We start from the raw sequence: 115,343 nt of genomic DNA on the forward strand, positions 1-115,343 counted from the left end.
CACGACGCTGCTCTACTCGGCGCTCACGCAGGGCCTCGCCGACGCGATCGGCAACGCCCTGCTCTTCGCCGGTGCGCTGATCGCGATGGCCGTCATCGACATCGTGCTGCTCGGGATCATCGTGGCCGTCATCGGCGTCTCGGTCATCGGCGTCGTCACGCTGAGCGGCCGCATCCGCACGGCCTCGACCGAGCAGCAGGAGAAGGTCGGCGAGCTCGCGTCCGGCGTCGAGCGCGCCGTGGGCTCGATCCGCACCGTGCGCGCTTCGGGGGCGACCGACCGCGAGGTGGCATCCGTCTCGGAGCGCGCCTCCGATGCCTACCGCGTCGGCGTGCGCATCGCGAAGATCTCGGCCCTCGTCGTGCCGATCGCCGGCATCGCGCTGCAGGTGTCGCTGCTCGTCGTGATCGGCTTCGGCGGGTTCCGCGTCGCGACGGGGGCGATCGACATCGCGAGCCTCGTGATGTTCATCATGTTCCTGTTCATGCTGATCGCCCCGCTCGGGTCGTTCTTCGGTGCGATCACCTCGGTCAATCAGGCGCTCGGTGCGCTCGGCCGCATCCAGGAGGTGCTCGAGCTGCCCACCGAGTCCCAGCACGACGCCGAGATCGCGGCGCGCGTGCCGCACCTGGAGGCTCCGGTCTCCGCCTCGCCGGCGATCGAGTTCCGCGACGTGCACTTCCGCTACCCCGAAGCCGTCGTCGAAGCCCGCCGCAAGGCCGAGTCCGAAGCCATCGCCGTGCTCGAGAGCGCGCACGTCGACTCGTCGGTGCTCGTCGAGTCCGAAGCCCCCTCTGCGGCGGGCGACGTCCTGCGCGGGGTCTCGTTCTCGGTGCCGCGCGGTGCGCGCGTCGCCCTCGTCGGGCCCTCGGGCGCCGGCAAGAGCACGACGCTCGCGCTCATCGAGCGGTTCTACGACCCGACGGACGGCGCGATCCTGCTCGACGGCATCGACGTGCGGGCGCTCGACCGCGCCGCGCTGCGCGCGCAGCTCGGCTACGTCGAGCAGGATGCCCCGACCCTGGCCGGCACGATCGGCGACAATCTGCGCCTCGCCTCACCCGACGCGACCGACGCCGCCTGCGAGGCGGTGCTGCGCGCCGTGAACCTCGGCGACGTGCTCGACCGCAATCCGCTCGGGCTCGACGCTCCTGTCGGCGAATCCGGCGTCATGCTCTCGGGCGGTGAGCGTCAGCGCCTCGCCATCGCGCGCGCGCTGCTGGCCGCTCCGCCGATCCTGCTGCTCGACGAGTCGACCTCGTCGCTGGACGGACTCAACGAGCAGCGCATGCGCGAGGCGATCGACGCCGTCGCACAGGATCGCACACTGATCGTCATCGCCCACCGCCTGTCGACCGTCGTCGACAGCGACCACATCGTCGTGCTCGAGCACGGCCGCGTCGTCGGCCAGGGCACGCACTCCGAGCTCGTCGCTTCGACGCCGCTGTACCGCGACCTCGCGAAGCACCAGCTGCTCGTGTGACTCGGCCCCGGCCCCTCCCGGCCCGGGGATAGGGTGCCCGCATCCCCGTTCGTTTGCCTCATTTTGCTGCGCCAGGCCGCACAGAAGTGCAGATCGAGGCAAACGAACGGACACGCCAGCGCACACCGAGGCAAACGAACAAGCACCCCAGCGCACACCGAGGCAAACGAACGGGCGACTCAGACGCGCACGAGCGCCGCGGATCGTGCCGCGCGCGCGAATGCCCCGACCCCCGCGGTGCGGGCGGGTCAGGGCATCCGTCAGGTCGATCAGGCCCGCTGCAGGCGGTAGCGCAGCGCGGCGAGTTCAGCCCACAGCGGCGCGGGCACGCGTCCGTCGAAGGTCTGGTAGAACTCCTCCGTCAGGTCGGCTTCCTTCGCCCACGACGCACGGTCGATCGCGAAGAGCTCGTCGAGGTCTTCCTGCGGCACGTCGATGCCGTCGAGGTTGAGGTCCGACGTGTGCGGCAGACGCCCGATCGGGCTGTCCACGGCGGAGACGTCGCCTTCGATGCGGCGGATGATCCAGTCGATGACGCGCGAGTTCTCACCGAAGCCGGGCCACAGGAAGCGGCCGTCCGAGCCCTTGCGGAACCAGTTCACCTGGAACACGCGCGGCGCGCGGTCGAAGCGCAGCTTCTGACCGACCTTGAGCCAGTGCCCGAAGTAGTCGGCCATGTTGTACCCGCAGAACGGCAGCATCGCGAACGGATCGCGGCGCAGTTCCCCGACCGTGCCCTCTGCGGCTGCGGTGCGCTCGGAGGAGACGTTCGAGCCCATGAACACGCCGTGCGTCCAGTCCGTCGCCTCGACGACGAGCGGCACGTTGGTCGCACGGCGACCGCCGAACAGGATCGCATCCAGCGGCACGCCCTCGGGCGCGTCCCAGTCCGAGGCGATCTGCGGGCACTGCGCCGCGGCGACCGTGAAGCGCGAGTTGGGGTGGGCGGCAGGACGACCGGATGCCGGCGTCCAGGGCTCGCCCTGCCAGTCGGTCAGCTCGGCGGGGACCTCATCGGTCAGGCCCTCCCACCACACGTCACCGTCGGGGCGCAGCGCGACGTTCGTGAAGATCGTGTTGCCCCAGAGCGTCTCGACGGCCGTGACGTTGGTGGACTCGCCCGTGCCCGGCGCGACGCCGAAGAACCCGGCCTCGGGGTTGATCGCCCACAGGCGACCGTCGGCACCGGGGCGGAGCCAGGCGATGTCATCGCCGAGCGTCTCGACGCGCCAGCCGGGGATGGTCGGGCGCAGCATCGCGAGGTTGGTCTTGCCGCAGGCCGACGGGAACGCGGCCGCGACGTGGTACGCCTTGCCCTCGGGCGAGATGACACGGATGAGCAGCATGTGCTCAGCGAGCCAGCCCTCGTCGCGGCCGATGACCGAGGCGATGCGCAGAGCGAAGCACTTCTTCGCCAGGATCGCGTTGCCGCCGTATCCCGAACCGAAGGACCACACCTCGAGCGTGTCGGGGAAGTGAACGATGTACTTCTCGTCGTTGCAGGGCCACGCGACATCCTGCTCGCCCTCTGCGAGCGGTGCGCCGACCGTGTGCACGGTCTTGACCCACGGGGCGCCGTTGGCGATCTCGCGCAGAACGTCGGTGCCCACGCGCGTCATGATCTCGATGGATGCCACCGCGTAGGCGCTGTCCGTGACCTGAACCCCGATGTGCGACAGCGGACCGCCGACGGCTCCCATCGAGAACGGCACGACGTACATCGTGCGGCCCTTCATCGAGCCCTCGAACAGCGGGGTGATCGTCTGGCGGATCTCGTCGGGGGCGACCCAGTTGTTGGTCGGGCCGGCGTCTTCTTCGCGCTCGGAGGCGATGAAGGTGCGGCCCTCGGTGCGGGCGACGTCACTCGGGTGCGAGCGGGCGAGGTACGACCCCGGACGCCACTCGGGATTGAGCTTGATGAGCTGGCCGTCGTCGACCATCTGGCGCAGCAGCGCGTCATTCTCGGACGGCGAGCCGTCGACCCAGTGGATGCGGTCGGGCTTGGTCAGCGCCGCGATCTCGTCGACCCACGCCTCGAGGTCGGCCATGCCCGGGCCCGAGACCCCCGGGTGCGCGCCATAGCCCGCCTCAGGGGCTGCATCGGCGGGGATGCTGCCGGGGGCGATTCGCGTGGAGATGTCGGCCAGAGCCATGGGGATGTCCTCTCGGTCGGCGGCACGGAAAACGCGTGCACGTCCACTCTGGTCGCATTCGGGCGCACTTTCGGCGTTTGAGCGTGGCAAATTCTGCCATTCTTTCGATACGATCAAGGAATGGCACCCTCCTCGCTCGAACTGTCGACCCTGGGTCATCGCATCCGTCATCAGCGCGTGAGCACGGGCCTCACGCTCGACGAACTGGGCGAGATCGTGGGGATCGCGGGCAGTCAGCTCAGCCTCATCGAGAACGGCAAGCGCGAGCCGAAACTGTCCGTCCTGCAGGCCATCGGGGCGGCGACCGGAGTCGAGGTCGCCGACCTGCTCTCGAACGAACCGCCCAATCGGCGCGCGGCGCTCGAGATCGAGCTGGATCGCGCCCAGTCGAGCTCGGTGTTCCGTCAGCTCGGCGTCGCCCCCGTTAAGGTGACGAAGGGCATGACCGACGAGACGATCGAGTCGATCCTCGGCCTCCACCGCGAACTGCAGCGGCGCGAGAGCGAAGCCATCGCGACACCCGAAGAAGCCCGCCGGGCGAACACCGAGCTGCGCCTGAAGATGCGCCGGATCGACAACTACCTGCCCGACATCGAGAAGCTCGCCGAGAAGCAGCTCCGGGCCGCCGGGCACGTCTCGGGAGCTCTCACGCACCGCACCGTGAGCATCATGGCCGAGAAGCTCGGCTTCGAGCTCATCTACGTCAACGATCTGCCGCACTCCGCGCGCTCGGTCACCGACCTCGAGAACGGCCGCATCTACCTGCCGCCCGCCTCGATCCCCGGCGGACACGGCCTGCGGTCGATGGCGTTGCAGGCGATGGCGCATCGGCTCCTCGGCCATGTGCGGCCGACCGACTACGCCGACTTCCTGCAGCAGCGGCTCGAGATCAACTACTACGCGGCCTGCTGCCTCATGCCCGAGACGGCATCGGTGGCATTCCTGCAGCAGGCCAAGAAGGACCGGAACCTCGCCGTCGAGGACTTCCGCGATGCGTTCGGTGTGACCCACGAAGCCGCCGGAATGCGGCTCACCAACCTCGCCACGCACCACCTGGGCATCAAGATGCACTTCCTGCGCGTCGACGGCGTGGGCACGATCTCGCGCGTCTACGAGAACGACGACCTGCCACTGCCCATGGACGTCACGGGCGCCGTGGACGGCCAGATCGCGTGCCGCAAGTTCTCGGCGCGCGCGGCCTTCTCAGAGCAGAACCGCACGACCGAGCACTACCAGTACACCGACACCCCCGCCGGCACGTACTGGTGCTCGACCCAGATCGGCTCGACGTCTGACGGCGAGTTCTCGATCACGGTCGGCGTGCCGTTCGATGACGCGCGCTGGTTCCGTGGGCGGGAGACCCAGAAGCGCGGTGTGTCGACGTGCCCGGGCGAGTCCTGCTGTCGCCGCGCGCCGGCCGACGTCACCGCGCGGTGGGCGGGCAAGGCCTGGCCGAGCGCGCGCGTGCACATGCAGATGTTCTCGCCGCTCCCCCGCGGAGCTTTCCCGGGAGTCGACGACAACGAGGTCTACGCCTTCCTCGACCGGCACGCCTGAGCCGAAGCACCCTCGCTCCATGCCGGCACTGGGCCGGCTCGAGGCGAGGGTGCTCGAATGCGCGGGTGCGCTCAGCTTTCGACGGTGACCTCGACGCGAGGCGGGAGCACCGTGGGGTGCGTTCCGGCCATCTGCTCGACGACGCGCACGACCTGCGTCGAGTAGCCGAACTCGTTGTCGTACCAGACGTAGAGGATCAGGTTGGTCTCGTCGGCGATCGTCGCCAGACCGTCGACGATGCCCGCGCGGTGCGAGCCGACGAAGTCGGTGGACACGACCTCGGGCGACTCGACGTAGTCGATCTGCTGGCGCAGCTTGGAGTGCAGCGACGCGCGGCGCAGGTAGTCGTTGACCTCGTCCTTGTTCGTCGGGCGCTCGAGCGTCAGGTTGAGGACGGCGAGCGAGACGTTCGGCGTGGGCACGCGGATCGCCGAGCCGGTGAGCTTGCCCTCGAGCTGCGGCAGCGCCTTGGCGACAGCCTTCGCGGCGCCCGTCTCGGTGATGACCATGTTGAGCACAGCCGAGCGCCCGCGACGGTCGCCGTTGTGGAAGTTGTCGATCAGGTTCTGGTCGTTCGTGAACGAGTGCACCGTCTCGACGTGACCGCGAACGACGCCGTAGGCCTCGTCGATGGCCTTCAGCACGGGGGTGATCGCGTTGGTCGTGCACGACGCGGCCGACAGGATGCGATCCTCGGGGGTGATCGTGTCGTTGTTGATGCCGTAGACGATGTTCTTGATCGGGGTCTTGCCGGGGGCCGTCAGCAGGACGCGCGCGACGCCGGTCGACCGCAGGTGCTGCGACAGTCCCTCTTCGTCACGCCAGCGACCGGTGTTGTCGACGACGATCGCATCACGGATGCCGTACGACGTGTAGTCGATCGCGGCGGGGTCATCGGCGTAGATGACCTGGATGCGCGTGCCGTTCGCGATGATCTGCTGTGCATCTTCGTCGACCGTGACCGTGCCGGCGAAGGGCCCGTGCACAGAGTCGCGCAGAAGCAGGCTCGCGCGCTTGACGAGGTCGTTCGATCCGCCCTTTCGCACGACGACGGCGCGCAGGCGCAGGCCGCGGCCACCGCCCTGGTGGGCGACGAGGATGCGGGCGAGCAGGCGCCCGATGCGGCCGAAGCCGTACAGCACGACGTCGGCGCCACCGGCGGGGTACGCATCGGCGTCGAGCACGTCGGCGAGCTCGCGGGCCAGGTACTCCTCGAGGTCGACGCCTGATTCTTCGTGCCCGAGGATGAGTCGCGCGACATCGAGCGATGCGGGGCCCGGGGCGATCGCGCGCAGGCCCTCGAGGACACGCAGGGTCTCCTCGAGGGGGATGGCGGCGTGGCCCAGCTGCTCGACGCGCTCGTGCGCCTCGATGATGCCGGTGACCGACAGGTTGATGAGGCGGTGTCCGTGCAGAGACGTCACGACGCCTCGGTCGCGGTAGAGCGCGCCGATGTGCGGGATCATCCGCTCGGCGACCTGCTCGAGTGCGACCCAGGCCGCGCGGTCTTCGTCGTACGTGGGCATGCATGCTCCTCTGCGCGCCGGGGAGTGCGACCCGCCGCGCTGCGTCTGGGGGAAGTGGGCGGTCGAATCGACCGCGACCAATTCTAGAAGGCCGTCATGAAGGATTCCGCGGCCTCAACCCGTCGCCGCGCGTCAAGAAGCACCCTTCTTTCCGGGGCGGCAACGTCCGCGGATCAGAAGGGGTTGGCCGTGAGCGTGTACTTGGTCTGGAGGTACTCGCTGATGCCTTCGGCGCCGCCCTCGCGGCCCAGACCCGACATCTTCCACCCGCCGAACGGCGCCGCGGCGTTCGAGACGACGCCGACGTTGAGGCCCATCATGCCGGTCTCGAGCCGTTCGATCATGCGCTGCCCGCGGGCGAGATTCTCGGTGAAGACGTACGAGACGAGCCCGTACTCGGTGTCGTTCGCGAGCCGCACGGCGTCGTCTTCGGTGTCGAAGGGGATGATCGCGAGCACCGGCCCGAAGATCTCCTCGCGGAGGATGTCGCTTCCGGGCTGCACGTCACTGATGACGGTCGGCTGGTAGAACGTCCCCGTTCCCTCGAGCCGCTCGCCGCCCGTGCGCAGCGTGGCGCCGCGACCGACGGCATCCGTCACGAGCTCTTCGGCTTTCGCCACGGCCTTGTCGTCGATGAGGGGCCCGATCTGCACGCCGTCGTCGGTTCCACGGCCGATCTTCATGCCCTGCACGCGCTCGGTCACCCGCGCGGCGAACTCATCGGCGATGGAGCGGTGGACGATGAACCGGTTAGCGGCGGTGCAGGCCTGACCGATGTTGCGGAACTTCGCCAGGAGGGCGCCTTCGACCGCCTTGTCGAGGTCGGCATCGTCGAACACGACGAAGGGGGCGTTACCGCCGAGTTCCATCGACGTGCGCAGCACGCCCTCGGCCGCCTGCTCGAGCAGGCGCTGGCCGACAGGGGTCGATCCCGTGAACGACAGCTTGCGCAGGCGAGGGTCTCTGATGATCGGCTCGGACACGGCGCCGGACGACGACGTCGCGATGACGTTGACGACGCCCGCCGGCACGCCGGCCTCCTGCAGCAGCTGCGCGAAGTACAGCGTCGTGAGGGGCGTGAGCGCGGCCGGCTTGATGACGACCGTGCACCCGGCGGCCAGGGCGGGGGCGATCTTGCGGGTGGCCATCGCGAGCGGGAAGTTCCACGGCGTGATCAGGTAGCACGGGCCGACGGGATGCTGCGACACGATCATGCGGCCGGTGCCCTCGGGGTTCGCCCCGTAACGACCCTGTATGCGCGGGGTCTCCTCGCTGAACCAGCGCAGGAACTCTCCGCCGTACGCGACCTCGCCGCGCGCCTCGGCGAGGGGCTTGCCCATCTCGATCGTCATGAGCAGCGCGAAGTCCTCTTTGCGCTCCTGCAGCAGGTCGAACGCACGGCGCAGGATCTCGGCGCGTTCCCGGGCAGGGGTCGCCGCCCAGGCGGGGAACGCGTCGACAGCCGCGTCGAGAGCGGCCTTGCCGTCGGCCGGTCCCGCGCTCGCGATCGTCTTGACGACCTCGCCCGTCGCGGGATCGAACACATCGAGCGTGCGTCCGTCTGCGGCGGCACGCCACTGGCCATCGATGAACAGCCCGTCCTCGACGGATGCCAGCAGCTCGGTCTCACGGTTGAGGCTCACGGGGGACTCCCTCGTCATATCCGGGATGCCGCCTCACGCGGCATCCTCAAATCGTATACGATCTCGCGGTTCGCGGTCCTATTGTCACCCCGACGCACGCGTAGCGGCGATGTGCTGCGTGTACAGAACCCGGCCGTGACCCCTCCGTCGCGGCGAACGGATCAGAAGCTCTCGACGAACCGCACGTCCGTGTCGGCGATCCGATCGGGCTCGCCGGCGAAGGCGGCGGCGCGAGCGTCGGACGCCTTGTACTCGGTCTCGAGCGCGAGGAAGGCCTCTTCATCCCCCTCGATGCTGACCGCCCAGATGAACTCGTTCGTCTCGCGGATGCCGTACGCGAACTCGATCTCGAACCCCGCCGCCGGCCGAACGACCCTCATCGTCCTGCCCCACCATGCGACGAAGTCGTCGTATTGTCCGTCGACGAGGGTGTACCGGCGCAGCTGGGTCGTCTTCATCCCTCCATCATGGCCCCCGCTGTGACCACGAGAGAGCGCATCGAAAGGGCCGAGCCGACCGGGGGGGGCGAGACCTATACTCGAACCGTCCGGCGGCTGCTGCCGCCCGGTGCTCGAAAAATGGGCACGCAGCCGCCCCGACAGGGGTCTGGGCGCGCGAGACACATACGGCCTTGCTTCGTCGTCCCTGTTCTCGGGAGTTCTCATGCCCACCGTCTCCGCCCACGTCGCCGTGACCCTCGCCCGCCACATCGATCACGTCTTCGGTGTCATGGGCAACGGCAACGCCTGGTTCCTCGACGCCCTCGTGCGCGACACCCCCGCCGGGTACACCGCCGTCCGGCACGAAGCGGGCGCCGTCGTCGCCGCCGACGCATTCCATCGCGCGTCGGGGCGCCTCGCCGCCGCGACCGCGACGTACGGCGCGGGATTCACCAACACGCTGACCGCGCTCGCCGAGGCGGTGCAGGCGCACGTGCCGCTCGTGCTCGTGGCCGGCGACGAGCCGACGTCGGGCCCGCGCCCGTGGGACGTCGACCAGATCGCCCTCGCGTCGGCGGTCGGTGCGCGCACCTACACGGTCGGCCGGGCGGATGCCGCGGCGACAACCCTCATCGCGATCGAGCACGCCCTCACCTACCGCGTGCCCACCGTGCTCGCGATCCCCTACGACGTCGCGACGCTCGAGGCGGGGCCCGTGCCCGAGACCCTCGCCCCGCGCCTGCCCGGCCCCCTGCAGCCGAGCCCGTTCGGGCGCGAGAGCGTCATCGAACTCGCCCGCACCCTGGCCGGAGCGCGACGCCCCTTCCTGCTCGCGGGCCGCGGGGCGTGGGTCTCCGGGGCAAGTGACGCTCTCGGCGTGCTCGCCGATGCCACGGGCGCGATCACGGCGGGCACGGCACTCGGGCGCGGAGTGTTCCCCCTCACGGAGTTCGACCTGGGCGTGACGGGTGGCTTCGGCGCCGAAGCAGCCATGGAACTCGTCCGCGACGCCGACGTCGCCGTCGTCTTCGGGGCCTCGCTCAACCAGTTCACGATGCGCTTCGGCGAGCTCTTCTCGCCCGCCACGCGCGTCGTCCAGGTCGACGTCGCACCCACCGCGACGCATCCGCATGTCGGCGGCTACATCCGCGGCGACGCCCGCGTCGTCGCCGAAGCACTCAACATCGAGCTGGCCGCGCTCGGTGCGACATCGTCGGGGTGGCGCGAGGCGGTCGACATCGCCGCGGTGCGCACGCAGGAGCCGGGCGAGGGCGTCGCAGCCGACGGCCGTCTCGACCCGCGCAGCGTCGCGGCCCGCATCGGCGACCTGCTGCCCGAGGATCGTGTCGTCGTCTCGGACGGCGGGCACTTCATCGGGTGGGCCAACATGTACTGGCCCGTCGCCTCGCCCGACCGCATGATGATGGTCGGCACGGCCTACCAGTCGATCGGGCTCGGATTCCCCTCGGTTCCCGGGGCGGCGCTGGCCAGGCCCGAAGCGACCATCGTGCTCACGACAGGAGACGGCGGCGGGCTGATGGCGCTCGCCGACCTCGAGTCGGCCGTGCGCGTCGCGGGCGGGCGCGGCCTCACGGTCGTGTGGAACGACGGCGCGTATGGCGCCGAGGTGAATCTGTACGGCCTCAAGGGCGTCGCAACGGGTCCCATGATGATCCCCGATGTCGACTTCGCCGGACTCGCACGCGCCGTCGGCGCCGAGGGCGTCATCGTGCGCGAGCTCGCGGATCTCGACCGCCTCGCCGCGTGGACCCGAGAAGACCCCGCCACTCGCCCCCACCTGCTGCTGGATGTCCGCATCTCGGGCTCGGTCGTCGCGCCCTACCAGCAGGAGATCATCCGCGTGAACTCCTGACCGCCTACGCGGGCGGAGCCCCGTGTGAGACAGCGGTGGCCGCCGCGGCGCGGCGCAGATCGCGGATGGCCGAGCGGGAGTCGGTGCGCCGCGTGCAGAGGTAGACGTGGCACTCGCCCGCGTCGGCGACCGGCCGGTACACGACCCCCGGATGGTGGAGCCGAGACGCCACGGACGCGGCGGTCATCAGCAGGTGCCCCTCGAAGGCCACCTGGTTGAGCGCCTCCTCCATCGTCTCGACCCAGGCGCCGTAACGAACCGGAGCGCCGCTCGGTCGCGGATCGACGACCCAGAACCGCGTCCATTCCCGCGCCGTGCCGGCGGCGCCGATCATCGAGTGGCCGTCGAGATCGGCGAGGGTGACCTCGACGAGGTGCGCCAGCGCTGAGTCGACCGGAACACCCACGACGCGCGGCTCGACGTGCACGGGGATCATGTCCAGTCCGTCCGTGCCGGCGTAGGGCGGACGCGCGAGCGAGGCGTCGACATCGCCCGCGAGCAGGCGACTCACTTGCTCGCCCCACCCGACCTGCACGAGTCGGATGCGGGTGTCCGGGCGCGACCGGCGATACGTCCCGAGGAACCCCGTGTCAGGTCCTGCGGGGTAGCCGTTGATGGAGCCGATGCGCAGCTCGGGATCCACCGTCTCGCCCATCGCGAGGCGAGCGTGCGGGAGCGAGACGGAGGCATGCTCCATGAAGCGCTCCCCCGCCGCCGTGAGCCGCACGGGCTTTGTGCCGCGCTCGACGAGAACCATACCGACGGCGCTCTCGAGCCGCTGGATCTGCTGCGTCATCGCGGGTGGCGTGATGTGCAGTCGTTCCGCGGCGCGCGTGAACGCGCCTTCCTCGATCAGCACGGCGAGCGAGTGCACGAGATTGAGGTTCAGAAACTCCGTCATCGCAGCCTCCACATGACGATCACGACCCCACCCGCCGCCGAGCCGCGCACCTCGTACGAGTACGAGTTCGTCCATCAGATGGATGACATCGACGCGCTCATCACCGAGACGATCCCCGCCCGCCGCCGCATCCTGATCAACTACCGCCGTCACGGGATGCTGGAGGTATCGGGCCGTTACGACGAGCTGCTCGCCGAGAACATGACCGTCCGCCACCCGAAGTACCGCATCTTCGAGGGCGGTGCGGGCATCATCCTGGACGGGATGCAGCAGGTGCGCGACTTCTACGCGATGCTCGCCGACATGGACATGCTCGTCATGTGGACCGGCCGGCAGAACATGGCCGTCGCCGAGTGGGGCTTCGCGGGAGAAGCGGAGTTCAGCCAGTTCGTGCCGGGCAGGCTGCTCGGCGACAATGTGTTCGCCTCGGCCGGCGACGAGTCGGCCGCGAGCTCGGAGTACGACGCCGACAGCTGGTACCTCGTGCGGCGCACGCTCGCGTTTGCCTGGATGTACGACGAGAATCAGCTCATGATCGGCGAGCACGTCTCCGAGGACACCGAGTCCAAGGTCGTCACGCCGGTATCCCCTGACGAGGTCATCACGGGTGCCCGCGCCGCAGAGCTGCTGGCCGGAATCATCGACAAGTACCCGCCGGGCGGATGACCCCGAGCCGGCGGACCCGGGCATGATCCGGGTCCGCCGGCTCCCTTCTCGAGAAACGGAACCCGATGCCGACAACAGCGCCTGAGACCCGAGGCGACGACCTCGACCCCGAGGAGCGGATGTCACGGGACGAGATCGAGGCGCTGCAGTTGTCGCGGCTGCAGCAGACCGTGCGCCACGCGTACGCGAACGTCCCCCTCTACACCCTCAAGCTCGACGAGGCGGGGGTGCACCCCGACGACATCCGCTCGCTCGGCGACCTCGCGCTGCTCCCCTTCACGACGAAGGAGGATCTGCGGCAGACCTACCCCTTCGGCATGTTCGCCGTCCCGATGGCGGATGTGCGGCGCATCCATGCCTCCTCGGGAACCACGGGACGGCCCACGGTCGTCGGATACACCCAGGGGGTCTGGACAACTGGGCCGCACTCGTGGCTCGCTCCCTGCGAGCGAGCGGGGTGCGGGCAGGGATGAAGGTGCACAACGCGTACGGGTACGGGCTGTTCACGGGCGGTCTCGGTGCGCACGCCGGCATCGAGCGGCTCGGCGCGACGGTCATCCCGATGTCGGGCGGCCAGACCGCGCGGCAGGTGCAGCTCATCCGCGACTTCGAGCCCGACGCGATCATGTGCACGCCGAGCTATCTGCTCGCGATCGCCGACGCGATGGAGGCGGCCGGGATCGACCCGCGCAGAACGAGCCTTACCGTGGCGATCCTCGGCGCCGAGCCCTGGACGAACGAGATGCGTGTCGAACTCGAACGCCGGCTCGACCTCGACGCGGTCGACATCTACGGACTGAGCGAAGTCATGGGTCCGGGCGTCGGCAACGAATGCGTCGAGACGAAGGACGGCCCGCACCTGTGGGAGGACCACTTCATCCCCGAGATCATCGACCCGGACGGCGAGCCGCTGGCCGACGGTGAACGAGGTGAGCTCGTCTTCACCTCCCTCACGAAAGAGGCCTTTCCCGTGTTGCGCTACCGGACGCGCGACCTCACGCGCCTGCTTCCCGGGACGGCACGCCCGGGGATGCGCCGGATGGAGAAGATCACCGGGCGCAATGACGACATGATCATCCTGCGCGGCGTCAACATCTTCCCGACGCAGATCGAGGAGCTCGTGCTCGGCATCGAGACGCTCACGCCGCACTTCATCATCGAGCTGACGCGGGCAGGCCGACTCGACGCCATGACGGTGCGCATCGAGCGCCCACCGCATCTGGAACGGGCCGTCTGCGAAGCGGCGACGGACGTGCTCGCGGAGCGCATCAAGATCCACATCGGGTCACGCGTGGCCGTCCAGCTGGAAGAGCCCGGCGCGCTGCCGCGCAGCGAGGGCAAATACCAGCGCGTGTACGACCGCCGCTGACCCCCGAAAGCTCACCCGCCGCGCTTCGCCGCCCCTCCCACGCAGGAACGGGCGGCGAAGCGACGGGTGGTCAGGACATCGAGCGGTCGAAGAAGGCGGCGAGCTCCGCCGTCGCCGTCAGCGGCAGGACCGCCGCGACGTACTGATCGGGGCGCACCACGACCACGACGCCGTCACGCGACAGACCGCGCTCGGCGAAGATGTCGACGGTGTTCCAGCGAGCGGGGCCGGCGGCGAAGACCTTCTCCCAGTCGGTCAGCGCGAGCGGGCCGGACTGCGGGCGGAAGATGTCGGGCGCGCCCAAGAGGTCGACCTCGTCGTAGGACTGCTGGTAGATCGCCTTGACGTCGAAGACCGCGTCGATGTCGGCACCCTGAGGCGTGTGACGACGCACGGGCGAGTCCTCGGCGGTGGCCATCCACTCACCCCATTCGGCGAGGGCCGTGCCCGCGGCATCCGCGAAGGCATACACGCGCCAGCGACCATCGGCGGTCGCGTGGTGCCCCAGGTGCACGGCGTTGCCGTCGCACGCGAGCGTCACAGGAGCCGATGCGAAGCGCTTGCCGAGCGGGAATCCCGTCGCGAGCGCCTGGTGCGTGGCATCCCCTACGATCGAGGACTCTTCGTACTGCGTCATGAAGCCGGACGGGAACTCCGCGGTCGCGAGGTAGTGGGTCGCCAAGTCCTGCGGATCGGAGATCTCCTCGGGCTTGCGCGCCATGAGCGCTGACCACTCCCGGTCGAAGTCGATGAGCTGCTGGGCGACGGGCTGACGCTCGGCCGAGTAGGTCGACAGCAGGTCGACGCCGCTGCGCCCCGTGAGCACCGAACCGAGCTTCCAGCCGAGATTGAATCCGTCCTGCATCGACACGTTCATGCCCTGGCCGGCCTTCGCGCTGTGCGTGTGGCACGCGTCGCCCGTGAGGAAGACCCGTGGCGCCCGGTCAGAGCCCACCTCGACGTCGTCGAACTTGTCGGTGACGCGGTGTCCGACCTCGTAGACGCTCGACCACGCGACCTCTTTCACGTCGAGCGTGTAGGGGTGCAGGATGTCGTTCGCCCGGCGGATGACCTCTTCGACGGGCGTCTTGCGCACGCGGTGGTTGTCATCTTCAGCGACCTCACCGAGGTCGACGTAGATGCGGCTCAGGTAGCCGCCCTCGCGCGGGATGTGGAGGATATTGCCCGCGGCCGAGTTGATCGCGCACTTCGTGCGCCAATCCGGGAAGTCGGTGTTCACGAGCACGTCCATGACGCCCCACGCGTGCAGCGCCGCGCTGCCGGTGTGCTTGCGCCCGATCGCCTCGCGCACTCCGCTTCGTGCACCGTCGCTGCCGACGACGTACTTCGCGCGGACCGTGCGCTCCTGCCCTGCACGGTCGCCCCCGACGTACTTCACCCGCACCTCGACGGGGTACTCCCCCTCGTCGTGCACCGTGAGCCCGAGGAACTCGACCCCGTAGTCGGGCACGATGCGCCCCGGGCCGTTCGCCGCCGCTTCGGCGAAGTAGTCCAGCACCCGCGCCTGGTTGACGATGAGGTGCGGGAACTCGCTGATGTCGTACGCGTAGTCCTCGGTCCGCGACGTGCGGATGATGTTCTTCGGGTTCTCGGGGTCGGCGTTCCAGAAGTTCATGTAGCCGATGTTGTACGCCTCGGCGATGATCCGCTCGGCGAAGCCGAACGCCTGGAACGTCTCGACGCTGCGCGGCTGGATGCCGTCGGCCTGACCGAGCGGCAGTCGCCCCTCGCGGCGCTCGATGATGCGCGTCGCGACGTCGGGGAACTGCGACATCTGCGCTGCCAGCAGCATGCCCGCCGGGCCGGACCCGACGATCAGCACATCCATCTCGTCGGGCAGGTCCGCGGGTCGGACGAGGCCGATCCCGGCGGCCGGCTGGACGCGCGGATCCTTCGAGACGTAACCGTGGTGATGGAACTGCATGAGTCCTCCTCGCTGTCGTCAGGCTATGGTTCGGCTCACGCCTTGGACAGTCCGTAGATCGGGCTGACCGACTGCTCGGCCTCGTGGTCGGGTCCGAGCGGAATCCCGGAGCGGTCGCGCAGCAGCAGCGTCGCGATGAGGCCGACGACCGTCATGCCGGCCAGGTACCAGGTGACCGAGTCCGTCGTGCCGGTCGTCTGCACGAGCCACTGGGCGATCATCGGGGCAAAGGCGCCACCGGCGATCGCGCCGATCGCGTACGAGATCGACACACCCGAGAAGCGGATACTCGCGGGGAAGAGCTCGGTGTAGAGAGCCGCCTGCGGCCCGTACGTGAAGCCCAGGCCGATCGTCAGGATCGCCAGGCCCGCGAAGAGCAGTCCGACGTTTCCGGTGTTCACGAGCGGGAACAGCGCGAACACGCCGCCCAGCTGCAGGACCCAGCCGATGAGGTACGTCGTGCGACGACCGATCCTGTCGGCGATCCATCCGGCGAACAGGGTCGAGGCCAGCCACGTCACGGCCGAGCCGGTGACAGCCCACAGCACGGGACCGCGCTCGAGCTGGAGCGGACCCTCGGGGTTCGTCGCGTAGCCCTGGATGTAGCCGCCGGTCGTCATGTAGCCCACCGCGTTGTTGCCCGCGAAGACGAGCGCGGCGATGATCACGAGCAGCAGGTGGCGCTTGAACAGCTGCACGATCGGCATCTGCGCCTTCTCTTTGCGCGCGGCGAGCTCGGTGAACACCGGGCTCTCCTCGACCTTGCGACGCACGTAGTAGCCGATCAGGATCAGCACGATGCTCAGCAGGAACGGAATGCGCCATCCCCACTCGAGGAATGCATCGCCGGGCGCGATGATCGCCATGAGCGCCATGATGCCCGAGGCCAGCAGCAGCCCGAGCGGCACGCCGATCTGCGGCGCCGCGCCGAAGACGCCGCGGCGGGTGCGGGGTGCGTGCTCGACCGCCATCAGGACGGCACCGCCCCATTCTCCGCCGGCCGAGATGCCCTGCACGATGCGCAGCAGGATGAGCAGGATCGGGGCCGCGACGCCGATCGTCTCGTACGTCGGAAGGACACCGATCAGGGTCGTCGCCGCACCCATGAGGATGAGGGTCACCATCAGCACGAACTTGCGGCCGTACTTGTCGCCGAAGTGCCCCGCGAGGAACGCGCCGAGCGGGCGGAACAGGAAGCTCACGCCGACCGTCGCGAACGAGATCAGCAGGCTGTTGACGCCCAGGCCTTCGAAGAAGAGCTGACCGAAGACGAGACCGGCGGCAGAGGCGTAGACGAAGAAGTCGTACCACTCCACGGTCGTGCCGACGACGGTCGCGAAGACGACGCGTCGACGGTCTTTGTGTGAGGCGATGGTGCCGGTGGGAGTGAGGCCCCCGGATCGGCCCTGCTGTGGTGTGCTCATCGTCGATGCTCCCGAAATGTGACGTCGATGTCGGGCAAAGGTGTTCGCTTGCCCCGTTCCGAAGGATCATATACGATTTCGGATACGACGCAAGAGCGAGGGAGCTCATGACTGACAACATCGCACTCGGAACCGGGAACGACGATCCCCGCTTCGCCGCGTTGCCCGTCCGCCCGGGCAAGATCATCGCCATCCATCTCAGCTACGCCTCACGCGCGGATCAGCGCGGCCGGCGCCCCGCGCACCCCTCCTACTTCTTCAAGCCCTCCAGCTCGGTCGCCGCGACCGGCGGCACGGTGGAGCGGCCCGCCGGGACGGAACTGCTCGCCTTCGAAGCCGAGATCGCCCTCGTCATCGGCGCCCCGGCGCGGCGCGTGTCGATCGCCGACGCCTGGGACCACGTCGCGTTCGTGACGGCCGCCAACGACCTCGGACTCTACGACCTGCGCGCGAACGACAAGGGCTCGAACGTCCGCTCGAAGGGCGGCGACGGGTTCACGCCGATCGGCCCCGGCCGGATCGATGCGCGCGCTGTCGCCCCCGACGCCCTCCGCGTGCGCGCATGGGTCAATGGTGAGCTCGCGCAGGACGACACGAGCGCCGGGATGATCTTCCCCCTCACTCAGCTCGTCGCCGACCTGTCGCAGCACTTCACGCTCGAGACCGGCGATGTGATCCTGACGGGAACGCCCGCCGGGTCGACCGTCATCGGGCCCGGTGACGTCGTCGAGGTCGAGGTCGATGCACCCGCTGCCGGTCTCACGACCGGCCGCCTCGTCACGACCGTCACGGCGGGCGACGTGCCGTTCGATGCCGAGGTCGGCTCGCTGCCGGCCGTCGACGACACGCAGCGTGCCGAAGCCTGGGGCTCGCGCCAAGCGGCCGGGCTCCCGCCCGCTGATGCCCCCACGCTTTCGCCCGAGCTGCGCGCCAAGCTCGAGCGGGTGCCGGTCGCGGGCCTGTCGCAGCAGCTGCGCAAACGCGGCCTCAACAACGTCACGATCGACGGCGTGCACCCTCTGCACCCCGCGGCCAAGATCGTCGGCACGGCGAAGACCCTGCGGTTCGTCCCGAGCCGCGAAGACCTCTTCAAGAGTCACGGCGGCGGCTACAACGCGCAGAAGCGCACGTTCGACGCCGTCCGAGACGGCGAGGTCATCGTCATCGAGGCCCGCGGAGAGAGCGGATCGGGAACGCTCGGCGACATCCTCGCGATCCGCGCCCACGCCCAACGGGCGGCCGGCATCGTGACCGACGGCGGCGTGCGCGATGTCGACGCCGTCACCGCGGTGGGCATCCCCGTCTACACCGCCGGCGCACACCCCGCCGTCCTCGGCCGCAAGCACGTGCCGTGGGACCACGACATCACGATCGGATGCGGTGGCACGACCGTGCAGCCGGGCGATGTCATCGTGGGCGACGCCGACGGGGTCATCGTGATCCCGCCCGCCCTGGCCGAAGAGGTCGCCGACGCGGCTCTCGCCCAGGAGGACGAGGATGCGTGGATCGCCGCCCGTGTCGCCGAAGGGAACCCCATCGACGGACTCTTCCCGATGAACGCGGAATGGCGGGCACGATTCGACGCCGAGGTGAACCCCTCGTGATGCTCCGGCAGCCGCAGGAATCGGCGGCGGAAGACGACGCTGCGGCGGGCACGGCGCTGCCGAGCAAGTCCCAGCGCGCCTACTGGTGGGTCAAGGAGCGGATCGAAAGCCAGGAGTTCACGCCCGGCTACCGCCTGGTGCTCGGCACGATCGCGCACGAACTCGACATGAGTGTCGTGCCCGTGCGAGAAGCGATCCGTCGCCTCGAGGCCGAGGGCCTCGTGATGTTCGAGCGCAACGTCGGCGCACGCGTGTCGATGGTGGACGACTCGCAGTACCGGTACAGCATGCAGGCCCTGTCGATCCTCGAGGGCGCCGCGACCGCCTTGTCCGCGCGCGGCCTGCAGACCGACGACATCCGACGGGCCCGGTCGATCAACGAGCTCATGATCGAGACGCTGGACCAGTTCGACCCGCGCGCCTTCACACGGCTGAACCAGGAGTTCCACAGCGTCCTGTTCTCGACGTGCCCCAATCCGCGGATGACCGAGCTCGTGCAGGGCGAGTGGGCCCGCCTCGGAAACCTGCGCGACTCGACGTTCAGCTTCGTGCCCGGCCGTGCGGCCGAATCCGTCCGCGAGCACGAGAACATCCTGCACCTCATCGAGACGGGCGCACCGCTCGGCGAGATCGAGAAGGCCGCGCGCCGCCACCGCTCGGCGACCCTCGATGCCTACATGACCCACGAGCACCCCGATGAGAGCCTCGGGATCCCGACACTCTGACCCCCTCCCGCGAAGGAGCAATCCCATGACCGACACCGCCAGCCGATACGTCCCCGCTGACCTGCCCGACCGAATCCAGCACTACATCGACGGAGAGTTCGTCGACTCGATCGACGGCGACACGTTCGACGTGATCGACCCCGTCTCGAACGAGGTCTACGTGCGGGCCGCTTCGGGCAAGAAGGCCGACATCGAGCGCGCCGTCGCCGCTGCTGACCGCGCGTTCCGCGAAGGCCCCTGGCCCCGGATGCTGCCGCGCGAGCGATCGCGCATCCTGCACCGTGTCGCCGATCTCGTCGAGGCGCGCGACACGCGGCTCGCCGAGCTCGAGTCGTTCGACTCGGGACTGCCGATCACGCAGGCCCTCGGCCAGGCGAGGCGTGCGGCCGAGAACTTCCGGTTCTTCGCCGATCTGATCGTCGCGCAGGCCGATGACACCTACAAGGTGCCGGGCCGGCAGATCAACTACGTCAATCGCAAGCCGATCGGTGTCGCGGGGCTCATCACGCCCTGGAACACGCCGTTCATGCTCGAGTCGTGGAAGCTCGGCCCTGCTCTGGCGACCGGCAACACCGTCGTGCTCAAGCCGGCGGAGTTCACGCCGCTGTCGGCGTCGCTGTGGGCGGGCATCTTCGAGGAGGCCGGCCTGCCCCGGGGCGTGTTCAACCTCGTCAACGGCCTCGGCGAAGAGGCCGGCGATGCTCTCGTGAAGCACCCCGGCGTGCCCCTCATCTCGTTCACGGGTGAAAGCAGCACGGGTCAGCTGATCTTCGGAAACGCGGCGCCCTACCTCAAGGGGCTGTCCATGGAGCTCGGCGGCAAGTCCCCCGCCGTCGTCTTCGCCGATGCCGACCTCGACGCCGCGATCGACGCGACGATCTTCGGTGTGTTCTCGCTCAACGGCGAGCGCTGCACCGCCGGTTCGCGCATCCTCGTGCAGCGCGAGGTGTACGACGAGTTCGTCGCGCGTTACGCCGCGCAGGCGAAGCGCGTCGTCGTGGGCTACCCGCACGAGCCCGAGACCGAGGTGGGTGCCCTCGTGCACCCCGAGCACTTCGACAAGGTGATGTCCTACATCGAGATCGGCAAGTCCGAAGGCCGGCTCGTCGCCGGCGGTGGCCGCCCCGAGGGTTTCGACACGGGCAACTTCGTGGCACCGACGGTGTTCGCCGACGTGGCACCCGATGCCCGCATCTTCCAGGAGGAGATCTTCGGACCCGTCGTCGCCATCACCCCGTTCGACACCGACGAAGAAGCCCTCGAGCTCGCGAACGGCGTCAAGTACGGCCTCGCCGCCTACGTGTGGACGAACGACCTCAAGCGCGCACACAACTTCGCGCAGGCCATCGAAGCCGGCATGGTCTGGCTCAACTCCAACAACGTGCGGGACCTGCGCACACCGTTCGGCGGCGTCAAGGCTTCGGGTCTCGGACACGAGGGCGGCTACCGCTCGATCGACTTCTACACCGACCAGCAGGCCGTGCACATCACCCTCGGCAAGGTGCACAACCCGACGTTCGGCAAGCAGGCGCCGCGTGCCGAGATCACCGAAGCGTCCGAAGACGCCGAGTCCTGACCCGCCGACGCGACCGTCGACCGACAATCAAGGAAGCTGACATGACCCACCGTGACGACATGACGCTGACCTCCTCGGGCTTCTACGTGAGCCAGGAGGCGCCGATCCGCTCCGACAATCCCGTCCCGACCCCCACCTCCCCGGCACCGGACATCCTGCGCTGCGCGTACATGGAACTGATCGTGACCGACCTCGCCGCGTCGCGAACCTTCTACGTCGATGTGCTCGGCCTGTATGTGACCGAAGAGGACGACGACGCGATCTACCTGCGCTCGACCGAGGAGTTCATCCACCACAACCTCGTGCTGCGCAAGGGCGACATCGCCGCCGTCGCGGTCTTCTCGTACCGAGTGCGCGCGCCCGAAGACCTCGACAAGGCGGTCGCCTTCTACGAGGAGCTCGGATGCCGCGTCGAGCGCCGTGCCGACGGCTTCACGCGGGGCATCGGCGACTCGGTGCGGGTTGAGGACCCGCTCGGTTTCCCGTACGAGTTCTTCCACGACGTCACGCACGTCGAGCGCTTGGCCTGGCGGTACGACCTGCACACCCCGGGCGAACTGGTCCGCCTCGATCACTTCAACCAGGTCACCCCTGACGTGCCGCGCGCGGTGGGGTTCATGCAGGACCTCGGGTTCCGCGTGACCGAGGACATCCAGGACGATTCCGGAACGGTCTACGCCGCCTGGATGCGCCGCAAGCCCACCGTCCACGACACCGCGATGACCGGGGGCGACGGGCCGCGTATGCACCACGTCGCCTTCGCGACCCATGAGAAGCACAACATCCTCGCGATCTGCGACAAGCTCGGGGCTCTGCGCCGTTCGGACGCGATCGAGCGCGGCCCGGGCCGTCACGGCGTCTCCAACGCCTTCTACCTCTACCTGCGTGACCCCGACGGCCACCGCGTCGAGATCTACACGCAGGACTACTACACAGGCGACCCGGACAACCCGGTCATCACGTGGGACGTGCACGACAACCAGCGCCGCGACTGGTGGGGCAACCCCGTCGTGCCGTCCTGGTACACCGAGGCATCCCTCGTGCTCGACCTCGACGGCAACCCGCAGCCGGTCACCGCCCGCACGGACTCGTCCGAGATGGCCGTCACGATCGGCGCCGACGGGTTCTCGTACACCCGTCGCGACGAGGGCGAGGACTCGATGCCCGAGTACAAGCAGGGCGAGTACAAGCTCGGTCACCAGCTGTGACCTGCAGTGCGGGCGGCGCCGGTGCGCGTCGCCCGCACTCTTCCCTGCACGCGCGCACGCATGAACGAATGACCGAGGAGAAGCACGATGCTGCCCCCCGAAACCATCGCCCGGATCGCGGATGAACTCGCCGAAGCGGATCGCACGCACAGCGTGATCCCGCGCATCACGGCCCGTTTCCCGGACGCCACGATCGAGGACTCCTATGCGATCCAGGGAGTGTGGCGCGACAAGAACCTCGCGGCGGGCCGCACACTCGTAGGTCGCAAGATCGGCCTCACGTCCAAAGCGATGCAGGACGCGACCGGCATCACCGAACCGGACTACGGCGTCATGTTCGACGACACCGTGTATGCCGCCGGCGCCGGTATCCCGGCCGACCACTTCTCGAACATCCGCATCGAGGTCGAGCTGGCGTTCGTGCTGAAAGCGCCGCTGGAAGGCCCCGATTGCACTCTCGAGGACGCCCTCGCCGCGATCGACTACGCCGTGCCCGCCCTCGAGGTGCTGAACTCGCACATCGAGATGGAAGGACGGACGATCGTCGACACGATCGCCGACAACGCCGCGTACGGCGCGATGGTGCTCGGTGATGTGCACAAGCGCCCCGACGAGATCGACCTGCGCTGGGTGCCGGGCCTGCTGTACCGTAACGGCGAGATCATCGAGACGGGCGTCGCCGCCGGGGTGCTCGATCACCCCGCGACGGGGGTCGCGTGGCTCGCGAACAAGTTCCACCAGCACGGCGCCCGGCTCGAGGCGGGCGAGATCATCCTCGCCGGGTCGTTCACCCGGCCGATGTGGGTCTCGCGCGGCGACGAGGTGCGCTGCGACTATGGGCCGATGGGAGTCATCGAATGCCGTTTCGTCTGACGCCGACCTTCCGCGATCGGCTGGCCGCGGCCGATCGCCCGCTCGCCGGCATGTGGATCTGCTCGGGCTCGCCGTTGGTCGCCGAGATCGGCGCGGGATCGGGCCTGGACTGGCTGCTCATCGACATGGAGCACTCTCCGAACGGGCTCGAGTCCGTTCTCGCGCAGCTGCACGCCGTGTCGGCGTATCCCGCGACTCCGCTCGTGCGCGTGCCGATCGGCGACGTCGTGACGATCAAGCAGGTGCTCGACCTCGGCGCGCAGAATCTGCTCGTGCCCATGGTGTCTTCGGCCGACGAGGCCCGCAGCGTCGTCGAGGCGGTGCGGTATCCCCCGCGGGGGCGACGCGGCGTCGGGTCGGCGCTGGCCCGGTCGGCCCGCTGGAACCGCGTCGACGACTACCTCGCGGACGCCGACGCACACGTGTCGCTCTTCGTGCAGATCGAGACGGCGGCCGGCGTCGACGCGGCCGCTGAGATCGCCGCGGTCGACGGGGTCGACGGCGTCTTCGTCGGACCGAGCGACCTCGCGGCATCCATGGGGCTGCTCGGGGAGCAGACCCACCCCGACGTCATCGCCGCCGTGCACCGGACGTTCGACGCGGTGAGCGCTGCCGGAAAGCCCGTCGGCGTCAACGCCTTCGACCCGGCCACGGCTCAGTCCTACCTCGATGCGGGCGCGGCGTTCGTGCTCGTCGGCGCCGATGTGGCACTGCTCGCGCGCGGTTCCGAGGCTCTCGCCGCGCGGTGGAGCACGGGCGGCGACGGCGAGCGCGCGTCATACTGACGCCTCTACCGCAGAACCCCCCGGTTCGGTATCGTCCGGGACATGACGCCTGCCACCGGTGTTGACGGTCCGGCTTCCGACGCTCTTCTGAAGGTCGGCAGGTTCTTCACGCGGTGGGATGAGACCGCCGACGGCCGCGCCGTGTTCCGCGAGGGCGGTCGCGACGGAGACGCGTTCTACCGCGAACGCTGGAGCCACGACAAGGTCGTCCGCTCGACGCACGGCGTCAACTGCACGGGTTCGTGTTCGTGGAAGGTGTACGTCAAGGACGGCATCATCACGTGGGAGGCCCAACAGACCGACTATCCGTCGGTCGGCCCCGATCGCCCTGAGTACGAGCCCCGCGGTTGCCCCCGCGGGGCTGCGTTCTCTTGGTACACCTACTCCCCCACGCGCGTGCGCTATCCCTACGTCCGCGGCGTGCTGCTCGAGGACTACCGCGCAGCGAAAGCGCGCACGGGGGATCCCGTCCTCGCCTTCGGGGAAGTGACGACGAACCCCGAGACCCGCCGCAGATACCAGCGTGCGCGGGGCAAGGGCGGTCTCGTGCGCGCGTCGTGGCAAGAGGCTGTCGAGCTCGTGGCGGCCGGCTACGTGCACACCATCAAGGAGTACGGTCCCGACCGGGTCGCGGGGTTCTCGCCGATCCCCGCCATGTCGATGGTGTCGCACTGCGTCGGCACGCGGTTCACCCAGCTCCTCGGGGGCGTCATGACGTCGTTCTACGACTGGTACGCCGATCTGCCGGTCGCGAGCCCGCAGGTGTTCGGCGACCAGACGGATGTGCCCGAATCAGGGGACTGGTGGGACGCCACCTATCTCATGATGTGGGGCTCGAACGTACCCGTCACCCGCACGCCCGACGCGCACTGGATGGCCGAAGTGCGCTACCGCGGCACGAAGGTCGTGACCGTCTCGCCCGACTACGCCGACAACACCAAGTTCGCCGACGAGTGGCTGCCCTGCCAGGCGGGCACCGATGCTGCGCTGGCCATGGCGATGGGCCACGTCATCCTCAAGGAGCGCTACGTCGACCAGCGCATGCCGTTTTTCGTCGACTTCGCCCGCACGTACACCGATCTGCCGCACCTCATCACGCTCGTCCCGCACGCCGACGGCGGCCTCGTCCCGGGCAAGTTCCTCACCGCCGCCGATCTCGGCGAGACCGCCCCCGAGGACGCCTGGAAGACGGTCGTGCTGGATGCCGCGTCGGGCGAGCCGCGCGTGCCGAACGGGTCGCTCGGGTTCCGCTACGCCGAGTCGGGCGAGGGCCGCTGGAACCTCGACCTCGGCGAGGTTCTGCCCGCCCTGTCCGTGCGAGACGCGGATGTGTCGGAGGAGCCGGCCGAAGTGCTCTTCCCCCGGTTCGATGCGCCCGACGGCTCGGGCGGCATCCTGCGCCGCGGAGTTCCGGCGACGCGCGTGAACGGGGTGCTCGTGACGACGGTTCTCGACCTCATGCTCGCGCAGTACGGTGTCGCCCGGGACGCGCTGCCGGGCGACTGGCCGACAGGGTACGACGATGCCTCCGTCCCCTACACGCCCGCGTGGCAGGAGGACATCACGGGCGTGCCCGCCGAGGCCTGCACGCGGATCGCGCGCGAGCTGGCACAGAACTCGGCCGAGTCTCACGGTCGCACGATGATCATCATGGGCGCCGGTGTCTGTCAGTGGTTCCACGGCGACGCGACGTACCGCTCGATCCTGGCGTTGCTGATCCTCACCGGTGCGATGGGGCGAAACGGAGGCGGCTGGGCGCACTACGTGGGGCAGGAGAAGTGCCGACCGATCACGGGCTGGCTGTCGCTCGCGAACGCCCTGGACTGGGTTCGGCCGCCGCGCACGATGATCGGCACGGCCTACTGGTACATGCACACCGACCAGTGGCGCTACGACGGGTACGCGGCCGACGCACTCGCCTCGCCGCTGCACGAGGGCAACCTCACCGGCATGCACACCGCCGACACGATCTCGCAGGCCGCACGACTCGGGTGGATGCCGTTCTACCCGCAGTACGACGCGAACCCCCTCGACCTCGCCGATGACGCCGCCGCCGCCGTGGCCGCGGGCGAGGCGACGGATGCCGCCTCCTATGTCTCGTCGCGGCTCGTCGACGGCAGCCTCACCACTGCCATCTCGGACATCGACGCCCCGTCATCGTGGCCCCGCCTTCTCACGCTGTGGCGGTCGAACCTGATGGGCTCCTCGGCCAAGGGCAATGAGTACTTCCTCAAGAACCTGCTCGGCACGCACCACAACGTGATGGGCGCCGAAGAGGCCGAGATCCGGCCGACCGAGATCGCGTGGCGTGACGAGGTGCCCGAGGGAAAGCTCGATCTGCTCGTGTCGGCGGACTTCCGCATGACCTCGACGACCCTGCTGTCCGACGTCGTCTTCCCCGCCGCCACGTGGTACGAGAAGCACGATCTGTCCTCGACCGACATGCATCCGTTCGTGCACGCCTTCACCCCCGCGATCGACCCGCCGTGGGAGGCGCGCAGCGACTTCGACATGTTCCACGCGATCGCGCGCCGATTCTCGGAGCTCGCCGAGACGCACCTGGGTGTGCGGCGGGACATCGTCTCGGTGCCCGTGCAGCACGACACCCCCGGCGAGACGGCGCAGCCCGGCGGCGTCGTCCGCGACTGGGCTCGCGGAGATGTCGCACCGACGCCGGGAACGACGATGCCTCAGCTCGTGGTCGTCGAGCGCGATTACACCGCCATCGCCGACAAGCTCGCGACGATCGGCCCTCTCGCGGACCGACTCGGGTTCACGACCAAGAACGTGACGTACGACATGTCCGCCGAGGTGGAGCGCCTCGCCCGCACCAACGGCGTCATGCTCGGCGGTGCCGCCGAGGGGCGCCCGGCGATCGACACCGACGTGAAGATGGCCGAGGCGATCCTCGGGTTCTCGGGCACGACGAACGGCGAGCTGGCGGTGCAGGGGTTCACCACGCTCGAGAAGCGCGTCGGCAAGAAGCTGCACGACCTGGCAGAGGGGTCCGAAGAGAAACGGATCACGTTCGCGATGACGCAGGCCGCACCCATGCCGGTCATCACCTCACCGGAGTGGTCGGGATCCGAGACCGGCGGCCGGCGCTACGCGCCGTTCACCATCAACATCGAGCGACTGAAGCCCTTCCACACGCTGACGGGCCGCATGCACTTCTACCTCGACCACGATTGGATGCGCGACCTCGGCGAGGCGCTGCCGATCTATCGGCCGCCGCTGGACATGCATCGCCTCTTCGGCGAACCGAAGCTCGGGCCCGATGGCCGGCAGCAGGTGGTCGTTCGCTATCTCACTCCGCACTCGAAGTGGTCGATCCACTCGGAGTACCAGGACAACCTCTTCATGCTGTCGCTCTCGCGCGGCGGACCGACCGTGTGGATGAGCCCCGCGGACGCCGCCGCGATCGGCGCCGCCGACAACGAGTGGGTCGAGTGCATCAACTCCAACGGCGTGCTCGTCGCGCGCGCCGTCGTCTCGCACCGGATGCCCGAGGGCGTCGTGTACGTGCATCACGCGCAGGAGCGCACGATCGACGTGCCGAAATCCGAGGCGACCGGCCGGCGAGGCGGCATCCACAACTCGGTCACGCGCCTGCTCGTGAAGCCGACCCACCTCATCGGGGCGTACGCCCAGCTGTCGTACGCGTTCAACTATCTCGGTCCGACGGGCAACCAGCGCGACGTGACGGCGACGATCCGACGCCGCAGCCAGGAGGTGACGTACTGATGCGTGTCATGGCTCAGATGGGCATGGTGATGAACCTCGACAAGTGCATCGGGTGCCACACGTGCTCGGTCACGTGCAAGCAGGCGTGGACGAACAGGGCGGGCACCGAGTACGTCTGGTTCAACAACGTCGAGACCCGGCCGGGTCAGGGCTATCCCCGCCGGTACGAGGATCAGCAGACGTGGCGCGGCGGGTGGACCGTCACCAAGCGCGGGCGGCTCAAACTGCGCACGGGCTCGCGGCTCAGCCGGCTGCTCACGATCTTCTCGTCGCCCGTGCAGCCCAAGCTCGAGGACTACTACGAGCCGTGGACCTACGACTACCGCACCCTCATCGACGCTCCGCTCGGCGACGACTTTCCCGTCGCACGGCCGAAGTCCCTCATCACGGGAGAGGACACCCAGATCACGTGGTCGGCGAACTGGGACGACGACCTCGGCGGCGCGACCGAGATGGGTCACCTCGACCCGATGGTCGAGAAGGTGCGGCGAGACTCCGAGGACAAGATCAAGTTCGAGTTCGAGCAGACGTTCATGTTCTACCTGCCGCGCATCTGCGAGCACTGCCTCAACCCGTCGTGCATGGCGTCATGCCCTTCGGGTGCGATCTACAAGCGCAGCGAAGACGGCATCGTGCTGGTGGATCAGGACCGCTGCCGGGGCTGGCGGATGTGCATCACGGGCTGCCCGTACAAAAAGATCTACTTCAACCACAAGACCGGCAAGGCCGAGAAGTGCACGCTGTGCTATCCGCGGCTCGAAGTGGGCCTGCCGACGGTCTGCTCCGAGACGTGCGTGGGTCGCCTGCGGTACCTCGGGCTCTTCCTGTACGACGCCGACCGCGTGACCGCCGCCGCCGCGACACCCGACGAGCGCGACCTGTACGAAGCGCAGCTCGATCTCATCCTCGACCCCGACGACCCCGACGTCATCGCGCAGGCACGACGAGACGGGATCCCCGACGACTGGATGGATGCCGCACGCCGATCGCCCGTCTACATCCTGGCCAAGAAGCACCGTGTGGCCCTGCCCCTGCACCCCGAATACCGCACGATGCCGATGGTCTGGTACATCCCGCCGCTGTCGCCGATCGTCGACCTCCTGAGCGAACAGGGCCACGACGCCGAGTCCAGCAACACCCTGTTCGGCGCGATCGAGGCGCTGCGCATCCCCGTCGAATACCTCGCCGAGATGTTCACCGCCGGCGACACCGCCGTCGTGACGGGGGTGCTGCGCAAGCTCGCGGCGATGCGCGCGTACCTGCGCGACATGACGCTCGAGCGCGATCTCGACGAGTCGATCCCCGCGTCGGTCGGCATGGACGGCGAATCGATCTACGCGATGTACCGCCTGCTGGCGATCGCGAAGTACGAGGACCGGTACGTCATCCCCACCGCCCATTACGAACAGGCGCACGAGCTCGAAGAGCTCGGCTGCTCGCTCGACTTCGACGGCGGCCCGTACGAGAGCGCCTCGGGCCCGTTCGGCGAGGCGAGCGGTGTGCCGACACCCGTCGCGGTCGAGACGTTCCAGGCGCTGCGCGAGCGCCAGACGTCGGGGGCAGCGGCGGGCGGCGAGCAGCTGCGCGGTCGTGTCAACCTGCTCAACTGGGACGGCAACGGCAGCCCCGACGGGCTGTTCCCCGAGCGCGGCGCCGACGGCGGGACACCGAGATGAACCGCGCCGTCGTCTATCGGGCCGCATCGATCGTGCTGAGCTATCCCGACGACGACATCCTCGCCCTGCGAGGGGTCGTGCGCCGCGCGCTAGAAGAGTCGGCGCGAGGTGCATCCGCCTCGTTCGCTCACCTGTTGGACTGGTGGGATTCCTCGACGACCGAGGCCGTGCAGATCGCCTACGTCGATACGTTCGACATGTCCAAGCGGCACGCGCTGTATCTGTCCTACTGGACTGACGGCGACACCCGTCGGCGCGGTCAGGTGCTCGCCGACCTCAAGCGCCGATTCCGCGAGCAGGGCCTGGAGATCTCGGGCACGGGCGAGCTGCCCGATCACGTCCCCCTCGTGCTGGAGTTCGCCGGCCACCGGCCCGAAGCCGGGGCCGCGCTCTTGCAGGAGTACCGCGCGAGCCTCGAGCTCATCCGGCTCGCCCTCGCCGAACGCGCGTCACCGTACGCCGACGTCGTCGCGGCGGTGTGCGCGACGCTTCCCGGACGATCGCCCCAGGATCGCCAGCAGGCGATGGCGATGGCAGCCCAGGGCCCGCCGACCGAGTCCGTGGGCTTGGACGCATACGACCCGCGACTCCTGCCGATGGCGAGCGGAGGGCGCTGATGGACCTGTTCCTGTGGGGAATCCTGCCCTACATCATGGTGGCGGTCCTCGCCGGCGGCCTCGTCTGGCGCTATCGCTACGACCAGTTCGGGTGGACGACCCGCTCCTCCGAGCTGTACGAATCACGGCTGCTGCGCATCGGGTCGCCGCTGTTCCACTTCGGCATCCTCGTCGTCTTGATCGGCCACGTGGTCGGACTCGTCATCCCCGATTCCTGGACCGCGGCCGCCGGCGTGACCGAAGAGGCGTACCACGTCGTCGCGCTCAGCCTGGGCGGGGTCGCGGGCTTCGCGACCTCCGTCGGCATCGGCATCCTCATCTACCGGCGCCGCACGACGGGCCCCGTCTTCATGGCCACCACGAAGAACGACAAGCTGATGTACGTCGTGCTCCTCGCGGCGATCGTCGCCGGGCTCGCGACCACCGTCATCAGCGTCGTCGACCCGCATCCCGACGCGAACTACCGCGACACGGTATCGCCCTGGTTCCGGTCGCTCTTCGTCTTCCAACCACAGATCGAGGCGATGGCGGCCGCGCCGTTCGCGTTCCACCTGCACACGCTCATCGGCATGGCGCTGTTCATCATCTGGCCCTTCACACGGCTCGTGCACGCCTTCACCGCACCCGTGCACTATCTCTTCCGTCCGTACATCGTGTACCGCTCCCGCGACGGTCGCCCCACGACCGCGGGCGCGACCCAGCGCGCCTGGGTGCCCGTCGGAACACCTGATCGCGAGACGCGCCGCTCGAGGAGGACCCGTCGATGAGCTCCTCCGCCGACACCCTGCCCGGCCGCGGGCGCAATCTGGGCCTGGCACTTCTGGCGTTCGCGATGACCTTCTGGGCCTGGAACATCATCGGACCCCTCGGAGTGCGCTACGCCGAGGAGCTCGACCTCACCCCGACGCAGCTGTCGATGCTCATCGCGACCCCCGTGCTCGTGGGATCGGTGGGGCGGATCGTCACGGGGGCGCTGACCGACCGCTTCGGCGGCCGCGTCATGTTCACGATCCTCACCGCGATCTCTGCGGTGCCCGTCCTGCTGCTGATCTGGGCGGGCGAGACCGGCTCGTACGCCCTGCTCATCGTCGTCGGCTTCGTGCTCGGCATCGCGGGCACGACGTTCGCGATCGGCATCCCGTTCGTCAACGCCTGGTATCCCCCCTCCAGACGCGGCTTCGCGACAGGCCTGTTCGGCGCGGGCATGGGCGGCACGGCACTGTCGGCGTTCTTCACGCCGCGCATGGTCCAGTCGTGGGGGTACACCACGACGCACGTCGTCATCGCGGGCGCGCTTCTGGTCGTCGCCGTCATCGTGTGGTTCGGGATGGCGGACTCCCCCGCGTGGAAGCCCAACCGCGACCGCGTCCTGCCCAAGCTCGCCGGTGCGAGCAAGCTCGCCGTCACCTGGCAGATGTCATTCCTCTACGCCGTCACGTTCGGCGGGTTCGTCGCCTTCTCGACGTACCTGCCGACCTACCTCAGGGAGGTCTACGGATTCGACCTCGCCGACGCCGGGGCACGCACCGCCGGATTCGCGATCGCCGCCGTCATCGCGCGCCCCGTCGGCGGATGGCTGTCGGACCGGGTCGGGCCGGCCACGATCCTCAGCATCTCGCTCGGCGGAGCGGCGGTCATGGCCGTCGTCATCTCGCTGAAACCTCCCCCCGAGCTGCTCGCGGGCGCGAGCTTCATCGCCATGGCGGTCCTCCTGGGCCTGGGCACGGGCGCCGTGTTCACGTGGGTCGCGCAGCGTGCCCCCACCGAACGCGTCGGCTCGGTGACCGGAATCGTCGGTGCCGCCGGCGGCCTGGGCGGCTACTTCCCTCCCCTGGTGATGGGGGCGACGTATGACGCCGTGACGCACAGCTATACGACGGGGCTTCTGCTGCTGTCGATCACCGCGGCCGCAGCGCTCGCCTTCACGATCTTCCTCGGGGCCCGTTCGCGCCGCCTCCGCGCGTGAGCGCTCGGCGTCAGCGGCCGAGCATGCGCAACTGCAGCATCGCGGCGAACCGCGCATCGGCGTCGTCGAGGTCGATCCTGCCGACTTCGGCGGCCCGCCGCAGCCGGTAGCGGAACGTGTTGGGATGCACGAACATCGTCGCCGCCGCGCTCCCGACGTCGCCGAAGTGGTCGAGCCACGCGCTCAGCGTGGCGACGAGGTGACCGCCCGTGCGCTCATCGTGCTCGCCCAGGCGCGCGACGACGCCCGTGACGACATCACCGCGCGCCGCGATGAGATCCCGCAGCTCCAGAAGAAGCGACTCGGTCAGCACATCCGCCATGCGCGCGACGAGGCGCACGGGGCGATCATCGGTCGGCGGATGCTGCTCGCGAAGCACCCGCAGCACGCGCTGCGCCGCGGCGCGTGACCGCGCGACGCCGGCGATGTCGTCGGCGCACGGACCGACGGCGATGACGGCCGGCATGCGCGTGCCGACACGCTCGAGGAAGTCCCGGGCGATCCGCAGAGCGCGCTCCTGATCGTCGTCGCCTGTCACGGGGAGCAGACCGTAGACGGTGTCGCCCACGAGCGCCGCGGCTGATCCCGGCCGCACCGCCGACAGGTGCACGGCGAGCGCATCGGCGAAGCGCTCCCGGTCGGCGAGGAGCTGCTGATCATCCCGTGCCGCCCCGCTCGGTGTCGCCGCCGTGAGGGACGCCGCGACGACGCTGACCGGCTCGCCTGCCAGGCTCAGGCGCGCGAGGGCGTCTCGCGCACCCGCACCACCCTCGAGCGCCGTGCTCACGAGCTCGGCGCGCAGGCGCCGCTGAACGTCGGCTCCCGCGCGCACCCGCAGCATGTGCAGGGCGACGAGCTTCGCCGCGTCGCGCAGCGTCGCGACGCGTTCGTCGGTGAGTGCGCCGTCCATCGCCGCCCAGATCGAGCCGAGCATCTCGTCCCCGGCGCGCACGGCGATCGCGACGCGTTGCGTCGTGACGCCCTCTCCGAGCTGGATCGGATCGACCACGACGGGGTGGTCGTGACGGTACAGCTCGCGGAACACCCCGAGTTCGGTCAGCGTCCGGGCGTAGCGCTCGGGCACCTGGCGCCCGATGATCGTCTCGGCGCGCGAGGCGTCGGCTTCGTCCTGACGCCCCGAGAAGGCGAGCACCCGCGACGAGCGGTCCTCGATCGTGATGGGCGCATTCAGCAGCGCCGCGATCGCGTTCGCGACCGCGAAGAGGTCCCCCGAAGGGAGCCCGCCGAACGACTCGATCTGCGTGCCGCCGATGTCGTCCTCGGCCAGGAGCGAGCGCAGCAGAGCGGCCAGCTGGGTCCACGTCGCGCCTCGCGCGAGGCCCAGCAGCGCGATGCCGTGCGCATCGGCCGCCGTCCGTACGGCGTCGTCGACCGGCACGGGTGAGCGCAGCACGAGCGCGGCGATCGAATGCGGCGCGAGATCGTGGAGGACAGCCGCCAGCTGCGCGGCATCCGGTATCCCGATCCCGAGCACGAGCGCGTGCTCGGGATAGATCGGCGCATCGGCGGGGTCGTGGATGACGACGCCGCCGACGAGGCGCGCCGTGTCGATGCTGCCGTGCGCGATCTCGAGGAGCGTGCCGCCCAGGTCGTCGTAGATCCGGCCGAGACTGGACCGCGCGAACCCGTGCTCCCGAGCGGTGGTCATGAGGGGGAGCATATCCGGGTCAGAGGCGAACCCACTCCGTCACCGTCGTCAGCCCGTCGAGCACGTCGTCCAGCGGCGTGACGCCGAGTCCCGGGCCCTGCGGGACGGTGAGATGACCGTCGCGCATGACGAAGGGCTCGGTGATGTCGACCTCGTAGAACCGATCGCTCGCCGACACGTCTCCGGGAAGCGTGAACCCCGGCAGCGACGCGAGCGCGATGTTCGCCGCCCGGCCGAGCCCCGATTCCACCATGCCGCCGCACCACACGGGGATGCCGTGCGCCGCCGCCAGATCGTGGATGCGACGCGCCTCGAGGTAGCCCCCGACGCGACCCGGCTTGATGTTGATGACACTCGTCGCGCCGAGCCGGATCGCAGCGGCGGCGGTCTGTGCCGAGGTGATCGACTCGTCGAGGCAGATCGGCGTGCGCACGACCTTGGCGAGGTCGGCGTGGCCGAGCACATCCTCCTCTTCGAGGGGCTGCTCGATGAGGAGCAGGTCGAAGTCGTCGAGCCTGGCGAGATGGCGCGCATCTCCGAGCGTGTACGCCGTATTCGCGTCGACCTGCAGCAGCACGTCGTCGCCGAACTCCTCACGCACGGCCCGCACGACATCGACGTCCCAGCCGGGCTCGATCTTGAGCTTGATGCGCACGTAGCCCTCGTCGAGGTAGCCGCGCACGGCGTCCAGCAGCTCGGGTACAGAGTCCATGATGCCCACCGACACGCCGCACGGCACCGTGTCGCGCGTCGACCCGAGCTCCCGCGCGAACGAGCGACCCTCGGTACGCAGCTCGGCGTCGAGGACCGCCATCTCAAGGGCAGCCTTGGCCATGCGGTGACCTTTGAACCGGGCAAGCGCCGCCCCGACGCCGTGAGCATCCCGCACACCGGCGAGCGCCGGTATGAAATGCCGCTTCATGACGTCGATGGCTCCCTCGGTGTACTCGGGTGAGTAGACCGGGTTGGGCAGCGTGACGCACTCCCCCCACCCCTGCGCACCGTCGGTGACGGCGCGCACGAGCAGGATGTCGCGCTCGGTCTGCGTGCCGAACGACGTGCGAAACGGCGAAACGAGCGGCATCGCGACGCGTCTCAGCTCGAATCCCTCGAGTCTCATCGGTGGTCTCCTTCTCTCACGATGTAGCCCGCCGACCGGTCGTAGCCGACGATGCGTCCTCCCGCGGCGAGCAGAGCGGACAGTTGCTCCCGCACGTCGCGGCGCCACACGCGGGCCTCCGCCGGGTCGGTCGACCGCAGCTCCTCGATCCGCTCGGGGAGCGCCACGCTGACGTGCCCCGCTGTGTGCGGATCGACCCGGCGAGCGGATCCGGATGCCGCGGCCTGCACGACGTCGTCGGCGAGCTCCCAGCGCACGAGCAGACGGTCGGTCTCGTCGTCGCCGTTGATGGCATCGGACATCGCCCCGTAGAAGTTCGGAAGGTACTCGAGAGGACGCGCCCGCAGCTTCTCGACGTTGAAGTACGCGTTGCGCGAGATGAGCGGATCGAAGGTCCACTCGATCGCCTCGATGTCGCGCTCGAGCGCCCAGCCGCGCTGATGCAGCTTGAGTGCGAACCCGACCGAGCGACCGCCGTGCGAACCTTGGACACCCGCGATGTGGCTGTGCATCGCGTGCCGGTCGGGCGAGGCGTGGAAGGCGACCGCCGCGCCGATCAGCTCGTCGCCGTCAAACGCGCCGCCGATGTAGTTCCCCGCCTTCGCGAAGGCGCGCAGCAGCTCGGGCGCCATGGGCGGGTTCTCGGCACTTCGACCCCAGATGGCGCAGAGCAGTTCGACGACGGCATGCTCCTCGGCGATGCCCGAGATCTCGCGCACCGTGACCCCCGCCGCCGTCGCGGCGTTCTGTGCCGCCCGGAGCGCGTCGGTCGCGGCGTTCCCGACGTTCAGCAGGTCGGTCACGATGGCATCTCTTCCGCGTCGGAGCGCAGCTCAGTGACGAGCTCGGTGAGCAGCCGGGTGCGCGCCACGAGGTCGGCGATCTGCACGTGTTCGTGCTCGGCGTGCGCTCCGCCGCCGACGGCACCGAGGCCGTCGAGGGTCGGCACACCGACGCCGGCCGTGAAGTTGCCGTCACTCGCTCCACCCACGGCGACCCCCTCGAGGGGCGCGAAGCCGAGGCGCTCGGCGGTCGCCTGCGCGAGCGGGAACAGACGAGCGGATGCCGCAGACTCCAGCGGCGGGCGGTTGATGCCCCCGTGCACCTGGACCCTCGCACCCGGGACCGTCGGGACGAGTGAGCGCAGCGCCTCATCCACCCGCTCCTGCTCGAGCGCCGTCTGCGCGCGGACGTCGATCCAGAAGGAAGCCCGGGCGGGCACCGTGTTGGTGGTCGTGCCGGAGCCCGCGACCGTCGGAGTCACCGAGGTGCCCGCGGTCGCGTCGCCGAGGGTGGCGACGGCGAGCACGAGGTGGGCGAGCTCGATCGTGGCGTTGACGCCCTTCTCGGGCTCCAGTCCCGCGTGGGCGCCGAGGCCGTCGACGGCGATCTCGTACAACGAGACGCCTTTGCGTGCGATCTTGAGGGCGCCGCCGTCGGCGGAGGCCTCGAGAACGAGCGCGGCACGCGCGCCGGCAGCGGATTCCTCGATGAGACCGCGCGACGTCGGCGAGCCGAGCTCTTCGTCGCCCGTCACGAGCAGCGTCACGCCGTCGCGATCGTCGAGGGCGGCCAGGGCGTGCAGGGCCATCGCGAGACCCGACTTCATGTCGAAACATCCCGGTCCGCGCATCACGCCGTCGATCACCGAGAACGGCAGACGCCCGAGGGTGCCGATCGGCCAGACGGTGTCGTGGTGGGCGACGACGAGCACGCGGGTGGTGTCGCCGAAGCGCCAGCGCAGGTGCGTCACTCCGTCGATCACGATCCGCTCCGGAGCGACGCCGAGGAGTTCTTCGCCCACGGCGGTGACGACGTCGGCGGAGCGGGCGACGGCAGCAAGATCGGCCGAGGGCGATTCGCACTCGACGAACCGGCGGATCGAGTCGACGAGCGTGTCGATGTCTACGTGGGCCGTGATCATGCCGGCGCTCCGACCTTCTCACGGTCCTCGGAGGGCGCAGCCGGGGCCACATCGCTCGAGACCTTCGGGGTCGCGCGTGCGCCGAAGTGCACGTACTCCTCGCCCGTGGGCAGGGCGTAGAACGTCAGCGTCGCCCAGGTCTGCGTACCGGGGGCCCGCACGGCCCACAGTCGCTCGTCGAGTCCGACGAGGTCGTACTCCTCGACGGGGTCGGGCATCATCTCGGCGAGCGGCCCGAGGGTCGTCGTGCGCAGCGTGGCACCGCCGTCGACCTCGAGGATCTCCATCCGCACCGAGGCCCGCTCGTACGTGCCGACGAGGGGCGTGATGTCGATGTCGAGGGGCTCGTCGGGCACCGACACGGGCGACTTCATCTTGAGCCCGGAGAGCTCGGCGAACACCTCGCGGTAGAGGTCTTCGTAGAGGTCTCGCGTGTTGCCGCCGTTCGTGAGCAGCGTTACGGCGACGCCGGACTCGGGATGGATGCGCAGGAACGCCGCCTGCCCGAGCGTGTTGCCGTCGTGACCGTAGAGACGCTCGCCGTTCCACTCGAAGCGGATCCAGCCGAGGCCCCACGAGTCGCCGAGCACGTGCTTGTCGGGCACCTCGGCGTGGAACTCATTCATCGCCGCGACCGAGCGCTCCTCGAGCAGGCGCGTGCCGTCGGCGGCGAGACCGCCCGCGAGGTGGAGGCGCGCGAACGCCAGGACGTCCTCGGCACGTGCCGTGATGAGACCGGCGGGGCCCACCGAGCGCGGCAGCAGGAAGGCGGGCGTCACGATCTGCTCGCCGCCAGCGTCGACGTGACCGACGGCGGCGCCGTAGAGAATCGCATCCTCGGGGAGCGTGACGGTGTGGGTGAGGCCGAGGGGCTCGTAGAGCAGCTCGCTGAGGGCCGCATCCCACGTCTTGCCCGTCACGACCTCGATGATCCGGCCGAGGATCGAGTACCCCGAGTTGCAGTACGACCAGGTCGCACCGAGGGGGTGGTTGCGGCCCGCGGTGCCGAGCAGGTCGACGTACTTCTCGACGGCGTCGTCGCCGCGGCCCGTGTCGGTGAAGATGTCGCCGTCGATGCCGCTCGTGTGGGTGAGCAGATGCCAGACGGTGACGCCCTCCGTGATCTCGTCGTCGACGAGCCGCACGCGCGGGAGGATGTCGGCGACTTTCGTGTCCAGCGAGAGCCTGCCCTCGTCGACGAGGCGCATGACGACGGTCGCCGTCCACACCTTCGAGATCGACCCGATCTGGAAGATCGAGTCCTTTGTGACGGGCGCGACCTCGAGGTTCTTGTTGAGCGTGCCGTGGACGGCGGTGATGACCTCGTCGGTGCGACCTTCATGCATCCGCAAAATGCCCAGCTGCGCCCCCGGCACGCCGTGGCGCTTCGCGAGGGCGGTCAGCCGACGCTCCCAGTGCTCCGCGTCGATCGCGGCGGGTCGGGGCCCTGCGGCATCGCCGGCGTAGCGCTCGACCCAGTCGATGACGCGCTCGTTGTAGTCGATGCGGTGGCTCGGTCGCCCGAGGATCGGGAAGATGTGGCTGCCGCCGGGGTAGAGCACGAGCCGCGTCGGCACATCGCGCTCGCGCAGTGCCGTGTGCCACTGGCGCGCCTGGTCGACGGGGCAGCGCAGGTCGGCGTCGCCGTGCAGCACGAGAGTCGGCGTCGTGACGTTCTCGACCTGCGCGTAGGGCGACATCTCGGAGAGACGTTCGCGATCCGCGCTGCTCCACGGCATCGCCCCGATCTCGAAGACGTTGAGCAGGTGCGCGTCGTCGCTCGTCCCGCTGATGCTCACGAGGTCGCTCACGACACCGCCCGCGACAGCGGCCGCGAAACGGTCGTCGCGGCTCGTGAGGTAGCACGTCATGAACCCGCCGTAGCTGTACCCGGTCACCGCGAGTCGCGCGGGGTCGGCGAGTCCTTCCGCGACGAGCTGGTCGACCGGTTCGAGGAAGTCCTTCGCGTCGATGACGCCCCACTGTCCGTTGACGGCTGTGAAGAACTCCTCGCCGTAGCCGTCGCTGCCGCGCGGATTGAGCATCACGATCGTCCAGCCGCGTGCGGCGAGCACCTGGTGATACAGGTGCATGTCGTCGACCGCTCCGTTCCAGGCGTTGTGCGGGCCGCCGTGCACGTCGACGAGGAGAGGCGTGGCACCGGACACCTCGGGGTCGCGCAGGATCCACCCCTGCACCGTCACGCCGTCGCTGATCTCGAACTCGCGCGACTCCCGCACGAACAGCTCGATGCCCTCGGGAGCCGAGCCCTGCGACGTCACGACCTCGCGCGTGCCGGCGGCGAGATCGAGCCGCACGATCTCGCCGAACGAGGTAGGCCCCGACGCCGCGATCGCCGCAACGTCACCGGCGACGGACAGGCCCGCCACGACGATGCCGTCGCCGCCGTGGACGAGCCGAGGCTCGCCGCCCGTGAGCGCGACGGCATACAGGTGCGAGCACCCGCGGTCGCGCACGGCGAAGAGCACATCGCCCGAAGCGGTCACCTGCGGGATCGCGCCGGGATAAGCCGGTGCGCCGGGCATGACGTTGCGATCGAGGGATGCCGCGAGCTCGACGGCCTCGCCGGTGGCGGCATCCACGCGGTAGAGCCGCGCGATGCCGAGGGGCTCAGCCGCCCAACCCACGACGACGAACTGCGTGCCATCCGGCGTGTATGAAACGGTCATGGCGCAACCCTCGGCGAATGCCGCGACGCGCGGCGCTGCGGCGGGATCGGCGGGATCGACGACGTGCACGGCCGCGCGGAAGACGAGGTCGCTCGTGCCGTCGGGCGCGGCCGTGTACGCGATGCGCGAGCCGTCGGGCGACCACGCGGGGCTCATCGCCTGCGCGTCCGTAGACGTGAGCTGCTGCACGTCGCCCGAGGCGAGGTCGAGCACGTGCACCTGCATCCGCATGCCGCGGAGGTACCCCGTGCCGTCGGCTTCGTAGCCGACACCGTCCGTCACCATGGGACTCGTCGAGCGCTTCGCGCGGTCGTCATCGGTCTCATCGCCGTGCGCCTCGAGCTCGACCGGTGCCACGAAGGCGATGCGGGTGCCGTCGGGCGAGAACACCGCGGATCCAGCACCGAGAGGCAGGTGCGTGCGTTGCTGCGCCTCGCCGCCGGCGACCGGTAGCGTCCACAGCTGGCTCTCGCGCAGGAAGGCGAGGGTCTGACCGTCGGGCGAGAACACCGGTGCCGAGTCGGACGAGCCCTGCGTGAGGCGGCGGGCCGAGCCCGCGGCATCCGTCGTCCACAGCGTCGTGGTGGGTCGATCAGCGTCGCCGTCGACGCCGCCCACGACGTACGCGATGCGCGCGCCACCGGGCGCGAGGGCCGGCTGGCTCGGCAGAGTGAGCTGGACCAGGTCGTCGGTGCGGAGTCTGCGGGTCACGGGGTGCTCCTCGAAGGATCGGAATGGGAAGGTACTCGGCCGGGAATGGCGGCGAGAAGCTCGCGCGTGTAGGGATCGCACGGTCGGGAGAGGACGTCGGCGGTCGGACCCTCTTCGACGATGCGCCCGCGGTGCATGACCGCGACACGCGATGCGACGTAGCGGACGACGGCGAGGTTGTGCGAGATGAAGAGCATCGACAGTCCGAGCTCGGCCTGCAGTTCGCGCACGAGGTTCAAGATCGCGCCTTGGATCGAGACGTCCAGCGCCGAGGTGATCTCGTCGGCGATGAGCACGTCGGGTCGCCCCGCGAGGGCGCGGCCGATCGCGACGCGCTGACGCTGACCGCCGGACAGCTGCGACGGGTAGGCCCCGGCACGGGCCGGGTCGAGGTGCACGAGTTCGAGGAGCCGCTCGACCTCGGCGCGCTGCGCCGCGCGGGACAGCCCCTTCGGGAGGGTCTCGGCGATGCTCGCGCCGATGGTCATGCGCGGATCCAGCGACGAGTACGGGTCCTGGAACACCATCTGCAGCGGACGCCGGCCGCGACGCACATCGATCGGTCGGTCATCGAGCAGGATGCGCCCCGCGTGCAGCGGGGTGAGGCCCACCGCCGCGCGGGCGAGGGTGGATTTTCCCGAACCGGACTCGCCCACGAGGCCGAGCACCTCGCCGTGCGGCACCGTGAGGCTCACGTCGTCGACGGCGGTCATCGCCCCGGCACCTCGTCCGAAGCGCACCGTGACGGCCTCGAAGCGCAGTTCGCTCATACGACGACCTCCTCCGCGTCGCGCGCGGGCTCCGTCACGGCTGGCAACGGTTCGCCGGCGTGCCAGCACGCGACGCGGATGCCGGCGGCATGTGTCACGAGGGGCGGTGAGGCCGCGCGGCAGTGCGCATCGGCGAGGGGGCAGCGCGACGCGAAGGCGCAGCCCGGCGGCACCTGGGCGGGGTCGACGGGTCGACCGCCGATCGTCGCGAGGGGCTGATCGATGTCGGTGGTCATGTCCGGGACGGCCGCGAGGAGAGCTCTGGTGTAGGGATGCTGCGCGCGCGAGAGCTCTGCCGCGGGCAGGTCCTCGACGATCCGCCCGGCGTACATGACGAGCACCCGATCGCAGATCTCGGAGACGACCGAGACGTCGTGACTGATCAGCAGGATCGCGACGTCGTTCTCGTCGCGGATGGTCCGGAGCAGATCGAGGACCTGGCGCTGCACCGTCACGTCGAGAGCCGTCGTCGGCTCGTCGGCGATGATGAGGCGCGGGCTGCCCATGAGCCCCATGCCGATCATGGCGCGCTGGCGCATGCCGCCGGAGAACTCGTGCGGATACTGCCGCGCGCGGCGCTCGGGGTCGGCGATGCGCACCGCCCCGAGGCGATCGACGGCGCGCGCGTGCGCCTCGCGGCGCGTCATGCCGTGGTGCTGCGCCGAGAGCTCGGCGAGCTGTCCGCCGATGCGCTTGGTGGGGTTGAAGCTCGTCATCGGGTCCTGGAAGACCATCGCGAGCGACGTGCCGAGGAGTCGGCGGTGCGAGGCGGGGCTTCCCGCGAGAAGGTCGGCCCCGGCGAACCGCAGCGTCTCGGCGCCGACGACCCCCGGCGCCTCGACGAGCTGCGCGATGGCGAGCGCCGTCAGCGACTTGCCCGAGCCGGATTCGCCGACGATGCCGACGATCTCTCCCGCACGCAGCGAGAACGAGACGCCACGCACGGGCTGGATGGGACCTGCGCCGCCCGGGAAGGTGACCGTGAGGTCGCGCACGGCGAGCACGTCGTTCGCGGCCGTGGTGGCCGGTGCCGGCTGGGGACGTCGCGGCTGCACGCGGGCGAGCTGCGCGATGAGCCCCGTTGCGTGCACATCGAGCGCCCGCGCGGCGGCTTCGCCCACGAGGTTGAATGCGAGCCCCGCGATGACGACGGCGACGCCGGGAGCGAGGGCGGCGACGGGGTTGATGTAGATGCCCGAGAGGCCCTCCATCATGAGACGGCCCCAGTCGTACTGCGGGGGCTGGACGCCCAGGCCGAGGAACGACAGTCCCGCGAAGGCCAGGAGCGATCCGCCCGCGCCGATCGTCGCGTTGACGATGAGCGGCTCGCCGATGTTGGGCAGGATGTGGCGGAAGAGCACGCGGATGCGTCCGACACCGCCGATGCGCGCGGCGGCGACGAAGTCCCGCGCCGCGATGCCCGCGACGAGCGTGTGGCACAGCCGCGCGAAGGAGGGAGCGCCGGCGAGTCCGATCGCAAGCGTCGCGCCGAGCCAGCCGGTGCCGAAGATGACGGCGAAGAAGAGCGCCAGGAGCAGGCCGGGGAAGGCGACCGCGATGCCGACGAACCAGGTGACGGCGCGCCCCGCGCGCCCGAGGAGGAAGGGCGCGACGCCGAGGATCAGCCCCGCCGTCACGGCGACGAGGGTGGCGGTGAGCGCGAGCGAGACCGACAGCTGCGTCGCGACGAGCACGCGCAGCAGCAGGTCGCGCCCGAGCCCATCCGTTCCGACCGGATGCTCGAGCGACGGCCCCGCGAGGATGTTGCCGGTGTCCATGACGTCGGCCTGCGCGCCCCACAGGAGCGGCGCGAAGGCGGCAGTCGCGAGCACGAGCGCGAGGAGGATCGCGGCGGTGAGGCCGAGGGGCGTGCCGAGCGTGCGGCGTACGGCACGCATCAGTTCTCCGCCACCGTCGTGCGCGGATCCAGCAGCGCGAGCACCGCGTCGACGACGGTGTTGATGACGAGGACGCCCGCGCCATAGACGAGCACGGTGGCCTGCACGACGGGGTAGTCCTTCATCTGGATGGACGAGACGATCGTCGAGCCGAGTCCCGGCCACGCGAAGACGTTCTCGACGAGCACGGTTCCCACCACGAGTGCGCCGAGCAACAGACCCGCGAGCGTGAGGGCCGCCGTGACGGCGTTGGGGAGCGCGTGGCTCAGATAGATCCGCCACGGTGTGAGGCGCTTGGCGCGGGCCGTGCGGACGAAGTCGGCCTCGAGCACACCGAGCATCTCGACGCGCACGATGCGCGCGAGCACGGCCGCCGGCCCGAGCGCGAGCGCGATGACCGGCAGGATGTACGACTCCGGACCGCCTCGCCCCGCGATCGGAAGCCAGCCGAGGCCGACCCCGAAGACGGCGACGAGGGCGACGCCGAGGAGGAAGTCCGGAATCGCCGAGACGAAAACGCTGCCCGAAGCGAAGCCGAGCTCGAGGCGGCGCCCGCGTCCGCGGCGCGTCGCGACGGCGACGGCGACGCCGATCGGAACTGACACGACGACGGCGAAGAGGAAGGCCAGGACCGCGAGACTCGCGGTGGCAGGGAGGCGCTGCGCGATGATGTCGACGACGGGCACGTTCGTCTGGATGGATGTGCCGAAGTCGCCCGTGAAGACGCCCGCGAAGTAGTTCAGGTACTGCACGAGGAGGGGGTCGTTGAGCCCCAGAGACTCGCGGCGCGCGGCGACCAGCTCTGCCGACGCCGTCGCTCCCAGGGCCGAACGCACCGGATCTCCGGGGATGAGGTGGATCATGAGGAACGCCGCCGTCATGAGCACCCATATCGACACCAGCAGACGCCCCGTCCGGCGGAGGATGAACCGGAGCCAGCGATGATCGCGGGCTCGGGGCACCTCCACAGCGGGCGGGGCGACGGCGGTAGTCATGAGCGGTGTTCCTTCCCGCGCCGGATATCGTCCGGCGCGTACACGGGGGTGCGACTCAGGAGGCCAGCATCCGGATGCTGGTGGGGATGATCGTGTCGACCTGATCGAACTCGGCGCCGTTGCCGAAGATCTTCACAACGCTGTTGGCGAAAGGCACGATATCGGCGGCGCGGAAGAGTTCGGCTTCTGCGGCGCTCCACGCGTCGCAGCCGTCGACGCCGGAGATCGTCATGGCCTCAGCCATGCCCGCCTCGTAGGCGTCGTTCTGAATGCCCGCGAAGTTGGTCCCCTCGGGAGCGGCGGGACCCGACACGAAGCCCACGACCTGGTCGGGGTTGTTCACGTTGAGCGGGACCCAGGCGATCTCCCACGCGCCCGTGCCGAAGATCGCGTTCGTGAGGGTCGTCGAGTCGTTCTGCGCGGGGTTGACCTTGACGCCGATCTGCTCCCACGCCTTCGTCGCCAGCTCGGCGGCCGACGTGCCGCCCGTGCCGAGCGAGTTGGCGTACAGGAAGGTGAACTCCAGGCGCTGGCCGTCCTTCTCGCGCACACCATCGGAACCGAGGGTCCAGCCCGCATCGTCGAGTAGCGCATTTGCGGCGTCGACATCGGTCTCGGGCACGTTTCCGGTCACGGAGTCGTACGTGCAGGCCGACGGAGCGACGATCGTGAGGCGCTTGGCGGGGGCGCCCGCGCCGCCGGTCAGCACTTTCTGCAGCTCGGCGAGATCGACGGCCTGCGTCAGCGCCATCCGCACGGCGGGATCACTCGTCGCGTGCCCTTCGCCCTGGTTGTACCACTGCTCGCCGACCAGCGCCTCGATCTCGGTCGAGAACAGGTTCGCGCCGGCGAGACGCTGCGCGTCGGGCCCGACGACCTGCGCGGCGTTGATCTCGCCCGACATCACGAGGTTCGCCGAGGTCGTCTCGTTCGGGATGATGCGCGAGGTGATCGTCGCGGGCATGCCCTGCTCGTCCGTCGTCGCTCCGCCGGGACCCCACGTGTAGCCTTCGCGCAACTCGTACGTGTAGTGGTCGTTGGGAGCCGCTTCGGTGAGCACGTACGGACCCGTGCCGAGGGTCTCAGTCGCGAGACGGTCGCGGTCGGCGAGGCCCGCATCGCACACCATCGGTACGTTCGCGAGGCCCTGCAGCACAAAGGGCGCCGGGGCCCCGAGCGTGAGCGTCACGGTGCTGCCCTCGGCCGTCGCCGTGAGGCCGGGCGCGAGGAACGAACCGAGGAAGGGGCTCTGGTTCTCGGGGTCGCCGATCCAGTCCAGGTTGGCGACCACCGTCTCGGCGGTGAACTCCGAGCCGTCGGAGCATGTGATGCCGTCGGTGAGCGTCAGCGTCACGGTGTCGCCGTCGACGCTCCACTCCTGGGCGAGCTGGCTTCGGATGGCGCCTTCCTCGTCGACGCTGACGAGCGCGTCATAGGCGAACGCCGTGAGCTGGAAGAGAGCGCTCGCGGCGGATGCCTGCGGGTCGAGGGCGCCGGGATCGGTGACCTGCGCGAACGTGAACGCGGCTCCGTCGACGTACTCTCCTGCGCCCGTGGACTCTCCGCCGCCACCGCCTCCGCCGCCCGAACAGGCGGCGAGCGCGACGACGGCGACGACGGCGGTGGCGGCGACCAGCGCCGGCCTGGTGACAGCGTTCATTCGGGTTCTCCTGGAGTTTCGCAGTGCGTTGGATGCGGTCAGTCCGCGCGGCTCATGGCGCGGCCGTAGTGCAGGTACTTCCGGCGACCCGAGCCGTCATCGCCGAGGAACGTGTACACCATGTGCATGTCCTTCATGGCGGGTTCGAGCGCGATGAGCGAGTTGCCGGCGAGGCCGACGATCTCGACGCGCTCGGCCTGCTCGCCCATCTCGAGCGCGAGACCCTTGGGCGTCGTGTCCATCCACAGACGCCCGGCGTCGTCGACGCTCACGGTCATGTCGAAGGTGGAGTTCGAGAAGGCGCCCACGAACGCGGCCGGATCGACCGGGAACGGCTCGGCCGGCGGCAGAGGAAACCCGTGCAGCTCTGCGCCCGCGGCATCCTTCACGATGCGCTTCACAACCGACGAGAACAGCCCCATGACGTCGCCGCCGTTGGTGAGCAGCACGACGGCGATGCCGGCGTCCGGAAGGATGCGCAGGAACGAGGACTGCCCGATCGTGCCGCCGTCGTGGCCGATGATCCGAGGCGATCCATCGACGAAGATCTCCCACCCCAGGCCCCACGCGTCGCCCATTCCGGTCACGAGCGGCAGATCGACGTGCGTGTCCTGCATCGCGCGGACCGAGGCCGCGGACAGCACGCTCGTGCCGTCCTCGGCACGGCCCCCCTCGATGTGCATGCGGGCGAACGTCGCAAGATCGCGGGCGCGCATCGCGAGCATCGAACCGGCCGGTTCGTTCGACTTCGCCAGAGCCCATATGGGCGCGGGCGTCTCGACGCCGTCTTCGCCGGGGCCGACGTGCCCGACGGCGGCGCGGTGCAGGATCGCCTCGTACGCGCTCGGTGCGGTGTGGGTCAGACCCAGCGGCGCCACGAGGTGCTCCATGAGCGCGGCTTCCCACGTCTTCTCGCGAAGAACCTCGATGAGCCGACCGAGCACGATGTAGCCGGCGTTGTTGTAGGCGAACAGCTCGCCCGGCGCGAAGACCTGCGGCAGCTCGGCGAGCGTCGCGACGTAGGTCTCGATCGCATCGTCGCCGCGGCCCGTGTCAGTGAAGACGTCGCCCTCGAAACCGCCCTGGTGGCTGAGCAGCTGCCGCGCCGTGATGACGGATGCCGCGCTCTCGTCGGCGATCCGGAACTCGGGCAGGTACTGCCGCACGGGTGCGTCGAGGTCGAGGAGCCCGTCGTCGACGAGCTGCATGACGAGGGTGGCCGTCCACACCTTGGTGATCGAACCGATCTGGAAAACCGAGTCGGGCGTGGCTTCGACGCCGGTCGCCGTGCTGAGCACGCCGGCGGCCGCGTCGATCACCTCGCCGTCCTTCAGCACGGCAACGGCCGCACCGGGTACTCCGTGCTCGGCCACGAGCCGGGAGAAGTCGGTGCGGAGGAAATCGGCGACATCGGCGATGTTCTGCATCCCCTCACCATAGGAAGCCGATGCCCCCTTGCTTTCGTCCGATCGGATGAAGGTGGCACGTCCGATTCGTCTGACTCGCCGAACGTTGTCGCCGGCGGAGTCACGTGACAGTCTGGGCGTTGTGAAAGCCTGGCTCGTGCGATTCGTCTCGCTCTACGTGTTCAACGTCGTCGTTCTGCTCGTCGTCGGCGGGCTGCTCCCGGCGGTGCGCGTGGGCTGGGCTGCCCTGTGGGCGGGTATCGTCCTCACGGCCGCGACGATCTGGCTCAAACCGCTCATCGGACGGATGTTCCGCGGCGCCGCGGCGAAGTCGGCCGGTCAGCGCACACGGCTCGCCGAGAAGATCGTGCAGTTCGCGCTCGTCTTCGTCGTCGAGCTCATCGTGTGGATCCTCGTGGTCGTCTTCTCGGGCGTCAACGTGTCCGGCTGGTTCTGGGGGTGGGTGATCCCGCCGCTCGCGCTGCTGCTCGCCTGGGTCATCTACGACGCCGTCGACGACAAGATCGAAGCCCGCGCAGGCGCGCTCTACGACCGGGCGACGGGCCGGTCGGTCCGCCCCGCCGGCGCCGCCCCCGAGGCACCCGCGTCAGCGGCAGGTCGTCGCGAACTGAACGACGGCCTCACCGACGAGCAGCGCAAGCTGCTCGACGAGCTCTGACGCGCTCAGGCCAGGGAGCGCTCGGCGGCCTCGACGACGTTCGTCATGAGCAGGGCGACCGTCATGGGGCCCACCCCGCCGGGATTGGGCGAGAGGTAGCCGGCGATCTCGGCGACATCGGGATGCACGTCGCCGTGCACCGTGCTCTTGCCCGACTCGGGGTCGGTCTCGCGCGTCACTCCGACATCGAGCACGGCGGCCCCGGGCTTCACGTGCTCGGGCCGCACGATGTGCTTGACCCCCGCCGCCGCGACGATGACGTCGGCTTCGCGCAGGTGGTGGGCGAGATCGGTCGTGCCGGTGTGGGTGAGGGTCACGGTCGCGTTGATGTCTCGGCGCGTCAGCAGCAGACCGATCGAACGGCCGATCGTCACGCCGCGTCCGACGACGACGACGTGCTTGCCGTTGAGGTCGTAGCCGTTGCGCACGAGCAGCTCGATGACGCCGCGGGGCGTGCACGGCAGGGGCGTCGTGATCGGCGCATTGACGTTGAGCACGAGGCGCCCGAGGTTGGTCGGGTGCAGCCCGTCGGCGTCTTTCGCCGGGTCGATCCGCTCGAGGATCGCATCGGTGTCGATGTGCTTCGGCAGCGGCAGCTGCACGATGTAGCCGTGGCACGAGGCATCCGCGTTGAGGTCGTCGATGACGGCTTCGACCTCTGCCTGCGTCGCGTCTGAAGCGAGCTCGATCTGGATCGAGTTCATGCCGATCGCCTCGGACTGACGGTGCTTCATGCCGACGTACAGCTGTGAGGCGGGATCGGATCCGACGAGCACCGTGGCGATGCCGGGAACGACACCGCGTTCGCGCAGCGCCTCGACGCGTCCTCTCAGCTCGTCCTTGATTTCAGCGGCCGCTGCTTTGCCGTCGAGCGTGATCACCGGCATCCTCATCTCTCTGTCTGTGTCCGCGAAACGGCGACGGCACGTCGCGACGGGTGCGATCCCCCCGTGCTCTCGCCGTCTCGCGGTCTGCGGCTCTCGACCGCGCGGGGCTTACTGCTGCAGGTCGGGGTACAGCGGGAAGGCAGCCGTGAGCGCGGCGACGCGGGCGCGCAGCGCCTCGGTGTCGGCGCCGGGCAGCAACGCGAGGGCGATGATGTCGGAGACCTCGGTGAACTCGGCGTCGCCGAAACCGCGCGTCGCGAGTGCGGGCGTGCCGATGCGCAGACCCGACGTGACCATCGGCGGACGAGGGTCGTTCGGCACCGCGTTGCGGTTCACCGTGATGTGGATGTCGTGCAGCAGGTCTTCGGCCTGCTTGCCGTCGATCGCGGCGTCACGCAGGTCGACCAGCACGAGGTGCACGTCGGTTCCGCCCGAGCGCAGCGTGATCCCGGCATCCTTGACGTCCTGCTGCATCAGCCGGTCGGCGAGGATCGCCGCTCCGCGCAGCACGCGCTCCTGGCGCTCGGCGAACTCGGGCGTGCGGGCCAGCTTGAACGCCGTCGCCTTGGCTGCGATCACGTGCATGAGCGGTCCGCCCTGCTGGCCGGGGAACACGGCCGAGTTGATCTTCTTCGCGATGTCGGCGTCGTTGGTGAGGATGAAGCCCGAGCGCGGCCCGCCGATCGTCTTGTGCACGGTCGACGAGACGACGTGCGCGTGCGGCACGGGGTTGGGGTGGAGGCCCGCAGCGACGAGTCCGGCGAAGTGCGCCATGTCGACCCACAGCAGCGCCCCGACCTCGTCGGCGATCGCGCGGAACGCGGCGAAGTCGAGCTGGCGGGGGTATGCCGACCAGCCCGCGATGATGACCTTGGGCTTGTGCTCGAGGGCGAGGCGACGCACCTCGTCCATGTCGACGACCGAGGTCTCGGCGTCGACGCCGTACGCGACGATGTCGTACAGCCGGCCCGAGAAGTTGATCTTCATGCCGTGCGTGAGGTGGCCGCCGTGATCCAGCGACAGGCCGAGCAGCGTGTCGCCGGGGCGGGCGATGGCGTGCAGCACGGCCGCGTTCGCGGACGCACCCGAGTGCGGCTGGACGTTGGCGAACTCGGCGCCGAACAGCTCTTTCGCACGCTGGATCGCGAGCTCTTCGGCGACGTCGACCTCTTCGCATCCGCCGTAGTAGCGCCGGCCGGGGTACCCCTCGGCGTACTTGTTCGTGAGCACGGATCCCTGCGACTGCAGCACCGAGACGGGCACGAAGTTCTCGGAGGCGATCATCTCGAGGTACCCGCGCTGGCGTTCGAGTTCGCGCTCGAGCACCTGCGCGATCTCGGGGTCGACCTCGGCGAGCGGGGCGTTGAAGAACTTATCGGTCATGACGATCTCCTTGACTGCGGCAATCGGAGGGTGCGAAAGGTCACGCATCGGCCCAGGCGTGCGGTCGAATGCCGTCGTCAGCCGCTCCCCGGTGGTGGCCCACCTCAACGCCAGTCGCGACGCACCGAGCATATCCGATGCCACCCTCGGCCACCCCGACGCGGGCGGTAGTGTGGGCTCCCCGCGCTCCCGACCGTTAGGACGCCCGACGTGACCCCTCCCGGCCGTCTCGGTCCCCCGTCAGCGGCGACGCACGATCCGGATGCCGCGGCACGATCGGCGAGCGCACGCTCTGAGGTCGCGCAGTGACGACCGTCATACACTCCGCTCGACTCGTCGACGGCGGGGGCATCCTCGAGGACGCCTGGGTGGCCTTCGCGGATGACCGGGTGCTCGGGGTCGGAACAGGTGACACATGGCGACCGCTCGTCGAGGGCGCCGACACGATCGTCGACGCGGAGGAGGTCGCGGGCCCCCGCGCCGTGCTCACCCCCGGGTTCATCGACCTGCACACGCACGGCGGGGGCGGTGCCGCCCACGACGACGGGCCCGACGCGATCCGCCGGGCGCGCCGGTTCCACCTGGGTCACGGCACGACGCGCGCCGTGGTCTCACTCGTGACGGCTCCGCTGGACGTGCTCGCCGCGCGCACAGCCGACATCGCGGAGCTGGCCGAGTCCGACCCGACCGTGCTCGGTTCGCACCTCGAAGGGCCGTTCCTCGACCCCCGCCACAGGGGCGCGCACGACGAGTCGCTCCTGCGGCATCCGGACGCCGAGTCCATCGCGCGCCTGCTCGCAGCCGGTCGCGGCACGGTGCGCCAGATGACCCTCGCCCCGGAGCTGCCCGGCGGTCTCGACACCGTGCGGGCGGTCGTCGCGGCGGGCGCGGTCGCCGCCGTGGGGCACACGAGTGCAGATGCCGGCACCGCCGCATCGGCGTTCGACGCGGGCGCGACGCTCATCACACACGCCTTCAACGCGATGCCCGGACTGCACCACCGTGGGCCCGGTCCGGTGGGCGCGGCGACGCGCGACCTCCGGGTGACGCTCGAGCTCATCGTCGACGGAGTGCACCTGCATCCCGAGATCGTGCGCATCGCGTTCGCGGCGGCGCCGGGTCGGATCGCGCTCGTGACGGACGCCATGGCCGCGGCGGGGGCACCGGACGGACGGTACGACCTAGGTTCGCAGGCCGTCGACGTCGAGGGCGGCGTCGCCCGCCTCGCCGGCGGCGGACCGATCGCGGGGTCGACTCTCACGCAGGATGCCGCGCTGCGGCAAACGGTAGCGGCGGGCGTCGCCCTCGAGGATGCCGTCGCGGCGCTCACCACGACACCGGCCCGCGTGCTGGGCCGCGACGATCTCGGCGCGCTCGAACCCGACCGGTCGGCCGATGCTGTTCTGCTCACGAGCGACCTCGACGTGCGCGCCGTATGGCTCGGCGGCACCCCGATCGCCGGCGAGGAATGAGGCGGCCGCTGCACCCCACGTGCAGCGGCCGCGACTCCCCCAGTGAGATCAGGCAAACCCGGAAGCCCTCCCCAGAGCAGTCTTCCGAGCCCGCCTCCGACGACTCCGGACGGTGCGTCCGGCGAATCGCCGTGCCCGACCCCTGCCCCAGGCGGGGAGTGCGAGCAACGTCTCTCACCCATGAGATGGGGGTCGGCACGATCTATGACGCGGGTTTCGAGAGTTCTTTTTCGAGGCGAACGGCGTCGGCACGAGCAGAATGGAAAGCCGCGTGATGAAACCCGCCATGACGCGTCTCTTGAGTGAAGCCGTTGGACCTTCCCTCATCCACCTGGAGTCCGCATGACGATGAACGACGCACAGAGCGCGACCGAGCTCAGCGACGCCGACCTCGTGCTGCGCGCGCGGTCCGGTGACACGTCGGCTTTCGGCGAGCTGTGGCGTCGCCATTACCGCTCCGGCATCGCTGTGGCGAGGTCGGTGTCGTCGTTCGACGCCGACGACCTCGTCCAAGAGGCGTACACGCGGATCTACCAGTCGATTCAGAAGGGCGGCGGTCCGACCGGCTCGTTCCGCGCCTACCTGTTCACAAGCATCCGCAATACGGCCGCCGGATGGGGTCGCGCGCGCAAAGAGACGGCGATCGACGAGCTCGACGCCGTCGAGGACCCCGCGACCGCCGAGCAGGCGACGAACGAGGCGCTCGACCGCGGCCTCACCCACCAAGCGTTCCGCAGCCTTCCGACCCGCTGGCAGGAGGTGCTCTGGTACTCCGAGATAGAGGGCATGAAGCCCGCCGAGATCGCGCCCCTGCTCGGACTCAAGGCGACCGCTGTCGCCCAGCTGGCGTTTCGGGCGCGCGAAGGGCTCCGCGAAGCGTGGATCCAAGCGCACCTGCGCGCGGTCGTCGACGGGTCCGACTGCCAGTGGACGATCGAGAGGCTCGGTGCGCACGTGCGCAACAACCTGGGCCGGCGCGACCACGACAAGGTCCAGTCGCACCTCGCGGAGTGCGCGCGCTGCGCCATCGTGGCCAGCGAGGCCAAAGAGGTGGGCAGCCGCCTCGCGCTCGTGCTGCTGCCGCTCACGATCGGCGCGACCGGAGCTGCGGGATATCTCGCCTCGTTGCAGGGCGGCGCGACACCGATGACCGCTCTCGCCGCCATGCCCGCGGCGGTGACCGACGGTGCGGTGGGGACCGCGGCCGCGCTCGGCGGCGCCGCATCGGCGGCAGCTGCGACATCGGGCGGCGCAGCAGCGGGAGCGGCAGGTGCGACCGTCGCCGGTGGCGCACTGTCGGGTATCGGCGTCATGACAGGCATCGCCGCGGCGGGCCTGCTCGTCATCGGCTCTGTCGTCACGGCCGCCGTCGTCGTGCCGGCCCTGACCTCGGCTCCGGTCGCTGCGCGGGATGCGATCGTCGAACCGGTCGCACAGACGCCGGGCGACGGGCTGAGGGAAACCTCCACCCCCCAGCCGACTCCCCCACTCTTCGCTCCGCTCACCGAAGCTGCACCTCCCGCCGGCACGGCGCCGTCCCCCGAACCGCGCGTCACGGTGCCGCAGCCAAGCGCTTCGCCCGCCCCCGTTCCGCCGCCGTCGGCGATCCCAACCCCGGCCCCCTCCCCGACTCCGTCCCCCGAACCGACCCCTGACCCTGACCCCGACCCCGACCCCGACCCCGACCCCGAGCGTGAGCCTGAGCCTGAGCCGACCGAGCTGCCGGGGCCGGTGCTTCCCGAGGGAAGCCCGTCGGTCGACGACATCTCGGCGTGGTTCGAGGAAACCCGTCTCACTCTCGGCTTCGCCGTCACGGGAGCCCCCGGCGCGCAGGTGCGGGTCACCTACGACGGCGCGGCTCGCGGCGTCCTGCTGCTCGACGAGGCCGGCACCGCGACCATGACCCTGCGTCCGACGGTCGCGCACCTGCTCTTGGGCGCACGCCTCGAGATCCGATACATCGCGGGGGACCAGGTCGGTCCCGGCCGGTCGCACAACGTGCGGGATCTCGTGCCGTTCGACGACCTGCTCTGAGCCGGCGACGACAGTGCGCGAGACGCCGCGCGTAGACTGGAGCCCATGCCCGAGACCCCGTACGTGACGCCTCAGAAGCCCGCCGCACCGGCGGCAGGAACGCGCGCGCCGCTCTCCGGCATCGACGTGCTCGCCTTCCTCTGCCAGATCCTCGCGTTCGGCTCGCTCGCGTTCTGGGGCTTCGTCGCGTGGCCCTTCCCGTGGAACATCGTCGCGGGCATCGGCGCCCCCGCCCTCGCGATCCTCGTGTGGGCGCTCTTCGTCTCGCCGCGAGCCGTCTTCGCCGTGCATCCGTTCGTGCGCGGCTTCGTCGAGCTTCTCGTCTACGCCGCCGCGACGATCGCGTGGTGGAGCATGGACATGGCCTGGATCGGCCTCGGCTTCGGTGTCGTCGCCGTCACGGTAGGCGTCTTCGTGGGCCGGCGGCGCTTGGCGTGACCGGACCCGCCGACGTTCTCGCGCAGCTGCGCGCGGCGCTCGGAGAGCGGATCGACACGACGGATGCCGCGCGCGAAGCGGCCCGTGCAGACAAGTCCGGCCATGTGGCCTCCGGAACGCCCCTCGCAGTCGTGCATGCACGCAGCGTCGAGGATGTGCAGCAGACGATGCGGATCGCGAGCGCGACGGGGACTCCCGTCGTGACGCGCGGTGCCGGCACGGGACTCGCGGGCGCGGCGAACGCCGGTGACGGTGAGATCGCGCTGTCCGTGCGCGGCATGGAGCGAATCCTCGAGGTGCGCCCCGACGACCTCGTCGCCGTCGTCGAGCCGGGGATCCTCAACGCCGATCTCAACGATGCCCTCGCCGCCGAGGGGCTGTGGTGGGCGCCCGATCCGGCCAGCCGCGCGATCTCGACGGTCGGGGGCAACATCGCGACGGGAGCGGGCGGCCTGCTCTGCACCAAGTACGGCGTTGTGCGCGATGCCGTGCTGGGGCTCGACGTCGTACTCGCCGACGGCCGTCTTCTGCAGCTCGGCCGGCGCACCGTCAAGGGCGTCACCGGCCTCGACCTGACGTCGCTCCTGATCGGATCCGAGGGCACGCTCGGGGTCATCGTCGGCGCGACGCTCAAGCTGCGCCGGCTCGTGCCCGGCGAGGTGCAGACGATCGCGGCGACGTTCCCCGACGTGCGCGCCGCCGCGACGGCGTCCTCGGCCGTCACCGCCGCGGGACTGCAGCCGTCGATCATGGAGCTGATGGATGCCGCCTCGCTCGCCGCCGTCCACGCTCTCCTCGCGCTCGCGCCACCGACGCCCGGCGCCGCGCAGCTGACGATCCAGACCGACGGCCCGGCGAGCCAGGACGAGGCCGCGGCCATCGCCGATGTGCTGCGGCACGCGGGCGGGACCGTCGTGGTCTCACGCGATCCCGAAGAGGGCGAGCGGCTGCTCGCGATCCGCCGCTCGATGCACCCCGCCATGGAGACGCTGGGCACGACGCTCATCGAGGACATCGCAGTTCCCCGCAGCGCCATGCCGTCGATGTTCGACGAGATCGCCCGGGTCGAGCGCGAACACGGCGTCTCGATCCCGACGGTCGCCCACGCGGGAGACGGCAATCTGCACCCCAACTTCATCTTCGACGGGCGGCCCGACGAGCACGGCATCGTCGAGACTCCGCCCCACATCTGGGATGCCGCCGACGACCTGTTCCGCGCGGCTCTGCGCCTGGGAGGCACTCTCACCGGCGAGCACGGCGTCGGTGTGCTCAAGCGTCGCTGGCTCGCCGACGAACTCGGCGACGCCCAGTGGCAGCTGCAGCGCGAGATCGCCCGCGTGTTCGATCCGCAGGGCATCATGAACCCCGGAAAGGTCTTCGAGACCTGACGCAGCCCACGGCGCTTTACCGAACCGTTATCGGGACCCTGATCGAACTTCACCCCGCGCGCCTCGCACGCTCGGATACCATAGAGCGATATGTCCGTTCAACCCGGGGGGTTTCTGCGTGACGGATCTCGCGATCAAGCCTGGAGCCGAAGGGGCTGACACCGGCGGAGGCACGCCCACCGACGGTGCTGAGGCGACGACCGCGGCCATCCCGCCCACTGACGGAACCGAGTCGGTCCAGTGGGCCCCGAACGAACCCGGCCCGAAGAAGCGTCGCACGGGCATCTGGATCGGTGCCGGAGCCGCGACCCTCGCCGTCGCCCTCGTCGCGACCTCGCTCGTGCTCATCGCACCGGGCACGTCGGTCGGGGGCGTTCCGGTCGGCCTGCTCACCTCGGGTGCGGCGACCGACGCCATCGATGCACGCCTGGCCGAGACGAACGTCGTCCTCAGCGGAGCCGGCGGCGACGTCGAGATCAACGCGCTCGACCTGGGCGCCACGGTCGAGGCCCGCGCCCTCGCCGACAGCGCGTTCGCCACGAGCCCCATGTGGAACGTCACGCAGTGGTTCCCCGAACCCACCGAGGCGTCCGTGACGATCGACCCCGAGGTTGCGACGGCAGCGCTGCGCCAGGCTGCCCCCGACCTCTACGTCGATCCCGTCGACGCGACCCTCGTCTTCGACGCCGAGACCATCAGCTACGTCACGACCCCCGCTGTCGAGGGCACCGGCGTCGACCTCGTCGCGCTCGGCGAGACGCTCGACACCGCCTTCGCCGCCGGCAAGACAGCGGTCGTGTTCGAACCCGTCGCGGCACCCATCGTCGCCGGCACCCCGACATTCGTCGCCGAGTCGGCCGCGGCGAACCTCAACGACATCCTCGACACCGCCGGGTTCTACATCGGCGACGAGCGCACGGTGCCGATCGCCCGCGAGCAGGTCGCCTCGTGGCTCACCGTCACTCCCGGCGCGCGCGGCACCTTCGAGGTCGGCGTCGACGAGGCGTCGATCCAGTCCGTCGTCGACACGCTTCCCGAGGCGGTCAACCGCGAGGCTGCGAACGCGACGGTCATCACCGATTCCGGCGGCGGCGTCCTCAGCGAGCTGGCCACGGGCGTCGTCGGGCGCGAACTGGGCGATACGTCCGGTATCGCGGCGGCGTTCGCCGAGCAGCTCGCCGCCGGCGAAGCCGCTTTCGCACTGCCGGTCACCGAGGTCCCGTTCGCCACGACGACCCTCGCCCGCAACGTCGTGGTCGATCTCAGCGATCTGCGCACCTACCTCTACGAGAACGGCAACCTCGTCAACTCGTACCCCATCTCGGCCGGCAAGGCCTCGTCGCCGACGTTCACGGGATCGTTCCGCATCAACTGGAAGCGCAACATTCAGGACATGGGATGCTTCCCCGGAGCGCCGTACTGCACCGAGAACGTGCCCTGGGTGGCCTACTTCAACGGCGACCAGGCGTTCCACGGCGCCTACTGGCACAACAGCTTCGGTGCCGCGCACGTCAGCAGCGGCTGCGTGAACATGCCCGTCGGCGCTGCCAAATTCCTCTTCGACTGGGCGCCCGTCGGCACCGAGGTTCAGGTCCGCGCCTGACCGCCCCCGCGCCCGGTTGCCTGCGTCATCCGGTGTGAACGACCGAAGGCCCTGCCCGCTGAGCGGACAGGGCCTTCGTGATCGGGCGGGTCAGATCCCGTCGATGATCTCGTTGAGCGTCGCGGAGGGCCGCATGATCGCGGTCACGAGCTCGGTGTCGGGGCGGTAGTAGCCGCCGATGTCGGTCGGTACGCCCTGCACGGCGAGGAGCTCCGCGACGATGTCGTCTTCGGCCGATGCGAGAGAGTCGGCGACGGGCGCGAATGCCGCGGCGAGCTCGGGGTCCGCCTGCTGGTTCGCGAGCTCCTGCGCCCAGTACAGCGCGAGGTAGAAGTGGCTGCCGCGGTTGTCGATCGTGCCGAGCGCACGGCCGGGCGACTTGTCGTTCTCGAGGAAGGTCCCCGTCGCGGCGTCGAGCGTGTCGGCGAGGACCTGCGCCTTGACGTTGCCCGTCACGGTCGCGAGGTGCTCGAGGGAGGCCGCGAGAGCGAAGAACTCGCCCAGCGAATCCCAGCGCAGATAGTTCTCGGCCAGCAGCTGCTGCACGTGCTTGGGTGCGGAACCGCCGGCACCGGTCTCGAAGAGGCCGCCGCCCGCGAGGAGCGGGACGATCGAGAGCATCTTGGCGCTCGTGCCGACCTCGAGGATCGGGAACAGGTCCGTCAGGTAATCACGCAGCACATTGCCGGTCACCGAAATGGTGTCCTCGCCCTTGCGCAGTCGGTCGAGCGAGTACTGCGTCGCCTCGGCCGGCGCGAGGATCTCGATCGTGAGACCCGTCGTGTCGTGGTCGGCGAGGTAGGTCTTCACCTTCTCGATGAGCTGGGCGTCGTGGGCGCGGTTCTCGTCGAGCCAGAACACCGCCGGCGATCCGGTGGCCCGCGCGCGCGTGACGGCGAGCTTGACCCAGTCGCGGACCGCGACGTCCTTCGTCTGCGTCGCGCGCCAGATGTCGCCCGCCTCGACCTCGTGCGAGAGCAGCACCTCGCCGGTGCTGCTGAGCACCTGGACCACGCCGGGTGCTTCGATCTCGAACGTCTTGTCGTGGCTGCCGTACTCCTCGGCGGCCTGGGCCATGAGACCGACGTTGGGCACCGTGCCGATCGTGGCGGGGTCGAGGGGACCGTGGGCGATCACGTCTTCGATGACGGTCTGGTAGACCCCTGCGTAGGACGAGTCGGGGATGACCGCGAGCGTGTCCGATTCGCCGCCGTCGGCGCCCCACAGCTTGCCCCCGTTGCGCACGAGAGCCGGCATCGACGCGTCGACGATCACGTCGGAGGGAACGTGCAGGTTGGTGATGCCCTTGTCGGAGTTGACGTAGGACAGTCGGGGACCGTTCTCGAGGTCGGCCGTGATGGCGGCGGCGATCTCTTCGCCGTGCTCGAGGGCCGGCAGACCAGCGAGGATCGTGCCGAGTCCGTCGTTCGGGCTCAGACCCGCCTGGGCGAGCTCGGCGCCGTAACGCTCGAAGACGTCATCGAAGTAGGCCTTCACGACGTGGCCGAAGATGATCGGGTCGCTGACCTTCATCATCGTCGCCTTGAGGTGCACCGAGTAGAGCACGTCTTCGGCCTTGGCCGTTTCGAGCGTCTCGGCGAGGAAGGCGTCGAGCGCCTTGGCAGAGAGGAAGGTCGCGTCGACGATCTCGCCGGGGAGCACCTTGAGACCGGTCTTGAGCGGAGTCACGGTCCCGTCGGCGGCGACGTGCTGAATCGACAGCACGTCGTCGGCCTCGATGAGCACGGACGTCTCGTTCGCCTTGAAGTCATCATGGCCGAGCGTCGCGACGCGGGTCTTGGATCCCTCGGCGAACGGCTTGTTGCGGTGCGGGTGCTTGCGCGCGTACTTCTTCACCGACAGCGGCGCACGGCGGTCGCTGTTGCCCTCACGGAGCACGGGGTTCACGGCCGAGCCCTTGATGCGGTCGTACCTCGCGCGGACGTCCTTCTCTTCGAGCGTCGTGGCGTCATCGGGGTAATCGGGGACGTCGTAGCCCTGCGCCTGAAGCTCGGCGATCGCGGCCTTCAGCTGCGGGACGGACGCGGAGATGTTCGGAAGCTTGATGATGTTGGCCTCGGGCAGGGTCGCGAGACCACCGAGCTCAGCCAGAGCGTCACCGACCTGCTGCTCGGGCGTGAGCGCCTGCGGGAACGCCGCGAGGATACGGCCTGCCAGAGAGATGTCGCGCGTTTCGACATCGACGCCCGCCCGGCCGGTGACGGCCTTGACGATCGGCAGGAACGATGCGGTAGCGAGAGCCGGAGCCTCGTCGGTGTAGGTGTAGATGATGGTCGAATCTGTCACCGGTCACGTCTTTCGTTCAGTCGGAAATTCAAGTCCTCAGTCAAGATTCCAGGCTACCGCACACGGTCGAGATATCTCGATATCAAGATAATCGGGGCCGTCTTCACACGGATGTGAGGCGCGGATACGTGACCCGCGACCGAGAATGCGGTTAGCCTGTCGTCTATGGGTGAGCTGCGTTTGGTCGAACTGTCAGCGGCGACGATCGTCGCCGTGAACCACATGTCCCTCAAACCCGGCCAGGAGCAGTTCCTCGCGCCGGTGAGCTACGGGATCGCAGCGACCGTCATGAATCCGCAGACGACCTGGCAGCGCGTCGTCGTCGACGACGACGAGGTCGTCGGGTTCGTCAGCGCCAGCTTCGACCCCGAGGCACCCATCGAGCACTTCAAGTCGATTCTCTGGCGCATCAACGTCGACGCCGATGACCAGGGTCGCGGCGTCGGTCGCTTCGCTGTCGAGCAGCTCCTCGAAGAGGCGCGCTCCCGCGGCATGAGTCGCGTCGCGGTGATCTACGAAGCCGGCGAGGGCGGACCCGAGGCGTTCTTCCGCCGTGTCGGCTTCACTCCCGTGGGTGAGACGGAGTACGGCGAGGTCATCGCCGAGGTCGGCCTCTAGACCCGGCATCCCCCGCTTCGCGCGGCGCGGTCGTCCGCGCGCCTGATCGCAGACCTGGCGGACGCCGGCGCCTCTCCGTATCCCGCGGATGCCGTCACCTCGCCGCGTCCGTTCGTTCGGCGTGCACCGAGACCCGTGCCCCGAAAACGGGATGGGGCCCCGGAGCGTGCGCTCCGGGGCCCCATCCGTTGGGGAGATCCGCTCAGATGAGCGTGAGTGTCAGCACACCGGCGTAGGTACCGGCACGCGCCGACCCGGGGACGCCGAGGGTGAGGTCGGCGCCACAGACGAACGCACCTGCGCTGTTGCCCGCGGGCGACTCGCAGAGCGTGGACGGAACGCCGATGCCCGCACCGGGCACGGCGACGTTTCCGGCCGTGACCTTGCTCGACTGGCCGGGAGCCTGCGGCAGGTCGCCGACGACGGCTTCTGCGCGCGGCGCCCAACCGAGGTTCTCAGCCACGATGAGGCCGGAGCCGCTCGTGAAGTCCGAGACCTCGCCGGTCAGGTCCCAACCCGCAGCGGTACCGCGCGAGTCGCGGACGGCGACGTCGTGCAGAGCACCGGTCGCCGTCTGGTCCACGCCGTTCAGCGCGACACCGTCGAGGACGACGGGCTCGTCGCTGGCGATCGCGAGCGACAGGGCGCCGCCGGTGACCTCGGTCGTGATGATCTGACGGTTGTCGGAGTCATCGCCGCCGAGGACCGTGACGGTGAAGGCCTTCACCGGGCCGATGTTGCCCGACGCGTCGGTCGCACGGTACTCGACGCGGTGGGTGCCGTAACCGGGCTCGGTCGGCTGGAACGGCGAGGCCGACATACCGGCGGAGCCGAGGCTGCCGTAGATGAGGTCATCGACGTTCGTGCCCGAGGGCGTGAAGAGGAACGGATCATCGGGGTTGGTCGGCGAACCGTAGTAGTTGTGCCAGCCCTGGCCGTTCAGGCGGAACTCAGAGATGAGCGCACCCTCGCGGTCGTCGCTCGCGACGAGCTTCATCGCGAACGACTCGTTCACGATGTAGTGCGGCTCGCCGTTGGCGCCCGTCGTGGTCGAGATCGGAGCCGTCACGGTCGCCTCGACCGTCGGGCCCGATGCGTCGACGTCCCACTCCTGCACGACGCGTCCGGCACCGGGGTTGCCCGGGTCGGAGACGGTCGCCGAGACCTCGTGCGTGCCGCTCAGGTCGAGCGCGCCCAGGTCGAACGTGTTCTTGCCGGCGGGGGTCGCGACGACCTCGCCGTCGACACGCCACGTGATGTCGAACGCACGGTCGGTGCGGTGCGTCGTGTTGACGTAGAGGATGTCCTCGGCGCCCGCGGGCTTGAACGTCGGGAACGCCTCGATGATGCCGGGGCGGACGGTGCCGCCGTTGGCCGAGCCGGTGCCGACGGTCCAGGTGCGCGTCTGCGTCATCGACGCCTTGGCGCGGATCGCGGGGTCGCGGACGAACTCGGTGTTGTCGACGACGGTCGCCGTCACGGTGTCGCCGGCCTTGACGCCGAGCTTGCCGAGCTCGAGCGTGCGCAGGTTGGCGGGGTTGTCCACCGCTTCACCGTTGACCGCCCAGGTCACGTCGTTCTCGTGGTAGACCGGGTGCGACGTCTCGACGTACAGCACCTGGTTGGGTGCGACGGCGGCATCGGTGGGGGTCGACGCGGGCACGAGCGGAGCGCGGCCGGCGACCTTCTCGGTCATGACCTCACGGCTGACCTGGTCCATCTGGTAACCCAGCGACTTCATCATGGAGTGCTTGCTCGGACGGAAGATGCCCGTCGAGTAGTACATTCCACCCTCGTAGACGTCGATGATGCCACCGGACTCGCTCTCTTCACCGAGCCAGCGCCACCACTTCGTCTTGGTCTGCGCCATCTGCTCGGCCGTCATGAGCGTGTGGTGAGCGGAGCTCGGCTCGCGACCGGTGTAGTCACCCGTCGTGATGCCGCGCGTGTAGTAGTCGTACTCGTCCTGCAGGCCACCGAGCGAGTGGGCGATCTCGTGGGGCGAGATGAGCGCCGACAGCGGGTTTCCACCGCTGGCCGTCGCGTACGCGCCGCCCGCGCCGCCGTAGGTGTCGCTGTTGGCGAGCGCGAGGATCTGGTCGACCTTCGGCGCCTGGGAAGCGTAACGCTGCGCCGCCGAGTTGTTCATCGTGATGAGGCGCTCGACGCTCGAGGCGCGGCATCCGCCCCAGAACGACATGCTGAGCGGCGTCGTGCGACGGGGGGCGTCGAGCGTACGGTCGCAGCTGATGCCCGACTCGCCCGAGACGATGCCGATCGCGTAGACGTTGAAGTGGTTGCGGTAGCTCTTGAAGGGCTCGATGCTCCACATCGTCTCGAGGTGCACCTCGACCTGGTCGTAGAACTTCTGCTGCTCGTCGGCGGTGTAGCCGTCACCGAGGATGACGAGCGAGAAGCGCTCAGCATCGTCACCGGTGATCTGCATCGGCACGACGGTGGAAGAGCCCACCTCGGCGGAGGCTGCCAATGCGACGGCGGGGGGCGCGAGTGCCACGAGGGACGCCGCCAGGGTCGATGCGGTGAGCATCGCCCCCCAGCGCCGCCTCGGAGCGACCGCAGTTCGGGTACTGGTCATGGTCTCCACTTTCGGCTCGAATGGGCTGTGACCCGCACGCGCCATGGCATGACACCTTTGTCGGAGCGGTCGGCTCACGCGTGAGAGCCTAGGGACGATGTCCAGCCGAATCACGGTGCGGGCGTCTGGTGATCGGCCGAACGTGCACGACGTTTGTCGGATCCGCCGTTCCCCCACCGGCGGAAGCGGCCGCGCATCCGATCGTCAGACCAGCGAGTCCCGCCAGGCCGCGTGCAGCTGAGCGAACTTGCCTGTGCCCCCGATCAGCTCGGCGGGTGTGCCGTCTTCGATGATGCGGCCATGCTCCATGACGAGCACGCGGTCGGCGATCGCCACGGTGGACAGGCGGTGCGCGATGATGATCGCCGTGCGGTCCGAGAGCAGGGTTTGCAGGGCGTTCTGGATCATCCGCTCCGAGGGGATGTCCAGTGACGCGGTCGCCTCGTCGAGGATCAGCACGGCGGGGTCGGCGAGGAACGCGCGCGCGAAGGAGATGAGCTGGCGCTGCCCCGCCGACACCCGCCCGCCGCGCTTGTTCACATCGGTCGCGTAGCCGTCGGGCAACTTCTCGATGAAGGCGTCCGCGCCGACCGCACGCGCTGCCGCCCGGATCTCGTCGAGGGTCGCATCCGGCTTGCCGAGCGCGATGTTGTCGGCCACGGTGCCGCTGAACAGGTACGCCTCCTGCGTGACCATGACGATCGCGCGGCGCAGGTCCTTCGGGTGCAGCAAGCGCAGGTCGACGCCGTCGAGAGTCACGCGTCCGCGCGTCGGGTCGTAGAACCGCGAGACGAGCTTGGCGAGTGTCGATTTGCCCGCACCGGTCGTTCCGACGAGGGCGACCGTCTGCCCGCCGGGGATGTCGAGCGAGAAGTCGGGCAGGATGACCCGCTCATCGGAGTACCCGAACGACACGTCCTCGAAGCGCACATGGCCGCGCGCCTTCCACAGGTCGACGGGATGCACCGGATCGGGCACCGTCGGCTCTTCTTCGAGCACGCCCGAGACCTTCTCGAGTGCCGCGGTGGCGGACTGGTAGGAGTTCAGGAAGAACGCGACCTCCTGCAGAGGCGCGAAGAAGTTGCGGACGTACAGCACGGCCGCCAGCAGGGTGCCGACCAGAAGCGTGTCATCGACGATCCGCAGTCCGCCCCACGCGACGACGACGGCGAGCGTGACGGAGGCGACGGCCATGAGGCCCGGCTCGAACGTGCCGAAGAGGCGGATCGAGCGCATGTTGATCTCGCGGTAGCCGCTGGCCAGCTCACCGAACTCTTCGTCGTTGCGCTTCTCTTCACGGAACGCCTTGACGGCGCGGATACCCGTCATCGTCTCGACGAACTTGACGATGACCGTCGCACTGATGACGCGCGATTCGCGATAGACCCGCTGCGAGCGCGTGTAGAACCAGCGCATCAGGAGGTACAGCGGGATGCCCATGACGACGAGGATGAGTCCGGACTGCCAATCCCACACGAGCAGCATGACGAGGGTGAAGACGCCGTAGAGGATGCCCGAGACGAGTTCGTTGAGTCCCCCGTCGAGCAGCTCGCGGATCGTGTCGAGGTCGCTGGTCTGCCGCGAGATGATCCTGCCCGACGTGTACGACTCATGGAACTCGAGGCTGAGCTTCTGCGTGTGCAGGAAGATCCGCTTGCGTAGATCGAGCATGATCGCCTGCGTCAGCCGCGCCGTCACGACGACGTACCAGCCGATGAGCGCCGCCCCGCCGATCGCGGTGGCGAGGTACGCGAGCACGACGAGGACCGTCGGCATCCAGTCCATCCGCTCGACGACGGCGGGCAGAGCCGTGTCGATCCCGATGGCGATGAGCGCGGGACCGGCGACGCGCAGGGCGGTCGAGATGACGAGAACGACGGCTGCGAGCACGAGCTGACCGCGCACGGGCCGCACGAGCGAGCCGAGCAGCTGCAGCGAGCGGTGGCGCACGGCACGGCTCTCTTCGCGCGTGTAGTCAGAGCGGTCTTCGCCGCTCGTGCCGACGACGGTGCTCACTCGGCCACCTCGGGTTCCTGGCCCGAGCCGTACGGTTCGAACCTGAGTTCACGTAGCTGCGCCTGCTCGTCTGCGAGGCTCGAGATGACGTGGCGGTAATGCTCGCTCGTGCGCAGCAGTTCGGAGTGGGTGCCCACGGCGGTGATGCGGCCCGCTTCGAGCAGCGCGACGCGGTCAGCGAGCATGACGGTGGAGGGACGATGCGCGACGACGAGGGTCGTGGTCTCGTGCATGATCTCGCGCAGGGCGTCTTCGACGAGCGCCTCGGTGTCGACATCGAGCGCAGAGAGCGGGTCGTCGAGCACGAGCACGGCGGGTCGCGCGGCGACGGCTCGCGCGAGCGCGAGACGCTGTCGCTGCCCGCCCGAGAGAGACAGTCCCTCTTCGCCGATGATCGTGTCGACGCCGTTCGGAAGGTCGTCGACGAAGCCTGCCTGCGCCACGCCCAAAGCTTCGCGCAGCACGCGCTCGGCCTCGGCAGAACCCGGCACGAGGTCGTCGCGACCGAGCAGCACGTTGTCGCGGACCGACTGCGAGAACAGCGTCGAGTCCTCGAAGGCCATGCCGATGTGGCGGCGCAGCTCGGCGAGGCGGATGTCGCGGACATCGACGCCGTCGAGCGTCACGCGACCGGCGGTCACGTCATAGAGCCGCGCGGGCAGCGTCGTCAGCGTCGTCTTGCCCGAGCCCGTGAGACCGACGAGCGCCATCGTCTCACCGGGCCGCAGCACGAGGTCGATGCCGTCGAGCAGGTCGCGCTCTTGAGCGCCGGCATCCTGATATCGGAAATGCACGCCCTCGAAGGCGAGCGCGCCGCGGGGCTCGGCGATCGTGACGGGCGTCGGCGGGTCGACGATCGGGTTCGGCTCGTCGAAGACCTCGAAGATGCGATCGGTGGCGGTGCGTGCGTCGATGAGGAATGAGAAGAGGAACCCGATGGACTCCATGGGCCAGCGCAGCACCGTCGCCATCGCGAAGAAGGCGAACAACTCGGCGACCTGCAGTTCACCCAGCTGGGTCAGGTAGATCCCGGCGCCGAGGCACAGCGCGAAGGCGATGTCCGGCAGCAGCACGAGCCAGAACCAGATCCAGCCGACGGCGCGAGCTTTACTCATCTCGGTCTCGCGCAGGCTCTCGGCCTGCCGCGTGAACTTCACGAGCGCGTGCTTTCCGCGTCCGAAGGCCTTGAGAACGCGGATGCCGTGCACGCTCTCTTCGACCGAGGTCGCGAGGTCGCCGGCCTGATCCTGGCTCTGGCGCGCGAGCGTGCCGTAGGTCTTCTCGAACCGGTACCCGGCGTACCACAGCGGCGCCGAGCACACGAGGAAGATGACTCCGAGGACCCAGTGCCAGCGGAACAGCAGCGCGATGCCCACGACGATCGTGATGACGTTCACCAGAAGCAGGATCACGCCGAAGGCGAGCCAGCGCCTCAGCATGCTGATGTCCTGCATCATGCGGCTCAGTAGCTGACCGGACTGCCAGCGGTCATGGAAGGCGACAGGCAGCCGCTGCAGGCGTTCGTAGAATCCCGTGCGGAGGTCGTACTCGACCTGCGTCGCGGGGGCCAGCACGAACCAGCGCCGCGCCCAGACCATGAGGGCCTCGAACAGGCCGAGCGCGAGGATCGCCGCGGCACCCCAGATGATCTGGGTGATGTCGCCCGTCGAGAGGGGACCTTCGACGACGGCCTCGAGCACGAGCGGGATGGCGAGGGCGAGCAGGCTCGCGATGAGCGCGCTGACAGCGCCCAGCAGGAGGCGCGGAAGCACGGGCTTCGCGAACGGCACGAGCCGCGCAAGGGCCTTCACTGTGGACAGGTCGGACCGTTTCGGTTCAGCGATGATGGTCATGTTCCCTGGAGCCGTGCCGCGATTGCGGCAGCCCACCAGCTTAGAACCCGGTGCTCGCCGACTGCAAGCGGGCCTCGCGGTCGAGCAGTGCGCGCTTGACGTCGATGCCCCACGCGAAGCCGCCCAGAGCCCCGCCCGTGCGCAGCACCCGGTGGCAGGGCACGAACAGGGCCGGGGCGTTGCGGGCGCAGATCGAGGCCGCAGCCCGCACGGCACGTGCCGACCCGAGCACGGCAGCGAACTCCGCGTAGGTGAGCGGATGCCCGGGCTCGATGCCGCGCAGCGCCTTCCACCCGGCGTGCTGCAGCGCGGTGCCGTGCTGACGCACCGCGACGGCATCGATCGCGGTGAGGTCGCCTCCGTAGTAGGCCGTGACGGCCTCGCCCGCCGCCGTCGCACCGGAGCGCAACGACGAGGGACGGTCTGCCGGCCGCAGGCGGTCGAGAATGTGCTCGGGCTCCGCCGTCCACCCCGACGTCAGGACCCGGCCCTCGTCGTCGGCGATGAGGGTGAAGGGCCCGTCGGGGGTGTCGAGGGTCTCGATCGTCGTCATGCGGGGCGTCCTTGTGTGAGGTGTGCGGGATCAGGTGTGCGGGGCGCCGTCTCGGCAGTCGCCGGGGGTTCGTCGCGCCGCGAGGGTCTTTCAGATCGCACCGGTCGCGGGGGCACGGCTCTCCACAGGTGGGCCGTCAGATAGCTGCGCCAGGGGGCGGCGCGGGCGACCCACGCCGTGAGCGCGGAGGCCGAGGGCAGGCCGACCGCCGCGGCGCCCGCGCGCACGGCGACGTCGTCGGGCAGGAACACGTCGGGGTCGCCGATGACCCGCATGCGCACGTAGTCGGCCGTCCACGGCCCGATCCCGGGCATGGCCAGCAGCGCGGCGCGCTGATCGGCGGCGTCGTCACCCGCTGTGAGCACGAGCGAGCCGTCGGCCAAGCCGGCGGCGGCTCCCGTGACGGCGCGGATGCGTGCGGCGGGTCCGCGCAGCACCTCGTGGCCGCGCTCGGCGATCGCCGCCATCGTGGGGAAGAGACGCGTCGCCGATCCGACCCCGTCGACCGGGTCGCCGAGCTCGGCGGTCAGGCGCGACAGCACCGTGCGCGCAGCGACGACCGTGATCTGCTGCCCGATCATGGCGCGGATGAGCATTTCGTGCGGGTCGGCGGCCCCGGGAACACGGAGGCCCGGAAGCGCCGCCACCCGTGGCGCGAGCTCAGGGCGCCGCGCGAGGTCCGCGTCGACGGCGACGGGGTCGGCGTCGAGATCGAACAGTCGGCGCGCGCGGGCCACGAGCGACGGGAGGTCGGACAGCTCGGTCAGCTGCGCGCGCAGCCGGATGCGGCCCGACCCGTCGAGGCTGAGCTCGAACCACGCGGGCCCACCGGCGAGCCGCACGGCGCGGCCGAACGACGTCGCGGTCGCCGCTTCGACGCCGTCGACGGCGCGGGCGGACATCCACGCGAACAGTCCGTCCGCATCGAATGGCTCGCGATGCGGCAGCACGAGATCGATTCCCGTCGCGGCACCGTCCCTCGGGGTTCGCGCCTGCCGCACGGTGCGTCGAGCGCGCAGTTCGAGCGGCGTCACCCCGAACACTTCGCGGATCGTCTCGTTGAACTGCCGCACGCTGGCGAACCCGGCAGAGAAGGCGACGTCGGCGGCGGCGAGGTCGGTGCCGACCAGCAGCATCCGGGCCGTCTGCGCGCGGTGCGCACGGCTGAGGGCGAGCGGTCCGGCACCGAGCTCGGCCGTGAGCAGCCGGGTCAGATGGCGCGGCGAGTAGCCCAGGCGGCGTGCCAGGCCGGGCACACCTTCACGTTCGACCACTCCATCGGCGATGAGCCGCATCGCACGGCCGGCCGTATCGCTGCGCAGGTCCCATTGCGGCGACCCGGGCGCCGCCTCGGGCAGACACCGCTTGCACGCACGGTACCCGGCCTCGTGCGCCGCGGCCGAGGTCGCGTAGAACGTGACGTTCTCGGGCTTGGGCGTGCGCGCGGGACAGCTCGGCCGACAGTAGATCCCGGTCGATCGCACGGCCGTGACGAACTGCCCGTCGAATCGCGCGTCGCGCGAATCGATCGCGCGGTAGCGCTCGTCGAAGGTCATGACCGGGATGCTCACATCCCCAGCCTGACACGCTCAGGGCCCACCGGCTCGCGGAAAACGGACACGAGGGTCCGTCACCGGTCAGTGGAAGAAGTGACGCTCTCCCGTGAAGAACATCGTGACACCGGCTGCCCGCGCCGCTTCGATGACCTCTTCGTCGCGCACCGATCCGCCCGGCTGGACGATCGTGCTGACGCCCGCGTCGATGAGCACCTGCGGCCCGTCGGCGAAGGGGAAGAAGGCGTCGGATGCCGCGACCGAGCCGGCGGCGCGGTCCCCCGCGCGCTCGACCGCGAGGCGGCACGAGTCGACGCGGTTGACCTGACCCATTCCGATGCCGACGGTCGCGGAGTTCTTCGCGAGCACGATGCCGTTGGATTTGACGGCGCGGCACGCCTTCCACGCGAAGATGAGGTTCGTCATGTCCTCGTCGGCGGGCCGTTCACCCGAGACGAGTTCCCAGTCCTTGGCGACCGAGTCGATGTCGTCGGGGAACCGGTCTGCATCCTGCAGCAGCAGTCCGCCCGAGACGAGCCGCACGTCCATGCGCTCCTGCTGCCAGTCGGCGGGCAGCTGCAGCACGCGCAGGTTCTTCTTGAGCCGGAAGACCTCGAGCGCCTCGGGCTCGAAGGCGGGCGCGACGATGACCTCGGTGAAGATGTCACGCACGTTCTCGGCCATCTTGAGCGTGATCGTGCGGTTCGCCGCGATGACACCGCCGAACGCCGATACGGGATCGCACTCGTGCGCACGCAGGTGAGCGCTGGCGATGGGGTCGAGCGCCTGCGGCGCCGTGGTCGCGATGCCGCACGGGTTGGCGTGCTTGATGATCGCCACGGCGGGCTTGAGCATGTCGAACGCGGCGCGGAGCGCGGCATCCGCGTCGACGTAGTTGTTGTAGGACATCTCTTTGCCCTGCAGCTGCGTCGCCTGCGCGATGCCGTGGCCGCCGACGCGCGTGTAGATCGCGGCGCGCTGGTGCGAGTTCTCGCCGTACCGCAGCGTCGCGAGGCGCTCGGCCTTGATCGTGAGGTGCTGCGGCAGCGTCTGCTCGTCGGCGAGCGTCTGCTCGGCGAACCACTGCGCGACGGCGCGGTCGTATGCCGCGGTGTGGGCGAAGGCGCGCGCAGCGAGGTCGCGGCGCTGTGCCAGGTTCGTCCCCGATGCGCCGAGGGCCTCGATGACGGCCGGGTAGGACTCGGGTGAGACGACGATCGCGACGTTGGCGAAGTTCTTGGCGGATGCCCGCACCATGGCGGGGCCGCCGATGTCGATCTGCTCGACGACGTCGACGGCAGAGGCCCCCGAGGCGACGGTCTCGACGAACGGGTACAGGTTGACCACGACGAGCTCGAAGGGGGCGATGTCGAGTTCGTCGAGCTGGCGCTCGTGGTCCTCGAGCCGCATGTCGGCAAGGAGCCCTGCGTGGACGCTGGGGTGCAGGGTCTTCACGCGCCCGTCCAGCGACTCGGGGAACCCTGTGACGGCCGACACATCGGTCACGTCGTAGCCGGCGTCGCGGATGAGTGACGCGGAGCCGCCCGTCGACACCATCTCGACGCCGGCCGCCGCGAGTGCTTCGGCGAGTTCGAGAAGACCTGTCTTGTCGCTGACAGAGATCAGCGCGCGACGGATCGGCACGACATCGCGTTCGCGATAGAGGGCGGGATCGTGGCTCGGGCCGGCCATGGGGACTCCTCGGTAGGTCGTCAGGGGGTGGATTCGGCGGTGCGCCGCAGGGCGGCGAGGTCGAGGTCGCCCGTGGCGATGCGACGCACGACGTCGATGAGCAGCCGCCGTTCGACGGGCTTGATGCGTTCGTGCAAAGAATGCTCGTCGTCGCCGACGTGCACCGGGATGCGCTCCTGCGCGAGGACCGGGCCGGTGTCGATGCCGCTGTCGACGACGATGACGCTCGCGCCGGTCTGCGTGACTCCGGCGGCGAGGGCGTCACGCACGCCGTGCGCGCCGGGGAACTCGGGCAGGTATGCGGGGTGGGTGTTCAGGATGCGCGGCTCCCACTGCTCGACGAGTGAGGCCGGGAGCAGCCGCATGAGGCCGCTCAACACGACCAGGTCGGGGTTCCACACGGCGAGCTGCTCGCCGAGCGCGGCGCCCCACTCCTCGCGCGAGTCGTAGCTCTGCCACGGCACGAGGAACGTCGGGATCCCGTATTCCTCGGCGTGCGCGAACCCGGGCGCTTCTCGATCGGCACCGACGGCGACGATCGTCGCGGGGAACCCGGGATCGGCGGCGGCGTCGAGCAGGGCGCGCAGGTTCGACCCCGTGCCCGAGATGAGAACGGCGACCGTGAGCACGCCGTCAGTCTAGCGGCGGGCGTGGGGGGAGCCGGTCCAGCGGTTCGGTCACGGACTCGTCTGCGCCCCCGACCCCGGAGTCCGCCCCGGTCTCCGGGCTCGTCGCAGGGTCGTCCGTCGCGGGGGCGACCGTCACGGGTTCGTCTTCGAACCAGGTCGCGGAGTCCGCCCAGATCGCGGCGTTCGCCGAACGAGCGACGGTCGACGACTCGATGACCGAAGGCTCCCGCACGTCGCGCCCCGGGCCGCGGCCCCGCGGCGCCAGCAGGAGGATGCCCGCCCCCAGCGCCGTCTCGAGCCCAACCGCGAGCGCGAGCGGGCCGGGCTCGGGGCCGGAGTGCGCGAGGGCTCCGGGCCCCATCGACCCCGATGCGAGGAGCGCGAGCAGAGCGGCGACGCCGGCGGCACCGACGGCGATGCCCGCCGCGGCGGCGAGCCGTGCCCCGAACGGGTCGTGCCCGTCATCGAGCCGGGGACCGCGGGTTTCGGCGAGCCGGGAGCGGGCGATCCAGCCCGCGAACGCGCCGAGCGCGACGGGCAGCAGCGCGAGCAGCAGCAGCCACGTCGTCGTGGATTCGGGTATCGCGCCGAGCACGGGGATGCCCGGCAGGATGCCGGTCTGGGTGCCGGCCGGTCCGATGACCGTGTCCGTTCCGATGGCGAATCCGGGCCCGGCGAGGAAGGACATCGCCCACACGATGAGCGTCGGCAGGTAGGCGAGCTGCGCGAGCATCATGACGCTCGCCCCGAAGGCGTCGACGTGCGACGCTTCGAAGAGCGCGATGATCTCGCCTCCGCCCAGGGCGACGGCGGCGGCTGTCGCGAGCGCGCCGAGTCCGAGCAGTCCCGTGCCGACGACCGCCGTCCCGCGTGCGATCACGCCGGGCACCTCGCCCCACCCGTCGGGGAGCGCTTCGACACGGTCGCGCACCCTCGCGATGACGCCGTCACCGGCTTCACTCCACTCCGTCGCGAGAGCGCCGACGAAGGCGGGCACGACGTACACGAGCGCGGGGAAGAGCACGGCCTGCCACAGCTGAACCTCGGCGAGCGCGCCGTGGCTCGTGCGTGCGATGAGCACGGTCGCCCCGGTGAACACGACGGCGCCCGTCAGGAGCCCCGTGACCCACGCTCCCGACTGCGATGCCCGCCGCCCCGAGCGGGCGGCGAAGACGGCGGTGAAGGCGGCGAAAGCCAGCGGTGCGAGCGAGATCGTGAAGGCGGCGGCCGCGGGATCGATGCCTGTCTCAGCGAGGTAGTCGGGGGCGAGCACCACCTCGACGGGCACGAGATGACCGAGCTGCCAGATCGTCGCGCTCGCGGGCCAGAGCGCACCCCAATCAGCCCCCGTCCCGACCCCGACAGCCCAGAGGAGCGTCAGCGATGCGAGGACGACGGCGAGCCCGACGGCGACCGCGATGAGAGCGTCGACCGCGGCAAGGATGGCGACGATGAGGCGATGCATGCGCTGTCGACCCTACCCACGGCGCCCCTGTGAGTTCGGTCGGCGCGCCCGCCGTGGCATCCGGATATGCGGTTGCCGTCTGGGTGCCGCTATCTTGTCCGAGGAGGTCCCCGACATGACATCAGCCCCCTCGTCCGCGCCCGAGATCACAGATCCGGCACCGAAGAACGGCTTCGACCGCTTCTTCGAGATCACCAAGCGTCGTTCCACGCTCGGAGCAGAGGTCCGCGGAGGTGTCGTGACCTTCGTCGCGATGGCCTACATCGTGATCCTCAACCCGATCATCCTGTCCGGCGCTCCGGACGTCGTGGGGAACGAGCTCGGGTTCACGCAGGTCGCGGCGACCACGGCGCTGACGGCCGGTGTCATGACGATCCTGTTCGGCCTCGTCACGAGACTGCCCTTCGCCTTCGCGGCCGGCCTCGGCATCAACTCGTTCCTCGCTGTGTCCGTCGTCGGTCAGGTCACGTGGCCCGAAGCGATGGCCCTCGTCGTCATCAACGGCCTCATCATCGTGCTGCTGGCGGCGACCGGCCTGCGCCGCATGATCTTCGACGCCGTCCCGATCCAGCTGAAGCTCGCGATCACGGTCGGCATCGGCCTGTTCATCGCCTTCATCGGCTTCGTCAACGCCGGGTTCGTCACCTCGACCGGTGCATCATCGCCGCCCGTGGGCCTGGGCGTGGACGGGTCTGTCACGACCGTGCCGACGCTCATCTTCGTCGCGACGCTGTTGCTCACCGGCATCCTCGTCGCCCGCAAGGTCAAGGGCGGCATCCTGATCGGCCTCGTGACGGGCACCGTCGTCGCCGTCATCGTCGAGGCGATCTGGAAGATCGGTCCGATGTTCGCCGGCGACGATTTCAACCCGGGCGGCTGGAGCCTGTCCGTCCCCGAGCTGCCGGCATCCGTCGTGAGCTGGCCCGACCTGTCGCTCCTCGGTCAGGTGACCCCCGATTCGTTCATCGGCTCGTTCGAGCGGATCGGCGCGCTCGCCGCGCTCATGCTCGTGTTCACCCTCGTCTTCACGAACTTCTTCGACGCCATGGGCACGATGACGGGCCTGTCGAAAGAGGCCAACCTCGCCGACCACAAGGGCGACTTCCCGCGCATCAAGTCGGCGCTCATCGTCGAGGGCGTCGGCGCCGTCGCGGGTGGTCTCACGTCGAGCTCGTCGAGCACCGTCTTCATCGAGTCCGGCGCAGGCATCGGCGAGGGCGCCCGCACGGGCTTCGCGAACGTCGTGACGGGTGCGCTGTTCCTCATCGCGATGTTCTTCACGCCGCTCGTGTCGATCGTGCCGACCGAGGTCGCCTCGGCTGCGCTGGTCATCGTCGGCGCGCTGATGATGTCGCAGATCAAGTACATCGACTTCTCGGAGTTCTCGGTACTGCTGCCGGTCTTCCTCGCCGTCACCGTCATGCCGCTCACCTACTCGATCGCCAACGGCATCGGCGCGGGCTTCGTCGGCTGGGTGATCGTGCGCTCGCTCTCGGGCAAGGCCCGGCAGATCAGCCCGCTGCTGTGGATCGTCGCAGCCGGGTTCCTGGTGTACTTCGCACGCGGTCCCGTCGAGGCGATCCTCGGCGGCTGATCGATCCGAGAAGGCGGGGTGCCTCCGTGGCACCCCGCCTTCTGCGTGTCCGGATCAGTCCTCGATCGGCTCAAGGATGAAGAGGGCGATCAGGCGGTCGGTCTTCTCCTGGTACGCGGCGTAGTCGGGGAACACCGCGACCGCGCGCTCCCACCATGCAGCGCGTTCGTCGCCGGTCAGCTCCCGGGCGCGGTAGTCGCGCGTGACGGCGCCGTCCTGCAGTTCGACGCGGTCGTGTGCGCGCATGTTGCCTGCCCACGCGGGCTCTTTCGGCGCGCCGCCCATCGAGGCGACGGCGAGGTAGCGCCCCTCGTGCTCGACGCGCATGAGCGCGGTCTTTCGCAGGGCGCCCGTCTTGCGACCGAGGGTCGTCAACACGATGATCGGCATGCCGCGCAGCTCGTTCGCCTCGGCACCCCCGCTCGCCTCGTACGTCTCAGCCTGGGTGCGAGCCCATTCCGAGGTGGACGGCTTGTATTCTCCGGTCAGTGGCATGACCTCAGGGTAACGGCGTTCCCCCCGCAGGCGATCAGGCCCGGCGGCGGCGCAGGAGCAGGGCCGCGCCGCCGGCGAACAGCAGCAGGCTCACGAGCAGCCATCCGGTGAGGTCGCTGCCGCCCGTCTCGGGCAGACGGTCTGCCGCCGCGCCTCCGGCCGGCTGGCCGTCGGCGCCGTCGTCCGGGGTGATCGGATCGACGGGATCGACGGGATCGACGGGATCGACGGGGTCCGCCTCGCGGACGAGGNGGCAGACGGTCTGCCGCCGCGCCTCCGGCCGGCTGGCCGTCGGCGCCGTCGTCCGGGGTGATCGGATCGACGGGATCGACGGGATCGACGGGATCGACGGGGTCCGCCTCGCGGACGAGGTTGATGTACACGTTGCGCGCCGCCGCGTGATCATAAAGCGGGTCGTCGCTCGAGAAGACGTGGCTCACGGTCTCGACCACCATGCCGGGACCCGGCTCGGGCGAGGGGAACGCCCGCACCGGGAAGGGGTGCGGGTCGACGGTCGGCACGAGCCGCACGATGACGGTCTTGGGCCCGGTCTCGCCCGCCTCGAAGATCAGGATGACCTGGTCGTGGAACGTCAGCCCGCCGTCGATCGAGATCTGTGCGTACGGTGTCCCGCCCGCGTACGCCGCCGAGATCGTGATGTAGACCCGCGCGGTCGGCGCAGTGCCGAGCGCGATCGTGTAGCTGTCGGTCTCTTTGACACCGGTCTTCAGCGTCGTCGACCCGTCGGACTCCACGACGATGACCTCGCCCGTCCCACCGTCACGCGGGGGAACCGGGATCACGAGCGGTGCCGGGAGTGCAGCGTCCTCATCGGGCAGGGCGAAGGGCACCGCCGGCGCCATGGCGCCGACGACGACGGGCGCCTTCACGGAGTACAGATCGCCGCGCAGTCCGCCCCCGGACACCGCCTTGGTGGTCGCGACGATGCCTGAGGCGGGGCCCGCCGTGTACACCGTCACCGTCGACGTCTGCGCGCCGCCGTCGAGAGAGAGCAGGCCGTTCGCGCGGTAGGTCCCGTCGAGCAGCCGCACAGCGAGAAGGTGGAAGGTGTCGGCGCCCGTCGTCGCCTCGACGCGCAGCTCGGCGATGTGACCACGGATGATGAACGTGTCATCGCCGGCGCCGCCGTACAGGACGGCCGGGAAGGTGATCCCGCGGCTGCCGTGACCGAACTCCGTCTCGAACGTCTGCATGCCGTCGCCGGGTTGGACGTCGGGTTCGATACGCGGCGCAGCGAAGAACTGGCCGACGATGAACGTGTCGTTCCCCTCGCCGCCGTAGACCGTCGTGACGGCGCTGTTGTCGTCGAATACGAAGACGTCGTCGCCCGCGAGACCGTTCACGGTGACCCGCTGGTTGATGCCTCCGTCGTACGAGATGCGTTCCACCGTGCCGGCATCGGCGTTGACGTGGGCGACGAACGCGGGGCGCTTGCTGCCGGGGTGCTCTGCGATCGCGGCGAGTCCGCGGAAGAGGAAGAGGTCGGGCGCATCCGTGCCGTCGATGGTGAGCGTGTTGAACCCACCCCGCACACCCCCGCCGCGCACGATGATGCGGTAGTCGTGGCCGAGGTCGTCGTCGCCGCCCCACGTCTGGATGTGGAAGTGGTTGTCTCCGGACAGACCGAACAGCACGAGCGCGTCGCGCACTTCGGTGCCGGCGAAGTCATCGCCGGGGGCCGCGATGTGGGTGCCGGTCATCGTCTCGAGCCGCAGGACGAAGAACGCGTCGTCGCCGTCCTCACCCGACGGTGTGCTCCCGGCACCGCCGTAGACGATCGTGTGCCCGCCCAGCACGGTCGAGTCGAAGAGGAAGACATCGTCGCCGCGACCCCCGAAGATCTGTGTCGCGTGTCCCGTGACCTCGCCGGCGAAGGAGAGCAGCGATCCACCCTGGCTCGCGAGCGTCTTGCCGAACGACGCGCGGATCGTCACGGTCTCGCCCTGGATGACCGTGCCCAGGGGCGCGATGACGTCCTGACCGACGAGCAGCGTGACATGTCCGCCCGCGACGACCCGGCCCTGGGTCACCTCAGTCAGCCCGTCGATCGTGCGTCCCTCGGTGAGGATGAAGAGGCTCTCGTCGGGGCCACCCTCGACGAAGGGCACGGTGAGCCGCACGTCTCCCTGGTCGGCTTCTGCCCGCAGGACGAAGAGGGCCCCCGTCGCCTCCGTCACGAACACACCCGTGACGATCCCCGAGTGCGAGTGCGCGTACAGGCGCCCGCCGACTGCGGTGTCCACGACCAGGTCCAGCGAACGGTCGGGGCTGTCTGCACCGATCGCGCCGCCGACGGCGATGAGGTCGATGTTGCGCCCGACGATGCGCGTCACGGTGCCGGCAGTGTCCGAGAAGATGCCGCCGTCACGGGTGCGCAGCGCCACATCCCCCGCGGACGACGAGACGGTATGCGCGAAGAGGGATCCGCCGACCTGGTCGAGCAGGATGTCGCCCGCGGCGAACGCCCTGACGCGACCGCGCTCGGCCAGCGACGAGTGGATCTCGAGGAAGTCGGGCGTCTCGGCAGCCGGACCGCCGATGCGGCCGGACACCAGTCCGGCGGCCAGCGTGATGTCGCGGCCCGCGACGCGCGGCGTGCCGTCGTCGATCGTGCCGTCGTCGAGGATCGACGCGGTGTTCTCGGCGGTCTGCAGCCAGACGTCCTGCGCCGTCGAGGTGATCGTGCCGGCCCTCAGATCGCCGATCAGCTCGAGGACGGAGATGTCGCCGTTCGTGTGGAGCGTGATCTCGCCGTCGCCGTCGGATGCCGAGTAGGAGATCTCGGGGAAGCGCATGCTGACGAGCGTCGCGTCGACGTCGGAGAAGACGTCGAACGAGATCGTCGTCGCCGTCGACGGATGCCGCACCACGATGTCGTTCCCCGCACGCAGGTCGCCGAACGTGTACGCGCTGTCGCGCAGCTCGTTCGCTGTGCCCCATGCGACGAGGACGGGGTCGGTGAAGCCCGGCCAGGGGCCCGGGTCGGGGTGGAAGTACGTGTGGTAGAGCCCCGACGGCGGCACGTTCGTCACACTCGGCGGCTGCGTGACGTTGACCTGGACGAGGTAGGACGTCAGCGGCGGCGCATCCGCCCCGAACGCGCTGTCGTGCACCAGGATGTCGATGTTCCTGCCCGCGTGGATGGGGCCGAGCACCGGCCGGAACATCGTGTCGGCGTACGGCGAGCCCACCGGCATCCGGGCACTGTAGGTGACCGTGAGCACGACGTCATCGCGCGCATCGGCGATGAGCTCGACCAGGCGCGTCGGGTCGACGTCGTCGATGAGGTAGTCGCTCTGCACGAGCACGATCGTGATGGGCGCCCGAACGCCGGCGTTGACGGCACCGATCGTGCCGCGCTCGGCGTAGAGCTGGGCGATGTTCGTGCGGATCGATCCGGCAGCCGTTGCGACGATGTCGCCGTTCTCGGCGATGATCCGAGTCGTGCCGATCGGGCTGTCGATGCGACCGTGCAGCTGCAGGTCGGCCCGTCCCGCGTTCCACCAGTTGGCGATGTCGACGAAGGTCGGGATGAAGATGGGGCGCCCGATGTGGAACCGGAACGCTGCGCTGTTCTCTGCGGCGACGTCGACCGTCGCGCCGACGCCGTCGATGTTCGCGACGCTGATGTCGTGGATCCGCATGTCGCGGTCGGAGTGGTTGTGGAGTCGGACGACGTCGAACGTGTTCTGCACCTGCAGGGTTCCCCGGTCACCCGTGAGGATGCCGATCACGGAGCCCGTCGTGCTGTTGATCTCGTAGCGGGCCGTTCCGCCCCCGGTGTTCTCGGTCGGGTCGACGATGATCGTCTGGCCGACGGGGATGACGGCACCCACGTTGTAGACGACGCCGTTCAGATCGCGCACCGTGACGGCGTACTTCTTCACGATTCGCCCCGACGCGTCGATGATGAGCGTCGGATTGGCGGCGTGCAGCACGACGTCCGCGTTCCACTCGATCGTGCGATGGCGGAAGTTGTCGATCCTGTTGCTGGACCCGCCGAAGTCGATGAAGCCCCCGCCCGTCGAGGCCTGCGGCGTTGTGGAGATCAGCTGGTGGAGGGCCTGGACGAGCAGGGCGGAGGTGCGGATACGCACGCCCTCGTCGGCGACGACGCTCGAGCGGGCGTCGTAGAGGACGTAGGCGTCCGCATCGCTGTCTCCGCCGAAGCAGCTGCAGCTGGCCCGCGCGTACGCGCGGACCTCGACGCCGCGGTGCTGCGCCGTGATCGTGACGCTCTGCCGGCCCACGATCTTGGCGGGGGCATTCAGCTGCACGCGCACGAGGGAATGGAGGCTCGCGTCGGAACGCGCGTCGGAGTCTTCGAACGCGCCCGAGCCCTTCGCGCGGTTCTCGACGTTGAGCCTGCTGGAGATCAGCTCGGCCACGAGGCGAAGATTGTCTGCCTCGAGGTACGCGCCGCCGCCCACCGTGAGGGTCGTGCCGTGGTTCTGTGCCTCGAGGTGGCAGCCCGGCGAATCGCATTCCCCCGATGAGGAGCTGCCGGCGAACGACGAGCCGGAAGCGGAAGCGATCAGGTCGGCCTGCATCGCGCTCGTGGACCGTGCGTCGATGTCGTTCCACGCGACGACGTGCCCATCGAGGATGGTCCGGGCCGTGAGGTCGAGACGGCCCTGCGTCTGGGAATCGACGCCGTGTCCGAACCCGCCCGCTGTGGACTGGGCGATCGCCTTGCCGGCGACGACGGTGATGGGTGCGATCCGCACGCTGCCGCCCGTCGAGCGGACGTCGGATCCCGAGCGCAGCCAGACCGTCGTGTTCGCCGTCGCGTCGACGACGGCTCGGGAGGACCCGATGCCGACGAAGCCGAGACCGGCCGACGAGGCGTCGACGAACGCCGACGCGGTCGAGGTGGCCCCGATCGTGATGTCGCCGCCGGCGTGGATGCGGGCGTTCTCGCCGACGGTCAGCTCGAGGTTGGCCGTGTAGCTCGCCGAGGGACGGCTCGCCGTCGACGAGATGAATCCGACCCCGCTGCCGTACACCTTGGCCTCGGAGAAGACTCCGCCCCCGGGAAGCGTCGGCGTCAACGGCTGCGAATGAAGCGTCTGGGTGCCCGTGCCCGTCGAGAGCAGATCGATGATCACAGCGTGCACGGACCCCGCGGCGGTTCCGCCGCCGAGGTCGACGACAGCGGGGACGACGCTGCTCGTGCCGACGCTGCCGTTGGCCGTGATCGTGAGCGCCCCGAGCCCGGCGAGCGGACCGGACAGCAGCGAGAGCCGGAACGATGTGGGGGTGCGGTCGTACACGTAGTAGCGGGCACCGTGCTCCAGACCTTCGATGGGCTGCTGCCCCGGCAGATAGAGGCCATGGCCCACCCCGATGAGCGCGGGGTCGGCGCTGCCGACGAGCGGGCGCGGTGAGACGGGGATGAGCAGGTCGGGATCGCCGGGGTCGGCACACGTCCCTACGGCCTCGCAGTACGAACCGGCGAGCTGGATCTCGTGCGGTCCGACGACGATGACCCAGTAGGGCGTGTTGTTCGACAGGCCCCCGAGGGCGCCGCCGTTCGCGCGGTAGATGACCTGCTGGCCCGTCGTGAACGTGTGGTTGCGCAGCGCGATGCGGTTGTTGTCCTCCGTCTGGTACGGCGTGCCGGGGCCGCCGACCCGCACCGGAGCACCCTTGGCATCGACGACGATGTCGACGCGGTTGCTCGTGAACGTGGCGCGGGCGTCGGGCCCGAGGTACTGCACCGCCTGTCCGTCGACGTAGTCGTTGACTGCCCCGATCCGGTCGGTGTCGATGTCGCCACCGGTGAACTCGACGGGCGCCTGCGGCGTCGCGGCGTCGATGAGCTGGATGCGGAACTCGTCGATGACGTGAACGAGATAGACCCGACCGTTGACGAGTCCGGAGGCGGCGGGCGACGAGAGCGACGAGTAGATGACGCGCTGCCCCTCGACGAACTGGTGCGGGAGCTCGGAGAACCCGCTGTCGGTCGTGCGGCCGAAGGTGATGATGTCGGATGCCGCGTCGATCTGGGCACCCTCGAAGGTCGACCCGAGCTGGATCGTGTCGACCGAGACGACGATGACGTTGTAGCGGCTGCCGTCGGCGAGGCCTCCGATCACGCTGCCCGCCCCGGGCGTGTAGGTGACGCTGCCGCCGGTCTGGAGCCCGTGCGGACCTGTGATCCGGATCGTGTCGTTCGCGGTGTTCACCCCGGTGACGGCGTCGAAGACGAGGCCGGGCGGAACCGCGGGCGTGAGGGAGTTCTGCAGGGCGTTCAGCGTCACGGTGCCCCCCGCGACGAGGTGCGTACTCGGCGTGATCGACAGCCGCACCGTCGGGTTCGTGACCGCGCTCGCCGCGTTCGTCGAGATCGCCAGTCCACCCGCGCCGAGGGTGCGTGCGAACGAGCGCGACACGGGCTGTTCCGCGACGCCGATGACGACGTTTCCGCTGATGGCGATCGGCTGCGCGTTGCCGACGATCGTCTCGACGACGGAGGTGACCTGCGCCACGGCCTTGCCGGTGCCGATCGCGATGGTGCCGCCGGTCTTGTTGACCAGCGACGCTTCGGCCTGATCCTGCGAGTGGGTGTCGACGACGAGGGATGCCGCGCCTGCGCCGTTCGCACCGGCTCCGCCGATCCACGCCTGCATGTGCGCGTGGGCGCGTGCGTCGATCCAAGCGAGAGGTTCGGCGGTCGTCGCCGCGAGGAGGAGACCCACGTTGATGCCACCGGCCTCGGCCGTCGCGGTGTTGACGGCGTGCGAGGTGACCGAGACGGCGGCGGACGGCGCATTGATCGTGGCGCCGGGGCGCACCCGGGCCTGGGTCACGGCACCGTTGGTGATGAGCGCCCTTCCCGACGAGTGTGCGGCACCGATGAGCGAGAACGAGATCGAACCCGAGGTCGTGTGCACCGTGCGCGTGGCGTCGGCGCTCACCGCGATGCCCGTGCCGCCGATCTGGCGTGCCGAGTAGTCGGCCGTGAGCGCGTTCGCGATGCGCGACGTCGGCACCGAGACGGCGCCCACGACGAGGCCACCCGAGGCCAGGTCGGTGGCCGCGGTGGCCGCGTCGACCGTCGTCGCCGCGACCTGCACCGTGCCCGAGGTCGCCAGGGCACCCGTACCGAAGCGCGCGGTGACGGCGGCCTGCTCGTAGATATCGGCAGATACGACGCTGCCGGTCATGGAGCCGAGACCGACCGAGAGCGCCTGGATCGTCGCGGTGACCGTCGTACCGCCGGCGGCCGCGATCCGCACGCCCGTCGACGAGCCGAGCACGCCGTCGAACGCTGCCGTGACGGGGGCCCGGGTGAAGGCGAACGCCGCGAAGATCCCCGCGTCGATCAGGCCGCCGCCGGCGCTGTCGATGTCTGCCCTGGCGTGGGTTCCGGCGCGGTTCTCGGCACGCACCGCGACGATGCCGGTTGCGTACAGGACGACCTGCGCGGCGACGTCCGCGCTCGTCGCGGCCGACTGCTCGATGGTGGCGGTGGCGACCGTGCCGCGCACCCCGACGATCGCGAGCGAGAGCAGCCGTGCTGTCGCGTCGACGCTGTTGCGCGAGGAGGCATCCATCGTGAACGCCCCGGATTGGGCGCTCGGCGCCGTGAACGACGCCGACGTTGCCGCCTCGACCCGTGCGATCGGCAGCAGTCCGCCGATCGTGTAGGCACCGGCGGTCGATTTGCGCATGTCTGCGGAAGCCGAGTGCGCCGACCAGGCCGTGACCGAGACGGCGCCGGAGCCCGCGAGCACCGCAGCGCTGCCCGCATCCACGCGCGCCGTGACGGCCGCCGAGTTCAGGACCACCGCCGTCGCACCGCCGATGCCGCCGTCGATGAAGCCGATCGAGACGTAGTCGACCGCGGTGCGGGCGGTGTTCGTGCCGCGCGCCTGGACGGACAGTCCGTTTCCAACCAGGCCCCCCCGCAGCTCGGCCGTGGTCGCCGCTCCGATGAGGGCCGTGGGGATCGTGACACCGAGGTTGATGAAGCCGATGCTCGCGGCATCCGTCTCGGCGCTCGCGCCGTTGGCCGCGATGGCTGCGACCGTCGTGCCGCCCGCCGACCACACGGGCGAGAGGATCGCCGCGTACGTGCGCGCCGACGCCCGCACTTCGGCGTTCACGACCGACCCCGACGCTTGGAACAGCCCGACGCCGAATGTCCAGCTCTCTGCTGTCGCGTCGGCGCGGGATTCCGCGCGAGCTTCGACCGCCCCGGACCCACCGACGGTGCTCGACAGCTCGGCCGTCGTCGCGCCCTCGAGGAGCGCGCTGGCGACGTAGACACCGAGCGAGACGAGCCCGCCCGACACGCCGCGCACCGTGGCGGTCGCGAGGTTGCCGGATCCGCCCTCTTCGAGGATGCGTGCGCGCACGGCGACGAGGCCCTGACTGAACACGGTGCCCGTGTCGATCGATGCGCGCACCGAGGCGCTCTCGGCGACGACGGCTTGGACGTCGACGCCTTGGCCGCTGCCCCCGATGCCGATGCTCGCGACGAGCGCATCTGCGCGCGCCTGGTTCTGTCCCTGGGCCTCGACGACAAGCGATCCGGATGCCGCGACATCGGACGCGAAGCGCGCCTGCGTCGCGCCGGTGACGCGGGCGACGGGGTTCATGAACAGCGCCGCGATGCCCGCGAGGCTGCCGCCGCCCATGCTGGCGCCGGTGTGGTTGCGGCTCGTTGCGCGCATCGCGATCGCGCCGCCCGCCGTGATCCACGACCCGGGCGCCGCGAGGGCGGTCGTGGCGCGCGAGACCGTCGCGCGGGCGAATGTGACGCCGACGGTCACGGCACCCGTCTGGATGTTGTACGTCTCGGTGTTCACCGTGTTGCGCGCGTCGGCGACGAGTTGAACGCGGCCCGCGACGCGGGCTGTGCCCGCGAACTCGGCGGCTGTCCGCCCCGAGATCTGCGCCGCCGCGCCGACACCGGTGAGGCTGCCCAGGACACCGCCCGAGACCGAGAAGGCGATGACGGGCACCTCGATGACGGATGTCGCCGAGACGGCGACCGCTCCGACGGGGGTGGTTCCGGTACCCAGCGGCGCTGCTCCGATGCGGGCGACCGTGTCGCCGCGCACCTCTCCGAGTGCGACGGCGGCGCCGACCGCACCGAGGGCGAGCGCGACGCCGATGACCGTGGGGGCGACACGACGGTCGGCGTGAGCGGTGACCGAGACGGTGCCCCCCGCCGCCGGGATGGCGGCGCCGTCGTCGATGTGCGCCGTCTGGCGCGCGTCGGTGTCGATGTCGACGATCTGACCCGCGACCGAGACTCCGGCGAGCTGCCCCGAGAAGGCGATGGCCTCGGTGCGCTCCCGGGTCTCGGCCCGCACCGCGGTGCCTCCGCCGGCGGTGACGACGGCACGCGAGGCGATGCCCGCATCGATGACCGAGGTGAGCTTCGCGACGACGAGCGAGAGCCCGACCGCGCCGATGCCACCGGACGCCGACCCCGCGACGGCGAAGAAGCTGTCGCGGGCCACGGCGGATACCGTGACGTCGCCGCCGGCGTTGATCACCGCGCCGGTGCCGATGCGACTCGTCGTGCCGCGCACGGCGGGCACGCTCGAGAAGCGGTTCGTGACGATGCCGACGCCCGGCGTCGCCGCCGCGATGCCAGCCTGCGCCGACGCGAGGCCCTGCTGCTTGCGATCCGCCGTGCTCGTTCCCGACGAGTCCTGCGCGCCGTTGAGAATCGAGCCGTAGCCTTCGGATCCCGTGCCGGAGGCGTACTGATCGGCCTGGCCCTGGGGGGTGCCCTCGGTTGAGGACAGTCCGTCCTGCGCGCCGCCGCCGTCGTCGTACGAGCCCGAGGGCGTGACGCCCGCGCCCCAGACCGAGACCGAGCCCGCGACGCCGACCGCGCCGGCTCCGAAGCTGAGCGCGAATGTCTGGATGCTGCGGATCGACATCGCCTGGATGCGGATGGATCCGCGCGCGTTGATGGTCGTGAAATCACCGATGCCCGCGCCGGCCGAGACGTCGATGGCACCGATGTCGACGCCACCGGCGACGCCGACGAAGCCCGCGCCGAGCCCGCCGCCCAGGGTGAATGTGTCGGTGCGGTCGGCCGCCGTGACCGATACCGACTGCGCCGCCCCGGCACCGACGCGATCGGCGTTGACCACGCTGCGGGCGTCGATGAGGGCCACCGTGGAGCCCGTGATGAGGGTGACGTTGACGGCGCCTGCGACACCGACGAACCCGCCGCCGGCGGCGATCGCCATGCCGAAGACGTCCTGCTCGCTGGTCGCGACGACGGCGAGGCCGCTCTGCGCGGCCGTGGGGAAGCCGGCGTCGGTCGCGGTCCCGACGGGGATGCCGCTCATCGCCCAGCCGCCGCGCGCGCGGGCCTCGACCGTGTTGAAGGCGCCGATCGACGCACGCGTGTCCTTGGTGAAGACGACAACGGCGACACCCGCGCCACCTCCCACGAAGCCGACCCCGATGCCGCCCGAGGCGACCGTGAGCGATGTCGCGTCGAGTGCGCGGACCAGGACGTTGTTGCCCGCGTCGATCACGACCGACTGGCCGGTGCGGGCGTAAGTGTGACTGTCGACGACGATCGTTGCGACAGCGACGGCGATGCCCGCAACGCCGGCACCGGCCGAAGCGGCGACCGCGACGACCTCCTGCGCGCTCCGCGCCTCGAGCGACACGTCTCCGGCTGCCCGCACGACCGCACCGTCGCCGATCGTGGCATCGACGTCGAGGTTCACGATGTCGACCGCGGCGTTCACCGCGATACCCGCCATGCCCCCGCCGAGGCCCGCCGCGATCATCAACTGACGGAAGTCGCCCGATGCGGCGACGGTCACGGACTGCCACGCCGCCGCGCCCGTGTTGTCGTCGTTGATGCGGGCCTGGCGACCGACGAACGCGTCGGTGTCGGACGTCACGACGTTGACGTTGCCCGCCGCGCCGACTCCCGCGGTCGCGGCGACCGCGGCGCTCGCACCGACGGCGAGCACTTCGTCGCTGTTGTTCGCGATGATGGCGACGCCGAAGACAGCGCCGGGGGCCTGCGTGATGACGCGCTTGCCCGTGATGCGCGCGGGGTCTCCGGGAGGCTGCATCCCCTGCCGCACGAAGCTGTGGGCGCGACCGGTCGCCACACCCGGGTTGAGGTCGATCGTCGAGACCGCTCCCCCGCCGCATCCGTCGCCCGTCGGCCGCGCGTCGCACGCCGTGCCGGCGAGCCGGAAGCTGTCGGGGCCCGTCATGACCACGTAGTACACGCCGCCGTCGACGAGTCCGCCGATCGGGGTGCCGCCATTCGCCGTGTAGACGACGGCATCGCCCGTCTGAAGTGGCGTCCCGCCGCCGCCGCTGGTCGAGTCGGCGTCGCCTTCGGGCATGTCGTACGGCAGGTGCACGATGTTGCTGCCGCCGTCGACGTCTGTCGACGGCGTGAAGTAAGGGGCGAACCGGCCGGGCACGGTCGCTTCGTCGGTCGCGAAGATGCGGTGGGACTGACCCGGGCGCGCCGGCGAGGCGAGCGCGATGGGCGCGCCGCCCGGCGTGAGCGCGAGCCGCAGTCGCGTCGGGAAGGCAGCGTCGACGACGGCGACGTACGTGGCACCGGGGGTCAGACCCGTGATCGGCTGGCCGCCGCCCGCATCGTACGAGACGCGTTCGCCGTCGCGGATGCCGTGCGCGTAGCCGAGGTCGAGCTGGTTGCCGCCGATGATCGCCGCCTGCGGGGCGAAGCGCGTGTCGATGTAGTCGATCCGGAACGGACCCGCCGCGGTCAGGCCTGCGCCGCCGCCGAGTGCCGTGACCCGCGACAGGTCTCCGACGAAGGCGGCCGTGGTCTTGTTCAGGACGGGGACCGCCGCTGTGAGCCCGACCGAGGCCGTACCCGACGCCGCGACAGAGCCCGACACGATGTCCATCGTCAGGATCTCGTTGGCGGCGATGCGTGCGCTGCCCCCCGCGACGACGATCGACCGCGAAGTGCCGCACGCGGCTTCCGTGACGGTCGACGCACCACAGACCTCACCGATGAATGCCCGGGTGATGATCGTGTACACCGAAACGGTCGCGTTGGCGGAGACCGCGGCGGTGCCCCCGACGCTTGCTCCGGCCGCGACGCTCGTGACCTCTTCGTTCGAGGTGGCATCGACTGTGACGTCTCCGTCGACCGTGACGAGCACCTCGGGCGCGATCCACGCCTGCGTCGATTTGCCGACGACCTGGATGTCGGCACCGAGGCCGACCCCGGCCGTTCCGCCGATGGCGAGCTGTCCCGCGATGCCGCGCAGCGTCGTCGCGTCGGTCGCCGCGATCCGTGCGCCCGCCGTACCGCCCCCGACGCCGTCGAGGGTCACTCCACGGTCGAGGTGCGCGTGCGTCGTGTTGCTCTGCACGCCGACCGTCGCCGCGCCGGCCGCGCCGGCGGTGCCGCCGGCGGCACCGCCGACCGCGACGAGCCAGAGGTCCTCACTCTGCGACGCCGTGAGGACGAGACCCGTCGCGCCGCGGGCCCAGAGCAGGGCGTCGGGACCGACATAGGCATCGACGATGCCCGTCCGAACGAACACGACCGAGGACAGGCCGACGCCCGCGGTGCTTGCTGCCCCGACCGCTCCGGCGAACAGGGTCATGTCGACCGGATCGGCCGCCGTGATCGTGACCGCGCCGCGGGCACGGACCGCCGTGGGTGTCTGCGCCGAACTGTCGATGTAGGAGCGCGTTCCGGGGTCGTCGCTGCCTTCGTTGACCACGAGCACGGCGAAGGACCCCGCGACGCCCGCATCGGATGCGGCCGCGCCGCCGGCGACGATCTGCGTGAAGCTCTCCCCCGCCGTCGCGATGAGCCACACCGAGCCGCCGACGTCGGCCTGCACGCCGCGGCCGATGTACGCGCGCACATCCTTGTTGTGCACGCCCACGACGAGCGCGAAGCCGACGCCGGCGCTGCCTGTCGAGAGGCCGAGCGCTCCGGCGACGTCGACGAAGGACGTCTGGTCCAATGCGGTGAACGACAGCGCCTGGGGCGCCGCCAGGGCAACACCCTGGTTGACCGATGCCGCATCGCCGAGCCACGCGCGCGTGGCGCGGTTCACGACGTTGACGACGAGTGAGCCACCGACTCCTGCATCACCGCCGCCGAGCGCTGCTCCGAGGGCGACGCCCGTGAAGGCGGGCAGGTCGAGCTCGGGGATCTCGGGCGCTGCGAGCGGCACAAGCGAGGCCGTGGCCCGGCCGATGACCGCGCCACCCGCATTGATCGTCGTGGGGGCCTCGAACGTCGAGTCGATGTGAGCCAGCGTGCGGGTCGTGACGATCTGGACGACGATGCCCGCACCGACACCGCTGCCGTTGGTCGTGATGGCACCCGACGCGGCGAGACCCTGCAGCCCCATGGGGTTGCTCGCGTCGAGGGAGATGCCGTCGGCGACGGTGAGCGTCGAGCCCGCGCCGATCACGGCTTCGTTCACGAGGTCGATCACCTGCACGGCGACGGATCCGGCGACGGCGGCGTCGCCCCGGCCCGCCGCGGCCGCGATCGCCCACGCCTTGAAGTCGTTGCGCGCATCCGCGGGCGTCCGGCCGGTGACGGCGACCGAGCCGGCTGTGATCGACGCACCGGCGCCGATGGATCCGCGGTTGACGACGTCGGCGACGTTGAGCGCGACGGCGACGCCGACGGTGTTGTTGTCGTTCTCGATGCTCGCCGCCGTGCCGAGTGCCTTCGCCGCGGCATCCGTCTCGTTCGTCGCCAGCACGGCGAACACGCCGTCGACGACGACCGTGAGCCCGGGCGCGAGGACGGCCTGGCTGCCGACCAGGATCCAATCGACGGCGATCGCGGCTCCGACCCCGACACCGTCGCTCTGCTGACCCGACTGTCCCTGTGCCTGCCCGTTGCCCTGCGCGACCCCGTCGCTCGAGGAAGGCAGCGTGGCGCTGCGACCGCTCGTGGCGGGGGTTCGGTCGACCTGCTCCTGGGCCTGGGCGTCGGCGTTCTCCGCGTCGTCGTCACTCTCGGAGCCGCCGACCGTGCCGCGCGCACTGGCTTTCGCTGACGCACTCGCGTGCAGCTCGGTCGCCGCGATGATCCACAGCGCCCCGGCCGTCACGTTGCGTTCGACGGCGGCGAGCACATCGGCGTCGACGACGTTGACGACGATGATGGCGCCGATCGCGACGCTGCCGCCGGCGGCATCCGCATCACCGGTGAGCGTCACCGATCCGGTGTACGTCGCGCGCACCGTCACGGGCCCGGTCGCGACGAACGCGCGTGGGCCGGGCGTGCCGAGTCGGGCGAGGACGACCGGAAGGACGACGTTGATGCCGACGGCCGGGCTCACCGCGGTGCCGCCCTCAGAACCCGCCGTGACCTCGCCGACGACCGTGTCGGCGTGATCGGCGCGGATCGTGACTGCCGCACCGCCGGTGACATCGGCGCCGTCCATGATCTCGGCGCGCGTCACGTCCTCGGCGATGACGTTGACCGCCAACGATGCGCCGACACCCGTGCCGGAAGCACCGCCGACCGCGTCGGCGGTGGCCTTGGCGGTGTCGGCGCGGCGGGTCTCGGCTGCGATCGTGACGTCGCCCGTTCCGAAATCGACGCGGGCGCTGCCGGGGATCCACGCCTCGGTCGAGTTCGTGACGATGTTGAGCGCGACGGCGCCGGCGACGCCGACGTCCTTGGATCCTGCCCCGGCTTCGGCGACAGCCGAGAAGTCGTGCGTCCTGTCGTCGCCGATCACGGTCATCGTGGCCGCTGCCGCGAAGCCGTTCGCGTCGATGACGGCGTTCTCGCCGACCCATGCGCGATTCTCGAGGAACACGAGCGTGAGGGCGACGGCGACGCCGACGCCGGCGTCCTCTCCGGCCAGAGCGGTTCCGGATGCGGCGGAGATCCCGTCGACCTGCGCGGCTGTGAGCAGCCACACGTGCCCGCCGGCGGTGATCTCGAGCTCGTCGGGCAGCCAGGCCGTGAAACTCACATCGGCGAGGGTGAGGGCCACGGCACCCGCGACCGAGACGCCGCCGTCGCTCGTCGATGCCGAGGGGTTCCCGCTGTTCTGCACCCCCCCGCCGCCGTTGCCGACGCTCGCGGCGTTGGCGTAGTCACGCTGGTCCTGCACCTGCGCGTCGACGTCTCCCGAGGGCGCATCCGGGCTCTCCTCGCCGGGCGCACCGCTCGCGGACGCGTTGGCGGTCGCGCCGTTGCGCGATGACCCCACGGCGGACAGCGTCGTCCATCCGCCCGATTCGATGCTGCGCCGGGTCGTGGCGAATGTCTCGTCGAACGCGAACGTCAGGGCGATCGCGATGCCGACTGCGGCATCGGCGCCCTCGGTCGCGACGGCGCCGGCCGTCGTGTGGACAGAGGTGTGCTGGCTCGCCGAGAGCTGCACGTCACCGGTGGCTCGGATCGGCCCGGAGGCGAGCGAGCCGAGCACCGTGCTCGTGCGGACATTCGAGACCGTGATCGCGATCGCAGGCGTCACGGTGACGTCACCGCCCTTCGCCCCCATCGAAGCCTCGGTGACCGTGACGCTCGTCGATGCGGCGACGAGGACGATGCGCGCGGCACCGGTGAGGGAAACCTCGTCGTCGAGGCGCGCGTGCGTCTGGAGCGTCACGAGGGCGAGCGCGAACGAGGCGCCGACTCCGACATCGCCGGTCGCGACGACACCGTCTTCGGCGGCGAGCGCCTTGATCGTGGTGTCCAGCGCACTGCCGGCGGCGAGCATCGCATCGCCGCCCGTGAGGACGACGGTGCCCGAGACGCCCGCGAGCGTGTCGATCGTGATGATGCCGATCGCGACGGATCCGGCGACCGAGACCTTTCCGCCGCCTGCCCCCGAGGACGCCGTCGCACTCATCGTCGACACGATGTCTGTGCCGTCCACGGTCATGGTCGCCGAGACCGTGAGTGTGCGCGCGCGGACGGTGAGGGTCGCCGGGACGACGGAGTGATTGACGACGTCGGCGTAGGTGATCGCGACGCCCGCGCCGATGGCGGCGTCGCCTCCGCGCGAGGCCGTGCCGTCTGCGGCGGATGCCGCATCGGTGTTCTGCGACGAAGACAGCGTCACGGTGCCGCCGGCGGTGATCGCCCCGACCTGAGGGTCGATGATCGACAGGGCGCGCACGGTGGAGATGACGATGCCGATCGCGGCGGCGACGTTGACGGGCCCGCCACTCGTCTCGGCGTTCGGCGTCTGAGCGCCGCCGGAGCCCTCGACGCCGTTGGCGGCGGCGACACCGTCGACATGGTCGCGCTGCCCGCCGACCTGGTCATCGACGCCCGTCCCGGGCGCGCCACCCGGGTTCGCCGGGTCGGCGCCGTCGGCGTTGTTCTCGGGGGCACCGGCTGCCGATGCGGACGCGCGCGCGCTGGAGCGTGACCAGCTGGACGCCTGCATCGTGAAGTGCCTACCGGCGGTCACGGCACGCGCGAGCGTCGCCGTGACCGTGTGGTTCGCGATCGTGAGCGCGAGGCCGACGCCGACGGCCGCGTCTTCCGACGCGATCGCGGAGGCACTCGCGGCGTTGTCTGCCGCGGCATGCTGCGTCGCGCGCAGGAGCACGTCGCGCGATGCCGCCAGCGTGCCCGCACCGATGCGCGCGCGGGTCGTGACGTTGGACAGCACGATCGCGACGGCGGGGGCGACGGCGACACCGCCGCCGGCTGCGCCCATGCGCGCTTCGGTGACCGTGGCGTCGCGGGCATCGGCGACGAGCAGCACGTCGCGCGCCCCCGTCACCGAGACCCCGTCGTCGATGAGCGCCGTCGTCTCGTGCGTGTCGAGGGTGAGCGCGAAGGCCGCGCCGATGCCGGCATCCCCCGCGCCCGTCGTGCCGTCACCCGTGGGCAGGGCCGTCACGGTGCCGGCCACGTCGCTCGCGGCGGTGAGCGTGACATCGCCGCCCGTGAGAACGAGCCTGCCGTACACGGCCGCGAGGGTGCGAGTCGTCACGATCGCGATGGCGACCGAACCGGCGACCGAGACGTTGCCACCCGCGGCCCCCGACGATGCTGCAGCGCCGAACGTCGAGGTCCGGTCGGTTCCGTCGACGGTGACCGTCGCCGACAGGGCGACATCGCGGGCGGTGATCGTCAGCGTCGCGGGCACCGTGGCGCGGTTGGTCGTCGTCGACAGCGTGAGGGCGACACCCGCTCCGATCGTCGCGTCGCCCTCGCCCGCCGCGGAGCCGTCGGCCCCCGAGCGTGCGTCGGTGTTGACGCTCGACGCGAGGGTCACGGCGCCTCCGGCCGTGATCTGGGAAACGACCGGATCGATCACGGTCTCAGCGCGCACGTTCGAGATGACGATGCCGATCGCGGCGGCGACGCTCACGGGACCGTCGCTCGTCGCGGCGGTCGGCGTGGCCTGCGTGCCGGAGGACTCGCCGCCGTTGGCCACGGACACACTGTCGGCGTGGCTGCGTTCCCGCTGTGCGAGCTGGTCGACCCCCGTGCCGGCTGCGCCGCCGGGGTTGGCGGGGTCATCGGATGCTTCGTTGGCGGGGGCGCCCGCCGCCGAGGCCGAGGCGACCGCACTCGACACCGAGACACTCGCGGCGCGCAGCGTCACGGCGACACCCGCAGTCACGTTGCGCGCGAGTGTCGACAGTGCGCCGTGGTTGGCGATCGTGAGGGCGAATCCGACGCCGATCGCGGCATCAGTCGCATCCAGGACGGCCGACGACGCCGTCGTGTCGGCCGTCGCCTTCTCGGTCGCGGTCATCTCGAGGGTTCCCGAGATCGTCAGCGTGCCCGTGCCGATGCGCGTCGCGGTCGTGACGTTCGAGAGCGTCACGGCGACGGCGGGAGCGACCGCGACGGCACCGCCCGAGGCGCCCATGCGCGCCTCGGTGACCGCCGTGTCGTGGGCCGTCGCCGACAGGGTGACGTTGCGTGCCCCGGTCAGGGCGACGCCGTCGGCGATCTCGGCGGTCGTCCGATCGGTGATGAGGGAGAGAGCGACGGATGCACCGACGCCGGCGTCTCCTGTCGCGACGGCGCCCGCGCCGTGGGGCAGGGCGGTGACCGTGGTCGAGATGCGGCTTGCCGCCGTGAGCGTCGCGTCGCCGCCGGAGAGGGTGACCGTTCCGTCGATGCCGGCGCGGGTCGTGTGGTTCACGACGGCGAGGGCGAACGAGCCCGCGACCGAGATCTTGCCGCCGCCCGCGCCGGACACCGCCGCGGCGCCCATCGTCGCGGTCGTGTCGGCACCGTCGGCGGTGACGGTCGCGCGGAGGGTGAGGTGCTGTGCGCGCACCGTGAGGGTAACCGGCACATGGGCGGTGTTGCGTACGTTGGCGAGGGTCAGGGCGACGGCCGCGCCGATCGTCGCATCGGCGTCGCCGGCAGCCGAGCCGTCTGCCGAGGACGCGGCGTCGGTGTTCGCACCGGAGGCGAACACGACGTGGCCGCCCGCCGTGACGCCGGTGACACCGGGGTCGACGACGGTGTGCGCGCGGACCGTCGCGATCGTGATGGCGATGGCTGCCGCCGCGTTGACGCCGCCGTCGCTGGATTCTGCGGCAGGAGCGGCCTGGTCGCCGGAAGGATCGCCGCCGTTGGCCGCCGCGACGGTGTCTGCGTGCTGGCGTTCGTTCGCGGCGAGGTCGTTGACCCCCGTGCCCGCGCCGCCGCCGGGGTTCGCCGCGTCGCCGGAGTCCGAACTGTTTTCAGGCGCCCCCGCGGCCGAGGCAACTGCGATCGAGGCCGTCGAAGAGATGCTCGACGCACCGAGGGTGACATCGACCCCCGCTGTGACGTTGCGTGCCAGGGTCGAGCTGACGGCGTGGTTGCCGATCGTGAGCGCGAGGCTCACGCCGATCGCGGCGGTCGCGGCATCCGCCGTCGACGACGAGGCTGTCGTCGACGCGCTCGCCTTCTGCGATGCCGTCGATGTCAGCGAGCCGGTCACCGACAGGGCGCCCGTGCCGATTCTCGTCCACGTCGTGACGTTGGAGAGCGTGATGGCGACGGCGGGCGCGAGCGATACATCGCCACCGGCAGCACCCATCCGCGCCTCCGTCACACCCGCACTCAACGCAGACGCCGACACAGACACATGACGAGCACCGGTCAGGGTTACGCCGTTGCCGATCTCGGCGCTGGTCTTGTCGGTGATGAGGTTCAAAGCGACGGACGCACCGAAACCGAGATCCCCCGCATCGGTCACCCCGGCACCGGCCGGAAGCGCCGACACCGTGGAGGACATATCGCTTGCCGCCGTGAGCGTGACGTCACCGCCGGTGAGGACCACCGTGCCATCGATCCCCGCACGCGTCGTGTGATTCACGACCGCCAGCGCGAAGGAACCCGCGATCGACACCCCTCCACCACCGGCCCCCGCGACAGACCGCGCACCGAACGTCGACGTCGTATCAGCACCATCAGCAGCGACCGCGCTCGAAACCGTCAGGTTCTGCGCGCGCACCGTGACACCGGCAGGCACGGCCGCCCGGTTGCGCACATCAGCCAGAGTGATCGCCACAGCCGCGCCGATCGTCGCATCCGACCCCTGCGACGCCGACCCGTCAGCGGCCGACGCAGCATCAGCGTTCGCACTCGACGCCAGCACAACCGCGCCACCCGCCGTGATCGACACACCCGAAGAGATGACCGTCTCAGCCGTGACCGTCGCAAGAGTCACCGCGACCGCCGCCGCAGCATTGATACCACCCTGCGACGACTCCGCAGCCGGCGCCGGCCCACCAGCCGCACCCGCACCACCATTCGTGCTCGACGTCGACGATGCATGCGACCGCTCCGCCTCGATCGCCTGATCCACACCCGTCCCGGCCGCACCGCCACTGGAATTCTCCGGAGCCCCCGCAGCGGACGCCGACGCCGTCGACGACGACGACGAGACCCCACTCGCACGCAGCGTGACATCCACACCCGCCGTGACACTCCGACCCAGCCGAGCAGCAACAGAATGACCCGCGATCGTGAGACCAAGACCCACACCGATCCCCGCATCACCCGCCCCGACAACAGCCGCAGACGCCACCGACGACGCCGACGCCTTCTGCGTCGCCCCCACCGACAACGAACCCGACAACGACGTCGCACCACCCGTGCCCACCACCGCCGCCGTCTCCACCGTCGAAAGAGTCACAGCAACCGCAGGCGACAACGCAACACCACCACCGGCAGCACCCATCCGCGCCTCCGTCACACCCGCACTCGACGCAGACGCCGACACAGACACATGACGAGCACCGGTGATCACGGCGCCGTTCGTGACACGGGCGGTCGTGCGGTCGGTGATGAGGTTGAGGGCGACCGATGCACCGAAGCCGAAGTCACCCGCATCCGTCACGCCGGCACCGGCCGGAAGCGCCGACACGGTGGAGGTGAGGGCGCTTGCGGCGCCGACGGTCGCGTCTCCGCCGGTGAGGGCGAGCGTTCCGTCGATGGCCGCGAGGGTCCTGGGTGTGACGACGGCGAGGGCGAAGGACCCCGCGATCGAGACACTGCCGCCGCCCGCGCCGGCGACCGACCGCGCGACGACGTCCGAAGCGGCATCCGCACCCACGACGTGCACGCCCGCGATGACCGACGCATGCTGGGCGGCGATGCGTGCGCCGCTGGGGACGACGGCCTGGTTGAGGGAGTCGGCGAGGGTGATCGCGACGGCGGCGCCGATCGTGGCGTCGGCGCCCTGCGACGCGGACCCGTCGGCGAACGACGACGCATCCGCGTTCGCGAGACTGTCCAGCGCAACGCGTCCCGCGCTCGTGACGACGACGGAACCCGTGAGGCGTGCCTGGGCACGCGCCGTGCTCAGAGTTACGGCGACAGCCGCCGCGGCATTGACGCCGCCCTGCGACGACGATGCGCTGGGGGTCGCCGCCGTACCGCTCGTGCCGGCGCCGTGGGCCGATGCGACGCCATCGGCGTGTGCGCGCTCCGAGGCGACGGCGTCGTCGACACCCGACCCTGCACCGCCGCCCGCGTCGGCACCAGGGGCACCGGCCGCAGACGCCGAGGCCCGCGCGGTGGATGCCGACGCGAGGAAGGTCGACAGGGTGATGTCGCCGCCCGCCGTGAGGCTGCGGGCGAGCTCGGTGAGAGCGGAGTGATTGGCGATCGCGAGGGCGACTCCGATGCCGATGCCCGCATCGCCCGCCCCGAGCGTCGAGGACGACGCGGTGGCCGTCGCGGTCGCTTCGAGCACGGCGTCGAGATCGACCAGCCCCGCGATGGAGAGCAGGGCACCGGTTCCGATGCGCGCGGTCGCGGCGTCCGTCGTCAGAGCGATCGCGACGGCGGGCGAGAGCGCGACGCCGCCTCCCGCGGCTCCCATGCGCGCTTCGACGGTCGTCACCGCACGGCCCGTCGCGTACAGGGTGAGCGACCCCGCGCCGGTGACGGTCGCGCCGTCGGCGATGTCCGCCGTCGTGCGGTGCGTGACGATCGCGAGGGCGACGGAGGCGCCGAGGCCCAGGTCGCCCGCGTCGGTGACGCCGACGCCCGCAGGCAGCGCCGTCACGGTCGTGGTCGAACGCGACACGGCGCTGGCAGAGAGCGCTCCGCCCGTCAGGACGACGCTGCCGTCGGCCCCGGCACGCGTGAAGCCATCCAGGATCGCGAGTGCGAAGGAACCGGCGACCGAGACCGCACCGCCCCCCGCCCCCGCGACGGAGTGCGCACCGACGGTCGAGGTGTCATCGGCGCCGTCGAGCACGAAGGTCGCCGTCGCCGTGAGCGACGATGCGCGCACGGAAGCTCCGACGGGCACGACGGCCTGGTTGACGATGTCGGCGAGCGTGATGGCGACGGCAGCTCCGATCGTGGCATCCGCCCCCTGGGATGCGGAGCCGTCGGCGTTCGAGGAGGCGTCGGCGTTGACGCCGGTGAGAAGCGTTACCGCGCCGGCGACGAGGGCGACCCCCGTGCCGAGCACCGTCTCGGAGCGCACCGACGAGATCGTCACGGCGACGGCGGCCGCCGCGTTGATGCCGCCCTGCGACGATGCGGCGCTCGGTGCGGCGGTCGCCGCGCCCGCTCCGCCGTTCGCGAGCGAGGCGTTCGAGGCGTGCGCGCGCTCCGACTCGACGGCGGCGTCGACGCCCGTGCCCGCCGCACCGCCCGTCTCGTTGTCGGGGGCGCCGGCTGCCGAGGCGGACGCTGTCGAGGTGGCGGTGGAGATGGCGGTCGCCTGCAGAGTCACCGCGCCGCTGGTCGTGAGGCTCCGCGCGAGCACGGAGCGCGCGGAGTGCGTCGCGAGCACGAGGGCCAGCCCGAGCCCGATCCCGGCGTCGGTCGCGGCGAGCGTCTGCGACGAGGCCGTCGCGGTCGCCGTCGCCCGCTGTGCTGCCGATACCGTGAGGGCGCCCGTGAGGGTCGTGAGGGCTCCCGTGCCGATCCGGCTCGTCGTGGTGACATCGGACAGGGTGACCGCGACGGCGGGAGCCAGCGCGACACCGCCGCCGCGCGCGCCCATGCGTGCTTCGCTCGAGGCTCCGCTGGCCGCATCGGCGGTGAGGGACAGGGCGCCGACCCCCGAGAGCGCGGCGCCGTCGGCGATGTCGGCGGTCGTACGCTCGGTGATGAGAGCGAGGGCGACGGATGCGCCGACGCCGAGGTCGCCGGCGTCGGTCACGCCGATTCCGGCGGGGAGCGCCGCGACCGTCGTCTGGGTCGCTGTGACCGCGATGACCGCGACGGCCCCGCCGGTCACGGTTCCCGCGACGGATGCGCGCGCGGCGTGTCCCACGACCGCGAGGGCGAACGAGCCGGCAACCGACACGGTGCCGCCGCCGGCGCCCGCGACGGAGCGAGCCTGCGTCGTGGAGGTGCCGTCGCCCGACGGCACGACCTGGTCCACCCGCACCGTCAGCACCGGCGTGCGGACAGAGGCACCGGCGGCCAGCGCGGCATCGGTCGCGACATTCGAGAGGGTGATCGCGACCGCGGCGCCGATCGTGGCGTCCGCGCCCTGCGATGCGGATCCGTCGGCCGACGATGAGGCGTCGCCATCGGCGCGGGCGAGGACCGTCACGGATTCGGATGCGACGACCACGGCGCCCGGCAGGATCGCTGCCCGCGTGTCGGTTCCCGCCACCGTCACGGCGATCGCGGCGGCTGCGTTGATGCCGCCCTGCGAGGACTGCGCGCTCGGCGTCGCGGCGGTACCCGAGCCGGCGGCGCCGTGCGCGGAAGCGGTCGAGTCGGCGTGCTGACGCTCGGCACCGATCGCGGAGTCGACCCCGGCTCCGCCGCCGCCGCCCGCGTTCTCGGGGGCACCCGACGACGATGCCGTCGCCGTCGACGTGGTCACGGTGCGCGTGCGTGCTTCGAGAGTGAGCGTCGCTGCAGTGATGGCGCGGCCCAGCTGGGCCGTCGTCGTCGCATGGGCGATCGTGAGGGCCAGCGCGGCGCCGATGCCCGCATCGCCTGCACCGACGACGATGGCGCCTGCCGTCGTTCCGGCCGTCGCCCGCTGGTCGGCGAGCACCGTGACGGCGCCCGGCGTCGTGAGCGCGGTGCCCGTTCCGATGGCGGCTGTGACGACCGTCGTGGCGAGCACGACGGCGGCAGCGGGGGCGATGGCGACGCCGCCGCCGGCGGCGCCCATGCGTGCCTCAGCGCTCACGTCCGAGGCGCCGACGGCGGTGAGCGCGACACTGGTCGCGCCGGTGACCGCACCGTCGAGCCGGGTCGAAGTCGCCGCCGTGACGAGGGCGAGGGCGAAGGAGGCGCCGATGCCCAGGTCGCCCGCGTCGGTCACGCCCTGTCCGGCAGGAAGCGCCTTGGCCGTGACGGCATGAGCATCGGATGCCGCGAGGGCGAGCGCCCCCGTCAGCGTCGCGGTTCCGGCGAGGGCGACGCGCGTGTCGAGCGTCGCGATGACGATCGCCACGGATCCGGCGATCGAGACGTCACCGCCGCCCGCACCGGCGACCGACTCGGCGCCGATGCGCGAAACGCCGTCGTCGGAGTCGGTGAGGGCACGTGCCGTGGCTTCGAGGCTGCCCGCCGTGATCGAGACGCCCACGGGGACGACCGCGGTGTTCGCGGCATCGACGAGGACCACCGCGACGGCGGCCCCGATCGTGGCGTCCGTGCCCTGCGACGCGGATCCGTCGGCCCGCGCGAGCACGTCGGTGTCGAGCGCACTGTCCAGCCGCACGGTTCCCGTCGCGGTGACGGCGACGCCTGAGGCGAGGTCGATCGTCGAGCGCGTCGTCGCGATCACGACGGCGACGGCCGCGGCGGCGTTGACGCCACCCTGCGACGTCTCGGCCGAGGGCGTCGTCGCGGCTCCTGTTCCGGCGCCGCCGTGCGCCGTCGAGACGGTGTCGGCGTGCCCGCGTTCCGCCGCGATGGCCTCGTCGACGCCAGATCCTGCCGCGCCGCCGGCGTCAGCCCCGCCTGAGGTGTTCTCGGGGGCGCCGGCGACAGAGGCCGTCGAGGTTGCGGTCGTGTCGGACTGCCCGTGCGCGGCGAGCAGCACGCTCTGCGCGCCGATGCTGCGGGCGAGTATCGCTCGGGCTCGGTGATCGGAGATCGTGAGGGCGAGCGCGGCGCCGATACCCGCATCGCCGGCTCCGACGACGATCGCGCCCGCCGTCGTCGTCGCGGTGGCGGACTGCCGGGCGGTGAGCTGCACGGCACCCGCCACGGTCGTGAGCGCGCCCGTGCCGATGCGCGAGACCGTTGCGACGTCAGAGAGTGCCAGGGCCACGACGGGCGTGATCGCGACGCCTCCGCCGGCGGCACCCATCCGCGCCTCGACGGTCGTGAGCACGGTCGTGTCCGCCGTGATCGTGAGGGCCGTCGCCGCGGGAAGCGTCGCGGTGTCCGAAACCTCGGCGAGCACGGCGACGGTAACGAGGGCGAGCGCCACTGAGCCCCCCAGTCCCAGGTCGCCCGCCTCCGTCACCCCCCGTCCGGCTGGGAGAGCCGTCGTCGCGGTGGTCGAGTTCGCGCCGGCCCCGATCGTGACGGTGCCGCCTCCGACCGCGCCTGCGAGTGTCGCGGCCGTGTCGATGTCGACGATCGCGAGGGCGAAGGCGCCCGCGACCGATACCTTGCCTCCGCCGGCGCCGGCCGTCGCGTGCGCGCCGATCGTCGAGGTGACATCGGCGTCGTCGGCCACGGTCGATGCCAGCAGCAGTGTCGAGGGCGCACGGACGGTCGCGCCCGTGCCGATGCTCGCCCGGTTCGTCACGGTCGCGAGGGTGATCGCGACCGCGGCGCCGATCGTGGCATCCGTTCCCTGCGACGCCGAGCCGTCGGCCGTCGACGTCGCGTCGGTGTTCTGCCCCGCGCTGAGCGAGACGGCACCCGTCGCTGTCAGCGTGATGCCGTTGCCGAGGGTAGCCGCGACGTCGACCGTCGCGAGGGTCACCGCGACAGCGGCGGCGGCGTTGATCTCGCCCTGCGACGTCGACGCGCTCGGCGTGGCGGCGGAACCGCTGCCCGAGCCGCCGGCGCCGGTCGCGACAGCGCCCGCGTGGTCGCGGGTCGCAGCGATGGTGTCGTCGACGCCCGATCCCGCGGCTCCCCCGGGGCTGGTCGCATCGCCGGACTCGGCCGGGTTCTCGGGGGCGCCGCCCGCCGAAGCCGACGCCGTCGCGGTCGAGCGCGAGATCGAGGCGGCCGCGAGCGTCGCGGTTCCTCCTACGGTGGCGCTGCGCGCCAGGCCCGCGGTCACGGTGTGCGTCGAGATGGTCAGGGCGACTCCCGCCCCGACCGCGGCTCCCGCCGTCGTGCCGGTCGCCGAGCGCGCTTCGGTCGAGGCCGTCGCACGCTGTCCTGCCGTCACCGAGAGGGCGTCGGTCAGGGCGAGCGTTGCACCGCTGCCGATGTGGGCGCGCGTCGTGATCGTCGAGAGCGTGACGGCGACGAACGGTGCGACGGCGATGTCCCCGCCGCGGGCCGAGCCCTGCGCGACGGCGGATGCGGCATCCGTCGATGTCGCCGCGATCGTGACGTCACCGCCGCCGGTGACGGTTGCTCCGTCGCCGATCGATGCGGTCGTCGTGTGGTCGATGCTGGTGAGCGCGAAGGCCGCGCCGATGCCGGTCGTCGGGGTGCCCGCACCGCCGTCTGCGAGAAGGGCGGAGGCTGTGCTCTGCGACGCCGATGTGGCGGAGATCGACAGCGATCCGCCGCCGAGGGCGACGGCTGCACCCGGCGCGAGCCCTGCCGTCGTGCGGAGGACGACGACCGAGATGGCAACCGATCCGGCGACTCCGAGGTCGCCTCCGGATCCGGCTCCGCCGGTGGCGGTGGTGGTGAAGCGGTGCGAGGCGTCGGATACGCCCGCCGCGTTCTGCGGGGCGATGCCCGCGATGAGCTGGAACGAGTCTGCGGTGATGCTGGCCGAGGGGCCGGCCTCGGCGCGGACGGTGACGTCCGCCACGGTGATCGCCACGGCCGCTGCGATCGTGGTGCCGCTCGGGGGGCCGCGCGTCGCGGGCGATCCCGTCGCCGTCGAGGAGGCCGAGAGGTTGGCGAGCGATTCGAGGCGAACGGTCGGGGCGATGAGGGCGATGCCCGACACCGACGTGTCGACCGCGAGCTGGTGGACGGTGAGGGCGAACGCGGCTGTCACGGTGACGTCGCCCTGCGGTGTGCTCGGTGTCGGGATCGGCGTCGATCCGCTGCCGCCCGTTCCACCCTCGGCGGCACCCGATGCCGGAGCCGCCGCGTCTGCCCAGGCTCGTGCGTCGACAGCCTGCGCCGCGGGAGCCTGCGCATCCGCGGAGTCCTCGCCGGGAGCACCCGTCGCCGACGCCGACGCCGTCGTGGCCGACGAGGCCATCCCGGTCGCACGCAGCGTGATGGACTCCCCGGCCGTGACGTTGCGCGCGAGTTCGGAGCGAACGGTGTGGTCGGCGAACGTGAGCGCGATGACCGCGGCGACGGCGGCGCCGCCCTCGGCCGACACGTCGCCGGTCGCGGTCGTCGCGACGGGCGCGGCCTGCGTCGCGGTGGCCGAGTAGGCGCCGGTGAGGACGAGCGGCGACCCCGTGCCCACACGGGCGCGGGTCGAGACGTTCGAGATCGTGACCGCGAGGACCATCGAGATCGCAGCGGCGGAGGAGACACCGCCGCGTGCTTCGGTGACCGCCGGCGCCGTCGTCGATGCCGTCAGCGAGAGGTCGGCGGCACCCGTGAGCGTCGCGCCGTCGGCGACCTCGGCCAGTGCCGAGTCGTTGACGATGTTCAGGGCGATGCTCGCGCCGATGCCGGTCGCGGCACCTCCCTGCGATCCGGGCAGCGCTCGCGCGATCGTGGTGTTGTCGGTGCGTGCCGTGAACGAGAAGTCCGTCGCCGGGGCGGTCACCCTCACTCCGGGCTGGATCGCGGCGTGCGTCCAGAACGACGCGACGTTGATCGCGAGTGCTCCGGCGGCACCGACCGACGACGCTCCGCCCGCGCCCGAGACGGCCTGCGCGCGGTACTGGTTCGTCTCGGCCGCCGTCCGGGGGGCTGCCGTCGCGCTGACCGCGACGACCGGCGACGAGATGTCGGCGTTGCCGATGCTCGCCTGCGTGCGAGTGGATGCGACGTTGATCGAGACGGCCACCCCGACGCCCGTCGCCGATCCGGCGACCGCTGAGGCGTCGGCGTCGGTCGAGGCCGAGCCCGAGCTCGTCGACGTGACGGCGATGCCGCCGGCCGCGTCGATCACGACCGGGGTCGCTCCCCCGATGTGTGCCGTCGACTGCTGGTCCAACTCAGAGAAGGCGAGGGCACCGGCGACGCCGATCGCACCGCCCGGTGCGGTGGCGTAGCCGCCGGGCTGCGAGGCGGTCGCCGTCGCCTGGTTCGGAGTCGTTCCGTTCGAGGTCGCGCCGCCGGGGCTCCCCGTCGCCGACGTCGTGAGCGTGTGCGTCGAATCGGCGGCGACGCGCAGGCCCCCCGCGGCGACGATCCCGGCCGGAGCGGCGGTGTCGATGACGGCGGCGGTGCGGGTCGTGGCCCGGGTCGTCGCGATGCCGGCACCGGCTGTCGCCGCCGTCGCGTCCGCCGTGGTCGTCGCGGTCGTGACGGTGGTCGCCGCCAGGGTCACGACGCCGCCGGCGGCGATCGACGACATGCCGGTCACGGTCGTGGCCGCGGAGTTGTCGATGGTCGCGATGGCCACGGCGGCATCGACGTCGGCGTCTTCTCCCGCGCCCTGGGATGTCGTGACGAGCGTCGCCGTCGACAAGCTCGCGAGGGTCACATCGGCCGTCGCCTCGATGCGCGAGGTGCCCTCGAGGCGGACCGTCGCCGACGACGTGCTCTCGCCGATCGCGAGGCCGACCGTCGCTCCCGCATCCACCGTGCTCGTCGCGGTCGCGGTCGCGGTGACGTTTCCACCGCGGATGATCGCATCGGTCATGAGCACCTCGGCGACCGCAGCGGTCTCGTCGGCCGAGGCGGCGATCGCCGTGAGGGTGACGTCGGCGTCGCCGCCGTCGAGCGTCGTGCCGGCGACGAGGATGATCTGGGTCGCCTCGAACAGGAAAGTGACGCCGTGGAAGACGAGGACTCCCGTGATCCGGATGATCGACCCGGCGCCCGTCGTCGTGACGGTGAACGAGCCGATCGGCCGCACCGAGTGCGACTCGAACGCGTTCGTGAGGCTGCGCACGAGGATGTGGCCGAGGTTGTCGGCATCGGCCGAGATCTCGATCGTGTCGTCGGGGGTCGTGTCTGCGACGTCGAAGTCGGTCGTGTCCACGGGACCGAGGGTCGCGATGCCGGTGTAGGCGATGACGCGGCCGCCGATGGTGAGCGTGCCGGACTCGGGCCCGTTCGGGCGCGAGGTGATCGCGGTCTGCGCTCCCTCGAACCGCAGCACGTCGTCTCCGACGGCGCCGCCGTGGATCGATCCGATGTGGCCGGCACCGACGACGATGACGTCGTCGCGGCCCGTGGCAGAGCCGACGATGCCCGCGAAACCCGAGAAGCTCTGGGCGCCGACGGTACCTGCGCCGTCGCCCATGATGCGCCACGTCGTGTCGGCCGCAGGGCCGTGCAGACGGTGCCCGGCGCCCATCGCGGCGAGTTCGCCGACGGACGTGAACGTGACGTCGCCGACCTGTCCGGCGCCGGCGCCGTCGGTCGTCCATGCGAGGTCTGTGCCCGCGACGGCGAGCACGGCAGCGCTCGTGACCGTGGTCGGCACCGGAAGCGAAGCGGGCAGGCTCACCCGGCCGCCGGCTGAGATCGTGAGCGAGATGACGGATGCCGCATCCCGCCGCGTCGTGACTCCGTCCGCGACGACGACGAGTTCTGCACCCTCGACGGTCACTGTGACGTCGCCGCTCGCCGAGACGACCCAGTCGGTCGCGGCCTCGTCGACGTCCGCGACAGCCGGTGCCGCGGGCGCGGAGGCGCGTGCGACGGGCGCGGGCGCCGCGGGCGCATCCGGGAGTTCGGTGGTTCCGGTGACGGGCGCGGCGGGGGCTTCCGGCGTGGGCTCTGCAACGGACGGTGACTCATCGACGCCCGTCGGCACGGTTGCGCTCGGATCGGCGACGACCTGCTCGGTCTCTGCGGTCTGCTGCGGCGTCGCATCGCCGACGTCGAGCGGACGCACCGAGACGATCGCCGGAGCCCCGACGACCTCGTCCGGGTCGAACGTCTCACCCGGCGTCGGTGCCGGGTCGGGTGCGGGGGTCGGGGTCGGGACGGGCGTGGGATCCGGAGCCGGGATCGGCGGCACGGGCGGCGCAGGAGGCGCAGGAGGCACCGGCGGTGTCGGCAGCCCCGGGATGTTCGGGATGGGCGGCGGTGTGGGGGTCGAACCGATCGTGCCGGGTCCGACCGTTCCCGGGCCGCAGGTGAGGCTCGTGCTGCTCGTGCTCGTCGACGTGGTCGAGCCGGTGCCGCCCGTCGTGGGCTTCGACCCGGTGTCGACCTGACGGCAGTTGGGTCCGAACGGCGAGACGGGCTGCGGCGCGGACGGCGCGACGGGAACGAGCTCGACGCGGACGACGATCCGATCGCCGGAGCGCGGCAGGACGGGCGTCGTCGGAACGAGCGGCGGCGCCGGCACCTCGACGTCGAGAACGACGGGAGGCAGCGGCTGCGCCGGCTCGGTCCCGCTGTCGATAAGAGGAGCCGGTGAAGTCCAGGTGCGGGGTGCAGGAGCTGCGGCGGTCGTCTCCACGGCCAACGCGGCCGAGACCCCGGCCATCTGGCCGATCGCGAGACCCGCGCAGAGCGCTCCGACGAGAGCCGTGGGCCACGCAGATGGTGCGCCGACGGTCGCCGCGCGCGCGGGACGTCTCGTACGTTCCCTGATCAAAGGGGTCTCCGACTCTTTTCGGGCCTTTCCGCCCGCAAGGTTCCTGCTGAGATCCCCGTCCCCCCATGCGAGCTGTGATGAGCAGCCCGCATCCCGGTTCGAACCATAGGGCTCGGGGCGGCCTTCCACAAGTGCAGGAGTGAGATGCGCCCGACGAAATACGTCGACCACAGGTTGCCGCGCCCCAACGACAAAGGCGGATGCCGGGGCTCGAGGCCCGGCATCCGCCTGTGTGCGGAGTCTTTCGACTACAGCGAGTTGATGATGTCGCGCATGAGCGCGGCGGCCTCGGACGGGGTCTTCCCGACCTTGACTCCGGCGGCCTCGAGGGCTTCCTTCTTGGCCTGTGCCGTGCCCGCCGAGCCCGAGACGATGGCGCCGGCGTGGCCCATCGTCTTACCCTCGGGAGCGGTGAATCCTGCGACGTAGCCGACGACGGGCTTGGTGACATTCGCCTTGATGAAGTCGGCCGCACGCTCTTCGGCGTCGCCGCCGATCTCGCCGATCATGACGATCGCCTTCGTCTCGGGGTCGGCCTCGAAAGCGGCGAGCGCGTCGATGTGCGTCGTGCCGATGACCGGGTCGCCGCCGATGCCGATGGCCGTCGAGAACCCGATCTCGCGAAGCTCGTACATCATCTGGTAGGTCAGGGTGCCCGACTTCGAGACGAGACCGATCGGTCCCTTGCCCGTGATGTTGGCCGGGGTGATGCCCACGAGCGACTCGTCGGGCGTGATGATGCCGGGGCAGTTCGGGCCGATGATGCGCGTCGTGTTGCCCTTGGACTGCGCATACGCCCACGCCTCGGCGGTGTCACCGACGGGCACGCCCTCGGTGATGACGACGAGAAGCGGGATCTCGGCGTCGATGGCCTCGACCATCGCGTCCTTCGTGAAGGCGGGCGGCACGAACGCGATCGACACGTCGGCGCCGGTCTTCTCCATCGCCTCGGCGACGGACGCGAAGACGGGCAGCTCGACGTCGGAGCCGTCCTTCGCCTTGTGCAGCACGGTCGTGCCGGCCTTGCGGGCGTTGACGCCGCCCACGACCTGGGTGCCGGCCTTCAGCATGAGGGCCGTGTGCTTCGTGCCCTCGCCGCCGGTGATGCCCTGGACGATGACCTTGGAATCCTTGTTGAGGAAGATCGACATGTTCTGCAGTCCTTTACGCGTTGGCGAGCTCGGCGGCCTTGTCGGCGCCTTCGTCCATGGTCTCGGCGAGGGTCACGAGCGGGTGATTCGCGTCGCGCAGGATCGCGCGTCCCTCTTCGACCTTGTTGCCGTCCAGGCGCACGACGAGCGGCTTGGAGGCGCTCGCGCCGAGCTCGGCCAGGGCACCGACGATGCCCTTGGCGACGGCGTCGCACGCCGTGATGCCGCCGAAGACGTTGACGAAGACCGACTTCACCTGCGGGTCGCCGAGGATGACGTCCAGTCCCGCGGCCATGACCTCGGCCGAGGCGCCGCCGCCGATGTCGAGGAAGTTCGCCGGCTTCACGCCACCGTGGTTCTCACCGGCGTACGCGACGACGTCGAGCGTCGACATGACCAGGCCCGCGCCGTTGCCGATGACGCCGACCTCGCCGTCGAGCTTGACGTAGTTGAGGTCGTTCTGCTTGGCCTTGGCCTCGAGCGGATCCGCGGCATCCTTGTCTTCGAGGAGCGCGTGATCGGGGTGACGGAACTCGGCGTTCTCGTCGAGCGAGACCTTGCCGTCGAGCGCGATGATGTCGCCCTCTTCCGAGAGGATGAGCGGGTTGACCTCGACGAGGGTCGCGTCCTCGCCCGTGTAGACGTTGTAGAGCTTGACGAAGACGTCGCTGACCTTGTCGACGAGCTCGGGGGCGAAGCCCGCCGCCTCGGCGATCTCGACGGCCTTGGACTTGTCGATGCCCTGCTGCGGGTCGACCGCGATGCGCGCGAGCGCTTCGGGGCGTTCCACGGCGAGCTCTTCGATCTCCATGCCGCCCTCGACGCTCGCGAGCGACAGGTAGGAGCGGTTGGCCCGGTCCAGCAGCACCGAGAAGTAGTACTCCTTGTCGATGCGTGCGCCCTGGGCGACCATGACGCGCTTGACGACGTGGCCCTTGATGTCGAGGCCGAGGATGGCCTGCGCTGCCTCGAACGCCTCGTCGGGGGTCTTGGCGACCTTGACGCCGCCGGCCTTGCCGCGGCCTCCGGTCTTGACCTGCGCCTTCACGACGACGACGCCGCCGATCTTCTCGGCCGCTGCGCGCACCTCCTCGGGCGTGTCCGCGACGATGCCGGCGAGAACCGGCACCTCATACTTCTCGAAAAGGTCTCGTGCCTGGTACTCGTATAGATCCACAGTGCATTCCTTCGCAGGTGGCGAATGGGTGGGGGCCGCAGAAGAAGCGGCTCAAAGTCGAGAGAGATCGACCGACTCAGCGTACTACTGCGCGGCAGAGACCTCGGACCCGGCCGCTTCGGACGGCGTGCGCGGAAGGCGCTCGAGATCGCGCACCGCGGGTCCTTCGAGACGCGTGCCGTCAGGGGCGAAACGCGATGCGTGAAGCGGGCAGTCCCACGTGCATTCGGCGTCGTTCCACGACACGACCCCGCCGAGGTGAGAACAGACGGCGCTGACAGCACGTGTGACGCCGTCGACCGTCGACACGCCGACGGGCTTGGCACCGCGGTGCGCGATGACGCCTTCGCCCTCGGCCGGGCGTGGCACGGGAACGGGCGTGCGCTGCGCATCGATCCATCCGGATGCGGCCTCCCATCCGACCTTCACGTTCTCGACGCCGCCGCGGGCGAGGTCGGCGGGCACCGTGATCCGGCGCGCGATCGTGTTCATCCACTCGGGGCGTTCACGCCACGGCGTGCGTCGCACTTCGGCGGCGATCCGCAACGCAGCCGCCGGAGCGTTCGTGAGTCCCCACTTCGCATACCCCGTCGCGAAACGGATCCGCCCGAGACTGCGCGGCATCGCACCGACGAAGGGAACGAGATTGTGCGATTCGTAGTCCTGAGCCGACCACGCGTCGACCGGCCGGGCGCCGGGAAAATGCCGCTGCGTCCAGGCGATGAGGTCATCGATGCGCTCCTGCTCGTCGCCGCCGCGGCCCACGACGTGCCCGTTGCCGCCGACCACGAGTTGCGCCCGGCCGGCCGGGCCGTCGGCGTCGGTCACCGACCGCACCGACCGGGTAGGGCCGTCGACCGAGAGGAACAGCCCGTCAGGCAGGGCGGCATCCGTCTCGAAGGCGACGCAGTACGAGCGCATGCCCTGCACTTTGGCGAAGTAGAGGCCGCGGTCGACGATCGGCGTGCCGGTCGCGAGGACGACGTGACCGGCCCGCAGGGTGCCCTGAGCGGTCTCGACGATCGCTTCGGGCACGACGCGTGCGTGCCGCACCCGGGTGCCGAGGTACAACGCGCCGCCCGCGGCGACGAACGCCTCGGCGAGCGCGATCACGACGGACTGCGGATCGATGGCCACCTGGTCGTCGAGCGCGACGGCATCGACGAGGGGGAACCCCCAGTCCACGCCGTCTCCCGCGATGCGGCGAACGGCCAGCCCTGCTTCGGCGGCGGCAGCGGCCTCCGCCGCGACGGTGTCGACGCCGTCCTGCGTCTGCGCGTACGAGTAGGCGGTCCGTCGCGAGAAGGGCACGCCCGCTTCCGCGGCGAAGTCCGTGAGCCACTCGGCACCGGCACGGTTGGCGTCGACATAAGCGCGCACGAGCGAGGCGGGGTGATGGCGCCGCAGCGTCGAGAGCACGCTGCCCTGCAGGAGCGACGCCTTGCCCGTGTTGCCGCCTGTCGCGAGCTCGCCGACACCGCCCGCCTCGACGACGGCGACGTCCCGTCCGTCGCGGGCGAGCAGGAGCGCTGTGCTCAAGCCCGTGATGCCGGCACCGACCACGACGACATCGTGGCGCGTGCCGGCATCGAAAGCAGTGCCTGACGGCACCGTGCGGTCATGCTTCCACAAGGGGGTCATCACCTCAGTGAACTGCACGAGGCTCGTCCGGTCGACGGGCTTGACACCGCGACCGGCGACCCGCAGACCGTTAGGCTCGCTGCGAGATGTCCGACCCTCTTGCCACCCCCGTCGCCTCGCGCGCCGCCGTCGTCGCTGCGGCGCTCGAGCTGTTCGCCGCGCAGGGCTTCGATCAGACGTCGGTCGAGCAGATCGCCAAGGCCGCGGGAGTGTCCCGCTCGACCTTCTTCCGCCAGTTCGGCGGCAAGGATGACGTTGTCTTCGCCGATCACGAGCTACTGCTCGACGAGCTGCGCGACGACCTGGCGCAGCCGCACGACAATCCGTGGCTGGCCGTGTGCGAGGCATCCGTCCGCGTCTTCACGCACTTCGCCTCCGACCCCGAGCTCGCGCGGCGCCGCTACGCGATCGTGCGCGGAGTGCCCGCCCTGCGCGACCGCGAGATCGTCACGGTCTTCCGTTATGAGCGGCTCTTCGACGAGTACCTCCGCCACGCCCTGCCGGGGCTCGATCCGCTCGATGCCGTCGGCTTCTCGGCACTCGTGACGGCCGTCCACAATCACGTGCTGCGCCAGTTGCTGCGCGGCCCCAAACGGGTGCCCGTCGCGGTGCTGCGGCGCGCCCTCGACGATGCGATGCGCCGGTTCGGGGTGCACCCCGGTCCCACCGAGCCCGCCGGCGACGACGTCGTGGTGGCGGTCTTCCCTCGCCGAATGCCCTCTGCCGAACTCGCCCGCCGGCTCGCGCCGCACCTCGACTGAACTCCGGGAGACGAAACCGGGCCGTTGCCCTCTCGCGGTCAGGGGTCGCAGGATGGGGGCATGCCGTACGACATTCCCGCGCCCATGCTCGCGAAGTCCGTGCCGGCAGTCCCCGACCCGGGCAAGACACCGGGCGGGCTGAGCTTCGAACCGAAGTGGGACGGCTTCCGCGCCCTCGTGGCGTGGGACGGCACCGACGTCGAGATCGGCTCGCGCGGGGCGAAGCCCCTCACCCGCTACTTCCCCGAGCTGGTCGACGCGTTCCAGAGGCTGCTCCCCGAGCCCTGCCTCATCGACGGTGAGATCGTGGTGCCGACCGGCGCGGCGGGCGCGCAGCGACTGGATTGGGAAGCCCTCTCGCAGCGCATCCACCCCGCCGAATCGCGCGTCACGATGCTCGCCGCTCAGACCCCGGCCATGTTCATCGGGTTCGATCTGCTCGCCCGCGGCGATCGCGACCTGCAGCCCGAGCCGTTCTCCACGCGCCGTTCCGAGCTCGAGAGCCTGCTGGGTGGCGTGCCGCACCCCGTGCACGTCACCCGCGCGACCCGCGACCGCGACCTCGCCGAGCGCTGGCTCGCCGAGTTCGAGGGTGCCGGGCTCGACGGCGTCGTCGCGAAACCGCTCGCACAGCCCTACGCACCGAACAAGCGCGCGATGTTCAAGATCAAGCACTCCCGCACGGCCGACGTCGTCGCGCTCGGCTACCGCATCCACAAGTCGGGCGCGGGCGTGGGATCCCTGCTCGTCGGACTGTATACCGATGGCGGCATGCTCGTCTCGGTCGGCGGGGTGGCCGCGTGGAGCAACGCACGGCGCCTCGAACTCATCGACGAACTCGCGCCCTACGTCGAGCGCGACAAAGAGGGTGCGACCGTCAAGGGCGAGACCGATCGGTCGCGCTTCTCGGCCGCCAAGGATGTCTCGTTCGTCCGGCTGCGCCCCGAACGGGTGCTCGAAGTGCGCTACGACCAGCTCGAAGGCCAGCGGTTCCGGCACACCGTGCAGTTCCAGCGGTGGCGCCCCGACCGCGAGGCCCGCTCGTGCACCTTCGACCAGCTCGAGCTCGTCTCGGCGTACGACCTCGGCGAGGTCCTGGACTGAAGCCGCGCGTGGTCAGTCGGTCTTCTTCGCCCGGCTCGGCTGCACGCGCGGCGGTTCGCCCGGCATCTTGGGGAACTCGGGCGGGAAGGGCAGCTCGCCGAGCCCCGACGCGAGGTCGCGCTCCCACCACTGCAGCAGCGTATCGATGCGCCCGGGGTTCTTCTGCATCTCCGCCCACGGGTCTCCCCCGTCGGCCAGTCGCTGCGGCATCGAGCGCACGGTGAACGCCGCAGGGTCGACATCGGCCAGTTCGTCCCACGCGAGCGGGGCCGACACGGTCGCACCCGGGAGCGCGCGCGGGCTGTAGGCACCGGCCATCGTGCGGTCGCGATTGGCCTGGTTGAAGTCGAGGAAGATGCGCCGACCGCGCTCCTCCTTCCACCAGTTCGTCGTCACGCGCTCCGGCATGCGTCGCTCGAGTTCGCGTCCCGCCGCGATCACGGCGTGCCGCACATCGAGGAACTCCCACTCCGGCTCGATGGGGCAGAAGACGTGCAGGCCGCGGTTGCCGCTCGTCTTGATCCACGCCTCGAGTCCTGCCTCGGCGAGCACGTCGCGCAGGGCGGGTGCCACGGCCGCAGCGTCGGAGAAGTCTGTGCCCGGCTGCGGATCGAGATCGATGCGCAGCTCGACGGGGTTGTCAGGGTTCGAGGCGAGCGAGGCCCACGGGTGGAAGACGACGGTGTTCATCTGGGCCGCCCACACCATCGCGGCCGGCTCGGTGAGCACGATCTGCGGATGCCGCCGGCCGCTGTTGTAGGTGACGGTCACGGTGTGCACGAAGTCGGGCGCCCCCTGGGGTGGGTTCTTCGAATAGAACCGCTCGCCGTCGACGCCGTCGGGAAAGCGCTCGAGCGAGACAGGCCGATCGCCGTTCGTCGACAGGAACGGCACCGCGACCGCGAGGAGGTAGTCGACGAGCTCGTGCTTCGTGATGCCGAGGTCCGGCCACAGCACGCGGTTGGGACTCGACAGCCCTACTTCATGGTCGCCGTCAGGGCCGGGGATCGTGAGTGCGATGCGTTCGGACGCCATGCCTCGACGATAGGCCGCAGCGCGGCATCCGTCACCTGGTTTGCGCGAACGCGCGCGCGATGCCTACGGAGCGAGCGCGAGGACGGGCGCCAGTTCGCTGCGCGACAGGCGAATCCAGGGCCCGCGGGGGTCGACGATCACGCCGGCGAGTCCTTCCTCGGCGACGAGCATTGCTGCCAGCTGCGGGGCGGTGAGCGGCGCTGCCTGGTCACCACGGCCCGTCGCGACCACCTCGAGCGGGTGCGAGTAGACCTCGACGTAGCGCGTTCCGTCGGGCGCACGGCCCTCGGCGATGCCGACCGGAGCACCGTCTTCGGAGCGGTTGACCGCGACCCACATCGGCGCCTGTGTCATCGCCTCGGCGACGGCTGCGGGGGTCGCATCGGTGCGTTCCTCGGCGAGCAGGGTCTTGATCGCGAGCTTCTCGTCGACGGCGGCGAGCATGCGCTCGATGAGCGGGCGCTGCAGCACGATGCGGGCGGGCGCCGACGCGGGATCGATCACGAGCCCGGCCGTCTGGCTGGCGAGCACGTGACGCAGCACGGCCATCGTCGGCTGTCCCATGGCCGATGTGTCGGCGTCGCCGTCGGCGCGCACGCTCGCGGCGAGGCCCGCGCCGCTCGAATACGCGATCACGTACTGGCGGTCACCGGCGGTGGCGATCGCCATCGGCAGCTCTTTGCCCTCGGCGATGAGTTCGCGGGCGTCACCCTTGACCCGCAGGAAGAGGTGCCCCTGCAGCACTTGCCGGGCGAGAGCGAGGACCTGCTCGGGCGTCGGGTTCTCGGGCAGGCTCGCGAGGCTCTCACGCAGCAGCACATTGTCGCGCAGACCCGGAATCGTCTCGACGGGGCGCTGCGTCGCGGCGTCGGCGTCGACCCCGGTCGGACGCGGCGTGGCCGGGGCGGGGGCGGGTTCAGGGGTGCCGAGTCCGCGGAACGCCGACACCGAGATGCCGACGGATGCCGCGGCGTCATTGCCGTCGGCTGCGTCCTCGGGAGTCGTTTCGGACGTCTCGACCTCAGGGGTCGCCTCGGATCCGTCGGGCTGGCGCTTCGGGCGGCGCGAGAAGAGGGCCATGGGTCGAGCCTAGCCCGCGGCGCCCACCGAGACCGCGCGGCTAGAGCTTCTCGATCGGCGCGATCTTGATGAGCAGCTTCTTCGCGCCCGCCGAGTCGAACCGCACGTGCGCGACGCGCTTGGCGCCCTCGCCCGTCACGAGATCGACCTTGCCTTCACCGAAGTCCTCGTGACGGATGCGGTCACCCGGAGCGAGCTGCATGTCGCCGTTGTCGCGCACTTTGGCCGGGATGCGGTTCGCGAACCGCTTGATCGACTCACCGTCGCGCGCGGGAGTGTCGCGACGCGGCAGCGGCACGAGGTCATCGCCGTAGCGTTTCGAGCCGGCCGGGGCCCGGCCGTTGAGCGCACGCGTGCGCGTGCCGCCGCGCGAATTGACGTCTCCCGGGGACTGGCGCCACTGCACGAGGTCGGCGGGGATCTCCTGCAGGAACCTGCTCGGCATCGCGACGGTGACCTCGCCGAACTGCGCGCGGGTCATCGCGAGCGACAGGTAGAGACGCTTCCGTGCCCGCGTCACCCCGACGTAGAAGAGGCGACGCTCCTCCTGGGGACCGCCCGGCTCGCCCGCCGAGATGCGGTGCGGGATCAGGTCTTCTTCGACACCCGTGATGAACACGGCGTCGTATTCGAGACCCTTCGCGGTGTGCAGTGTCATGAGCGACACCGACCCCGAGGCATCCTCGAGATCGTCCGCGTCCGAGACGAGCGCGACTTCGGAGAGGAAATCGATGACGGTGCCCTCGGGATTGTTGCGAGCGAACTCGCGGGCAACGGCGACGAGCTCGTCGAGGTTCTCGAGGCGGGCTTCGTCTTGCGGGTCGCGGCTCGCGCGCAGGGCATCCTGGTAGCCGCTCTTGTTGAGCAGCAGCTGCAGCCCCTCGGCGACCGCCGTGGGCGGGGCGAGTTCGCCGCTTCGCGGGAGCATGATCTCGGTCGCCTCGGCCAGTACGGCATCGAGCTGCGTGATCGCGGCCTGGATCTTGGGCCCGACACCGAGCGCCGAGGCGTTCGCGAGCGCATCGCGGAACGTGATGCCCTCGTCTGCGGCGTACCGCGCGATGGTCGTCTCGGTGACATCGCCGATCCCTCGACGCGGACGGTTCAGGATGCGACGCACCGACATCTCGTCGGCGGGGTTCGCCACCGCCACGAGATACGCCAGCGCGTCCTTGATCTCGGCGCGATCGTAGAACTTCGTGCCGCCCATGATCTTGTACGGGACGGCCGAGCGGATGAGGATCTCTTCGAGCGCGCGGGACTGCGAGTTCGTGCGGTAGAACACCGCCATCTGCGAGTAGTCCAAGCCAGCGCGGTGCAGCGCCTCGACCTCGTCGGCGACGAACTGGGCCTCGTCGTGCTGCGAGTACCCGGTGAACCCGATGATCGGCTCACCCGCGCCGACATCGGTCCACAGCTTCTTGTCTTTGCGGTCGAAGTTGTTGCCGATGACGGCGTTCGCCGCGCTCAGGATGTTCTGCGTCGACCGGTAGTTCTGCTCGAGGAGCACGACCTTCGCCCCGGGGAAGTCGCGCTCGAACTCGCTGATGTTGCGGATGTCAGCCCCGCGGAAGGCGTAGATCGACTGGTCGGAGTCACCGACGACGGTGAGCGACGCCGCTTCGTCGTCGCCGCCCGCGGCTCCGGCGCCTGCCGACGGCTCGAAGATCATCATGCCGCTCGACCCCTCGAACCCGGACCCTGAGCTCGACGAGGCGCCCGGCGGCCGGGTCAGCTCGTGGATGAGCGAGTACTGCGCGTGGTTGGTGTCCTGGTACTCGTCGACGAGGATGTGCCGGAAGCGGCGGCGGTAGACGTCGGCGACGTGCGGGAACGCCCGGAAGAGGTAGACGACCTGGCCGATGAGATCGTCGAAGTCGAACGCGTTGGCCCGCTGCAGCGCGCGCTGGTAGTCCGCGAAGAGCTCGACGAAGATCCGCTCGGCGGGGTCGCTGAGGTTCGCCGAGCGCGCGTAGGACTCGGCGTCGGCCAGCTCGTTCTTGAGCTTCGAGATGCGACTCTGCACGGCTGCCGGGGTCAGGCCGAAGGCATCCGCTTCGTGCTCTTTGACGAGCCGTTTGATGAGGGCGCGCGAATCGCCCGAGTCGTAGATCGTGAACGCCTTCGTGAAGCCGAACTGCTCGGCCTCTCGGCGCAGGATGCGCACGCACGCTGAGTGGAACGTCGAGATCCACATGCCCTGTGCGCGGTCGCCGATGAGCTGCCCGACGCGCTCGCGCATCTCGCCGGCGGCCTTGTTGGTGAACGTGATCGCGAGGATCTGGCTGGGCCACGCCTCGCGACTGCGCAGGAGCGACGCGATGCGTCGCGTGAGCACGCTCGTCTTGCCGGAGCCGGCGCCCGCGACGATGAGCAACGCGGGTCCGCGGTAGATGACCGCTTCGCGCTGCTGCGGGTTGAGGCCGGCGAGGAGGTCTTCGTCGGGACGGACGCCGGGCGTCGCGGATCCGCGATCGTCGCCGGCGATGAGGGGCTGCAGGGGCTCAGACATTGCCCGCTAAGCCTAAGCGCCCCGGCCGACACCATGCCCCCGCGCGCACGCACGCCTGCCCTGCCCCTGCCCTGTCCTGTCTTGCCCCTGCCCTGCCCCTCAGTTCGTTTGCCCCACTTTGCTGCCCCTGACCCCGAACCGCCGCAGATCGGGGCAAGTGAACCGGCGGCCCGACCGTTCACTTGCCTCAACCGGCGACCGCAGCGCGCCAGGGCAGCATCCTGAGGCAAACGAACTCAGGGGGGCGCGGCTCACAGCCCGACACAGCAGAATGGGCATCGTGCGCATCCTCCTGAACATCATCTGGCTGATCTTCGCGGGCTTCTGGCTCGCGACCGCCTACGTGCTCGCCGGCATCCTGCTCTGCATCCCGATCATCACGATCCCGTGGGCGATCGCCTCGTTCCGCACCGCGAACTACGTCTTCTGGCCGTTCGGCCGCACCATCGTCGCGCGGCCGACGGCCGGCGTCGGATCGTTCCTCGGCAACGTCATCTGGGTGCTCTTCGCGGGATGGTGGCTCGCCCTCATCCACATCGCCTCGGGCATCGCCCTGTGCCTCACGATCATCGGCATCCCGATGGCGATCGCCGACTTCAAGATGGTGCCCATCTCGCTCATGCCACTCGGCAAAGAGATCGTCTCAACGCGCGACCGCGCGTTCTGACGCTCGGCCGAACGGGTCGGTCAGCGACCGATGGATGCCTCGCGGGCACGCGACAGCGCAAGCACGAGTCCGACCGTGCACAGCACAGCGCCCGAACCGGCGA

General features: G+C 70.4%; 63 protein-coding genes, 1 pseudogene and 1 riboswitch (2 of these 65 cut by a window edge). Of the genes and pseudogenes, 27 read left to right on the forward strand and 37 right to left on the reverse strand.

The genetic code is table 11. The annotated features are described in order from the left end of the window. Positions 1 to 1,483: the 3' portion of an ABC transporter ATP-binding protein gene (locus AC25Y0_RS06945; protein ID WP_488121976.1), read on the forward strand. It extends 428 nt beyond the left edge of the window; the window shows 1,483 of its 1,911 coding nt (coding positions 429-1,911); its start codon lies off the left edge, out of view; the stop codon is at positions 1,481 to 1,483. A 269-nt stretch (positions 1,484 to 1,752) separates the two neighbouring features. Here AC25Y0_RS06945 and AC25Y0_RS06950 read toward each other — a convergent pair whose 3' ends face one another. Then, positions 1,753 to 3,636: a phosphoenolpyruvate carboxykinase (GTP) gene (locus AC25Y0_RS06950; protein WP_488134425.1), complete on the reverse strand. Its 1,884-nt coding sequence runs from the start codon at positions 3,634 to 3,636 to the stop codon at positions 1,753 to 1,755. Between the two features lie 120 nt (positions 3,637 to 3,756). On the opposite strand from AC25Y0_RS06950, the gene AC25Y0_RS06955 reads away from it, so the two are divergent. After that, positions 3,757 to 5,193, forward strand: a complete 1,437-nt coding sequence (locus tag AC25Y0_RS06955; protein WP_488121974.1) for a helix-turn-helix domain-containing protein — start codon at positions 3,757 to 3,759, stop codon at positions 5,191 to 5,193. A gap of 71 nt (positions 5,194 to 5,264) precedes the next feature. Here AC25Y0_RS06955 and AC25Y0_RS06960 read toward each other — a convergent pair whose 3' ends face one another. The 3 genes from AC25Y0_RS06960 to AC25Y0_RS06970 all read right to left on the reverse strand — a co-directional run bounded on the left by AC25Y0_RS06960 (position 5,265) and on the right by AC25Y0_RS06970 (position 8,820). Continuing rightward, complete coding sequence (locus AC25Y0_RS06960) at positions 5,265 to 6,719, reverse strand: glyceraldehyde-3-phosphate dehydrogenase (RefSeq protein ID WP_488121973.1); 1,455 nt, start codon at positions 6,717 to 6,719, stop codon at positions 5,265 to 5,267. 173 nt (positions 6,720 to 6,892) lie between these two features. Next, complete coding sequence (locus AC25Y0_RS06965) at positions 6,893 to 8,362, reverse strand: NAD-dependent succinate-semialdehyde dehydrogenase (RefSeq protein WP_488134426.1); 1,470 nt, start codon at positions 8,360 to 8,362, stop codon at positions 6,893 to 6,895. Between the two features lie 161 nt (positions 8,363 to 8,523). Then, complete coding sequence (locus tag AC25Y0_RS06970; protein ID WP_488121971.1) at positions 8,524 to 8,820, reverse strand: hypothetical protein; 297 nt, start codon at positions 8,818 to 8,820, stop codon at positions 8,524 to 8,526. A 205-nt stretch (positions 8,821 to 9,025) separates the two neighbouring features. On the opposite strand from AC25Y0_RS06970, the gene AC25Y0_RS06975 reads away from it, so the two are divergent. After that, positions 9,026 to 10,675 carry a thiamine pyrophosphate-binding protein gene (locus AC25Y0_RS06975; RefSeq protein ID WP_488121970.1) on the forward strand — a complete coding sequence of 550 codons (1,650 nt, stop codon included), beginning with the start codon at positions 9,026 to 9,028 and terminating at the stop codon, positions 10,673 to 10,675. Positions 10,676 to 10,679: 4 nt separating this feature from the next. Here AC25Y0_RS06975 and AC25Y0_RS06980 read toward each other — a convergent pair whose 3' ends face one another. Next, the gene (locus AC25Y0_RS06980) at positions 10,680 to 11,576 is read right to left on the reverse strand and encodes a LysR family transcriptional regulator (RefSeq protein ID WP_488134427.1); all 897 of its coding nucleotides are present in this window, start codon (positions 11,574 to 11,576) and stop codon (positions 10,680 to 10,682) included. Positions 11,577 to 11,588: 12 nt separating this feature from the next. Here AC25Y0_RS06980 and AC25Y0_RS06985 point away from each other — a divergent pair, with 12 nt between their 5' ends. Beyond that, a complete protein-coding gene (locus tag AC25Y0_RS06985) occupies positions 11,589 to 12,242 on the forward strand; it encodes a hypothetical protein (protein ID WP_488134428.1) in 654 nt (217 codons plus the stop codon). Between the two features lie 65 nt (positions 12,243 to 12,307). Next, positions 12,308 to 13,611, forward strand: a pseudogene (paaK, locus tag AC25Y0_RS06990) (phenylacetate--CoA ligase PaaK). Between the two features lie 70 nt (positions 13,612 to 13,681). On the opposite strand, the gene AC25Y0_RS06995 reads toward paaK, so the two are convergent. Continuing rightward, the gene (locus AC25Y0_RS06995) at positions 13,682 to 15,556 is read right to left on the reverse strand and encodes an FAD-dependent monooxygenase (RefSeq protein WP_488134429.1); all 1,875 of its coding nucleotides are present in this window, start codon (positions 15,554 to 15,556) and stop codon (positions 13,682 to 13,684) included. Between the two features lie 35 nt (positions 15,557 to 15,591). Beyond that, positions 15,592 to 16,980: an MFS transporter gene (locus tag AC25Y0_RS07000; RefSeq protein WP_488121965.1), complete on the reverse strand. Its 1,389-nt coding sequence runs from the start codon at positions 16,978 to 16,980 to the stop codon at positions 15,592 to 15,594. A gap of 107 nt (positions 16,981 to 17,087) precedes the next feature. Here AC25Y0_RS07000 and AC25Y0_RS07005 point away from each other — a divergent pair, with 107 nt between their 5' ends. The 11 genes from AC25Y0_RS07005 to AC25Y0_RS07055 all read left to right on the forward strand — a co-directional run bounded on the left by AC25Y0_RS07005 (position 17,088) and on the right by AC25Y0_RS07055 (position 31,754). Next, a complete protein-coding gene (locus AC25Y0_RS07005; protein ID WP_488134430.1) occupies positions 17,088 to 18,584 on the forward strand; it encodes a fumarylacetoacetate hydrolase family protein in 1,497 nt (498 codons plus the stop codon). Further along, the gene (locus AC25Y0_RS07010; RefSeq protein WP_488122286.1) at positions 18,584 to 19,309 is read left to right on the forward strand and encodes a GntR family transcriptional regulator; all 726 of its coding nucleotides are present in this window, start codon (positions 18,584 to 18,586) and stop codon (positions 19,307 to 19,309) included. Before AC25Y0_RS07005 ends, AC25Y0_RS07010 begins: the two co-directional genes overlap by 1 nt. Before the next feature lie 25 nt (positions 19,310 to 19,334). Continuing rightward, entirely contained in the window at positions 19,335 to 20,885 is a 1,551-nt protein-coding gene (hpaE, locus tag AC25Y0_RS07015) for a 5-carboxymethyl-2-hydroxymuconate semialdehyde dehydrogenase (protein WP_488121963.1), read from the forward strand. Between the two features lie 41 nt (positions 20,886 to 20,926). Then, on the forward strand, positions 20,927 to 22,093 hold the full coding sequence (gene hpaD, locus AC25Y0_RS07020) for a 3,4-dihydroxyphenylacetate 2,3-dioxygenase (RefSeq protein WP_488121962.1): 1,167 nt from the start codon (positions 20,927 to 20,929) through the stop codon (positions 22,091 to 22,093). Between the two features lie 87 nt (positions 22,094 to 22,180). Beyond that, positions 22,181 to 22,966, forward strand: a complete 786-nt coding sequence (locus tag AC25Y0_RS07025; RefSeq protein WP_488121961.1) for a 2-keto-4-pentenoate hydratase — start codon at positions 22,181 to 22,183, stop codon at positions 22,964 to 22,966. After that, positions 22,951 to 23,751, forward strand: coding sequence for an HpcH/HpaI aldolase family protein (locus tag AC25Y0_RS07030; RefSeq protein ID WP_488134431.1), 801 nt, complete (start codon positions 22,951 to 22,953; stop codon positions 23,749 to 23,751). The genes AC25Y0_RS07025 and AC25Y0_RS07030 overlap by 16 nt, the downstream gene beginning before the upstream one ends. A gap of 42 nt (positions 23,752 to 23,793) precedes the next feature. Continuing rightward, positions 23,794 to 27,495 (forward strand): nitrate reductase subunit alpha, encoded by a 3,702-nt coding sequence (locus AC25Y0_RS07035; RefSeq protein ID WP_488121959.1) that lies wholly within the window; start codon positions 23,794 to 23,796, stop codon positions 27,493 to 27,495. Next, entirely contained in the window at positions 27,495 to 29,171 is a 1,677-nt protein-coding gene (gene narH, locus AC25Y0_RS07040) for a nitrate reductase subunit beta (protein WP_488121958.1), read from the forward strand. The genes AC25Y0_RS07035 and narH overlap by 1 nt, the downstream gene beginning before the upstream one ends. Beyond that, a complete protein-coding gene (gene narJ, locus AC25Y0_RS07045) occupies positions 29,168 to 29,788 on the forward strand; it encodes a nitrate reductase molybdenum cofactor assembly chaperone (protein WP_488121957.1) in 621 nt (206 codons plus the stop codon). Before narH ends, narJ begins: the two co-directional genes overlap by 4 nt. Next, a complete protein-coding gene (gene narI, locus AC25Y0_RS07050) occupies positions 29,788 to 30,555 on the forward strand; it encodes a respiratory nitrate reductase subunit gamma (protein WP_488121956.1) in 768 nt (255 codons plus the stop codon). Before narJ ends, narI begins: the two co-directional genes overlap by 1 nt. Further along, positions 30,552 to 31,754, forward strand: coding sequence for a nitrate/nitrite transporter (locus AC25Y0_RS07055; RefSeq protein ID WP_488121955.1), 1,203 nt, complete (start codon positions 30,552 to 30,554; stop codon positions 31,752 to 31,754). The genes narI and AC25Y0_RS07055 overlap by 4 nt, the downstream gene beginning before the upstream one ends. 10 nt (positions 31,755 to 31,764) lie before the next feature. Here AC25Y0_RS07055 and AC25Y0_RS07060 read toward each other — a convergent pair whose 3' ends face one another. From AC25Y0_RS07060 to AC25Y0_RS07105, 10 genes are read right to left on the reverse strand one after another with little or no spacing between them, the layout of a single operon-like run. Continuing rightward, complete coding sequence (locus tag AC25Y0_RS07060) at positions 31,765 to 33,423, reverse strand: PucR family transcriptional regulator (RefSeq protein WP_488121954.1); 1,659 nt, start codon at positions 33,421 to 33,423, stop codon at positions 31,765 to 31,767. A gap of 19 nt (positions 33,424 to 33,442) precedes the next feature. After that, positions 33,443 to 34,543, reverse strand: coding sequence for an o-succinylbenzoate synthase (gene menC, locus AC25Y0_RS07065; protein WP_488121953.1), 1,101 nt, complete (start codon positions 34,541 to 34,543; stop codon positions 33,443 to 33,445). Further along, the gene (locus AC25Y0_RS07070; RefSeq protein ID WP_488121952.1) at positions 34,540 to 35,346 is read right to left on the reverse strand and encodes a GNAT family N-acetyltransferase; all 807 of its coding nucleotides are present in this window, start codon (positions 35,344 to 35,346) and stop codon (positions 34,540 to 34,542) included. The genes menC and AC25Y0_RS07070 overlap by 4 nt, the downstream gene beginning before the upstream one ends. Further along, complete coding sequence (locus AC25Y0_RS07075; RefSeq protein WP_488121951.1) at positions 35,343 to 36,467, reverse strand: M20 family metallopeptidase; 1,125 nt, start codon at positions 36,465 to 36,467, stop codon at positions 35,343 to 35,345. The genes AC25Y0_RS07070 and AC25Y0_RS07075 overlap by 4 nt, the downstream gene beginning before the upstream one ends. Continuing rightward, positions 36,464 to 39,868 (reverse strand): serine hydrolase, encoded by a 3,405-nt coding sequence (locus tag AC25Y0_RS07080; protein ID WP_488134432.1) that lies wholly within the window; start codon positions 39,866 to 39,868, stop codon positions 36,464 to 36,466. Before AC25Y0_RS07080 ends, AC25Y0_RS07075 begins: the two co-directional genes overlap by 4 nt. Then, a complete protein-coding gene (locus AC25Y0_RS07085) occupies positions 39,865 to 40,638 on the reverse strand; it encodes an ABC transporter ATP-binding protein (protein ID WP_488121949.1) in 774 nt (257 codons plus the stop codon). Before AC25Y0_RS07085 ends, AC25Y0_RS07080 begins: the two co-directional genes overlap by 4 nt. Further along, the gene (locus AC25Y0_RS07090) at positions 40,635 to 42,536 is read right to left on the reverse strand and encodes a dipeptide/oligopeptide/nickel ABC transporter permease/ATP-binding protein (protein WP_488121948.1); all 1,902 of its coding nucleotides are present in this window, start codon (positions 42,534 to 42,536) and stop codon (positions 40,635 to 40,637) included. The genes AC25Y0_RS07085 and AC25Y0_RS07090 overlap by 4 nt, the downstream gene beginning before the upstream one ends. Then, positions 42,536 to 43,531, reverse strand: coding sequence for an ABC transporter permease (locus AC25Y0_RS07095; RefSeq protein ID WP_488121947.1), 996 nt, complete (start codon positions 43,529 to 43,531; stop codon positions 42,536 to 42,538). Before AC25Y0_RS07095 ends, AC25Y0_RS07090 begins: the two co-directional genes overlap by 1 nt. 55 nt (positions 43,532 to 43,586) lie before the next feature. Continuing rightward, entirely contained in the window at positions 43,587 to 45,191 is a 1,605-nt protein-coding gene (locus tag AC25Y0_RS07100) for an ABC transporter substrate-binding protein (RefSeq protein ID WP_488121946.1), read from the reverse strand. A gap of 38 nt (positions 45,192 to 45,229) precedes the next feature. Beyond that, a complete protein-coding gene (locus AC25Y0_RS07105; RefSeq protein WP_488121945.1) occupies positions 45,230 to 46,618 on the reverse strand; it encodes a serine hydrolase domain-containing protein in 1,389 nt (462 codons plus the stop codon). Positions 46,619 to 46,739: 121 nt separating this feature from the next. Between AC25Y0_RS07105 and AC25Y0_RS07110 the strand changes: the two genes are divergently transcribed. Then, positions 46,740 to 47,276: a hypothetical protein gene (locus AC25Y0_RS07110; protein ID WP_488121944.1), complete on the forward strand. Its 537-nt coding sequence runs from the start codon at positions 46,740 to 46,742 to the stop codon at positions 47,274 to 47,276. Positions 47,277 to 47,281: 5 nt separating this feature from the next. On the opposite strand, the gene AC25Y0_RS07115 is transcribed toward AC25Y0_RS07110, so the two are convergent. Both AC25Y0_RS07115 and glyA read right to left on the reverse strand, forming a co-directional pair. Further along, positions 47,282 to 48,163, reverse strand: coding sequence for a bifunctional methylenetetrahydrofolate dehydrogenase/methenyltetrahydrofolate cyclohydrolase (locus AC25Y0_RS07115; RefSeq protein ID WP_488121943.1), 882 nt, complete (start codon positions 48,161 to 48,163; stop codon positions 47,282 to 47,284). 108 nt (positions 48,164 to 48,271) lie between these two features. After that, positions 48,272 to 49,546: a serine hydroxymethyltransferase gene (gene glyA, locus AC25Y0_RS07120; RefSeq protein WP_488121942.1), complete on the reverse strand. Its 1,275-nt coding sequence runs from the start codon at positions 49,544 to 49,546 to the stop codon at positions 48,272 to 48,274. A 43-nt stretch (positions 49,547 to 49,589) separates the two neighbouring features. Further along, a riboswitch (ZMP/ZTP riboswitch) is annotated at positions 49,590 to 49,674 on the reverse strand. 177 nt (positions 49,675 to 49,851) lie between these two features. Here glyA and nagA point away from each other — a divergent pair. From nagA to AC25Y0_RS07145, 5 genes are all read left to right on the forward strand, one after another. Then, on the forward strand, positions 49,852 to 51,018 hold the full coding sequence (gene nagA, locus AC25Y0_RS07125) for an N-acetylglucosamine-6-phosphate deacetylase (RefSeq protein ID WP_488134433.1): 1,167 nt from the start codon (positions 49,852 to 49,854) through the stop codon (positions 51,016 to 51,018). A gap of 342 nt (positions 51,019 to 51,360) precedes the next feature. Beyond that, entirely contained in the window at positions 51,361 to 53,052 is a 1,692-nt protein-coding gene (locus tag AC25Y0_RS07130; RefSeq protein WP_488134434.1) for a sigma-70 family RNA polymerase sigma factor, read from the forward strand. Positions 53,053 to 53,097: 45 nt separating this feature from the next. Further along, positions 53,098 to 53,490 carry a YrdB family protein gene (locus tag AC25Y0_RS07135; protein WP_488121939.1) on the forward strand — a complete coding sequence of 131 codons (393 nt, stop codon included), beginning with the start codon at positions 53,098 to 53,100 and terminating at the stop codon, positions 53,488 to 53,490. Continuing rightward, on the forward strand, positions 53,487 to 54,878 hold the full coding sequence (locus tag AC25Y0_RS07140) for an FAD-binding oxidoreductase (protein ID WP_488121938.1): 1,392 nt from the start codon (positions 53,487 to 53,489) through the stop codon (positions 54,876 to 54,878). Before AC25Y0_RS07135 ends, AC25Y0_RS07140 begins: the two co-directional genes overlap by 4 nt. Positions 54,879 to 54,996: 118 nt before the next feature. Further along, on the forward strand, positions 54,997 to 56,481 hold the full coding sequence (locus AC25Y0_RS07145; protein ID WP_488134435.1) for a L,D-transpeptidase family protein: 1,485 nt from the start codon (positions 54,997 to 54,999) through the stop codon (positions 56,479 to 56,481). Between the two features lie 90 nt (positions 56,482 to 56,571). Here AC25Y0_RS07145 and AC25Y0_RS07150 read toward each other — a convergent pair whose 3' ends face one another. Continuing rightward, complete coding sequence (locus AC25Y0_RS07150; protein ID WP_488121936.1) at positions 56,572 to 58,788, reverse strand: NADP-dependent isocitrate dehydrogenase; 2,217 nt, start codon at positions 58,786 to 58,788, stop codon at positions 56,572 to 56,574. A gap of 165 nt (positions 58,789 to 58,953) precedes the next feature. Between AC25Y0_RS07150 and AC25Y0_RS07155 the strand changes: the two genes are divergently transcribed. Then, the gene (locus AC25Y0_RS07155) at positions 58,954 to 59,406 is read left to right on the forward strand and encodes a GNAT family N-acetyltransferase (protein WP_488121935.1); all 453 of its coding nucleotides are present in this window, start codon (positions 58,954 to 58,956) and stop codon (positions 59,404 to 59,406) included. A 202-nt stretch (positions 59,407 to 59,608) separates the two neighbouring features. Here the strand turns inward: AC25Y0_RS07155 and AC25Y0_RS07160 are convergent, their stop codons facing one another. From AC25Y0_RS07160 to AC25Y0_RS07195, 8 genes are all read right to left on the reverse strand, one after another. Next, positions 59,609 to 62,002 (reverse strand): M64 family metallopeptidase, encoded by a 2,394-nt coding sequence (locus AC25Y0_RS07160; protein WP_488134436.1) that lies wholly within the window; start codon positions 62,000 to 62,002, stop codon positions 59,609 to 59,611. A gap of 204 nt (positions 62,003 to 62,206) precedes the next feature. Next, a complete protein-coding gene (locus AC25Y0_RS07165) occupies positions 62,207 to 64,018 on the reverse strand; it encodes an ABC transporter ATP-binding protein (protein ID WP_488134437.1) in 1,812 nt (603 codons plus the stop codon). After that, positions 64,015 to 65,871 (reverse strand): ABC transporter ATP-binding protein, encoded by a 1,857-nt coding sequence (locus tag AC25Y0_RS07170; protein ID WP_488134438.1) that lies wholly within the window; start codon positions 65,869 to 65,871, stop codon positions 64,015 to 64,017. The genes AC25Y0_RS07165 and AC25Y0_RS07170 overlap by 4 nt, the downstream gene beginning before the upstream one ends. Positions 65,872 to 65,911: 40 nt before the next feature. Then, positions 65,912 to 66,424 carry a methylated-DNA--[protein]-cysteine S-methyltransferase gene (locus tag AC25Y0_RS07175; RefSeq protein ID WP_488121931.1) on the reverse strand — a complete coding sequence of 171 codons (513 nt, stop codon included), beginning with the start codon at positions 66,422 to 66,424 and terminating at the stop codon, positions 65,912 to 65,914. After that, positions 66,421 to 67,980 carry a DNA-3-methyladenine glycosylase 2 family protein gene (locus AC25Y0_RS07180; RefSeq protein ID WP_488134448.1) on the reverse strand — a complete coding sequence of 520 codons (1,560 nt, stop codon included), beginning with the start codon at positions 67,978 to 67,980 and terminating at the stop codon, positions 66,421 to 66,423. The genes AC25Y0_RS07175 and AC25Y0_RS07180 overlap by 4 nt, the downstream gene beginning before the upstream one ends. Positions 67,981 to 68,061: 81 nt before the next feature. Next, positions 68,062 to 69,669: a bifunctional phosphoribosylaminoimidazolecarboxamide formyltransferase/IMP cyclohydrolase gene (gene purH, locus AC25Y0_RS07185; protein ID WP_488121930.1), complete on the reverse strand. Its 1,608-nt coding sequence runs from the start codon at positions 69,667 to 69,669 to the stop codon at positions 68,062 to 68,064. A gap of 20 nt (positions 69,670 to 69,689) precedes the next feature. Continuing rightward, a complete protein-coding gene (purN, locus tag AC25Y0_RS07190) occupies positions 69,690 to 70,298 on the reverse strand; it encodes a phosphoribosylglycinamide formyltransferase (RefSeq protein ID WP_488134439.1) in 609 nt (202 codons plus the stop codon). Between the two features lie 4 nt (positions 70,299 to 70,302). Continuing rightward, positions 70,303 to 71,763 (reverse strand): cell division protein PerM, encoded by a 1,461-nt coding sequence (locus tag AC25Y0_RS07195; RefSeq protein WP_488134440.1) that lies wholly within the window; start codon positions 71,761 to 71,763, stop codon positions 70,303 to 70,305. Between the two features lie 115 nt (positions 71,764 to 71,878). Here AC25Y0_RS07195 and AC25Y0_RS07200 point away from each other — a divergent pair, with 115 nt between their 5' ends. After that, positions 71,879 to 73,357, forward strand: coding sequence for an NCS2 family permease (locus tag AC25Y0_RS07200; RefSeq protein ID WP_488121927.1), 1,479 nt, complete (start codon positions 71,879 to 71,881; stop codon positions 73,355 to 73,357). A 54-nt stretch (positions 73,358 to 73,411) separates the two neighbouring features. Here AC25Y0_RS07200 and AC25Y0_RS07205 read toward each other — a convergent pair whose 3' ends face one another. From AC25Y0_RS07205 to AC25Y0_RS07225, 5 genes are all read right to left on the reverse strand, one after another. Beyond that, positions 73,412 to 73,852: a nitroreductase family deazaflavin-dependent oxidoreductase gene (locus AC25Y0_RS07205; protein WP_488121926.1), complete on the reverse strand. Its 441-nt coding sequence runs from the start codon at positions 73,850 to 73,852 to the stop codon at positions 73,412 to 73,414. Then, positions 73,843 to 104,001 (reverse strand): hypothetical protein, encoded by a 30,159-nt coding sequence (locus AC25Y0_RS07210; RefSeq protein ID WP_488134449.1) that lies wholly within the window; start codon positions 103,999 to 104,001, stop codon positions 73,843 to 73,845. The genes AC25Y0_RS07205 and AC25Y0_RS07210 overlap by 10 nt, the downstream gene beginning before the upstream one ends. Positions 104,002 to 104,360: 359 nt before the next feature. Further along, positions 104,361 to 105,263 (reverse strand): succinate--CoA ligase subunit alpha, encoded by a 903-nt coding sequence (gene sucD, locus AC25Y0_RS07215; RefSeq protein ID WP_488121924.1) that lies wholly within the window; start codon positions 105,261 to 105,263, stop codon positions 104,361 to 104,363. A 13-nt stretch (positions 105,264 to 105,276) separates the two neighbouring features. After that, a complete protein-coding gene (sucC, locus tag AC25Y0_RS07220) occupies positions 105,277 to 106,440 on the reverse strand; it encodes an ADP-forming succinate--CoA ligase subunit beta (protein ID WP_488121923.1) in 1,164 nt (387 codons plus the stop codon). A gap of 84 nt (positions 106,441 to 106,524) precedes the next feature. Continuing rightward, positions 106,525 to 108,081, reverse strand: a complete 1,557-nt coding sequence (locus tag AC25Y0_RS07225; RefSeq protein ID WP_488121922.1) for an FAD-dependent oxidoreductase — start codon at positions 108,079 to 108,081, stop codon at positions 106,525 to 106,527. 86 nt (positions 108,082 to 108,167) lie between these two features. On the opposite strand from AC25Y0_RS07225, the gene AC25Y0_RS07230 reads away from it, so the two are divergent. Continuing rightward, entirely contained in the window at positions 108,168 to 108,842 is a 675-nt protein-coding gene (locus AC25Y0_RS07230; RefSeq protein ID WP_488121921.1) for a TetR/AcrR family transcriptional regulator, read from the forward strand. 60 nt (positions 108,843 to 108,902) lie between these two features. Next, positions 108,903 to 109,946 carry an ATP-dependent DNA ligase gene (locus AC25Y0_RS07235; protein ID WP_488121920.1) on the forward strand — a complete coding sequence of 348 codons (1,044 nt, stop codon included), beginning with the start codon at positions 108,903 to 108,905 and terminating at the stop codon, positions 109,944 to 109,946. A gap of 12 nt (positions 109,947 to 109,958) precedes the next feature. Here AC25Y0_RS07235 and ligD read toward each other — a convergent pair whose 3' ends face one another. From ligD to AC25Y0_RS07250, 3 genes are all read right to left on the reverse strand, one after another. Continuing rightward, positions 109,959 to 110,981 (reverse strand): non-homologous end-joining DNA ligase, encoded by a 1,023-nt coding sequence (ligD, locus tag AC25Y0_RS07240; protein WP_488121919.1) that lies wholly within the window; start codon positions 110,979 to 110,981, stop codon positions 109,959 to 109,961. Between the two features lie 63 nt (positions 110,982 to 111,044). Then, positions 111,045 to 112,061: an SseB family protein gene (locus AC25Y0_RS07245; RefSeq protein WP_488121918.1), complete on the reverse strand. Its 1,017-nt coding sequence runs from the start codon at positions 112,059 to 112,061 to the stop codon at positions 111,045 to 111,047. Between the two features lie 40 nt (positions 112,062 to 112,101). Next, on the reverse strand, positions 112,102 to 114,573 hold the full coding sequence (locus tag AC25Y0_RS07250; protein ID WP_488121917.1) for an ATP-dependent helicase: 2,472 nt from the start codon (positions 114,571 to 114,573) through the stop codon (positions 112,102 to 112,104). A 280-nt stretch (positions 114,574 to 114,853) separates the two neighbouring features. Here AC25Y0_RS07250 and AC25Y0_RS07255 point away from each other — a divergent pair, with 280 nt between their 5' ends. Next, a complete protein-coding gene (locus AC25Y0_RS07255; protein WP_488121916.1) occupies positions 114,854 to 115,240 on the forward strand; it encodes a YccF domain-containing protein in 387 nt (128 codons plus the stop codon). Positions 115,241 to 115,260: 20 nt separating this feature from the next. Here AC25Y0_RS07255 and AC25Y0_RS07260 read toward each other — a convergent pair whose 3' ends face one another. Then, on the reverse strand, positions 115,261 to 115,343 hold the final stretch of the coding sequence (locus tag AC25Y0_RS07260) for a hypothetical protein (RefSeq protein WP_488121915.1). The gene runs 886 nt beyond the window's last position; 83 of the gene's 969 nt are visible here — the last part of the coding sequence; its start codon lies beyond the right edge, outside the window; its stop codon occupies positions 115,261 to 115,263.

The organism is Microbacterium sp. Y547 (assembly GCF_057669785.1).

Coding starts and splice junctions, on each gene's coding strand:
- AC25Y0_RS06950 (WP_488134425.1), bottom strand. CDS start 3,636: ATGGCTCTGGCCGACATCTCCACGCGAATCGCCCCCGGCAGCATCCCC.
- AC25Y0_RS06955 (WP_488121974.1), top strand. CDS start 3,757: ATGGCACCCTCCTCGCTCGAACTGTCGACCCTGGGTCATCGCATCCGT.
- AC25Y0_RS06960 (WP_488121973.1), bottom strand. CDS start 6,719: ATGCCCACGTACGACGAAGACCGCGCGGCCTGGGTCGCACTCGAGCAG.
- AC25Y0_RS06970 (WP_488121971.1), bottom strand. CDS start 8,820: ATGAAGACGACCCAGCTGCGCCGGTACACCCTCGTCGACGGACAATAC.
- AC25Y0_RS06975 (WP_488121970.1), top strand. CDS start 9,026: ATGCCCACCGTCTCCGCCCACGTCGCCGTGACCCTCGCCCGCCACATC.
- AC25Y0_RS06980 (WP_488134427.1), bottom strand. CDS start 11,576: ATGACGGAGTTTCTGAACCTCAATCTCGTGCACTCGCTCGCCGTGCTG.
- AC25Y0_RS06985 (WP_488134428.1), top strand. CDS start 11,589: ATGACGATCACGACCCCACCCGCCGCCGAGCCGCGCACCTCGTACGAG.
- AC25Y0_RS06995 (WP_488134429.1), bottom strand. CDS start 15,556: ATGCAGTTCCATCACCACGGTTACGTCTCGAAGGATCCGCGCGTCCAG.
- AC25Y0_RS07000 (WP_488121965.1), bottom strand. CDS start 16,980: ATGAGCACACCACAGCAGGGCCGATCCGGGGGCCTCACTCCCACCGGC.
- AC25Y0_RS07005 (WP_488134430.1), top strand. CDS start 17,088: ATGACTGACAACATCGCACTCGGAACCGGGAACGACGATCCCCGCTTC.
- AC25Y0_RS07010 (WP_488122286.1), top strand. CDS start 18,584: ATGCTCCGGCAGCCGCAGGAATCGGCGGCGGAAGACGACGCTGCGGCG.
- hpaE (WP_488121963.1), top strand. CDS start 19,335: ATGACCGACACCGCCAGCCGATACGTCCCCGCTGACCTGCCCGACCGA.
- hpaD (WP_488121962.1), top strand. CDS start 20,927: ATGACCCACCGTGACGACATGACGCTGACCTCCTCGGGCTTCTACGTG.
- AC25Y0_RS07025 (WP_488121961.1), top strand. CDS start 22,181: ATGCTGCCCCCCGAAACCATCGCCCGGATCGCGGATGAACTCGCCGAA.
- AC25Y0_RS07030 (WP_488134431.1), top strand. CDS start 22,951: ATGCCGTTTCGTCTGACGCCGACCTTCCGCGATCGGCTGGCCGCGGCC.
- AC25Y0_RS07035 (WP_488121959.1), top strand. CDS start 23,794: ATGACGCCTGCCACCGGTGTTGACGGTCCGGCTTCCGACGCTCTTCTG.
- narH (WP_488121958.1), top strand. CDS start 27,495: ATGCGTGTCATGGCTCAGATGGGCATGGTGATGAACCTCGACAAGTGC.
- narJ (WP_488121957.1), top strand. CDS start 29,168: ATGAACCGCGCCGTCGTCTATCGGGCCGCATCGATCGTGCTGAGCTAT.
- narI (WP_488121956.1), top strand. CDS start 29,788: ATGGACCTGTTCCTGTGGGGAATCCTGCCCTACATCATGGTGGCGGTC.
- AC25Y0_RS07055 (WP_488121955.1), top strand. CDS start 30,552: ATGAGCTCCTCCGCCGACACCCTGCCCGGCCGCGGGCGCAATCTGGGC.
- AC25Y0_RS07060 (WP_488121954.1), bottom strand. CDS start 33,423: ATGACCACCGCTCGGGAGCACGGGTTCGCGCGGTCCAGTCTCGGCCGG.
- menC (WP_488121953.1), bottom strand. CDS start 34,543: ATGAGACTCGAGGGATTCGAGCTGAGACGCGTCGCGATGCCGCTCGTT.
- AC25Y0_RS07075 (WP_488121951.1), bottom strand. CDS start 36,467: ATGATCACGGCCCACGTAGACATCGACACGCTCGTCGACTCGATCCGC.
- AC25Y0_RS07085 (WP_488121949.1), bottom strand. CDS start 40,638: ATGAGCGAACTGCGCTTCGAGGCCGTCACGGTGCGCTTCGGACGAGGT.
- AC25Y0_RS07090 (WP_488121948.1), bottom strand. CDS start 42,536: ATGCGTGCCGTACGCCGCACGCTCGGCACGCCCCTCGGCCTCACCGCC.
- AC25Y0_RS07095 (WP_488121947.1), bottom strand. CDS start 43,531: ATGACTACCGCCGTCGCCCCGCCCGCTGTGGAGGTGCCCCGAGCCCGC.
- AC25Y0_RS07100 (WP_488121946.1), bottom strand. CDS start 45,191: ATGAACGCTGTCACCAGGCCGGCGCTGGTCGCCGCCACCGCCGTCGTC.
- AC25Y0_RS07105 (WP_488121945.1), bottom strand. CDS start 46,618: ATGCAGAACATCGCCGATGTCGCCGATTTCCTCCGCACCGACTTCTCC.
- AC25Y0_RS07115 (WP_488121943.1), bottom strand. CDS start 48,163: ATGCCGGTGATCACGCTCGACGGCAAAGCAGCGGCCGCTGAAATCAAG.
- glyA (WP_488121942.1), bottom strand. CDS start 49,546: ATGACCGATAAGTTCTTCAACGCCCCGCTCGCCGAGGTCGACCCCGAG.
- AC25Y0_RS07130 (WP_488134434.1), top strand. CDS start 51,361: ATGACGATGAACGACGCACAGAGCGCGACCGAGCTCAGCGACGCCGAC.
- AC25Y0_RS07135 (WP_488121939.1), top strand. CDS start 53,098: ATGCCCGAGACCCCGTACGTGACGCCTCAGAAGCCCGCCGCACCGGCG.
- AC25Y0_RS07155 (WP_488121935.1), top strand. CDS start 58,954: ATGGGTGAGCTGCGTTTGGTCGAACTGTCAGCGGCGACGATCGTCGCC.
- AC25Y0_RS07160 (WP_488134436.1), bottom strand. CDS start 62,002: ATGACCAGTACCCGAACTGCGGTCGCTCCGAGGCGGCGCTGGGGGGCG.
- AC25Y0_RS07170 (WP_488134438.1), bottom strand. CDS start 65,871: ATGACCATCATCGCTGAACCGAAACGGTCCGACCTGTCCACAGTGAAG.
- AC25Y0_RS07175 (WP_488121931.1), bottom strand. CDS start 66,424: ATGACGACGATCGAGACCCTCGACACCCCCGACGGGCCCTTCACCCTC.
- AC25Y0_RS07180 (WP_488134448.1), bottom strand. CDS start 67,980: ATGACCTTCGACGAGCGCTACCGCGCGATCGATTCGCGCGACGCGCGA.
- purH (WP_488121930.1), bottom strand. CDS start 69,669: ATGGCCGGCCCGAGCCACGATCCCGCCCTCTATCGCGAACGCGATGTC.
- AC25Y0_RS07195 (WP_488134440.1), bottom strand. CDS start 71,763: ATGCATCGCCTCATCGTCGCCATCCTTGCCGCGGTCGACGCTCTCATC.
- AC25Y0_RS07200 (WP_488121927.1), top strand. CDS start 71,879: ATGACATCAGCCCCCTCGTCCGCGCCCGAGATCACAGATCCGGCACCG.
- AC25Y0_RS07205 (WP_488121926.1), bottom strand. CDS start 73,852: ATGCCACTGACCGGAGAATACAAGCCGTCCACCTCGGAATGGGCTCGC.
- sucD (WP_488121924.1), bottom strand. CDS start 105,263: ATGTCGATCTTCCTCAACAAGGATTCCAAGGTCATCGTCCAGGGCATC.
- AC25Y0_RS07225 (WP_488121922.1), bottom strand. CDS start 108,081: ATGACCCCCTTGTGGAAGCATGACCGCACGGTGCCGTCAGGCACTGCT.
- AC25Y0_RS07230 (WP_488121921.1), top strand. CDS start 108,168: ATGTCCGACCCTCTTGCCACCCCCGTCGCCTCGCGCGCCGCCGTCGTC.
- AC25Y0_RS07235 (WP_488121920.1), top strand. CDS start 108,903: ATGCCGTACGACATTCCCGCGCCCATGCTCGCGAAGTCCGTGCCGGCA.
- ligD (WP_488121919.1), bottom strand. CDS start 110,981: ATGGCGTCCGAACGCATCGCACTCACGATCCCCGGCCCTGACGGCGAC.
- AC25Y0_RS07245 (WP_488121918.1), bottom strand. CDS start 112,061: ATGGCCCTCTTCTCGCGCCGCCCGAAGCGCCAGCCCGACGGATCCGAG.
- AC25Y0_RS07250 (WP_488121917.1), bottom strand. CDS start 114,573: ATGTCTGAGCCCCTGCAGCCCCTCATCGCCGGCGACGATCGCGGATCC.